Raw genomic sequence first — 112358 nt, 5'->3', positions numbered from 1 at the left:
GGGACAGCCGGAGGGGGGATGGCGTGGGTTCGGCGGCGTTCCGAACAGCGTGATCCGGTCGCTGTCGCTCGTGGGATCCGGTTCGGGGATCGCCGACAGCAGCGAGTGGGTGTAGGGGTTCGCGGGGTCGGCGAACAGCTCCTCGGTCGGGCCCAACTCCATGATATTGCCCAGGTACATCACCGCGACCCGGTCGCAGATGTGGCGCACGACCGAGAGGTCGTGGGCGATGAAGAGGTAGGTGAGGCCGAACTCCTCCTGGAGGTCCTCCAGGAGGTTGATGACCTCCGCCTGGACGCTCACGTCGAGGGCGCTTACGGGTTCATCGAGCACGATGAAGTCGGGTTCTAAGGTGAGCGTCCGGGCGATGCCGATGCGCTGGCGTTGCCCCCCGGAGAACTGGTGGGGGTAACGGTAGTAGTGTTCGCGCTGGAGCCCCCGACGGTGTCGAGCAGTTCCCGGACCTGCTGGCGGCGCTCGCGGGGCGTCCCGACGTCGTGGACGTCGAGGGGTTCCCGGACGATCTCGCCGACGGTCATCCGGTCGTTGAGACTCGAGTCGGGGTCCTGGAAGACGATCTGGCTGTTCCGGCGCCACTGTTTGAGCTGCTTGCCCGACAGCTCCGTGACGTCGGTCCCGTCGAACAACACCTCGCCGCCGGTCGCCGACTCGAGCTGGACGAGCGTCCGCCCGAGCGTCGTCTTCCCACAGCCCGACTCACCGACCAGTCCGAGGGTCTCCCCGCGCTTGATGTCGAAGCTGACACCGTCGACGGCCTTCACCGGCGGTCCGCCGAACATGCTGTCGCCGCCGTAGTAGGTCCGGAGGTCCCGGACCTCGACCATCACGTCCTCGTCCGCGCCGGGCTCGGTGAACGTCGTCTCGACGGGTTCCTGGCTCATCGCCGCTCACCCCCTCGCTCGCGGACCGAGTCGTCGCGGGCCTCGTGGAGCGAGACCGCCGCCTCGCGCGGTTCGTCCTCGGGATACAACAGGCAGGCGGCGGTGTGGTCCCCGTCCTCGTCGTTGACCGGCACCGAGACCGGGTGGACCTCGTCGCAGGGCTCGAAGCGTTCGGGACAGCGTGGCGCGAAGCGACAGTAGGTCGCCGGCTCGTTGGGCGTCGGCACCGTCCCCTCGATGGTCTGGAGCCGGCCGCCCTCCTGGCGGCCCGGGATCGACTCGAGGAGCCCGCGCGTGTAGGGGTGGCGCGGCTGGGCAAAGAGCGGTTCGACGGCGGCGGATTCGACGACCTCGCCGGCGTACATGACGTTGACGCGGTCGGAGACGTCGGCGATGACGCCCATGTCGTGGGTGATGAACATGATTCCGAGGTCGCGGTCGGTCTGGAGGTCGGCCAGCAGTTCGAGGATCTGGGCCTGGATCGTCACGTCGAGGGCGGTCGTCGGCTCGTCACAGATCAGGACCTCGGGATCGCAAGCGAGGGCCATCGCGATCACGGCCCGCTGGCGCATCCCGCCCGAGAACTGGTGGGGGTACTCGTTGACCCGCCGTCGGGCGTCGGGGATCCCGACGGCCTCGAGCAGGTCGATGGCCTCGCGGGTCGCCTCCCGCCCCGAGAGGTCCCGGTGGAGTTCGAGGGCCTCCTCGATCTGGTTGCCGACGGTGTAAACCGGGTTGAGACTCGTCAGGGGATCCTGGAACACCATCGCGATCCGGCCGCCGCGCATTGCGCGCTGGGGGTCCCCCGAGAGGCGGGTGATCTCGACGAACCCGTCCAGGGGGTCGTCGACCGTCCCCTCCGTGATGAACACGCAGTCCTCGGGGTCGATTCCGAGGGCCTCGCCGTAGCCGGCGGCGACGAAGTCCGCGACGGACGCCTCGCTCGCGTCGTCGTAGCCGAACGCAGAGGGCGTCGCGCCGACGGCGTCGTGGGCGAATAACGCTTCCGGGTCGCGTCCCTCGGCGACGGCCGCGAGGTCGACGGTCCGTCCGGGGAACCGGTCGGCGAACTCCCGGACGGTGTCGGTGTGGTGGAAGCGAACGCTGCTTCCCTCGAGGATCCGGCCCGGCGAGTCGACTAACCCCATGATCGAGCGGGCCGTGACGCTCTTTCCGGAGCCCGACTCGCCGACGATGCCGACGGTCTCGCCGGGAACGATTTCGAAGTTCACGCCGTCGACCGCCCGGATCACCTCCTTGTCGGTGAAGAAGGCGGTCTGGAGGTTTCGGACGGTGACGATCGGCTCTTCGCGGGTTCCCGTCCGCTCGGCGGTCTGCTCGACGGCCATCAGGCACCACCCCCCGTGGCGGCCGCGTCGGCACTGGCGTCTCCGGCCTCGCTCTCGGGGTCGATCGCGTCGCGGATGCCATCACCCAGGGCGTTGAAGCCGGTGACGACGAAGACGATCATGATGCCGGGGATCGTCGAGATGTGCCACGACGACCCCGAGATGTACTGCCGCCCCTCACTGACCGCTCGTCCCCACTCGGGGGTCGGGGGGCTGATCCCCAGCCCGAGGAAGGAGAGGGCGGCGGTCACGATGATGACCGCACCGAGCATCAACGAGGCGTAGATCATGATGTAGGTCAGGATGTACGGACTCATGTGTTTGCGCATCGTCATTCCGGGGCTCTGGCCGTAGCTCTTGGCCGCGTCGACCCACTCCTCGGAGGCGACTTGCAGGGAGGGCCCGCGTATCGACCGCCACAGCCCCGGCCAGTACACCCCTGCGAGGATCAGGGCGAGCAGGAACCCGCCGTTGTAGATGTCCATGATCGGGTGATCCGCCTCCGCGAACAGCACGTTCAACAACAGGATCAACAGGAACGCGGGGATCGAGATGATCGTGTCGCTCGCGACGACAGTCAGCACGTCGACCAGTCCCTTGTAGTAGGCCGTGATCATCGAAAGCGCGGACGCGATCGCGGTCGCCAGTCCGATCGACGTGAGCCCGATCACCAGCGACGTCCTGGCACCGTACATCAGGAAGGTAAAGAGGTCCTTCCCGTCCTGGTTGGTGCCGGCCGGATGCCAGCGGTCGTACTGGTCGTAGCTCAGGGGACCGACGTTGTCCGAGCCGCCCTGGGAGCGACTCGCGAGGTTCGCGTCACCCTGGGTCACCGTCTGGAGTTCGCCGCCCTCCAGATACTGGAACTCGTATTCGTACGGCGAGTAGAGGTTCGCCTCCGCCGTAACCGGGCCCAGCGAGGGCGCAAAGATCGCCATCACGACGAACGCGAACACCATCGCCAGCCCGAAGATCCCCCAGTAGTGGGTCCGAAACCGGTTGATGCTGTCGTCTCGCGGCGTCCAGTCGGCCTCCCGGTAGTGCTCCCGGAAGACCTCGTACCCCTTCCAGAGCCAGGCCGCGACGACGAACGAGTAGGCGTAGATGACGAACACGCGGATCGCCCACGCCACCGCCGGCGAGAGCCCGAGGAACGTTCCCTCCCAGCCGCCCCCCGGCGTTCGATACCCCTGGTTCGGGATCGTGTCCCGCTGGGTCAGCGTCTGGATCGTCCCCGCGGACTCGAGGGCGTCGGTAAGCCAGCCGATCGCGGCCTCGAGGGCGGCGCCGACGGGCGTGAAGACCACGAGCGCCGCGACGACGGCGAGGGCGACCGTGATCAGCCCCCGCTCGATGATCTCGTCCCTGCCCTCGCCGGTGTCGAGCCCGAGCCGGTTGACCAGCGAGACGGGGACGAACAGCCACTTGATCAGGACGGCGGCGACGGCAAGCAAGAGGAGCGCCGTGATCGCGGCCCCGACGGTGCCGGCGGCGCCGCCGAGCGAGCCCGCGACGTTGTCGGCGACCGTGCCGGGAACGCCGGCGGCGCCGCCGAGAAACCCGCGGGCCAGGGAGCCGATGTAGACGATCGCGCGCGCGACCCGCCCGAGCTCGAGCGCGAGCAAGACGGCGACCCCGGCGAGCCAGACGAGTGCCGGCCGCGGGTTCGCCTCGATTCGTTCGCGAAGCGTTCGGTCGTCGTCGTAGTCGTAACTCATTGTTGGTCGTACCCCACGCGCGGGTCAAGGATCGTGTACAGCAGGTCCTGGACGATGTTGAGCCCGATGGTGATGATCGTGAAAATGAAGATCAGCGCTCCGGCGAGCGGAAGGTCGGCCTGGACGGCCGCGTTGAAGAACAGCGCCCCGAGCCCGTTGATCCCGAAGATGGTTTCAACGATGACCGAGCCGCCGATGAGCAGGATCGCCTCGTTCGTGATGATCGGCACCAGCGGGATCAGGGCGTTCCGGAAGACGTGTTTCCAGACGATGACCCGCCCCGACAGCCCCTTGGCCCGTGCGGTTTCGACGTAGTTCGAGTTGATCGTCTCGAGGAAGGCGGTCCGGCCGATCCGGAGCTCCGCGGCCATCGAGGCCGATCCGAGGACGAGCGCCGGCGGGAGGATCACCTTGATCGCGACCAGCAGCTCGCCGAGATCGGGGTCGAACCCGGTGGGGATCGGGAGCGGCCCCAGCGAACCCCAGGTAGTGCCCAGGAAATCAAGCGGCGGCGTGCCGATGAGGCTCTCGACGTTCGGCCCGAACGTGTACCAGTCGAAGCCCAGCGGGCCGGCGCCGCCGGCGGTCTGGCGAAGGACGGCGAGGAGCATGATCGCGAGCCAGAAGTTCGGCATCGCGAGCCAGACGATCCCGCCGAACGAAGCGACGTAGTCACCCCAGCTGTTGGGATTGAGCCCGGCGTAGAAGCCAAGCGGGATCCCGACGAAAAGCGGGAGGAGGATCGACCAGAAGCCGAGCCACAGCGTCCGCGGGCCGTAGATCCCGACGAGTTCCGTGACGGTCCGGCCGGGCTGGATGACCCACGACTGGCCGAAGTTGAACGTCAGCAGGCCGATGATGAACTCGACGTACTGCTGCCAGAGGGGCTGGTCGAGCCCGAGACTCTCCCGGATCGCCTGGGCGTCCCCGCCGGTCCCCTCGGGGCCGAGGATAGCCGCGACCGGGTCCAGCGGACCCATTCGGAGCGCGACGAAGATGAGCGTCATCACCAGAAAGAGCACCGGTACCATGAGCACGAGCCGCTTGAAGAAGTACCGCCAGCGGCTCACAGCGGCCCACCTGCCTGGAAAATGGTCGCCGTGTTCATCATAGTAGTTGGTTACGATGGAAGGGTATATTTGCCTCGGTTTCTCGCGAGCGGGTCACAGGAATCGAACCGACGATTCGTCGGGTCGAGGACCGACACCGCCGTCAGTTCGCGAGAACCGGGGAACGGGGTTATTCGTCGCTTTCGTTGCCGCCGGTCTCGTTGCCGCCGGTTTCGTTCGTCTCGTTGCCGGCGCCCATTCCCTCGCTTTCGTTGTCGGCGGTCTCGTTACCGGCGTCCATGCCGTCGCTTTCGTTGCCACCGGTCTCGTTCGTCTCGTTTCCGCCGGTCTCGTTCCCACCGGTCTCGTTTCCGGCACCGCCGTTGCCGCCGGTCTCGAGTTCGCCCTCCGCGGCCGCCTGCCAGTCGAGGTAGTAGCCGTTGGCCTCGCCGGGCATGCGACTGGTGTCGGTGTTGGCCGGCTCGAAGCCGAACATGCCGTACGCGATGGAGGTCCAGCTCCAGATCCAGCCCAGCGAGTACATCTGGAGGTTCCCCTCCTCGCCGCGGCTGATGAGCGTCGAGAACTGGGCCTGTTCGATCTCGAACTCGAGGCCTGTCCCGGAGGCCTGGTCGCGGATGAGGCGTGCGGCGTCCTGGAACGTCGGGTCCTCGTAGGTCGTCAGCGTGATCGAGTACGGATCGTCCTCGGTGTAGCCGGCCTCCTCTAGGACCTGGGTCGCCGACTCACGGTCGGTCTGGTTGGCGCCGTACTGCCAGTCCTCGACCCACTGATCGTAGGCGACGACGTCCTCGGGCCACAGCGCGGGCGGGGTGAAGCTGAACGCCTCGGTCCCGCGCCCGGCGAAGACCTCCTGGACGATCGACTCGTGGTTGGTGATGTACGCGATCGCCTGTCGGGGAGCGAGTTCGGTCTGGGCGACGTTGAACGCGAAGTAGTACGTCGAGATGTCCGAGACGCCGACGTAGTTGACCGTGTCGCCGTTCTCGATGGAGCTGTAGGTTCCGACCTGTCGTCCCTGGTCGTCCTCCTCGGCCTCAATGTTCCCCTCCTCGTAGTACGGCGTCGGAATGCCGAAGACGTCGACGTTTCGCTCGTTGGCGACCGTCCAGATGGCCTCGGCGTCCTCGATGACCTGCCACTCGACGCCGTCGACGCTGGCCGCCTCGCCGTGGTAGTTGTCGAAGCTGGTGACGCTCACGACGTCCTCGGGCACCCACTCCTCGAACGTGAAGGGGCCGGTGCCGTTCATGTCCTCGGTGGCGAACGTCTCCTGGTCGACCTCGCCGTCGACGCCTGGAATGTCGCCGACGTAGCCCTGCCGGACAGCCGAGAACGAGTCGTAGGTGAGGACGTCCATGGTCGACGGGTTCGGCCCGACGATGGACATCTCGATGGTGTAGTCGTCGACGGCCTCGACGCCGAGGGACTCGGGGACGACGTTCGCCGGCCCGGTGCCCTCGTCCTCGCTGGTCTCGTGTTCCATGCCGACCCCGGTGCTCGGACTGAGGGCGAAACTCGCCCGTTGGCTGTTCGGCGACTCGACGAGCCGGCGCCAGGAGTAGACGAAGTCCTGGGCGGTCAGCTCCGTCCCGTCGTGGAACTCGACGCCCTCCGTGATCGTGAACGTGTAGGTCGTCTCGTCGTCGGAGAGCTCGACGCTCTCTAGGAGCTGGTTCTCCATCTCCGTGACGCCCGCGGGGTAGGTCGTCAGCCCCTCGTAGACCTGCCCGATCTTCGACGCCGATTCGGTGTCGGTCGACTCGATGGGGTCAAGCGTGGAGACGGTCCCGCTGATGAGCCGCAGAACGTTCTCGTCTTTGTTCTCGTTGCTCGTATCGACCTCGGCGGTGTTGTACACCTGATGGTGGCCCCCCAGCGGGCCCATCGGCTCGATGTCGACCCAGTCGTACCAGAACCGCTCGCTCAGTCCGTGGTACAGCGGCATCAGGACCATGTCGTCCCTGACGGCCTCCTCCATTGCGACGTAGGCCTCGTTGCGGACGTCCTCGGCGTCGGGGCTGGGGTTCTGCTCGACGCGGTTCCAGGCGTTCTGGGCCTTCTGGACGTTGCTTACGCCCTCCCCGTCGCCCCCTTCGGACTCGTTGCCCTCGGTTTCGTTGCCGTCCGTCTCGTTGTCGGCCTCGCCGTTGCCGTTGCCGTTACCATTGCCGTTCCCGTTACCGTTGCCATTCCCGTTACCGTTGCCGTTTCCGTTGCCATTCCCGTTGCCGTTACCATTGCCACCGTCGTCGCCCATACAACCCGCGAGCGCGAGTGCGGTTGCGGTTCCGCCGGCTGCCTCGAGGAATCGTCGCCGATCCATTGTCGATTTCCGCGACATAGGTCTGTCCTTGGCCACCAATCTGTTAAACGTTCCGTTCCCCGTCCCGCACAGAAAACAGCCACTACTGGCCCTTATCGTCCAATTATGTGCAAAATTGGTTGACAGCGGCGCCGGAACGCGAGGCGTTCCTGTCTACACCCGCTGCCGGTGGGGCGAACCGGTTCGACCGGAACCCCGAACTTTTTGCCGACGTTCACCGTGGCGTGAGTATGGACTACCGGGAAGTCGACTCGAGCGCGGAGTACGTCGCGCGCCTCGAGACGGGCGCCGACTGGCGCGGGGAGATCGAGTCGCTGGCCGCCGAAGCGGACGCCGACGCGGGCTGGTTTACCGCCCTCGGCGCCGTCTCCGACGCCGAGATCTGGTTCTACGACCAGGACACGAAGGAGTACGAACCCGTCGAGTTCGACGAACCCCTCGAGGTCGCAAGCTGTGTCGGTAACGTCTCGTGGCTCGACGGCGACCGGTTCGCTCACACCCACGCCGTCCTCTCGCGACCCGACGGCGAGACGCTGGCTGGCCACCTGAATAGCGCGACCGTGTTCGCCGGCGAGGTTCACCTCCGGGTCTTCGAGGAGCCCCTCGAACGCACGCACGACGAGACCACCGACCTCGACCTCTGGCTCTGATGGGCCCCGAGGACGAACGCTACTTCGAGCGGCTCGAAGGGGGGTTGGAGGAGGCCCTCGAGATCGCAAACCGGGCGAAATCACGGGGGGAAGACCCCGAGCCCGAAGTCGAGATCCCCGTCGCCCGCGACATGGCCGACCGAGTCGAGAACATCCTCGGGATCGACGGCGTCGCCGAACGCGTCCGCGAACTCGAAGGCGAGATGAGCCGCGAGGAGGCCGCCCTCGCGCTCGCCGAGGACTTCGCGGAGGGGCGGGTCGGCGACTACGAGACCCGGGCTGGAAAGGTCGAAGGTGCCGTCCGGACGGCGGTCGCCCTCCTCACCGAAGGGGTCGTCGCCGCTCCCATCGAGGGGATCGACCGGGTCGAACTCCTCACGAACGACGACGGCACCGAGTTCGTCAACGTCTACTACGCGGGCCCGATCCGGTCGGCGGGGGGCACTGCCCAGGCACTCTCCGTGCTCGTCGCCGACTACACCCGCGCGCTCGTCGGCGTCGATCAGTACGTCGCCAGAAGCGACGAGGTCGAACGCTACGCCGAGGAGATCGCCCTCTACGATTCGGAGACCGGACTCCAGTACACCCCCAAGGCGAAGGAGGCGAAGTTCATCGCCGAGAACCTGCCGATCATGCTGGACGGCGAGGCGACGGGCGACGAGGAGGTCTCGGGCTTTCGGGACATAGAACGGGTAGACACCAACTCCGCGCGCGGAGGGATGTGTCTCGTCCTCGCCGAGGGGATCGCGCTGAAGGCCCCCAAGATCCAGCGCTACACCCGCGAGTTAGACGAGATCGACTGGCCCTGGCTCCAGGACCTGATCGACGGCAACTACGCCGACGGCGAGGAGACGGACGAATCGGAGGCCGACGAGGAGGAGACGGGAGACCGGAAGGGTGCCGACGGGGACGGCGCCGAGAAACCGGCGAAACCGGCGGGATCGCCCCGGGCGGAGCCCTCCGAGAAGTTCCTCCGGGACCTGATCGCCGGCCGGCCGGTCTTCGCCCATCCCAGCGCGAAGGGGGGCTTTCGCCTCCGGTACGGCCGGGCGCGAAATCACGGCTTTGCGACCGGCGGGGTCCACCCCGCGACGATGCACATCGTCGACGACTTTCTCGCGACGGGAACCCAGATCAAGACCGAACGCCCCGGAAAGGCCCACGGCGTCGTTCCCGTCGACAGTATCGAGGGCCCCACCGTTCGCCTCGCCAACGGCGACGTCCGCCGGATCGATAGCGTCGAGGAGGCCCGGGAGGTGAAAAACGGCGTCGAGGCGATCATCGACGCCGGCGAGTACCTCGTCAACTACGGCGAGTTCGTCGAGAACAACCATCCACTCGCGCCCGCGGGCTACGCCGTCGAGTGGTGGGAACAGGAGATGGAGGCGGCGGGCGCGGACGTCCAGGCGCTCTCGGACGATCCGGGGATCGACCTCGAGTCCCCGGCCGCCACGAACGCCCTGGAGTGGGCCAAAGAGTACGACGCGCCGCTTCATCCCACCTACACCTACCAGTGGCACGACCTCCCGGTCGACGGGTTCGACGCGCTCGCCGACGCGGTCTCGGCCGGTCGCCTCGAACGCGCGGGCGAACGGCTCGTGCTCGAACCGGACGAGGCAGTTCGGGAGGCCTTAGAGACGGTCGTGATCGAACACCGACAGCGCGAGGACCGCATCACGGTCGACGACTGGCGGCCGTTCGTCGAGTCGCTCGGTTGCGTGGTTCGCAGACCGGACGGGGCTGGTGGAGGAGACAGCGAGCGGGCGATCGGCGACGGCGGCGTCGCCGCCGATCCGTCGGGTGAGGACGGCGAGGACGCCCCCGACGGGCCGCGGATCGAACGCATGTGGGACCGCGGGGACCTCTCCGAACGCGCCCGCGAGTGGGACGGCGGCGAGAACGCCATCGAGGCCGTCGACGAGGTCGCGCCCTTCACGGTGCGAGAGCGGGCCCCGACCCGGATCGGCAACCGGATGGGCCGCCCCGAGAAGTCCGAGCGCCGGGACCTCAGCCCGGCGGTCCACACCCTGTTCCCGATCGGGGAGGCCGGCGGCGCCCAGCGCGACGTCGCGAAGGCGGGCAGCCACGCCGAGACGATGTCCGACACGCCGGGAGTGGTCGAGGTGGACGTCGCCCGCAACCGGTGTCCCAACTGTCACACCGAGACGTACAAGAACCGGTGTCCGGAGTGTGAGAGCCGGACCGAGGCCGACTACCGCTGTCCCGACTGCGACCGGCGGATCGAGCCCGACGAGGCCGGCCGGGTCGAGTGCGACCGCTGCGAGCGGGAGGCGACCTGCGTCGAGGCGACGGAGATCGACATCGACGCCGAGTACCGCGACGCCCTCGAGTCGGTCGGCGAACGCGAGAGCGCCTTCGAGATCCTCAAAGGGGTGAAGGGAATGATGTCGGCGGATCGGGTCCCCGAGCCGATGGAGAAGGGGATCCTTCGGGCGAAACACGACGTCAGCACGTTCAAGGACGGCACCGTCCGCTACGACATGACCGACCTCCCCGTGACCTCGGTCCGGGCGCGAGAACTCGACGTCGATGTCGGCCAGCTTCAGGCGCTTGGCTACGAGGAGGATGTCCACGGCGAACCGCTCGTTCACGAGGACCAGCTGGTCGAGCTCAAGGTCCAGGACGTCGTTCTCTCGGACGGCGCCGCCGACCACGTAATGGCGACGGCGGACTTCGTCGACGACCTCCTTTCGCAGTACTACGGGCTCGAGCCCTTCTACGAGATAGAGGACCGAGAGGATCTCGTCGGTGAGCTCGTCTTCGGGATGGCCCCACACACCTCCGCGGCGACTGTCGGCCGCGTCATCGGCTTTACGAGCGCCGCCGTCGGCTACGCACATCCGTACTTTCACGCGGCCAAGCGCCGCAACTGCTTCCATCCCGACACCAAGGTGTGGTTCCGAGACGAGTCGGACGCCTGGCGCCACGAGTCGATCGAGACGCTGGTCGAGTCCCGCCTTGAGGCCCCCCGAACGGACGACTTCGGAACCGAAATCGAGGAGTTGGAGGGAGAGGTCGCCGCGCCGTCGATCGACGACGACGGGCAACTCGCGTCGAAACCGATCACCGCCGTCTCGAAACATCCTGCACCCGATCACCTCGTTCGTCTCGAGACCCGAAGCGGCCGCGAGATCGAGTTGACCCCGGATCACGACGTCCATACATACGAGAACGGGGGGCTGTCCGAAACACGCGCGTCGACACTGACCGAGGACAATCACGTCGTCGTCCCCGATCACCTCGACGTCGTCGGAAACGACTCGGTAGAAGAGTTCGATCTCCTCGCGGAGTTCCTCGACTGTGACTCGGTCGATCCCGCGCGGCTCATGATCAAGGGCCTTGAGAAGGACCGCCTCTACGACCTGTTCGAGGCAGTGCTCGCCCCGGAGGCCGACGACGAGTTCTACACGCTGGTGGATACGGCCGCCCACTTCGACCTGAGCGAGAAGACGTTCAGCAACTACCTCTACCGGCGGAGTTTCCCGGCCGACCTGCTCCTCGAACTGTTCAACTCCCGTGAGGAGTTCCTTGAGTTCGTCCCACGGGACGTCCGCCTCGGCATGCGCCGGGACCGGACCGCGATCAACCGGTACGTCGAACTCAATGAGCGGGTTGCGACCCTGCTGGGGTACTACGCGGCCGAGGGATTCGCCCGCGAACAGGAGACGCCGAAGGGAACGATTCATCAAACGACGGTCTGTGGGACCGAATCCGAAGCCCGTGACTACTTCCTCGAGGTGTTCGAGGAGGAGTTCGGCGTCGAGCCCTACCGGGAGAACCACGCGAAAGTGACGGTCTCGGGACGCCTCCTCCGGACCTTGTTCGACTCGGTCCTCGACGCCGGCGTGTTCGCGAGGACGAAATCCATTCCCCAGCCGCTGTTCGACGCGCCCGACCGGATCGTCGAGGCGTATCTCGCCGGCTACTTCAGCGGCGACGGCGGCGTCGATGCGAACGGCCTGCTCGTCTCGGCGACGACGGTCAGCCCCGAACTCAAAGAGGACGTCCTGGCGCTCCTGAGCCGTCTCGGGATCTGCGGGAAGGTCACGGCCACCGATCCGGTTCCTCTCCGTGAGAAGTTTCCCCACTACTACGACGTCGACGATCCCTCGCTCTCGGCGCCGTCGTACGTCCTCGAGATCACCTCTTCGGACGCCGTCACGTTCGCCCGACGGGTCGGTTTTCACCTCTCCAGAAAGGACGATCGACTCCGTGCCCACGTCGAGACCATCGAACCGGCCGGTCGGCGCGTGTTCGATGGCGGCGACGGCGACTATCTCGTCGAGGCGGTCTCGTCCGTCGAGTACGTCGAATCGGATGTCGAATCCGTCTACTGTCTCACCGTCGCAGACTCCCACTCCCTCGTCGCGAACAACACGTCACAAAAGCAGTGTGACGGCGACGAGGACTGCGTCATGTTGCTCATGGACGGCCTCCTGAACTTCAGTGAGAGTTTTTTGCCAGATCAGCGCGGCGGGAAGATGGACGCCCCCCTCGTCATGTCCTCGCGGATCGATCCCGCCGAGATCGACGACGAGGCCCACAACATGGACGTCGTGAGCGAGTATCCCCTCGAGTTCTACGAGGCGACCCGGGAGATGGCCGACCCCGAATCCGTCAACGTGCGAATCGCCGAGGAAAGCGTCGGCACCGACGGCGAGTACACCGGCTTCGCCCACACCCACGACACGAGCGACATCGCGCTCGGACCGGACCTCTCCGCGTACAAGACCCTGGGCTCGATGATGGAGAAGATGGACGCCCAGCTCGAACTCGCCCGGAAGCTCCGGGCGGTCGACGAGACCGACGTCGCAGAGCGGGTCATCGAGTACCACTTCCTGCCCGACCTCATCGGGAACCTCCGGGCCTTCTCGCGCCAGGAGACCCGATGTCTCGACTGCGGGGCAAAGTTCCGCCGGATGCCCCTGACCGAGGTCTGCCGGGAGTGTGGCGGGAAGGTCAACCTCACCGTCCACCAGGGGTCGGTCAACAAGTACATGCAGACCGCGATCGACGTCGCCGAGGAGTACGGCTGCCGGGAGTACACGAAACAGCGCCTCGAGGTGTTAGAGAAGTCCTTGGAGAGCGTCTTCGAGAACGACAAGAATAAGCCCACGAGCCTTGCGGATTTCATGGGCCCAGGTCCCGGAGAAGACGACTAAGGTTCGCCTGGAACCAGTGCTCGAGGATCGCCGGGTACTCGATCATGGCGCTTCAACCCCACGAGGGTTCGTCTGGACGACGAGGAGGAGCGCCCGTACTGGCTCTGGCGGCCCTGTCAAGTCGATTTCTCCCGCACCGCCCAGTTCAGCCATGAGCAGCGAGCCGACGCCCGAACTGTACGAACGCGGGCGGAGGATGGACACGCACACCGAGGTGATGCGCGACAGCCGCGCGGAGAGCGACCCCGACGACCCCACCGGGTCTGAATCGACGAGGACGACACGCCCGACGGCGTCGTCCGGGGTCTCGTCAGTGACTCCCGGGTGCCCCGCAAGCACGGCTCCGGCCGCGCCGTCGAACGGTGGCCGCGAGGTCGGCGTTCAGCCGGGAGCGCTCGAAGTAGACGTGGTCGAACTCGCTCGACTCGTACTCGACGTAGAGGTCGAGCGGGACTTCGTCGCCGTCCTCCGCGTCCTCGACCGTCTCCGCGAGGGCGCCGTCGTCGGCGCGGACGACCAGCGTCTCGTCGTCCTCGTCGAAGACGACGTGCTCCGCGTCGACGTGCTCCCCGTCAGGCGACCACACCGCGGCGGTGTCGCCCGCGACCGACTCGACGTCGTCGGGCGTGTCGAACTGCTCGACGACCTTGCCGTTTCCGTCGACGGTCACGGCGGCGTCGGGCAGGTCGCGGTCGACGCGCTGCATGCGGCCCTCGACGGTGGGGGCGACGGTATCACGCTCCCTGAGATATTCGACGACGCTCGTCGCAAGCAGTTCGTCGGTGTCCTCGATCACCGGCTTGTCTTCAAGGGGGTAGCCGCTCCCGCCGTCGGCGATGAAGTTGTTGACGGCGACCTCGTAGGTCGCGTCCGCCTCGAGCGCCTCGCCGCCGACGCGCACGTCGCGAACTAGCTGCTCCGCGTCGTCATGGGGGACCCACTCGAAGCGCACGCCGCTGACCTGCTGGGACACCTCCTCGCCGAACTCCTGCCCGGTCTCGCTCTCGAGGGTGACGATCTGACTCGCCAGCGTCTCGACGAGTTCCGCCCCCGTGAGCTCCAGCGTGACGATCGTATTCGGGAACGGGAGGGTGTTGAACACGTCGCCGCCGGTGATCTCGCCGGGACCGTACACCGCGTCCGAGCGGATGCCGCCGGCGTTCGTGATCGCGACGTCGGCGTCGGTCCGCTCGCGCATCGCGTCGGTGATCAGGTTGCCGTAGTTCGTCTCGCGGTGGTAGTTCGACGAGAACGTGGCGTCGAGTGGCGTTTCGGTCTCGGCGATGACCGAGTCGAGGCTCACCTCCGCGCGGTAGTCGTTGATGATCTGTGAGGCGGTCGGATCCTTCGCGATGTCGTCCGTGACCTCGATCAGTTCGCCGTCCCACGAGGTCACCTCGCCGCCCTCGACCGTCAGTTCGATCTCGCTGAGGTAGTTCGCCCGCGCCTCCGCCTCGGAGACGATGGAGCCGCTCGTCGTCTGCGGCGGATAGTCGAGTTCGTCATCACCGGCGACGATCACGTCGATGTCGTCGTCGGCGTCCGCCTCGGCGAGCGCCTTCGCGTCCGGGACGCCCGTGTGTGCGAGCGCGACGACGACGTCGACGTCCTCGTGCTCTCTGAGCCGCCGTGCCTCCGCGGGGCCCGTCTCGGTGAAGTCCTCGATGGTGACGCCCTCCGCCTCGAAGTCGATGTTCGTCTTCCCGGTCGTCGCTCCCTCGTCGGCGAGGCCGATGATCCCGATGCCAACGCCGCCGCGGTCGACGACCTGCGTCGACTCGGTCCCGTCGAACGCCTCGCCGTCGTCGGTCACGAGGTTGGTCGCCAGCCAGGGGAACTCGGAGTCGGCCGTCACGTCGGAGATGGCGTCGAACCCGTAGTCGAACTCGTGGTTCCCGATCACGTCCGCGTCCGGCTCGACCTCGTTGAGCACGTCCACCGGCGCGCGCCACTGCGAGATCGGACTGAGCGCGTGCGGCCCCACCTGGTCGCCGCCACCGACCACGACGACCGGCCCGTCGGCGGCCGCTCGTCGCTCCTCGATGAGTGTCACCAGCCGTGGGAAGTCCTCGTCCTCGGCGGCCGCCGTCTGAATGTCGTTGTACGACAGGAGCGTCAGCGTCGTTCCGTCGCCGTCGTCGGCCGTCACTGACCCCGACAGGAGGGAGCCGCCGAGCACGATTCCACCCGCTCGCAGCACGTCGCGTCGCCGGTACGTTTCGTCTCGAAGCATCGTTTCGGCCCCAGAGTTGTACGATTATAAAATTTGGTAGTACGGTGGAATATATGGGTACGAACTGCTCCCCAACGCTCGTGCCTGCTATCGAACCGGGAGACGCCCGAAGTTGTACGAACGCGGGCGGGGGATGGACGCGCACACCGAGGTGATGCGCGACAGCCGCACGGAGAACGGCCAGAGCTACGACCCCCACGAGCCCACCCGGGTGTGGATCGACGAGGACGACACGCCCGACGGCGTCTACCAGAGCCACACCATCAGCGGCTGTCGCTGGGCGCGCGCCGGCGGCTGTACGATGTGTGGCTACGTCGCCGAGTCCGTCGAGGGCGGCAGCGTGTCCCACGACGCCCTGATGGACCTGATCCAGCACTGTCTCGACCACGAGTCCGAGGAGACCGATGGCGATTCCGGGCTGGTGAAGATCTACACCTCCGGCTCCTTCCTCGACGAGCGCGAGGTACCCGCGGAGACCCGACAGGCGATCGCTTCTGCGCTCGGCGACCGCGACCGCATCGTCGTCGAATCACTGCCCGGCTTCGTCGACCGCGAGACGGTCGAGGACTTCACCGAACAGGGCCTGGAGACCGATGTGGCGGTGGGCCTGGAAACCGCGACGGACCGCGTGCGCCACGACCGCGACCGAGGTTACCGAACCGTCCGGACGCCGAACGCGGAGACGGCGACGCCGCCGAGCAGGGTCGAGAGCCAGTAGGTGGCTCCCCGAAAGACGAGGACGGCCGCGGTCACGGCGGAGGGCTCGATCCCGGTCGTCGGGACGAGGACGGCGACGAACGCGGCCTCGATGCCGCCGAGCCCGCCCGGGAGCGGGGCCGCGCCGGCGAGGTTCGCGATTGGGATGGCGAAGACGAGCACGGCGAGCGGGGCGGCGTGGCCGACCGCGGCGAACGCCGCCGCGAGCGCGACGACCTGGAAGAGCCAGCCCGAAAGCGACAAGCCCAGTGCGGCGGCCAGCCGACGCCGGCTCGTGGCGACGCGGCCGACGTTCGCGAAGAACCGCCGGGTTCGCTCCCGGAGGTCGGCCTCGAGCGCCTCGGGGTCGAACCGCGCTCCCCCCAGCCGGCCGAGGCGGGGGGCGACGACCGCCGGGAGCCGGGTGGCGATCGCGTGACGGCGCCGCCAGACGACCGTAGCGACGAGCACGACGCCGACGCCGAGGGCGGCCACCGAGAGGACGGCGGCCTCGAGGCGCTCGCCGACGGCGGCGGTAGTCGCGTAGTAGCCGACGCCGAGAAAGGCAAGCGAGAGCGAGGGGACGACGTTCAGGACGTCGAGGCTGGTAACGGCGGCGAGGCCGGTCTCGTAGCGGGCGTCGGCCACCTTCGAGACGAGGGCGGCCGCGACCGGCTCGCCGCCGGCCTGGCCGAAGGGAGTGACGTTGTTCCCGAAGACGATCCCGGCGTAGACGGCGACCGCCAGCGGTGGCGGGAGGGAGACGCCGAGGGCGCCGAGGACGGTCCTGAGCATCAGCCCCCAGGCCGCGAGCCAGCAACACGCGAGGCCAGCGGTCGCGGCGACGAAGACGGGATCGGCCGACAGCAGGGAGTCGGCGATCCGCCGGGCGCCGACGGCGACGAACAGGAGCGTGAGGACCACGACGGCCCCGATCGCGCCGAGGAGGTACGCCCGCCGGTTCCGCTCGTCCATGGCGAGTACGGCACCGTATTGGACTTGAAGGGTCCGCTTTCGTGGCGGGTCCGGACCGGGAACCCGCTGCCCGGAGCGGGTTCGGGCCACAACTGGGGCCCTCGGCAGGAGAACGCTCCGGCCACAGCCCGCCACAAGACAGGGGATTCACGCGAGTCAGTGGCGAGCGGGCGACGACCGTCGGTTTAACGGAAAGAATACAATGGTCGGACGACGACTCCCCGACGACCGATGGACGACCAGCGCTTTCTGGAGTCAGGGTGGGACTACTGTCTGGTGCTGGACGCGTGCCGGTACGACGTGTTCAGGGACGTCTACGACGACTACCTCGACGGAGACGTAGTGAAGCGACGCAGCGTCGGCTCCTCGACCCCCGAGTGGGCCTCCCGGACGTTCACCGGCGACCACGACATCGCCTACTTCTCGGGCAACCCCTTCATCAACGACCTGGGGATCCCTCTCAGCGAGCTCAAGTGGGGGGCGAGCTGTGAGTACGAGTGGACCGCGAGCGACCATATCCGGGAGGTGATCGACGTCTGGAAGAGCGGCTGGGACGACGAGTTGGGGACCGTCCCGCCCGGCGCGCTCGCGGAGGCCCTGGAGAACCACCAGGAGGAAGTCGAGGACGCCGACCGGACGGTGCTCCACTACATGCAGCCCCACGCCCCCTACCTCTCGCGGGGGAAAGGCCGGAAACTCAAGCAGATCCAGAAGGGGATCAAGCGCCAGGAGGCCGAGAGCGAGCCCGCCACCGACGGCGGCACCGGCGCCCTCTCCTCGCTGGGTAACGCGATCCGCCCGAAAGTCGAGGAGCGCCTCGAGGACAGCGGGTTCGCCCAGAAGGTCGGCCTCTGGCTCGAGCTCGACCCCGCCGACCTCCTCACGGACGGGACCCGGACGGCCGCGATGGCCCTCTACGAGGAGAACCTCCGGATCGCCCTGGAGGCCGTCGCCGACCTGGTCACCGAACTCGACGGCCGGGTCGTCGTGACCGCCGACCACGGCGAGGCGTTCGGCGAGCAGGGGGTCTGGGAACACCACGTCGAGACCCACATCCCGCCGCTCGTGGAGGTCCCCTGGCTCGAGGTCCGGTGATCGCGCCGTGGGAGCGTTCCGGTCGCCGACCGTGACCCGCCGGCCGCGCGTCCGCCGGTCTCGCCCGCACCGGTCGCCGGCCGGCAGCCGGCGGACCGCGCGGGCCGACGGCCGCCTGACGAGGAGGGGCCGAGGGTGAGAGTCAGCCACTACTTCGAGTGGGAGTCACAGATCACCGGCGGCCACGCCGAGTCGGTGCGAAACCAGCGCCGAATCCTGGAGGATCAGGGAATCGAGTACACGACCGAACCCTCGCTGTCGGTCGATCTGCTCCACCTCAACAACATGGGCCCCAGATCGCTCTACTACGCCGAACGAGCCCGCCGGAGGGGGGTCCCCGTCGTCGCACACGCCCACCAGACCGCCGAGGACTTCCGGGAGAGCTTCGTCCTCTCGAACGCCCTCGCCGTCCCCCTCCGGCCCTACCTCGAATACGCCTACGGCCGGGTCGACCACCTCGTCTGTCCCTCCGAGCACAACCGCGATGTGGTCGAAACGTACACCGACACGCCGACGACGGTGATCTCGAACGGCTTCGACCCGGATCGCCTCCGGGGCTTTTCGAACCTCCGCGAGGAGTATCTGGAGCGCTACGACCTCGAGCCCCCCGTCGTCTTCATGTTCGGTCACGTCATCAAGCGCAAGGGTGTCGAGACGTTCGTCGAGACCGCCCGCCGGATGCCCCACCTGGATTTCGTCTGGTTCGGCTACCTCAATCCAACGGGGGGCACGCTCGACAAATACCTCCAACCCCGTTCGACCCGCGAACTCGTCGCGAACTCACCCGAGAACTGCCGATTTACGGGCTACATCGAGGACCCGCGGGGCGCGTTCGCCGCCGGCGACGTCTTCTACTTCCCGACCAAGAACGAAAACGAGGGGATGGCCCTCCTGGAGGCGATGGCCTGCAGAAAGCCGCCGCTGGTCCGGGAGATCCCGACCTACGAGTGGCTCGTCGACGGCGAGGACTGCCTGAAGGCGGAATCGCTCGAGGGGTTCGTGGCGGCCATCGAGCGCCTCGAGGAGCCGGCGCTGCGCGAGCGGATCGGGGCGAACGCGGCCGACCGCAGCGAGGCGTTCTCCCTCGAGGCGATCGCGGACCGGTATCTCGCGCTGTACGAGGGGCTGGTCTGAGCGGGGCTGGCCGCCACCGCCGATCCGCGAGGATCGACCGACTTTTAGGGCGATGGGACCGATCGGATTACCGATGGTCGCGCCCCGGACGCTGTGGCTCGCGCTTCCTCGAGGGCTCCGGGAGCTACCGGCCGACCTCGCCGCGGCGGTCGCGCTGGTCGTCGCGACCAACGTCGCGGTGCTCGCGCCCGTGATCCGCGAGACGCCGCTCCGGGTGCCGATCGGACTCGCGTTCGTGCTCTTCGTCCCCGGCTACGCGTTCGTCGCGGCGCTGTTCCCCGAGGAGGGGGAGTCGCCGGTCGCCGACGGTGCCGGGATCGAGGAGGAAGGAGACGGCGGGGACGCCAGCGCGACCTGGAGCCGCTCTGCCCGCTCGGGGATCGACGGGATCGAGCGAGTCGCGCTCTCCTTCGGGCTCTCGATCGCCGTCGTCCCCCTCATCGGGCTCGTGCTCAACTTCACGCCGTGGGGGATCCGGCTGGTGCCGATCATGGTCGCCGTCAGCGCCTTCACGCTGATCGCCGTCGCCGTCGGGGCCCACCGTCGGCGGGAACTCCCCGCCGACGAGCGGTTTGCGGTGCCCTACCGGGCGTGGATCGCCGCCGGTCGCGACGAGATCGCCCGGCCCGACTCGCGGGCCGACGCGGCGCTGAACGTCCTGCTGGCGGCCTCGATCCTGCTGGCGGTCGCGAGCGTCGGCTACGCGGTGATGGTCCCCCAGACCGGCGAACAGTTCTCGGCGGTCTACCTCCTCACCGAGACCGACGAGGGCGAGCTCGTCGCCGACGGCTACCCCGAGGAGTTCCAGCGCGGCGAGAGCAGCGAGGTGATCGTCGGCGTCGACAACCACGAACACCGGACGACCAACTACACGGTGGTTCTCGTCGAGCAGGAGGTCGAGGTGGTCGAGAACGACACGCTCGGGAACGAGACGGCCGGAAACGGAACCGTCGCGAACGCGACCGTCAACGAGACGGTCGTTCGCGACCAGAACGAACTCAACCGGTTCGAGACCCGTCTCGCCCACAACGAGAGCTGGCACCACCCCCACGAGGTCGAGCCGACGATGACCGGCGAGGACGTCCGGCTGGTCTGGCTGTTGTACCCCGACGAGGTGCCCGCGGAGCTCTCGACGGAGACCACCGACTACTACGTCCACCTCTGGGTCGACGTCGAGCCCGGGAGCATCGAGCCGGGGGGCGGGGACGACGGCTGACCGAGCCCGTCGCCACGTCTGGACACGAACGGCCGGTTCCGTGCGCTCGCCGACTGATTCCGACAGGGAAGTTGAACTGTCCGGCCACCGAGGGACGGCCATGGTCGCCTACCGGTCATCGATGGTCGAGCGGACGGATCTGCCCTCCCGCGGGCGCCGGGAGCGGGCGATAGAGGACGCGGGCTACAACGTCTTCAACCTCGCGAGCAGGGACGTCTACGTCGACCTGCTGACCGACAGCGGGACGGGAACGATGAGCACCGACCAGTGGGCTGCCCTGCTGGGCGGCGACGAGTCCTACGCCGGCTCCGAGAGCTTCGAGCAGTTGGAGGAAAGCGTCCGGGACGTGATGGGCTTTCCTCGGATCGTCCCCGCTCACCAAGGACGGGGCGCCGAAAACGTCCTCTACGGCAGCCTCGTCTCCGAGGGTGACGTCGTCCTCAACAACACCCACTTCGACACGACCCGGGCCCACGTCGCGAACCAGGGAGCCGAGCCGGTCGACTGCCCCGCGCCGGGCGCGTTCGACCCCGACGGCGAGGGCGACTTTCGAGGAAACTTCTCGGTCGACCGGGGCTACGAGGTCGTCGATCGGGTCGGCGCCGACCGCGTCCCCGTCGTGATCCTCACGATCACGAACAACTCGGCGGCCGGCCAGCCCGTCAGCGTCGAGAACACCCGCCGGGTCCGCGAGTTCGCCGACAGGATCGGTGCCACCTTCGTCATCGACGCCTGCCGGTTCGCCGAGAACGCCGGCTTCGTCAGCGCACGCGAGGGCGAGTTCGAGGGCGATCCGATCGCCGATATCGCCCGCGAACAGCTCTCCTACGCCGACGCCCTCGTGATGAGCGGCAAGAAGGACGGGCTCTCGAACGCGGGCGGGTTCGTCGCGCTCCGCGAGGAGGACCTCCACGAGCAGTGTCGTCAACGCGGGATCCTCTACGAGGGGTTTCCCACCTACGGCGGGATGGCCGGCCGGGACATGGCCGCCCTCGCCGTCGGCCTCCGGGAAGCCGTCGAGGAGGGGTACGTCGAGGGACGGCTCGAGCGCGTCCGGACGCTCGGCAACCTCCTCGCGGAGCGGGGAGTCCCGGTCTACACGCCGACCGGGGGCCACGCGGTGTACGTCGATGCGGGCGAGGTCTTTCCCGATATCCCGCCGGAGGCGTTCCCCGGCCAGACGTTCGTCTGCGAACTGTATCGAGAGGGCGGCGTCCGCTGCGTCGAACTCGGGAGCTTCGCCTTCCCGGGGGCCGACCGACCGGATCTCGTGCGGCTGGCGGTGCCCCGCCGGAGCTACCACCGAGAACACTTCGAGCACGTCGCCGACGCCGCGGCGGCGGTCACGAACCGGGAGAACGTTCGGGGTCTCGAGATCGTAAGCGAACCCTCGACCCCCGAACTGCGCCACTTCACCGCGGAGCTACGGCCCCGTTAACGGCGGTCGGAGACGGCCTGGCGGGCGCGCTCGCGGTAGGTCGGCTCGGGTTCGGGCTCGTCGCCGAACCGGGCTTTCGCGCGGGCACGGAGGCCGGGGCCGGAGCGCTCCGATCCGTCGGAGCCCCCTCGCTTGGCGAGCCAGCCGGGCACCTGTGACTCAAGTTCCTGGCGTTTCTGCTCCTTCAGTTGCCCGTACCGCCGGAGGACGAGCCCGACGCCGAGAAAGAGCGCGGCGTCGGTCAGCTCGCGGCGGAACCGTTCGCGGTCGTTGTAGAGGGCGACGGCCTTGACGAGCGAGAGTCCCCCGATGACGATGTACAGCAACGAACTTCGGGATGGATCCCCGCTCAGCATCCGTTTGAGTGACATGCGAAGCCGGATACGGCCTCCCCCCAGTTAGCTGTTGGGCCGGTCCGTGCGTGCAGGGCGGGCCCGGAATCGAAAGAGACCGGCCGAGGGCCGTCGAACCCCGTCTCCGTCTACTTCCCGCGGGCGAGCCGCGTCCCGAGCCGTTCGGGCAGCCCCTCCTCCCGGATCTTCCGCTGGACGGCCTCGACGTCGTAGGCGACCCGGTGGAGGTCCACGTCCATCGCGTCGAGATCGAGGACGGCGTAGGCCGCCTTCGGGTCGCCGCCGCGGGGCTGGCCGACGCTTCCCGGGTTGACGACGATCCCCTCGCCGTAGCTCTCGGCGTGCTGGACGTGGGTATGGCCGAGGACGAGGACGTCCTCCTCGTCGAGCAGTCGGGGCGAGAAGTCCGCGGGATAGGTGTAGCGGTCGGGATCGGCGGGATGGCCGTGGACGAGTTTGACCCGGTCGTCACAGGTCAGGCGCGTCTCGGGGAGGGACTCGAGCCATCCCAACTGCTCGTCGTCGAGCTCCCGGCGGGCGTACTCGACGCCCGCTTTCGCCATCTCGTTGAACCGGAAGGCGGTTCCCGAGACGACGGCGGCGTCGTGATTGCCGACGACCGTCGGCACCCGCCGCTCGCGCATGGCGTCGACGCAGTCGGCGGGCCAGGGATTGTAGCCGACGACGTCGCCCGCACAGACCAGTCGGTCTACGTCCGGCATATTCGCCAGGACGGCCTCTAAGGCGACCCGGTTGCCGTGGATATCGGAGATGAGCCCGACGCGCATACCCGAGGCGAGCGCGTCCAGTGGTATGTATCCTCGGCCTCGTGCTGTCTCCCATCCCAGGCAAGACCTATGTGTCAGCTTCGTTGATCGAATGGCATGGGAGAGAGGGCACGGACGACGGCCGACCGGATCGATTCGTTTCTCGGCGACTGGCGCGAGGACGAGGACGTTCCCGGCGTCAGCGCCGTCGTCTTCGACGAGCAGGGAGTCCGCGTCGCGACGGGCCTCGGCGAGCGGGAAGCCGAGTCTGGGGCACCGGCGACCCCCGACACGCTGTACTCGGTCGCGTCGCTCTCGAAACCCGTCGTCGCCCTCGCGGTGCTTCGGCTGATCGACCAGGGAGAGATCGATCTCGACGGCGATATCGGGGCGTACGTGCCGATCCTCGACGACGTCCCCGGCGATCCGATCACCGTCGAAGAGCTGCTTTCGCACTCGTCGGGGATCCCGCGGGACTTCTCGGCGCTCCACGGCACCATAGACGACGGGCAGGATCTCGGGCTGCTGGAGCACGTGAGGGGCGCAGCGGATCAGCGCCTCCTCGACCGGGATCGATATATGTACTCCAACGGGGGCTACTTCGTCCTCGGGGAGCTGATCGAGGCCGTGGACGGCCGTCCCTACGACCGGTACGTCGGCGAGGAGGTCCTCGATCCGCTCGGGATGGAACGGTCCACCTTCGACCCGGACGCGCTCCGGACCGACGACGACGCGATGACGGGCTACGCCGAGCGCGACGGGGAACTGGTGGTGAAGACCTACGACGGTGGTGCAGGATCGGCCGGCGGGTTGATCAGCTCCCCGCGGGAACTCACCAGACTGGGGCGGTGTGTGCTCGACGGCGGCGAGGTAGAGGGGAGCCGGATACTCGACTCCGATCTCCTCGCGAAGGCTACAAGCATCCAGTCGTCGCCGCTCCCGACCAGCGACGACAGCCGGCGAGGGTACGGCTACGGCTGGGAGATCGGCGAGTTCGCCGAGCAACTCCTTGCCAGCCACCTGGGTGGGATCGACGGCGCAAGCGCCTACATCGGCGTCCTCCCGGAGGACGGTCTCGGCGTCGCGCTGGCGCTCAACCGTCACGGGCCGCCGGCCGCCACGCTCGGACAGGCGGTCCTCGCGATCGCTTGCGGCGAGGAGCCCGCCGACCGCGTCCGGGCGATAAAGCTCTCCGAGGTGGTCGAGACCGTTTCCGGGACCTATGGAGCGTACCGGAACGCCGAGACAGTGGTCGTCGAGCCCGTTCGGATGGGACTAATCGAGCTGACGGTGGAGGGCTTTGCCCTCTCCGTCACCGCCTCGCCGGAGGAGATCGGTGACGACCGGTACGTCTTCTCGGTCCGCCCGGGAGACGGGGCGCTGTGGCTCGCGGAGTTCCGGGAGACGGAGACGGGACTCGAGTTGGTGCTCTCGATGGGAAAGTGGACGACGGTGCTCACCGAGCAGTAAATCAGTCCGTTCCGCAACGCTACTCGAACCGTTCGCCCGCGGGGATCGCGACCTCGAGCCAGTTCTCCTCGGGCGGAAGCGGACACGCGAAGGTCTCGCTGTAGGCGCAGAAAGGAGTGTAGGCGAGGTTGAAATCGACGACGATCGAGTCGCCCTCAGCGAGGTCGTCCTCGGCCTCCAGTTCCATGTAGCGCCCGCCCCCGTAGGTCATCTGCCCGGTCGTCTTGTCCCGGAAGGGAACGAATAGCGTTCCCTCCGCCGCGCCCTCCTGCTCGTAGCCCGCGAGTTCGAGTTTCGTATCCGTGAGATCCGGCTCCTCGCGCTCGAGATCCATCGTCAGGACCACGGTTCGGAGGTAGCGGACCTCGCCGTCCGCCGTCGTCTCCATGTAGACCGGGTCGGACGCGGGGTCGTCGGGGATCGAAACCGTCGCCTCGAGTCGGTACTGGGGATCGGGCTCGAAGTAGTCCAGCCCGTCGAAAGCCTCGCGGTCCTCGGGCGGGATCGGCGACTGGGGATGGGTCGAAAAGAACTCGTCTTTCTCTTCGCGCTTCTCCTCGAGTTCCGTTCGCCAGCCCTCGACGTCGAACTCCGGATCGTCGGCCATACGTCGGGTAGCGGCCGGGAACGGGAAGGAGTTGTGTTCGATCGGTGTGAGTCCCGGCGTCGGTAGGACTATATGATGGTGTGACGACACGACGACCATGCGCGGGAGAACGACACTCGTGGTCTCCGGAGTTCTTCTCGCCGTGATGGTCGCCGCGGCGCCGGAGAGGATCGAACCCGGAGTGGTTCCCGGTTCGGCCGGGCTCCTCGTGGGGGTTGGTGGGCTCTATTTGGAGTCTCTCGAGGCGGAATCCTGGAGAACGAGATCTCTCGAGGCCGGCGTGGTCGTGACGCTGTTCGGCTCGTTACACTACCTATCGTCCGGTCCGGATCTGTTCTTCTGTCTCGTGACGCTCGCCGCCCTCTTCGTGGAACAGAGTGCGGTTATCGTGTGGAGTGGCCCGGAAGGTGACGACGAGCGGAGCCGGACGAACCACTCGTTCGGCTGAGATCCGGCGAGAACCCGCTTCGGCCCCATCGACTCCATCCGATCCGCGGGTTTATGACCGATGGCGCGCCCAGTCGGCTCCGACATCCCTATGGACGAGCGACGACGAGTTCCGGAGAGATGAGCGAGGGCTCCTGGCGCGAGGTGTTCGGCCACGCCGAACCCTACGCGGACCAGGTAGACGGGATCGAGACCGCACTCGAGACCGCCCGCGAAGGCGGGTTTACGGTCGTCGAGGGAGCCTGCGGTACGGGAAAGACGATGCTCGCGCTTTCGGCGGGGATCGACCTCGTCCGGGACCCCGACAGCGACTACGAGCGCGTGGTCGTCCTCACGAGCGTCAAACAACAGCTCCGGCAGTTCGAGGAGGACCTGGAGACGATCAACGCGAACCTTCCAGGGGAGTGGGATCCCGTTTCGGGGTTGACCCTCGTCGGGAAGGCCGACGTTTGCCCGTACAACCGCGAGGGGGTCGCAGAGTTCGACGACGGCGTGGTGTACGACCGGTGTGAGAACCTCCGCGAGCGGACCCGCGACCTGACGGGCGAGGGCGGGGCGACCACCGCGGGCTCTCTCGCGGCAGATGCCAGAAGCCAGCAGACCGGGCTCGCCGACAGCGGTCGCAGCGACGGGGGCATCCGACTGCTCGAGAGCGCGGGCGAGACCGCCTCCTACCCTCCCGAGATCCCCACGTACGACGACGGCGGCCCGGCCGGCGGCGTCGAGTACTGTCCGTTCTACGCCCAGTACCTGGAGGACCTCCCCGACGAGGGCGACGAGGGCGGCTCGCGGGCCGAAGCGGTCCCGTTCGACCTTACCGATGTCGGCCTCGTCACCCCCGAGGAACTCGTCTCGCTGGGAATGCGCCATGGCTCGTGTCCCCACTCGATCATGGGCGCGGCCCTCCCCGAGGTCGAGGTCGTCATCGGCAACTACTACCACGCCTTCGACCCGACGACGACCGGCGCGTTCACGGGCGAGTTGTTGAACGAAGAGACGTTCGTCGTCTGTGACGAGGCCCACATGCTCGAACCCCGCGTCCGGGACCTCGTGAGCGAGGGGATCGCGGACACCTCGCTCAGGGACGCCGTCACCGAGTGTTCGCGGGTCCTCCAGCCCCTCGAGTTCGACCGCGAGGGGCGAAGTACAGAGAGTGGGTCGAAGACCGCCGACGCCGACCTCGTGCGTGCGGAACTGAACGATTCGGACGTCTCGGCCGACGAGATCGAAGCGGTTCGCGATTTTTTGGAAGCACTGCGCGAGGAACTCGACCGGCGCGTGCGGGCGCATCTCGACGGCGAGCACCGGGGCTGGAAGTCCGACCTGATGGAGTTGGAGGACGCGGAGATCCCGCTTCGCGATCCCCAGGTGCCCGCCGAGGACGAGATCTCGGCGTGGGCCCGCGAGGCGGGCTACGGCGAGAAGCTGTGGGTCCGCACGGAGTCGGTCGGCGCGGTCGTCGCCCGGATCATCAACGAGGCCGAGGGCGAGGAGAAGTCGCGAGCGGCGCCCGCGGTCGGTCGCGTCGTCGGCGAGTGGTACCGCCGGGATCACACCGAGTACTTCCGGGAGGTAGAACTCGAGCGGACCTGGAACGAGGAGGAACCCGCCGATAGCTGGCGCCGGGCCTACAACGGCCGGCTCGCCTTGCACAACTGCGTGCCCAGCGACGCGATCGGCTCTCGGCTCGCCTCCTTCGGCGGCGGGATCCTGATGAGCGCGACCCTCGAGCCGATGGACGTCTTCACCGAGGTCACCGGGCTCGATTATCTGGAGGGCGAGGACCGGCCCGTCGCAACTCGGCGCTACGGGCTGCATTTCCCCGAGGAAAACCGCGAGAGCTTCGCGGTCGCGGCGCCGAAGTTCACCTACGAGAATCGTGGGGCGCCGGGCGAGGAGACCCCCACTCGCCGGCAGTACGCCGACGCGATCGGACAGGTCGCGTCGGTCCCCGGCAACGTCCTCGTCGGGATGCCGAGCTATGCGGAGGCCGAGTGGGCTGCGGGTGTACTCGAGGCGCGCGTCGAGAAACCGGTCTTGCTCGACGCCGCGAGCGGGGACGACGCGACCGAGACCCTGAAGGACGAGTTCTTCGCGGGCGAGGGGAAAGTGTTGGTCACGAGCCTCCGGGGGACGCTCACCGAGGGCGTCGATTACGGCGGCGACCGGCTGGCCGCCGCCGCCGTCTGTGGCGTCCCGATCGTCAACACCTCGAGCCCACGGACGAAGGCGGTCCGGCGGGCCTACGACGATGCCTTCGGGGACGGCTTCACCTACGCGCTGACGGTCCCCGCCGTTCGGAAGGCCCGCCAGGCGATCGGGCGGGTGATCAGAGGTCCCGAGGAGGTCGGGATCCGGGTGCTCGTGGACGAGCGCTACGCCCGCGAGGAGTGGGACTCGGTCCGGAAGTTCCTCCCCGAGGACGAACGCGAGGAGTTTCAACCTGTGAGTCCCGATATGCTGGGGCTCGGGTTGGATCGGTTTCGGGATCGGCTCTGAGAGCAGTCCTTCGTGTTCGTCTCGTCGGCGAGAGCGATCGACGACGGCTCGAGAGTGCGAAAAGAGAACGAGAGGAGTCAAGACCCGTCGGCCGACCAGTGGCCTTCGATTCGCGGCTCGACTGCGGCGAGCACCGTTGCCGTGACGTCGAGCGGGTGAACCGCCGCCATCTCGAGGGCCTCGACCTCGTCGCCGGTCGGCGGTCGATGAAAGTGGAGCCGCCCGTCGTGTGGATTGGGGTGGCGATCCCATCGACACCCCCAGCCGTCGCCGTCGGCGAGAGTCTCGACGTAGTGCATCGAGAAGTCGCCGCTCGCGAACCAGCGGACGTCGAGCCGGGCGGCCCCGACGGTGTCCGGATATCGGTCCGTCTCGAACGAGGCACGGAGCAGGGTCGGTTCGGAGCCGTTCGGTTCGAACTCGGTCGTGGCGACCGTCGGGTCCTCGGCGAGGACGCCTTCGAGCAGCCGGAGGGTTTGGCGATCGGGCGGGCCCGTCGATGGCTGCTCCTCGTCTCTTGGCGGACCCATCTATGCCGGCAGGAGGTGGCCGTCGTTCTGGAGCAGTCGGCGTGCGAGTTCGTACAGCCGAACGTCTCGGTCGATCGACTGCCACTCGCCGACCGCCTCCATCCGGTCGTGGATCGCGTCGTGATCGTCCAGATCGAAGACCGACACCGCCGTCGGATCCGTCGCCCCGAAGCGCTCCTCGAACTCGCCCCGGCGCTCCTCGAGTCGTTCGACGCGATCGACGATCTCCTCCGCGGTCAGTTCCTCGGCGAGCCGGCTCGCCTCCTGCCACTCGAGGTAGCCGTCGTTGCGTTCGTACCGGACGGGACGACCGGAGCGGTCGGCGCGCGCGATGCCCATCTCCGCGAGGCGCTCGACGTGCTTTTTCGCCGCGTTCGGCGAGCAGTCCGCGATCTCCGCGATCTCGGCGTGGCTCGTCGGCTCCGTGATCCCGAGGACGACGTCGTAGACCCGATCGAACGTGTCGGCGTCGTCGTGCCAGCGCGTCCGGACCTCCTCGACGTCCTCCGGCGGCGGAGTCGGATCGATATCGGTCATGGCTCTCCCTACGCCCCGAAACGCAATATATCCCCAGATCTCACAAATATTTGATTCGCCGCCCCTTTCGGCGGACTCTCGAGGCCGACTTACTCTCGCTCGACGACGTGTGCCGCCTCCGGCTCGAACCCGACGGTCAATTCCTCGCGTGTGGGAACGTCGGGAAGCCGAAGCACGATCGGAGTCTCTCCCCACCGGCCGTCCACCCGGACGCTCTCGCCGTGGAACTCCTGGCCCTCGACGCTTACCCGTACTCGATTCGTTTCGGCGTCCTCCCGGAGCGCTTCGGGGCGAACGCAGAAGATGATTCGGTCGCCGGGAGACGGCGCGGACTCGACTCCCCAGTCCCGGTCGCCGGAATCCCGGCCCGAGTCCGCGACGGGATCGCCGATCGCGAACTCGCCGCCGTCGACGCCGACCCGGAGTCGGTCGTCCTCGCGTCCACGGACCTCGCCCTTGAGAACGTTGTTGTCGCCGACGAACTCGGCGACGAACCTCGTTCGTGGTCGGCGGTAGATCGCTTCGGGGGTGCCGATCTGTTCGACCCGGCCCTCGTTCATCACCGCGAGCCGGTCGGAGATCGCCAGGGCCTCCTCCTGGTCGTGGGTGACGTAGACGGTGGTGATCGAGAGCTCGGACTGGATTCGTTTTACCTGGCGGCGGAGCGATTCCCGGAGGCGGGCGTCGAGGGCACTCATCGGCTCGTCGAGCAGGAGGAGGCTCGGCTCGGGGGCGAGCGCGCGGGCCAGTGCAACCCGCTGTTGTTGCCCCCCCGAAAGCTGGCTCGGCTCTCGCTCGCCCATTCCTGAAAGATCGACCAGCTCGAGGAGTTCCTCGATCCGCGCCTCCGAACTCGCGGTCCCCGAATCCCGAAACTTGAGGCCGTAGCCGACGTTCTCGGCGACGCTCATGTGGGGGAAGAGTGCATAGTTCTGGAAGACGACGCCGACGTCGCGGGCATCGGGCGGGCGACCGGTCACCGATTCCCCGTCGAAGCGGACCTCGCCCACGGTAGGCTCCTCGAAGCCCGCGATCGTCCGGAGCGTGGTGGTCTTTCCACAGCCCGAGGGACCGACGAGGGTGAAGAACTCGCCGTCCGCGACGGCGAGGGAGACGTCCCGGAGGGCGGTCGTTTCGTCGTACGCCTTCGAGACCCCATCCAGGACGAGTTCGGTCACGCCTCGAACCTCCCGCCGACGCGGTCGACGACGACGAAGCTCGCGGCGGTCACGACGAGGAGGACGGTCCCCATCGCGATCGCGGGGCCGTTCCGGCGGCCGAGGTAGCGCTCGACGGCGACGGGCATCGTGTAGGCGTCGCTCCCGCTCGCCAAAATCACCGTCGAGGAGAACTCGCCGATCGAGATGGCAAAGGCGAAGGCGGCGCCGGCGACGATCCCGCTCGCCACGAGGGGGAGTTCGACGTCGAGCAGCGCGCGAGCGCGGCCGGCGCCCAGTGCCCGTGCGGACTCGACAAGCGCCGGGTCCAGATCCGCCAGCAGGGGCGAGACGTTCCGGACGACGAAGGGATAGGCGGCGACGGCGTGGGCGGCGACGATCGCGGCCGCGCCGGTGACCTGGAGACGGAACCCTCCGATATCGGTTCCGAACACGAGCCCCTCGAGCAGCCCGATCCCGAAGACGACGCCGCTGACCGCGAGGGGGACCATCGCGAGGGCGTCGATCGCCGTCCCCCACCGCGAGCGGACCGTCAGCACGGAGATCGTCACGCCCATCGGGAGCGCGACGGCGAGGGTCGCGACGCCGAACAGAAGCGAGTTGCGGATCGCCGGCCAGGGCAGCGTCTGGTAGGCCGCGCCGGTCGCCTGGCGCTCGGCGAGAAAGCGGTAGTGGCGCAGGGTGAAGCCGCCGCCGTCGGTGACCCCGCCGACGACCATGCTCGCCATCGGCCCGACGAAGACGACGACGGCGACCGCGCCGTAGGCGAGGACGGCGAGCCGGCGGGCCGAGAGAGCGGTTCGGAGATCCGGGAAGAGCGGCTCGCGGGCGGGCGAGGCGTCCCCGCGGCTCATTCCGGCCTGGGCGGACTCGTAGCGGAGGTAGGCGTAGGTCAGCCCCAGGGTGAGGACCGTCTCGAGGACGGCGAGGGTCGCGGCCTCGGCGACCGCGAGCTGGGAGATCCGGTCGTAGATCCAGACCTCGACGGTCGCGAGCCCGAGCCCGCCGAGCGCGAGGACGATGGGGAACGTCATGAACGTGAACACGAACGTGAGGAGGGCGCCGGTGAGTACGGCGGGGAGGAGTTGGGGAACGACGACGTCCCGGAACGCCCGTCCAGGACCTGCCCCGAGCGACCGGGCGGTCTCGACGGCCCGGCGATCGACCGACTCCCAGGCCGCGAGCGTGACCCGCGCCACCAGGGGCGCGTTGTAGAACGCGTGGGCGACGATCACGACTGCGAGGGGGCTGTACCCGATGAAGTCGACGGGGCCCAGGCCCGCAAAGTCCAGGGCCGCGTTTAGGGTCCCGTCCCGACCGAACATCGCGTAGAAGCCGACCGCGACCATGATCCCCGGGAGGACGAACGGGAGGATCGTCAGCGACCGGATCGTCCGGCGGCCCCGGAACTCGTAGGTCGCAAGTACGTAGGCCGCGGGAAGCCCGAGGAGGACGCTCGCGACGGTCGAGAGGGCGGCCTGGTAGGCCGTAAAGCCGAACAGTCCCATCCGGGGGACGGGCGCTCCCGCCCGGAGCCACTCGAGGACGCCCTCCACGTGAGCCCCGATCGCGAGCGGATCGGCGAGAACGCCCGCGAGCGCGCCCGTGTAGAAGGGGTCGGCGAGCACCGCCCGGAACGCCGAGAGCGTGGGAGTTCCCTCGGAGAAGACGGCCTGGGAGAAGACGATCCCGACGGGGAGATACAACATGACGGCGAGGATCGCCGCCGTCGCGACGGCGAGGACGGTGAGGGCGTGTCTCCCGGCCCATCCACGCAACCGATTCCGCCCGCTCCGACGGCTCCGGCCATCCCGACGGCCGCCGGGTCCGCCCGCCCTCGAGCTCACTACTGGGAGGCGATCTCGCGGGCCCAGTCCTCGATCCAGCCGCCGAGGTTCCCGCTCAGCTCCTCGTAGCCGAGGGCGATCGACTCGGGGGGCTCGTGGGCGTACTCGTCGTACTCGGCGTCGAGATCGACGTGTTCGTCGGCGACGGCGGGGAACTGGACGTTCCGGACGGCGATCTCGGCCTGGGCCTCCGACGAGAGCACGAAGTCCATGAACGCGTACGCGAGGTCGGCGTTCTCGCTTCCCTCGAACACCGCCATCCCCTCGGGGTTTGCGTATCCCTGGTCCTCGAGAAAGGCGATCTGGCTCCGGGACATGTCGCCGTCGTAGCGGTTGGTGTAGACCTGGTCGGTCGAGTAGGAGACGACCATCGGGCGTTCGGCGTTCTCGTAGGCACTGTAGGCATCGTCCCAGCTCCCCAGGATGCGGACGTCATTGTCGACTAGCTCCCGCCAGTAGTCGAGGTAGCCGTCCGCGCCGTAGGCGTCGATCGTCCACAGCAAGAACGCCCGGCCCGGATCCGAGTCCTGGGCGTTCTGGGCGAGCAGCGTCCCCTCGTATGCGGGGTCGACGAGGTCCTCGAAGCTCTCGGGGCCCTCGACCTCCCCCTCGTCGTAGACGAGGCTGATGTACCCCGTGTCGTAGGGGAGCACCCGGTCGTCGGGGTCGCCGAACTCGACGGCCGGGTCGTCCCGGACGCGGTCGGCCCGCTCTACCCGGTCGCGCTCGAGGGACGCGAACAGCTGTTCGTCGAGGGTATCGTCGATCCGGACGAGGTCGTCGACGTTGAGCCCGAAGTAGACGTCGACGTCGATCCCGGCGTCCTGCTGGGCGCGCTGGATGTAGTGGTTGACCCCCGCTTCGGGAACGGTCCACTCGATCGTGACGTCGGGATAGCGTTCCTCGAAGGCCTCCTTGAGCCAGACGCCGGCGGGCTCCTCGCCGTCGACCATCGAACTGTAGGTCGCGATCCGGAGCCGTCCCTCCGTCTGCTCGACGACGGCGACGGTGACCTCCGCGCTGTCGCCGTCGATCTCGACCTCGCGTTCGCCGCTCAGGTCGCCGCTCTCGGCGGCGACGGTGTACGTGCCGTCCGAAAGGCCCTCGGCGACGACCTCGCCGTCGCTGTCGGTCGCCGCTTCCTCCGTCTCCTCGCCGCCGAAGAGGCCGCCGAGGATGTCGCCTTCCGTCCTGATCCGAACGATCGCGTCGTCGACGGGCTCGCCCGCCTCGTCCTCGACGGTGACGACGAGGTCGTGGCCGTCGTCCCCGTTTCCGTCGGTCCCGTTGGCGCCGTCGGTGGCGTTGTCGTCGGTCCCGTTCGACCCGGTCCCGTTCGGCCCGGTGTCGTTCGCGTCGTCCTCGCCATCGGTCCCATCGTCCCCGCTCGCCTCGTCGCCGGTAGCGTTGGAGTCCGTCTCGTTCGTGTCGCCGGTGTCGGTATCGTTGGTTTCGTTCCCGTCGTCGTCGCCGCCGTTCCCGGTCGAACAGCCCGCGATCGTGGCGCCGACGCCGCCGACGCCGGCCGCCCTGAGGAACGCTCGTCGGTTCATTACAGGGTGTTTCCACCGAGTGGTCTTAAGGACACGGACTCGGTGGAACCGACCGCCGACCTTTTGGCCGCCGGTAGCGTCCCTCGAGCCATGGGAACGATCGTCAACGCAGTCGTCGGCGCGGTCGCGGCGGTCGTCCTCGCCTTCCTGCCGTTCTCGACGGTGCTCGGGGGCGCGGTCTCGGGCTTTCTGGAGGGCGAGGACGGGCGGGCGGGGACCCTGGTCGGCGCCCTCGCCGGCCTCATCACCCTGCTCCCGTTCGCGGGGCTTGGCCTCCTCGGGCTCGCCGTGCTATCGGCCTGGCTCGGCGTCCTCGGGGTTCCCGCCGGCGGGATCGCCGCGATGATCGTCGTCGTCGGCCTCGTCACGGCGGCGGCCGTCGTCTACACCGTCGGCTTCAGCGCCGCCGGGGGCTACCTCGGGGCGGTCCTCGCCCGGGAGTTCCCCGAGCACCGGGCGTCGGCCCGGGACACCCTCGGAATGGGGCGAGACCGACCCACGGACCGGGAGCGGTACACGTCCCTCGACGAGGAGCCACACGCCGGAGCCGGACGGGACGACGCCGACCTCGATCCGATCGACCGCGCTCTCGAGGACGACCGCGAACGAACGGGGTCGAGTTCGACCGGCGACGGGACCGATCCCGACCGGTTCGACCGCTGACCAAGGAGCCACCCGCTTCGAACGCCAACGTTTCGAACGCCATCGTCGTCTCCGAGCGATCCCCGTGGGGTCGATTGTAGTCCGTTTCTCCGACCTGTTTCAGTTTCCGCTGGGCGAAATCAGTATTCCATATCTTCACACAAGACGGTATGGAGGCGGCCGCCAATGACAGCGACCGAAAAGAAAGACCGGGCAGCAGCTGTCTGCAAGTCCTGCGAGGAGATCGTGCCTGTTCGGATCACTCCTGACGAAGAGATCGAGCCGATCGGGTTCTCCTGGGACTGTAGAGGAGGCGACGGAGAGACCCTCAAAATCCTCAATGAGGAGGACGCACATCGCGACGAATACGGGGAGTAGCCGGCTCACTCCATTAGCTGTAGCTGCGGATGGTCCCGCGAATCCGGTCTACGTTACATCCAGATGCAAACCGGTCAAGGCTTATTTGTATTGAATGTATCAATATACGCGATGGGAATATCTGACGAACTCACTATTCTCGTCAGTGTAGTTCTGGAGTCCATCGCTGGATGGTGCCTGCTGGTTATGATCATCCACGGTGAGGATGACTTTTTGGTGGTTATCAGTGCATCCTTATTTTTTCTAGGAGCCACGTTTGGAATATCACAGTTGGTCTATCGACAGGTATTGACTTGAGCGATAAGCCCCTCATCCCTATACAACGTGGAGTTTGTGTGTTCTGCTGAATAGAGAGTACGACGACCGATTTCGGCTTCAGAACTCCTCGGCGGGCGGGGCGATCCCGTCTTCGTCGTCGCCCGCGAGGTCGTGTTCCTCGCGGACCTCCCGGATCCGGTCGCGGATGTCGGCGGCGAGTTCGAACTCGAGGTTGCTCGCGGCCTCCTCCATCCGATCCTCGAGTTCCTCGATATACCGAGCGGCCTCCTCGTCGTCGCCGACCTCCCGGCCGGAGACGCCCCCGGTGTCGGTCTGGCTCCCCGGGAGGTTCGTCTCGCCGACCGCCTTCTCGATCGTCGTCGGCTCGTAGCCGTGGTCTGCGTTGTATTCGCGCTGGATCTCGCGCCGGCGTCGGGTTTCCTCGATTGCCGATTCCATGGCGCTCGAGGGGTCGTCGGCGTAGAGGATGACCTCGCCGTTGACGTTTCTGGCGGCGCGGCCCATCGTCTGGACGAGCGTCGTCTCCGAGCGGAGAAAGCCCTCCTGGTCGGCGTCTAAGATCGCCACGAGGGAGACCTCGGGGATGTCCAACCCCTCTCGGAGGAGGTTGATCCCGACGAGGACGTCGATCTCGCCCAGTCGAAGGGAGCGGATGATCTCGTGGCGCTCCAGGGTGTCGGTCTCGTCGTGCATGTACTCGACCGCGACGCCGGCTTCCTCGAGGTACTCGGTCAGGTCCTCGGCCATCCGCTTTGTGAGGGTGGTGACGAGCGTGCGCTCGTCGCGGTCGATCCGTTCTGCGATCCGGTCCATCAGGTCGTCGACCTGGCCGCTGGCCGGCGAGACCTCCACTGCGGGATCGACGAGGTGGGTCGGGCGGACGATCTGTTCGACGATCCGGTCGCTCTCCTCGCGCTCGTACTCTCCCGGCGTGGCGCTGACGTACAGCGTTTTGCCGGTTTTCTCCCGGAACTCCTCTGCGGTCAGTGGCCGGTTGTCGTACGCCGTCGGCAGGCGAAAGCCGTTCTCGACCAGCGAGTCCTTCCGGGACTTGTCGCCGGCGTACTGGCCCTTGATCTGGGGGAGCGTGACGTGGGACTCGTCGATCACCGTCAGGAAGTCCTCGGGGAAGTAGTCGAGGAGGGTGTACGGTGCTTCCCCGGAGTCCCGATCGGAGAGATACACCGAGTAGTTCTCGATGCCCGAACAGTAGCCCGTTTCCTGCATCATCTCGAGGTCGAAGGTGGTGCGTTCCTCGATGCGCTGGGCGGCGACGAGATCGCCCTGGCGCTCGAAGTACGAAATGCGCGAATCGAGGTCCTCGCGGATCTCGTCCATCGCCCGTTCGAGTTTCGTCTCGGGGATCGAGTAGTGTTCTGCGGGGTGGAGCAGAACGGCCTGTTGTTCGCCCTGGACCTCGCCCTCGAGTGGGTCGACTTTCACCATCCGGTCGATCTCGTCGCCCCAGAGTTCGACCCGCACCGCGTACCGGCCGTACATCGGGTAGATCTCGACCGTGTCGCCCCGCACCCGGAACGTGCCCTGGGTGAAGTCGACGTCGTTTCGCTCGTAGTTCAGGTCCACGAGCCGCCCCAGCAGGTCGTCGCGGCCGACCTCCTCGCCGACCGCCAGGCGGAGAGACATGTCTACGTAGTTGCGGGGGTCACCGAGGCCGTAGATCGCCGACACCGAGGCGACGACGATCACGTCCTCGCGGGTCAAAAGCGACCGGGTCGCGCTGTGTCGGAGCCGGTCGATCTCGTCGTTGATCGAGGCGTCCTTGTCGATGTACGTGTCCGAGGACTCGACGTAGGCTTCGGGCTGGTAGTAGTCGTAGTAGGAGACGAAGTACTCGACGGCGTTGTCGGGAAACAGCTCCCGGAACTCCTCGTAGAGCTGGGCGGCCAGCGTCTTGTTGTGGGCGATCACCAGCGTCGGTTTCTGGATCCCCTCGACGGTCCAGGAGACGGTGTTGGTCTTCCCGGAGCCGGTGACGCCCAGCAGCGTCTGTTCTGTGAGACCGGACTCGAAGCCGGAGACGAGGTCGGCGATCGCCTCGGGTTGGTCGCCGGCGGGCTCGAACGGAGCGTCGACCTCGAGGGGATGGTCGGCGTCGGGGCGGTCGGGCTGGAGGGGGCCACGGGAGTCGCTCACGGTTGGCCGGAGTAGGTGTCCCAGCCACTTGAGGACTCGCTTCCCGCCGCCGGGCGGACTCTCGACGGGAGGCCGGCGGGCCATCGCCAGGGTTTTCATCGCGCGTCCGTTCTCCCGCGGTATGGCCCCCGACGAACTCCGACTCACCAGCGCCCGCGAGGAACTCGAGGCGGCGGCGGAGACCGCTGACGACGACGTCCGCGAGGACGTAGAGGAGACCGCGGCCGCGTTCGCCGAGCTGGTAGACGACGGCCGGACGCCCGACCACGCGTTGATGGACGAACACCTGAACGCGCTCCGCCAAGCCGAGGAGCGCGCCGAGGGAGAGACCGAAGACCGGATCGGGCAGGCGCTCTCTCACGCCGAGAGCTACCGCGAGGAGCTCCCCCAGAGCTAGCTGCCGGCCGAACCGTTTTGATACCGAAGCAAGTACGGGTCCCCAATGAGCGGAGACGACGGCCCAGCGACCCGGTGGGAGTACGAGACGGCCGAGCCCCCACGGGACCCGACGATGGAGGAGGCCTCCGATCCCCAGGAACTGCTGAACGAGTACGGCGCTGACGGCTGGGAGCTGGCCGATACGATCACGTACACCGGCGGCGGGACGAAGTTCCTCGTCTTCAAACGGCCCGCGAACGACGATGTTTGAGGAGAGCGACGACGGCGACGAAGACCAGGTCAGCACCGAGAACACGATGCGCGAGCGGGCCGGAGAGAGCCGCCTCAAGCTCTGGCTGTTGCTCGGCGCCAACCGGCTGGGCGTCACCGCCGGCCTCTCGGTCGCCGTCTTCCTCGTCTTCATGCTCGGGGCGGCACTCGAACCGACGATCCCGGAGGTCGTCCAGCAACGGTCGGTCATGGGGTGGATATTCGGGACGATGCTCAGCGCCCTGATCACCGGCGTCACGCTGGTCGTCACGATCAGCCAGCTGATCCTCTCCCAGGAGAACGGCCCGCTGGGCGAACAGCGGACCCGGATGAGCGAGACGATGGACTTCCGGGACTACATGCGCGACCTCACCGGCAAACCCGCGCCCGCGGACCCCTCCGCGTTCCTCCGGGGGCTCGTCGACGCGACCGAGTCCCGGGCCGACGAGCTCGAGGAGGTCGTCCAGGACTCCGAAAACGACGAGTTCGCCGGCGAGGTCGAGGAGTTCGTCGAGAGCGTTACCGGCAACGCCGAAACCGTCCGCGAGAAGCTAGACGGCGCGAAGTTCGGCACGTTCGACGTCGTCTACGCGGCCCTCGACTACAACTACTCCTGGAAGGTCTTTCAGATCGAACGCTTGGAGGACGACTACCGGGACGCCCTGGACGAGGAGGGCTGGGAGGCGTTCGACGAGCTCCGAACCGCCCTGTCGATGTTCGGGCCCGCCAGAGAACACGTCAAGACGCTGTACTTCCAGTGGGCGCTGATCGACCTCTCGCGGCTGATCCTCTATCTCGCGATCCCCGCGATCGTCGTCAGCGGGATGATGGTGGTGTTCGTCGACACCGCGACCGCGCCGGGGTCGACCCTCGGCGTCGAGAACCTCCTCTGGCTCGTCGGGGCCGCGTTCACCTTCACGCTCTCGCCGTTTCTCCTGCTCACCGCCTACATCACCCGGATCGCGACCGCCGCGAAACGGACCCTGGCGATCGGGCCGCTGATCCTCCGGGACTCCCAGCGGTAGTCACTCGAGGCGATCGAGTACCGCCTCCCGGTCGTAGGAAAGCGAGAGCGACCGCGAGCGCCCCCGTCCCTCGACGTCGGCGTACTCGGCGTCGATGAGGCCGAGCTGGTCTACCTTGTTGACGAGTTCGGAGTAGCGGGTGTAGCCCAGATCGGTCCGCTCGTGGAACGCCTCGTAGACCGCGCCGGCCTGTTCGCCGTCGTTGTCGGCGATCGCCGCGAGCAGTTCGCGTTCGCTCGCCGCGAGGTTCGCGAGGCTCCGCGAGAGGTGGACGTGTTTCGAGGTCTCGTAGGCGTCCTCGACGTCGCCGCCCTCGACGACCTGGCTCGCGCGCGCCTCGGCGTTCAGGCCGGCCCGCCGGAGCAGGTCGATCCCGACCCGGAGGTCGCCGCTCTCGGCGGTCAGGGCCGCGACCCGCGAGAGGACGTCCCCGGAGACGACCCCGTCGTGAAAGCCGCGCTTTACTCGCTCGCCGAGGATCTCCTCGATCTCGGGCTCGTCGTACACCGGGAAATAGACGTCCTCGGGCCGGAAGACGCTCTGGACGCGCGCGTCGAGTTCGTCGATGGCCTCGAGGGTCGGGTCCGAGGAGACGACGATGACGCCGATCCGCGCGCCGGGGTGTTCCTCGTGGGCCCGGAGCAGCGAGTACAGGGTGTCGCTGGCCTCATTCTCGTAGAAGAGGTAGTTGACGTCGTCGAGCGCGACGACGAGCACCCGGTCCTCTTCGATCAGCTTCTCGGCGATCTGGCCGAACAGCTTCTTGAACGAGATCCCCGAGGAGGGGGGTTCGTAGTCGAAACAGCCCTCGAACAGCCGGGAGAACACCGCGTACCTGGTGGAGTTGACCTGGCAGTTGACCCGGATCGTCTCCACCTCGGCGGTCTCGGCGGCGACCTCCCCGAACAGCTTCTGGATCGCCGTCGTCTTCCCGGTTCCGGGCGGGCCCCGGACCGAGACGTTCAGCGGGCGCGAGCCCCGGAGCGCGGGCCGGAGCGCGTGGGACAGCCCCTGCATCTGGCTCTCGCGGTGGACGAACGCCTCGGGGACGTAATCGATCTCGAAGACGTGTTCGTCCCTGAACACCGACTCGTCCCAGGACAGCATTCCCTCGTCGCCTCCCATCACTTTCACCTCGCTCCCGGGCTACTTCAGTGTTTGCGCCGGGCCGGGTTCGGACTCGAGGGCAGTACGTGGGGACCCCGACACCTCCGAAACCGCTCACTCGAACTTCTCGAGCAGCCGGCCGTAGAAGCCGCCGCGGTCGCCCTCGTTCCCGTCCTCGGCGGCGAGCTTCTCGACGATCAGCTCCGGGGTCGAGCGCGCGAGCCGACCCTTCGTCGGCGAGCGATCCACCCGGAGCTCGCCGTCGACGATCCCGACGGCCTCGATGCCGTCGACGCCGACCGCGACGTCGGCCCGCTCGCGGATCTCGCCGGCCATATGCGAGACGAAGACGGCCGTCGCGTCCCGCTCGGCGAGCGTCTCGAGGATACCCGCGACGATCCGCGCGCTCGCGCCCGGCTCGGTGATGCTCTCGAGTTCGTCGACGAGCACGAGCCGGCCGTCGGCGCCCGTCGCGAGGTCCGCAAAGTCCCGAACGGTGGACTCGAAGGCGCCCGCGTCGAGGGTGCCCTGGCTCTTCTCGTGATAGTGCAGTTCCTCGAACCGACGCAGGCGGACGTGGTCTGCGGGCACCGGAAACCCCATGTGGGCCAAAACGGCGACCGCGGCGACCAGATCCAGCGTCGAGGTCTTCCCGCCGCTGTTGACCCCCGAGAGCAGCGTCGGCCCCGTCACCTCGTAATCGACGGGTTCGACCTCCTCGCGGGCCTCGGGGAGCAACGGCGAACGCCCACCCTCGATGGCGACGCCGTCGCCGCCGAACTCCGCCGTCGTACAGCCGAAGTCCCGTGCGAACCGCGAGATCGCGAGTTCGACGTCGAGCTCCAAGGCCCCGCGAACGAGCTCCTCGACGCCCTCGCGGCGATCGGTGAGCGTCGCCGCGAGCTCGCGTTTTCGCTCCGCCGCCCGGCGGTCGCGGGCGGCGACCAGCTCCTCGCGCAGGCGGGCCACGGCCTCCTCGTCGCGCTCGACGGGAAACGTGGGGTCGTCGTCGAGGATCCGGCGGGCGAGGTCTGCCTCCCCGGAGTCGAGATCGAGCGCGTCGAGCAGGTGCTCGCGGGCGGCCGCGACGGCGGCGTCGTACTCCTCGCTCAGCTCGCGGGCCAGAAGCGAGTCGGCGCCCGCACCCTGCTCGACCAGCGAGAGGAGATCGCTGCCCTCGATGGTGACGTCCCGCTCGCGGATCGCCTCCCGGAGCCGGTCGTTGGCGACGCTCTCGGCCGTTCCGACCGCCGCGTCGAGGTCGTCGACCGCCCGTGCCAGCCGGTCGAGTTCGTCGTCGCCGGCGACGGTCCCGTCCGCTCCCAGCCGGTCCATGGCCGACTCGAGCCCGTCGACCTCGCAGGGCGCCTCAAGGCCGGCGGCACGGTGAACATCGATGGCGCCCCGGATCGAGCCGCGATTTCGCGCGAAGAAGGCGAGCGCCCGCTCGGGGACGATGTCGGCAGGGTCCTCTACGGCGTCGGGCCGGACCCGGACGTCGCCGGAGACGTCGACGCCGGCGAACGCCTCGTCGAGGGCGACCACCGTCGCGTAGCCGCGGGCGAGTTCGGCCAGTCCGCGGGCGTCCTCGACGATCTCGACCGGAAGCTCGGGGACCGCCTCGCGGGCCTCCGCGTAGCGTTCCGCGTCCCGGGTCGCGAGACACCGTTCGGAGACGCGGACGTCGCCGGGGCGTTCGAGGGGCACGACGTCCTCCAGGGCCGCGAGGACGTCGGGATCGGGGTCGCGCTCCATGGCGCGCTCGACGAACCCGCGGGCCTCCTCGATCCGGGAGGCCCGGCGGCTGGGGTAAAAGGTCTCGAGGCGGCGGGCCGCGTAGTCGGTCACCGCCCGCTCCCGGACGAGCGCGAGGAGGTCGCGGTGGATCTCGCGGGCGCGTTCGGTCGCGAGGAACCCGCCGGGGTCGTCGTGGTCGAGGCGGATCGCGCCGCGGGCGATCCGGGCGGCCCGCCCCGGGGAGAGCCCCGGCGCGCTGGCGATGGCCGCGACGTCGCCCGTCCGGAGGGCCTCCTCGGGCGCCTCGAGTTCGGCGAGGGCGCTCGCGGTCTTTGCCCCGACCCCGGGGATCGCCTCGAACTCCATCGTCACCGGACTTGCCCCGGGACGCCAAAAGCCTTGGTACCCCCGTCTCCGTCACAAGGGAGCGGGTTATTCCCGCTGGGCGCCTGCATTCCGCATGGTACTCACGAAACTCTCCCGCGGGACGGTCGGCAGACTGCTCGCGGTCCTCTCGGTGCTCCGCCACGCAAAGCGGGCGTTCGCGAACGGCCACCCGCTGCGAGGGATCGCGCTGGTCGTCCTCGGGGTCCTCGCCTGGAAGTGGGCGTTGATCGCCTTCGTCGCCGGGGGAATCGCGAAGCTGATTAGGGGCCGGGACGCCGGCGGTGCGGGCCAGTAACGGAACCAGCCGCTCAGGCGACGAGCGGGCGCCGTCCTCGGCGGGGTCGCCGGTCGACGACCTCCCCACAGCGCGGGCAGGAAAGCACGCGTTCGCCGTCCTCCTCTATGACTTCCCAGTCGCCGTCGATCGCTGCCTCGTGGCCACAGGCCGGACAGAACAGCGTGTGTTTCGTCCGGTCCGGCGGCGGTCGCGTCTTTCGGTCGGTCGAAGGTTGCGTCATTGGACGCGGTAGGCACTGGAGAACTAAAGCGGTTGTGTGGCATGAACGTCCGTGAGCGACCGCGAGGCGCGCGTTGCCGGCGGTTGCGTCGCTGGGTGGTCGCGTCTCTCGGCGGTCGCGTCGATAAAAACCGCACGCCGTCGAAGACGGCGTTACTTTCGGGTGAGGTTCGTCGCGCGGGGGCCCTTGGGGGCCTGTTCGATGTCGAACTCGACCTCCTGACCCTCCTCTAAGTCGGGGCCGCCGACGTCTTCCATGTGGAAGAAGACGTCCTCGTCCGCGTCCTCGGTTTCGATGAATCCGTAGCCGCCAGTGTCGTTGAAGAAGTCGACCGTACCGGTTGCCATTGCGCCCGCTCGTACGCCGGGCTCCGGGATAACGGTTCCGGAAGCGGTGGCCCGGCAGGTCGACGACCCCGACCGCCGGCCGGGGAAAGGACCATACCGACGGTCCGCGTCGAGACGGGTATGAGCTCCCGAGACGGGACGAGAGTCGCGGACGTGATGTCGACGCCCCTCGAGACGATCGCCGCGGACGCGACGGTCCAGGAGGCCGCCCGGCGGATGCACGAGGAGGGGATCAGCGCGCTGGTCGTGCTCACCACTCCCCGGGCAATAATCAGCAGTACGGACGTCCTCGCGGCCGTCGCCGAGGGCGCGACCCCCTCCGACATCCGCGTGAGCGACGTGATGACGACCGACGTCGAGACCGTCTCGCCCGACCTCTACATGGAGGAGGTCGCCGCGATGATGACGACCTACGGGATCAAACACCTCCCGGTCGTCGACGACGACTACGTCGGGATGGTCTCCTCGACGGACGTCACCGCCCACCTCTCGTAGCCGGTCGTCGTGACCGGCCGGGCCGCCCGGCGGGAGTCCCGACGCCGAGAGGAGGGCGTGATCGGCGACCTCCCGAGCCGCCGGCGTCGAACCCCTCAAGCCGGGAGCCGTCACCGAGAGCTCGGATCGTGGACCGTGTCGTCGGTCATCCCGTCGCCGATTCGGCGGGTGCGGGGACCGGTCTACGGGCCGAACTCGCGAGGACGGCCCCGAGGACGATGCCGACGGCGAGGGCGACGACGACCGCCACCCCGACGGTCCCCGCCAGCACGACCGCGGCCGCGAGCGCGATGAGGACGGCGTCGACCCTCGAGGGCCGGTCCTCGGCGCGTTTGCGGCGCCTGCGTCGTTCGTGTGCCAGTTCGTCGCGCGTGCGTAGTCGCTGCATTGGTGGTGAGTCCGGGGACGACTCTCCCCGGTGGAGTCGGAGTTCGGACGCGAGTGCGGACGGTCCCGCAGGCGGTCGCCTGCGGATCCGCCGTCGAGAACGCGGCCGGACGGTGCCGTCGAGTCCGGCCGTCGGGGAAGCCCCTCCGACCGGACCTAGAATCGGAGGTCGGTCATCGTGTGACCATACCTGTCGGCCCGGGAAACATAACTCTCGGCGAGGAGCGATACCGCTTCACACGACAGGGCGCCGCAAGGTTTTTGCTCCGGCCGCGTCTCGAGTCGGGCATGGCACCCGAACCCCACCGTGCCAGCGTCGTCCGCCAGCCGCGTGGCTCCCGGCCGGGGTTCGGCTTCTTTTTCGCCCGGTGAGCGGGCCGGTGGAGCCGGCGACGACTGACGCCGCCGGGGAAACCGCCCGCGAACGCGGGCGTTCGCGCGATCGCTCGAGACGAGTCGGAACCGCTAACTGACCGACACGCAGTCTACACACCAAATGGAACTCCCACACGCACAGGCCGCGGTCCTCCGGGCAGCGAGCGCGGAGGACGCGACGCCGATCGACGAACTGGCCGCCGAGACCGACCTTCCGCCCGAGACCGTCACCGGGGCCGCGTTCGAACTCGAGGAGCGGGGGCTGGTCGTCGTCCTCTCGCGCGAGGAGGAATCGACCACGCTGACCGAGGAGGGCGATGAGTACGCCGATCGGGGCCTCCCCGAGGTCCGTCTCTACGAGGCAGCCCGCGGGCTCGACGCCGATCCGGTTCCGATGGGAGAGGCGATCGGCCGGGCAGGTCTCGAAGGACCGGAGGTCGATATCGCGCTCTCGAACTACGCCCGGAAGGGGTACGGCGAAATCGACTCCGGAACCGTGACGACCGACCCCGACGCCGTCCCCGACACGGACTCGGAGGCGATGGCTCTCGACGCGATCACGGCGGGCGAGGCGGCTCCCAGCGACGAGGTGTTGGATCGACTCGAGCGTCGGGGGCTGATCGAGCGCAGCGAGCGGACCGAACGGACGGTGACGCTTTCCGACGACGGCGTCACCGCGCTGATGGAGGGCGTCGAGAGCCGGGAGACGGTCGGCCAGCTCACTCCCGAACTGCTCGCCAGCGGCGAGTGGCGAGACGTCGAGTTCGGCGCATACAACGTCGAAGCCGACGCCGAACGCGTCGATGGCGGCCGGCTGCACGTCCTGCGCGAGACCGGCGAGCGAGTCAAGGACGTGCTCGTCGGGATGGGGTTCGAGGAGATGGACGGCCCCCACGCCGACGCCGACTTCTGGATCAACGACTGCCTGTTCATGCCCCAGGACCACCCCGCGCGAACCCACTGGGACCGCTTCGCCTTGGAGGAGCCGAGCGAGATCGACGACCTCCCCGAAGGCCTGGTCTCCCGCGTCGAACGCGCCCACCGCGAGGGCGTCGGCCCCGACGGCGACGGCTATCACTCGCCGTGGGACGAGGGCTTCGCCCGCGCGCTCGCCCTGCGCGGACACACGACCTCGCTCACCACTCGATACCTCTCGGGGACCGAAATCGGCGAGATCGACCCCCCTGCCCGATTCTTCAGCGTCGAGAAGGCCTACCGAAACGACACCCTGGACGCGACCCATTTACTGGAGTTCTTCCAGATCGAGGGCTGGGTAATGGCCGACTCGCTGTCCGTGCGCGACCTCATGGGCACCTTCGAGGAGTTCTACGCCCAGTTCGGGATCACGGACATCGAGTTCAAACCCCACTACAACCCCTACACGGAGCCGAGCTTCGAGCTGTTCGGCACGCATCCGACGACCGGCGAGCTGATCGAGATCGGCAACTCGGGACTGTTCCGCGAGGAAATGTTGGAGCCCCTGGGGGTCGAGTGTGACGTCATGGCCTGGGGGCTCGCCCTCGAGCGGCTGGCGATGCTCACGACCGGTGCCGAGGACATCCGGGATCTCCACGGGACGCTCGCCGACTTGGACTTCCTGCGGAACGCGGAGGTGAGCTACTGATGCCCACCGTCGAGATCTCTCCCGACGCGCTCCGGGAGCTGACCGGCCACGAGGCGGGCGACGACGAGCTGATCGACGATCTGTTCGCGCTCGGCCTCGAGTTCGAGGGCCGAACCGAGGACGACGAGTTCGAACTCGAGTTCGCCCCCGACAGACTGGATCGGCTCTCGGTCGAGGGAGTCGCCCGCTCGCTTCGCTACCAGTACGGCGACGCACGCGGGGTGTACGTCCCGAAGACCAACTCCCCGGAGTGGACCATCGAGGTCGATGGCGAGGTCCCCGACGACCGCCCGTACGTGACGGGTGCGGTCGTCCGGGGCGTCGATCTGGACGACGCAGCATTGGACTCGATCATCCAGCTCCAGGAGAAGCTCCACGCGACGATGGGCCGGGGACGCGCGAAAGGCGCGATCGGGATCCACGATCTGACCATGCTGAAGGGGAGCGACGCGCTCTCCGCATCGGCCGAGGCGACCGACGGGAAGCCGACCGTTCGCTACACCGGCGTTTCCCCCGACGGCGACCGCTTCGTCCCCCTCGATTCCGACAGCGAGCTGACCCCGGGGGAGGTGCTCACCGAGCACCCCACTGGGGAAACGTACGCCGACCTCGTCGGCGGCGACCGCTATCCCGCGATCTACGACGACCTCGGGCTGTTCTCGTTCCCGCCGGTGATCAACGGCCGGCGGACCGAGGTCTCGACCGACTCCCGGGATCTGTTCGTCGAACTCACCGGCACCGACCAGTGGACGATCGACAAGATGTGCGTCATCGTTTGTTACGCTCTCTCGGCTCGCGGGGGAACGCTCGAGGAGGTCACGGTCGAGTACGCCGAGGACGCAGGCGGCGAACACGCCGGCCGCGACCTCGTCCGGCCGGATCTCTCGACCGACGAGAAGCGCCTCGCTCACGACCGGATCGAGTCGGTGCTCGGAATCGATCTCGGTCCCGAGGAGGTGACCGACCTGGGCGAGCGTGCGGGCCTCGACGTCTCCCGCGAAGGCCACGAAATCGAGGAGCCCGAAGAACTCGCCTACGAGGTGACGATTCCGCCCTACCGCGTTGACGTCCTCCATCCGCGGGACCTGATCGACGACATCGGCCGGGCCTACGGCTTCAACGATCTCGAGCCCCGCTATCCCGACGTCAGCACCGTCGGCGGTCGTCACGAGCGGTCCAGGCTCGAGGCCGCCGTCCGGACCCGCCTCGTCGGCCTCGGCTTCGAGGACATGCTCACCTTCCACCTCACCAGCGAGGAAGCGACCTTCGAGGCGATGTCGATCTCGCCCGACGGCGAGGGCTTCGGCGCCGGCGCGCCCCCGCGGATCAAGGAGACCTACAGCGAGGAGTACACCATCGTCCGGACCTGGCTCCTCCCCTCCCTGCTCTCGGTCCTCGAGAACAACACCCACCGGGCCTACCCCCAGGACCTCTCGGAGGTCGGCTTCACCGCCCGAATCGACGACGCCGAGACCACCAACGTCGCCGAGAGCCGCCACGTCGCCGGGCTCGTCGCCCGGAACGACGCGGCCTACGAGGACGCGAAAGCCCGCCTCCAGACCGTCGTTCGGGCCTTCGGTGCCGACCTCGAGACGCCACCCACGGAGCACCCGAGCTTCATCGACGGCCGGGCCGCCGCGGTCGTCGTAGACGGCGAGGAAGTCGGCGTCGTCGGCGAGGTCCACCCCGAAGTCATCGTCACCCACGACCTCGAAGTGCCCGTCGCGGCCTTCGAGTTCGAACTCTCGGCGCTCGAGTAGTTCGGACTCTCCGTCGAGACGTTCACCGCTCGCGTTCGATTGCGAACTCCACCCACGATGGGGGCGAACGAAAGACGGCCCGAACCGTTATGACAGTTCGCTATGACCTATCCGCATGGACTACAAGGACGCCGTCGTCGTCTCGCTCGCCTTTCTGAGCGGGCTCGCCGGCGCCTCGCTCGGAGGGGTGGTCGGCCTCCTCGCCGGGATCGTGGTCGGGGCAGGTCTCGGGGCGACGTGGGCGTATCACTCCGATCTCCGGAAACATGCGGTGTACGAGAGCTTCGACAGTCCGAACGAGTGAGAACGCGTCGGCTCCCGTCCGATCCGAACACGGTAGCCGCGACCGGTGCTTACCGCTCGCGGTCGACGACGAACTCGGCGAGGTCCTCGAGATAGCCTCGCGCTTCGGAGTCGGCGGCGTCGATCCGCGAGAGGGCGTCCATCGCGCGTTCGGCCTCCGCGCGGGCGCGCTCGTCGGCCTCCTCGGGCGAGAGATCGGTGACCTGGACCACCGAGGGGCGATCCATCTCGGCGTCCCGGCCGGCGGGTTTGCCGAGGGTCGCGGGATCGGCGACGGCATCGAGGACGTCGTCGCGGATCTGGAAGGCGACGCCGACGCGTTCTGCGTACTCCCCTAAGGCTTCGATCGCGACGGCGTCGGCGTCGGCGGCGATCGCGCCGAGTTCGGCCGCGGCCCGAAAGAGCGCCCCCGTTTTCCGGCGAGCGAGGGTCATGTACTCGGCTTCGGTCTCGGGCACCTCCGAGAGCTCCGTCGCCTCGCCGACGCCGAGTTCGACCATCGCCTCGGCGACGACCCGGGTCGCCCGGGGGTCCGCAGAGAGGAGGGCAAACGCCTCACCCAGCAGACCGTCGCTGGCGACGATCGCCGGCCCGTGGCCGAACTCGGCCCACGCGCTCGCCGAGCCCCGGCGGAGTTCCGAACGGTCGATGATGTCGTCGATCACGAGCGAGGCGCCGTGGACGAGTTCGATCCCGACGCCGAAGTCGACGGCCTCCGCGGCCTCGCCGCCGACGGTCTCACAGGCCAGCACGGTGACCGTCGGCCGGACGCGTTTCCCACCCGAGAGCGCGACGTGGCGCAGTTCGTCGGAGAGCCGGTCGGGCTCGACGCCGTCGACGACCGAGACGAGGCGCTCCTCGATCAGCCCCCGACGGCGCTCGAGCGGTTCCATTGGACGCGCTTAGGACCCCCTCGCCAAGTATATGACGGAGCGTCAGGCGTCCTCGATCGCGGACGGGGGAGCCTCGAGCCGTCGGTCGGCGATCCCCGGAGTCGGCGGGGTGGCCCGCTTGTGGCTTGATTCGACGCACATCGCCACGATCTCGCGAGCGAGGTCCGTCTCGATCCCGACGGCGGCGGCCGCGCTTTCGACGGGTTCGCCCCGGTCGATCGTCCGCCGGAGGAGCGGGTCGATCTCGTCGTAGGTCCCACCGAGCTCGTCGGCGTCGGTCTGGCCGGCCCAGAAGCCCGCCGTGGGGTCCTTGCCGACGATCCGCTTGGGGAGGCCCATCCAGGCCGAAAGCGCCCGGACCTCGGTCTTGTAGAGATCCCCGAGGGGGTTGAGATCGACGCCGCCGTCGCCGTATTTCGTGAAGTATCCTAGGAGGAGCTCCGAGCGGTTGGCCGTCCCGACGACGAGCCGGTTCGTGGCGTTTGCGGCGTAGTAGGCCGCGGTCATCCGGAACCGGGCGGTGGCGTTCCCGAGGAGGCGGTCGTCGCCGTGGTCGCCCTCGGTGTCGGGATCGACCGCCGCGCCGACGGTCCGCTCGAAGGCATCCACGAGGGGACGAAGCTGGATTTCACGATACTCGATCCCCAGCCCCTCGGCGATCGTCCGGGCGTCGGCGCCGTCTGCGGCCTCCGTCTTCGTCGAGGGAAGCCCGAGTCCGAGCACCCGCTCCTCGCCGAGGGCCTCCCGGGAGAGCGCCGCGGTCAGCGTCGAGTCGATCCCGCCGCTCATCGCGACGACGGCGCCCTCGGCGCCCGCATCGCGGACCGCCCGCTCGATGGTCCCGACGGCCTCGGCGTGGACCGACTCGAGGTCGTCGGGGGCCGTGACGAACATGGTCTCCGAGAACCCCTCTTGATCGTTCGTACTCGTTTCACCTTGATCAGAGCCCATAGATGGAGTTTTCACAGATAGAGTTGGACAATAACCCACCGTATAAAGATATCGGTGGAAGAACACCCATGTGACTAAATGCCGCGACCGCGCGAGCTATCGGAGTCAGGAAGAGCCACTGCACACTCGACCGCATGACGGCGGTGCGTCCGGTGTGTGGATCACTGGCTACGAGACCAGGTCTCGACGCGGCCCTCGCGGACGTCCTCGAGACAGCCCTCGCAGTCGGGGTGGCCCGCCTCGTAACACGCCGGCCGGAACTCCTCGTCCAGCCGGGTCGCCCGCCGCTCGGCGTAGCGCCGGCAGACGATCCGGGCGCGCCCGGCGTCGTCCTCGGGGAGTCCGGCGGCGTTTCGTGCCGACTCGTAGTGCTCTCGGGCTTCCGCGAGTCCGGCCGAGCGGCGCAGCCGTTCGAAGCGGCTGCCGGCGTCCTGCAGGGTAGTGCGGAGGAAGCCCTCGAGTTCGTCGCGGTCGGCCATCGGAGGACGGTTCGGCGGCGAGACCCAAAGGCCCGTCGCCGGCAGGACCACTTTCGCTCCGGTGGCGGCAGTTTAAATACGATCGGGAGCGAAGACCGACATGCCTCCCAACGAAACACAGGCGGAGGCGTGAGACAATGAGCGACGTACGACAACACGCGGAGGACGTACACGAGCAGTTTTCAGACCACATTGACGTCGCAGTAGACGACGTCGAGGGACGCCTGCGGACCCTCGTCGACGAGTACAAGGTGCCCGTCGAGGAGGCCCGACGCAGCGTCACCAACCACTACCTGGAGGAGGCGGGCCTGGAGCGCGAGGACATCGCCGGCGGCGGGAGCGAGGCCGCGGAGATTGAGGACGTCGACGAGCCCGAACAGTGGATCGACCTCACGGCGAAGGTGATCGAGCTCTGGGAGCCAAGAAGCGACTCGGTCGCCCAGGTCGGTCTGCTCGGCGATCCCACGGGAACGATCAAGTTCACGAAGTGGGCCAAATCCGACCTTCCCTCGCTCTCGGAGGGCGGCGTCTACGAGCTTCGAAACGTCGTCACCGACGAGTACGAGGGCCGGTACTCGGTCAAGCTCAACTCGACGACGGGCATCGAGGAAGTAGAGGGGGATCTGGAGGTCGGCGACGACACCAGCGTCGTCGAAGGGGCACTCGTCGACATGCAACGGGGCAGCGGGCTGATCAAGCGCTGTCCCCACGACGACTGCACGCGCGTGCTCCAGAACGGCCGGTGTAACGAACACGGCGAGGTCGAAGGCGAGTTCGACCTCCGCATCAAGGGCGTCGTCGACGACGGCATCGACGCTCACGAGGTCATCTTCGACGCCGAGGCGACCGAGGGCCTCACGGGCATCAGTCTCGAGGAGGCAAAGGAGATGGCGATGGACGCCCTCGATACGACGGTCGTCGCAGACGAGATCCGCGATCGGGTCGTCGGCACCTACTACCGGATCGAGGGGCCCACCTTTGGCCGGTACGTGCTCGCAGACGACGTCGAGGAGCTCGATGGGGCCGTGGATGGCGAGGCCCTGCTGATCAGAGCGAGGTCGATGTAGATGTCCGGATCACAGCTCACCCGAGAGGTCGCACGCCGGACGTTCGCCAGCGAGTTCAACGACGCGACCTACACGTTCAAGGAGAGCGACGAGGAGCGCGCGCCCAACTACGCGCTGCTCCCGACGGGCGAGCGCGCCAACCGCGTGTTCGTCGTCGGCACCCTCACCGAAACCGAGGACGTCGGCGAGGACAGCGAGTACTGGCGCGGCCGGGTCGTCGACCCCACGGGCACGTTCTTCGTCTACGCCGGCCAGTACCAGCCCGAGGCCGCCTCCGTCCTGCGGGAGGCAGAGACCCCGGCGTACGTCTCGGTCGTCGGCAAACCCCGGACCTACGAGACCGACGACGGCACCGTCAACGTCTCTCTGCGGCCGGAGTCGATCGCGGTCGTAGACGAGGCCACCCGGAACCGCTGGGTCGTCGAGACCGCAGAGCGCACCTTGGACCGGATCGAGGCGTTCGAGGCGTGGGAAGCCGAGGAGGAATCACCCGAGGGCGCCCCCGACGCGACGGGCAACGAGTACGCCCGGATGGTCGACGAGCGCTACGATCTCCCCGTCGAGAACTATCGCCGGGCGGTCGTCGAAGCCTTGGAGAGCGTCGAGGGATCGGCGGACTGACCCGACCGCCAGCTTCAGCGGTCGCCCACGGGCGGCCGTCTGACGAATCGTTAAGTGGACTGGCGGGGAAGAACGGCCCGAATGGGCAACAAGAACAAGACCGTCTCCTTCCGGGTCAACGAGGACGCCTTCGTCGCGCTCCAGGAGATCGCCGAGGAGCGGGACATCTCGCTGTCGTCGGTGTTCAGGGACTACGTCGACATGCTCGTCGCCCACGACGGCGAGGTCGCGGTCCTCCCCGAGGACGAACTCGGCCGGACGGAAGACGAGCCCTCGTTCCCCCCGACCGTCGAGGTCTCGAAGAGCTTCGTCCGGGAACACGAACGCCTCGAACTCGAGTCCGAACACCTCCGGGAACAGGTCGCGGAGTACCGCGAGTACGTCACCGAGCTCCAGGACCGACTGGAAGGCGAGGAGGAGGTGCTCCTGCTCGACGATCTGGACGCGGACGACGAGATCACGGACGGCGAGCAGGGGCCGTACCGCCTGGGCTGAGCCGGGAGAGCGTTATCGCGCGAGGTCGCGCCTGACCCCGGCGATTTCGTCGGCGTCGGCGCCGTCGACCCGGGCAAGGGCCTCGGCCGCCTCCAGGGTCCGGACGGCGTCGTCGAGAAAAGAGAGGACGTCGCCCGGATAGGCGTAGAGCATGTAGTCGTCGCCCATCACGTCGACGATGGCGTCGGGGCCGAGCCCCTGTGCGCGCAGGTCGAGCAGGTAGCTGGCGAACTTCCGTTCGGGACAGCCACAGTAGGGGTTGGTCTCGCAGTCGCAGTCGAGGAAGTCGCTCGCGAAGTCGAGTACCCGCTCCTGGCTCGCGTCATCCAGCTTTTCCAGTCCGGACCCCTGAAAGAGGACGTCGAGGGTCGCGCCCTTGAACGCCCCCTTCGGGATGGACGTCTCGAGCTGGGAGGCGAGCTGGCGGTGGTTCTTGACGTAGATCTTGTCGGTGATGGCCACGGCGTTAGCTCGAATTGGTGCTGGCAGGCCAAAAGCGATGCGACCCGACGGTGTCGTCGCTCGGCCCCGTAGAACTTTTGTGATCGGAGCGCCTTCCGTCGATCGGAGGTGAGAACGATGACCGGGACGATCGACAGCTCCGGACGACGGAGACACGACCCCGATCGGCGGCCGGATCCACTCGAACGACTGGTCACCGTCCTCGCCTCGGCGGACCGGTACGACCTCATGCTCGCGGTCATCCCGGTCGTCTTCGGGGTCGCGCTGGCCATCGCGCCCGTTGCGGGAGTAGCAGTCGAAGGGGCCCTGGTTCCGGCGGCGGTCGTCGCGGCCGCCGTCGTCGCCGACGCCTGCTACCTGAACCCGCCGATCGATCCCGACGAAGGGGCGGCCTGACGGGCGCAACCCTTTTCGGACGGACCCTCCTACCAGTGACAACTATGGGAATGGGCTCGGACATGTACCGACAGCAGATCCTCGATCACTACAAGAACCCCAGGAACTACGGGGAACTCGAGGAGCCGACGTTCAGCCACGTCGGCGAGAACCCGATGTGTGGCGACGAGATCCGCATCGACGTCCGCCTCGACGACGACGAGCGGATCGAGCAACTCTCCTTTACCGGCGACGGCTGTGCGATCAGCCAGGCATCGGCGAGCCTGCTCTCGACGGAACTCCAGGGAGCAACGATAGACGAACTCCTCGAGATGGACCGCGACGACGCGGTCGACCTGCTGGGAGTGGAGGTCTCCCCGATGCGGATCAAGTGTGCCGTCCTCGCCGAGAAGGTCGCCCAGGACGGCGCTGAGATCCACCGGGGCGAACTCGACAAGGAACGGACGACGACCGAGGACGACGAGGAGTAGGCCGCGGCGTCCGGGGCTACCCCTGCTTTCTGGATGGTGCCGCCGACTCGGTGGCCACGAAGAAACGACACGAAAAACCGCCGTCGTACCGGGACCGTTCGGGCCTTACTCGGGTTTGAGTCCGCCGTCCTGAACGCGCATGACGGCCTCGCCGTCGGCGAGGTTGGGCGCGTCGACGAGGCGGACGATCCGCTTGTCGCCCTTCGATTTCCGGAGATACATCCGGAACGTGGACTTGTGACCCAGGATGTTCCCGCCGATGGGCTGGGTCGGGTCGCCGAAGAAGGAGTCGGGGTTCGAGGCGACCTGGTTGGTGACGATGACGGCGGCGTTGTGGAGGTTGCCGACCTTGTCGATGTCGTGGAGGTGCTTGTTGAGCTTCTGCTGGCGGTCGGCGAGGTTGCCCCGGCCGACGTACTCCGCCCGGAAGTGGGCGGTCAACGAGTCGACACAGACCAGCCGAACCGGGTAGTCGTCGTCCTCGCGTTCGCCGGCGAGTTCGTTGGCCTTCTCGGCCAAGAGCATCTGGTGGTTCGAGTTGAACGCCTTCGCGACGTGGATCTTCTCTAAAATCTCCTCGACGAGTTGCTCGATCGCCTCCTCGTCGCTGGGGCTACCCTCGATCTCGCGGTCCTCCAGAGCGGCCTCGATGGCCTCCTCGGGGAGGCCCCGAACCATGTCGTCGATCCGCTCGGGCCGGAAGGTGTCCTCGCTGTCGACGAAGATACACGACCCGTGGAGACCGCCGACCTCCTTTGGAAGCTGGACGTTGACGGCCATCTGGTGGGTGACCTGGGACTTGCCGGCGCCGAACTCGCCGTACACCTCGGTGATCGACTGGGTCTCGATGCCGCCGCCCAGCAGGTCGTCGACCTCGTCGATGTGCCAGGAGAGCTTGCCGATCTCGTTTCGCCGCTCGAGGACCGTCGAGCCGGTCTCGAAGCCGCCGATGTCCGCCGCGTCGCGGGCGGCCTGAACGATGTCGCTCGCGGTCGACTCGCCGACGTCGGCCGTGTTCGACAGCTCGGAGGGCGAGGCGACCGCGAGGCTCTGGAAGCTATCGAAGCCCGCCTCGAAGAGCTTGTCAGCGGTCGCCGGTCCGACGCCGGGGAGGGTCTCTAGGTCTGCGTCTGCCATACCCCGTCGTTGTCGCCCGAGGGCCATAAAGCCTCTTTAACAGGAAAGTGGAAGTGAAACTGCGGGCAGGAAGCGGGGTCGGTCGCGGATCGACGACGTCGTCACTCCCAGGGATGATCGCCGGCCGCGCTCGGCCAGAGGGGGTGCCAGCGCTCCTTTTCGTCCTCGATCTCGAGTTCGCCCTCAAGGGTCGACTCGAGTTTGAACTCGGCGCTCGAGTCCCGTTCATGGCCCGAGCGGGGGGCAAAGGGGTAGAACGCGCCCCGCCGGAAGGAGTAGATCCAGTAGGCGGGGCCGTCCTCGTTGCGATAGGCGAAGACGGCGGCGAGCAGCCGGGAGCCAAACCCCTCCTCGATGAAGGTGTCGGCGGCGAAGTGGAGGCTCGTGATCAGGTCCTCGGGGTCGGTGTCCTCCAGGACGACCCAGTGGTAGCCGTGGTCGTCCTCCGTGATCCGAAAGTCGGTCTCGGTCTCCTCCTGGCCCGCCTCAAGGATGGCCTGGACCTCCTCGACCGCCTCGCGAAAGCGCTTCGAGTCGACGCCGGAAAAGCAGAGCGCGCCCGCGTCGGCGGAGTCGTAGCCCAGGTCCGCCTCCATCGTGAGGTAGGCGGTACTCATCCCGAAGAGGTCCTCGGGGTCGGCCTCGCGTTTGGCGTCCGACTCCGCGCGCACGCCAAGCACCGACCGGAGCCCGTCTAACAGTCCCATGGCGGGGGTCGGTCGTCGAGCCTTAGAAACCCCCCGCTTCCCGCTACATCCCGCGTTCGAGCTCGCGGAGCTGCTCGATCCGGCGTTCGGTCGAGGGGTGAGTCGAAAAGAGTCGGCCGACGATGCCCGACCTGATCGGGATGATGAAGAAGGCGTTCATCTCGGCTTCCTCCCTGAGGTCGTCGTCGGGCACCTTCTCCATCTCGCCGGAGATCTTCATGAGCGCGCTCGCGAGCCCCGAGGGGTTGCCCGTGATCGCGGCCGCACCACGATCCGCGGCGAACTCGCGATAGCGCGAGAGCGCTCGGATCAGCAGGTAGCTGACGATCCAGACGAGAAGGGAGACCAGGATCGCGACCAGGATCCCGGCCGCACCCTTGCCGTCCCGGCCCCGTCCGCCGCCGGTGTAGAACATCATCTGGCCGCCGAAGCGGACGATGAGGAAGGCGACCGTCGAGAGAAAGGAGGCGATGGTCATCACGGCGACGTCGCGGTTCTTGACGTGGGCGAGTTCGTGGGCGAGGACGCCGTCAAGCTCCTCCCGGTCGAGGGTCTCGAGCAGGCCGGTGGTCACCGCGACGGCGGCGTTGCTCGGCGAGCGCCCCGTCGCGAAGGCGTTTGGCGTCCGGGAGTCGACGACGGCGACGGTCGGCTTCGGGAGGTCGGCCTGCTGGGAGAGCCGGGAGACGGCGGCGTGGAGCTCGGGGTACTCGGATTCGTCGACTTTCGAGGCGCCCATGCTCCAGAGGGTGATCTTGTCGCTGAAGAAGAACTGGACGAGCGAGAAGCTTCCAAGGAGGACGGCGACCAGCAGGAGGCTCTCGGCGCCGCCGCCGAAGGCGGTCGTGAGTCCGACGAGGAAGACGAGGTAGACACAGAAGAGCAGAAACATCGTCAGTCCCATCCGCGCGCGGAGTCCCCAGTCGGGCTGCCAGTCCATGGACGTCAGTAGGGGTTGACAGGATAAATATGGCCGGATCTCGACCCCCTCGTTTCGTGTGGAGTTCTCACGGGGTGAGAGGCCCCGCGACGGGCGTGGCCGGGCGAGCGGGTCGTTTAACAGGCCGAGGGTCCAACGGGGGACGATGACGACGTCGCGCGCGTTCTGTCCGCGGTGTGGGGACCCGATCGATCGGGAGAGCGCCGCGGCCGCGGAGGGGGAGGAGGGCGACGGTCCCGCGATCTGTGAGGGCTGCTACTTCACGGACTTCGAGTTCGTCGAGGCGCCCGAGCGGATCGACGTCTCCGTCTGTGCCCAGTGTGGTGCGGTCCACCGGGGCCGGCGCTGGGTGGACGTCGATGCCGACGACTACACCGACGTCGCGATCGAGGAGGTAAGCGAGGCGGTCGCGGTCCACGTCGACGTCCGGGAGTTCGCCTGGCAGGTCGAACCCGAGCAGGTAGACGAGAACACGATCCGGATGCACTCGTACTTCACCGGGGTCGCCCGCGGACGGCCCGTCGAGGAGGAGCGTTCGATCCTCGTCCGGATCGCCCGCCAGACCTGCACCCGGTGTGGCCGGATCGCGGGCGACTACTACGCGAGCACCGTCCAGATCCGCGCCGAGGACCGAACCCCGACGAGCGAGGAAGTCGAGCGCGCCAGAGAGATCGCAGAGCGGACGGTCGCGGAGATGGAGGCGACGGGCGACCGAAACGCCTTCGTCACCGAGTTCACCGAGACCGACGACGGCGCCGACATCAAGGTCTCGACGAACAAGATCGGGAAGAAGATCTCGAACAAGATGATAGAGGAGTTCGGCGGCAGCGTCAACGACGCCGAGACGCTGGTCACGGAGGACGAGGACGGCAACGAAGTGTACCGGGTGACGTTCGCCGTCCGCCTGCCGCCCTACCGGCCGGGGGAGGTCATCGACCTCGCCGACGACGAGGGTGGGCCGGTCCTCGTCCGCAGCGCCCGCGGGAACCTCAAAGGCGTCCGCGTGACGACCGGGGAACGGTACGAGGCGGGCTACGAGGAGGGCGACTCGCCCGATGCCCGACGGCTGGGAGCCATCGAGGACGCCCAGGAGACGACGGTCGTGACCGTCGAGGACGAGAACGCGGTCCAGGTCCTCGATCCGGAGACGTTCCAGGCCGAGACCGTCGCCCGACCCGACTACTTCGACCCCGACGCCGAAACCGTCCCCGTCCTGAAGAGCCGCGCGGGCCTGCACGTCCTCCCCGACCACGACCCCGCAAGCGATGAGGGGGAGGACGAACCGTACGACCCCTACGCGGACCGGCAGAACTGATGACCGACGACCAGAATTCGGGGGACCCGGAGGCGACCGTCGAGCCCGATCTCGACCGGATCGACGCGCCGTTGGCGGTGATCGTCGAGAAACCGCGTGTGGAGACGGCCATCGAGTCGCTTCGCACGGAGGGCGTCTACGACGACTCGAGACGCGTCCGGGAGGAGGCGAGCACGGCCGAGGACAGCGAGGACGCCACCACAGCGCGAGCCGGCGGCGACCGCGAGGACGGAGAGCGGGTCGCGCTTCCGGTCACCGAGCCGCCGACGGAGACCCGCGTTCTCGAGGTCGTCCGCCAGATCGATCCCGACCGGCGTACGACCGACCTCGCCGACCGGCTGGCCGAGCGGGGCTGGGACGAGGCCGCTCTCGAGACGGTGCCTGGATCGTGGGCCGTGATCGGCTCGGTGATCCTCGTGAGCGTTCCCGAGGACTGTCCCGACGAGCGGGAGTTGGGGGAGGCCCTGCTCGAACACCACGGCGAGGCCGACAGCGTGCTCGCCGACTGCGGGATCGCGACCGACGGGGACGCGGGCACCTACCGCGAACCCCGGACGCGGCTGCTTGCGGGCGAGGCCGACACGGAGACGATCCATACCGAACACGGCACCCGGTACGCGCTCGATCCCTCGAGAGTAATGTTCTCGCCGGGAAACCAGGCCGAGCGCGTCCGGATGGGCGAGACGGTCGAACCCGGGGAACGCGTCTTCGACATGTTCGCCGGGATCGGCTACTTCACGCTGCCGATGGCCCGTGCCGGCGCGGACGTAACTGCGGCGGAGATCAATCCGACCGCCTTCCGCTACCTGCTCGAGAACGCCGTCCTGAACGGGGTCGAGGAGCGGATCGACGCCTACCGGGCGGACTGCCGGGCGGTCGCCGACGGCGTCGCCGACTCGGGAGGTGCAGACCGGATCGTCATGGGTTACTACGGCAGCGGCGGTTCGGAGGGGGGGGACGGTGGCGGAACCGAGCGAACCGCGGCGGCCCACACCTACCTCGACGACGCCCTCCGCGCGCTCGCTCCCGACGGCGTCGTCCACTACCACGAGGCCACCCCCGAGTCCGAACTCCGGGATCGACCCGAAAAACGGCTCGAGTCGGCCGTCTCCCGGGCGGGCCGCGAACTCGAGATCCTCGAACGGCGGCGGGTCAAGAGCCACAGCCCGGGAGTTGTCCACGTCGTCCTCGACGCGCGTGTCGAGTAGGCGGTCGTGAACTTCTTTGGACCGCGGCGCGAACGACCCTACATGGACAGAAACCAGCTCATCGCCCTGCTGTTTGCCCTCCTGATGGTGACCTCGATGGTCGCCTGGGGCGCGAGCGCGCTGCTCTAGGCGTCCCAGACGTCCGCGAGGGGGCTGTTCCGCGACCCCGAGTCGGAGCGAGAGCCCGACCGGGAACGCGACCGATGGCCGCCCGAGCGCGAGGCGTCCCTCGAGCCGGTCGCCCCCGAGGACCCGTCCCCCGAGGCGCCGGCCACCGACGGGTCGAACGCGGGGAGGTCGGGCTCTTCGATGCGATCGACCTGTTCTGCGAACCAGTCGGGCATCGCCGACCGCGAGCGCTCGAAGACGTCGAGCAGACTCGAGTCGGCGAGGTAGGTCACGCCGTGGTCGTCGGGCGCCCGGACGATTCGGCCACAGGCCTGGATCACGGTTCTGAGGGCGGCCCGGAAGTACCACGCCCACTGGCCCGACTCCAAGCGATGGGCCACCCGCGAGTCGCCCGTGTTGAGGAAGGGCGCCTTGCAGATCACCTGCCAGCGCGCGAGGTCGCCCTCCAGGTCGAGGGCCTCCTCCATCTTCACCGAGAGGAACACTCCTGATCCGGTCGAGGCCTTCCACTCTTCGAGGGCGCTATCGCGGTTCTCGCGCGTGTGGGCATGGATCCGGTCGCCGACGCCGAAGTCGTCAAGCAGATCCCGCAGCCGCTCCTGGATCGCGTATGAGTGGGCGTGGATCAGCCCCTTCTCGTCGGGATGGTGTTGCATGATCCGGACGATCGTTCTGGCGATCTTCGGAATCGTCTCGTCGCGGTGCTCGTAGGTCATCTTCCCGCAGGTGACGTCGTACAGCGGGCGGTGTTCGATCGGAAACGTGTGGGGGACGTCCACGAGGGCAACGTCGTCGGGGTCGAGCCCGACGCCCCGGCAGAAGGCCTCCTTGTCCAGAATCGTCGCCGAAAAGAGCGCGAACCGGTTGCCCCGGTCCCAGACGGTGTGGTGGAGGTAGCGCTCGGGGTCCATCGGCTTGATCGTCAGCGGTCCTCCCTCTCCATCGCCGTCTCCCGCCGCCTCGCCCCCGCTCGCGGGCTCCTGATCGACGAGCCACGTCGTCGGGCTCTCCGGGTTGCGGTAGTCCTCGACGAACCACTCGAGGTCGCCGATCAGCTCCTGGAGGCGGTCCCGGTCGCTGACCTCGCCGACCGTGAGTTCGTCCTCGCCGAGCAACTCGTCCTTGTGGCGCTCGCAGGTCCCCGCGAGGCTCTCGGCGTAGCGGACCGTCCGCTCGACGGGGTCGGCGGCGGCCTCGACGTCGGGTATCCGTAACTCCTCCCAGATCGGGACCGACCGGGGACCGAGCCGGATCGTTGCGTACATCTCGGCCCACTCGGAGAGTCCGTGGGCCTCGTCGATGACGACGACGTCCCGGGTGCGAAAGACCTCGCTGCCGGCGGTCTGCATGAAGTACGCGAGCGTCATCGCGGCGATCGAGCCGTTGGCCGCGATCGCTCGGTCCGAGAAGTACGGACACCGGTGTCGGACCGAGCAGTCGTACCCCCGCTCGCGGACGCAGGGTGCCCGATCGACCGGCGTGTTCGTCTCGTGGGGAAGGATGCAGTTGTAGTTGCCCTTTCCGCGGACGATCCGCAGGTCCGCGAGCAGGTCGTCGTCGGCGACGTCGTCCAACTGTGAGACCTGCGGCGTCGTGTAGTAGGCACCCGTGGCCTCGCTCGGTTCTGCCTCCTCGACCGTCCGGGCACAGCCCGCGACCGCACGGGCGAGCAGGGACTTGCCGCTACCCGTGGGTGCCCGCACCAGGACGACCTCGTTGCCGGCCGCGAACGCCTCGCGTATGTCCGCGAGGGCCTGCTCCTGGGCGCCACGGTAGCCGGGGGCGGGGAACTCGCTCTCGATCCGGGCGGGGTTCACCGGTGGGTGGGGGGTTCGGTAGACCCCTAAAGCCACCGAATCGATCGGGAGGAAAGCGGCGCCTACCGCCGGACGCAACCGGGGTAGGCGGTCGGTTACTAATCGGGTGGCCCCGCTGGATGGAATCGTGGAAGGGTAGCTCAGTGGTAGAGCACCGCGGGCCTCGCCCGCGGCGGCCCTCTGGCCGCGTGGCGTTCGAATCCCACCCCTTCCGTCGATCGAGCGAACCGCGAGAGCGACGCGAAACGGTGGATTCGAGCAGGCGAGTCGCAGCGTCCGAGCAAGGCGAGGACAACCGTCTCGCTCCGTTCGAATCCCACCCCTTCCGCTTTTCGACGAACATGCCGTGAGGAGACGCGAAACGGTGGACTCGAGCAGGGAATCACGGCCTCCGAGCAGGGTCGTTCGGCAGGCACGATGAGCCTTCGTGAGAAGGGCCGTGTTACGTCCCGCCGGTCACAACACGCCGAACCCGAACTCGGCCATCCCGAAGACGGGACCCCACAGGAAGTGGAGTGCGACCCCGACGACGACGGCGGGCAGGAAGTTGTAGATCGACGCGATGATGGCGGCCTTGGCGTCGACTGCGAGCAGCGGGAACAGGGCATCGCCGTCCTGGGCGATCGCGTTCGCGCTCAGCGCGGAGAAGGGCAGCCCGCCCTCGGCATAGACGTTCGCCAGCACGATCTGGGGGCCACAGCCGGGGATCAGCCCGACGACGGCGCCGCCGAGGGGTGCGAGGACGCCCGCCGACGCCGCGAGGGTCGCGACGTCGGCCCCGGTGAAGAAAACGACGTACTCGTAGCCCGCCAGGGCCACGAGCACCCAGACGGTGACGAAGCTGGTCTCCATCGCCGCGTGGACGAGCGTGTCGTAGACCGACGAGAACGAGTCCCGGGCGCGGGCGACGGTCCCCTCGCCGACGTAGTGGCGGCCGACGGCGTAGAGATAGAGCGAGAGGGAAGCGCCGACGAGGCCGACGACGGTGAACAGACCGTCGAAGCCGGGGCCGACCGCGAGCGCGACCTCGGGGCCGCCCCGGAGCAGGTACAGCGAGCCGAGGACGAGGCCGGCGATCGCGGCGAGCCACCAGAGGACGTGAGCGAGGTGCGACAGCGGCGTGAGGACCCGCGAGTGGCGATCCGGCCCCGTCTCGTGGCTGTGGGTCGGGGACTCGCCGGCGTAGTCGTGGGCCGGGTTCGGACCGATGGCGCCGCCGCCGGCGACGGTCCCGCCGTCGGTCGTCGCGGGCGAGAGCCGCGCGACGGCGGCGTCGACCCGCGAGACGCCGAGCCCGACCGAATCGACGAGGTAGCCCGTCGCCACCGAGGCGGCGAAGGCGATCGCGTAGGCGTAGAGGGCGGCCTCGGGGGCGAGCGCGAGGATGACGAACGCGGAGTCGCCGGCGGTCGCGCCGAGCGTCGCGACGACGGTCCCGAAGCTGACGGTGCCACGGAGATACAGCGGCATCACGACGATCGCGCCGCCACAGCCGGGGGTCAGCCCGAGCAGCCCGCCGAGTGCCGGCTGAAGGCGCTCGTTGTCTTCGATCGCGCGCAGGAGCGCCCCGCCGGTCAGATACTGGACGAGACCGAACGCGAGCACCGTGATCGCGACGAAGACGCTCACCTGGACGTAGCCGTCCCGGAGCGACTCGAGCAGGATCGTCGTCGCTTCAGGCACGGACGAACACCCCCTGGTCGGGAGGGGAGTAGATAATTAGATCCATCTAATTATTTAGTTCACAGTGCGTGATTTATATGTTGCGGTGGCACTCATTCTGATCCGGAACGAACCGTCGATCGACGGACGCCGAGCCACTCGCTAGGGGGCCTCGACCCCGCGATCCCGTCCCGGCCGTACAGCGCCCGTTTTCAGGACCGGACGTCGAACCCCCGGTCGCGAAGCAACTCGGGGAGCCGGTCGCGGTGGTCGCCCTGAATCTCGATCCGACCGTCCTCGACCGTGCCGCCGGCGCCCACGGAGGACTTGAGGTCGGAGGCGATCGACTCCACCTCCGAGTCGGGGAGGTCGAACCCCTCGATGATCGTCACCGGCTTGTCGTACCGGCGGCTCTCGGTTCGGAGCGTGAGCAGCTGCTGGGAGGTCTCCAGGTCGCCCTGACTGTCGAGTTCGTCGAGCAGGTCGTCGAGTTCGTCCTCGGACACACGTCGAGAAACGACACCGAGACCCATAGTTCCGTCGGGTCCTACAGCCGCGACCGGATCGTCTCGGCGGTCCGCTCGCCGATCCCCGAGACGCTCGTCAGGTCCTCGCGGCTGGCCTCCCGGACGTTCTCGACGCTGCCGAACCGTCCAAGCAACCGCTTTCTGGTCTCGGGGCCCACCCCTGGAACGTCGTCGAGGACCGTCGAGACGTCGTCGCGGACCGTCCGGTGGTACTGCACCGCAAACCGGTGGGCCTCGTCGCGGACCCGCTGGAGAAGGTGGAGGTGGGCCGCATCCGAGGGCCACGAGTGGCTCCGGTCGGCGCTGATCACCCGCTCCTCCGCTTTCGCGAGCGCGACGACGGGAACCTCCCAGCCCGCCTCCGAGATGGCCTCGCGGGCGGCCGAGAGCTGACCCTCGCCGCCGTCGATCAACAGGAGGTCGGGGTCGGGACGGTCGTCTCTCCCCTCGACGGCGCGGGTCGCACGCCACTCGAGTAGGGTCTTCATGTTGGCGTAGTCGTCGTTTGCGTCGGTCAGCTTCTTCCGGCGGTAGCCCGACTTGTCGGCGCTCCCGTCCTCGAAGGCGACGTCACTGCCGACCGCCGAGGCGCCGTGGGCGTGGCTCACGTCGAAGCCCTCGATTCGGGCCGCGGAGTCGAGTCCGAGCGCGTCGGCGAGCATCGCACACGCGTCGCGCCCGCCGACGTTCTTTCTGGCGTTTTTCAGCGCCAGCTCGACGAGTTTCGCTTCCCGGCCGGCGCCGGGCACTCGCACGGAGACCCCTTCGGCCTCGAGCCAGGCCCCCACTTCGTCGTCTCCGTGTTCCTCGGGGAGGAGGATCGCGTCCGGGAGCTCCCGCTCGGCGTAGTACTGGACGAGAAAGGCCGCGAGCAACTCGGGGACGCCGCCGGGGCCGTCGGGCGCCGAGAGCCGGTGGCGCTCGCGGTCGATCAGCTTCCCGTCCTCGGCCCGGAGTCGGGCGACGGTCCCCGACTCGCCCTCGATGGCGACGCCGAGGACGTCCACGGCGCGCTCGTCGCCGACCGACTGGACGGCCTCGCCGCCCTCGCCGTGGAACGCCTCGACGGCCGCCAGCCTGTCCCGGAGGTTCGCCGCCCGCTCGAAGTTCTGTTCCTGGGATGCGACCTCCATCTCCCGCTCGATCGGATCGGCGAGGATCCCTGTCTCGCCCTCGAGGAAGCGTTCGACTAGGGAGACGTCCTCGCGGTAGTCCTCGAGTGCGATCTCGCGGGTGCAGGGGGCGGTACAGAGCCCCAAATCGTGGTCGAGACAGGGCCGGTCGCGGCCCGAATACTTGTGGTCCGAACAGCCCCGGATCCCGTACGTTTCCCGGAGGGCCTTCACGACGGTTTCGACCCGCCCCATCTCGGTGTAGGGGCCGAACACCGTCGCGGACTCGTCGGGGTCCCGCGTGATCTCGATGCGCGGTGCGGGATGGTCGGTCAGCTGGACCATCGGATACGACTTGTCGTCCTTCAGCCGGACGTTGTACCGGGGCTGGTGGCGCTTGATCAGGTTCGCTTCCAGAAGAAGGGCCTGGGTCTCGGTGTCGGTGACGGCGACCTCAAGGCCGTCGGCGCGGTCGACCATCCGGCGGATGCGGGCGCTTCGAGGGTCGGCGTACGACCGAACCCGGTCGCGGATGTCCACTGCCTTCCCGACGTAGATCGTCGTCTCCCCCTCCCGAAACTGGTAGACGCCGGGCTCGCGGGGGAGCTCCCCGGCCCGCGCCGAAAGGGCCTCGGCGTTCATCGGGGTCCCTAGCGAGTCGACGGGTTTGAGCCTGACGTCCCCGGCCGGTCACGTCCACGGACGGACGCCAGATTCACCACGCCGGGGGTCGAACGCCGACCATGACCGATCCCGACGAAGACGTCCAGTGCTGGCTCGTCGAGCGGGCGTTCGACGACCGCAACCTCGTGACGACCGTCTACGCGACCCCCGACGGAGACCGCTTTCACCGCCGCGAGCGCTCGGCCGCGGCGATGCGCGCGGGCGACGAGGTGACTGCCGGCAAGCGGATCTCCGAGGACGACCTCGAGGCCGTGACCGACGACGACCGCCGGGAACGGTACGCCGAGGAGGCCGCCCGCGTCGCGGCCGATCACGCCCCCGAAGACCCGATCTGACCGTCATCGTCCCCGAGTGACAAGACTTATCGGACTCTGCTGGGATTTCACATACATGTCAGCGATAGCAGTGGACGGGCTCACCAAACGCTACGGGAACACGGTCGCCCTGGAGGATCTCTCGTTTACGGTCCGGGAGGGCGAGGTGTTCGGCTTTCTGGGACCCAACGGCGCGGGGAAGTCGACGACGATCAACGTCTTACTCGACTTCGCTCGGCCGACCGACGGCGAGATCCGGGTCTTCGGCAAGGACGTCCGCGCCGAGAGCCGCGAGATCCGCCGCCGGACCGGCGTCCTCCCCGAAGGCGTCGAGACCTACGACCGACTGACCGCCCGCCAGCACCTTGAGTTCGCGATCGACTCGAAGGACGCCGACGACGACCCCGAACGCCTCCTCTCCCGCGTCGGACTGGAGGAGGCAGTCGACCGGAAGGCTGGGGGGTACTCGAAGGGGATGAGCCAGCGGCTCCTGCTCGCGATGGCGCTCGTGGGAGAGCCGGATCTCCTGGTGCTCGACGAGCCTTCGACCGGGCTCGACCCCAACGGCGCCCGCGAGATGCGCGACCTCGTTCGCGAGGAAAACGAGCGGGGAGCGACCGTCTTTTTCTCGAGTCACATCATGGAGCAGGTCGAGGCGGTCTGCGATCGGGTGGGCATTCTCCGGGACGGCGAGATGGTCGCCGTCGACACCGTCTCGGGGCTCCAGGACTCGGTGACGACGGGTGCGACGCTTCGGGTCTCCGTCGACCGGATCGACGAGGGGGCCGTCGAGCGGGTCCGGTCGATGCCCGAGGTCACGTCGGTCGACGTCGAGGAGGGACAGACGCCGGCGGTCGTCGTCGCCACCGAGGGGTCAAAGACCGCGGTCATCCACGAGATCGAGGACGCGGGCTGTGAAGTGCTCGACTTCTCGACCGACGACACCTCTCTGGAGGAGGTCTTCCGGGCGTACACGACCGACCGCCGGGAGGAGGTCAGTGCATGAGCGACGTCAACGCGACGAGCGTCCGGGCGATCGCGACCAAGGACTTCCGGGACGCGGTCCGGTCGTGGACGTTCTGGGGGCTGAGCCTCCTCTTTTTCCTGCTCGTTGGGCTCGCGGCCTTCGCGATCGGCTACTTCGGAAACGCCGACACGTCCACCGCCGACTTCCTGGGAACGGTCAGCCAGGTGACTCGACTGGTCGTCCCGCTGATCGCCTTGCTGCTCGGCTGGAAGTCGATCGCCGGCGAGCGCGAGTCGGGCAGCATCAAGGTCCTCCTTTCCCTGCCGCACTCCCGGATCGACGTCGTCCTCGGGAAGTATCTCGGCCGGGCGACCGTCCTCTCGCTGTCGCTGCTGATCGGCTTCGTCATCGGTGCCGTCGTCGTCGCCGTCATGCTCTCGCCGCCGGCGATCGCCGACTACGCCGGCTTCATCGCCATGACGATCCTCTACGGCATCGCCTATCTCGGGATCGCCATCGCGCTCTCCTCGATTACCAAGTCGACGACGATCGCCGGCGCCGCGATGTTCGGCGTCTTCGTCCTCTTCTACGTCGTCTGGAACCTGCTGAACTTCGCTCTCCAGATCCTGATGAACCAGGGCTACTTCTCGGGCGTCGAGGTCACGCAAACGATGAACGGAAACGAGATGCAGTACGAGCGCCTCCCCGACTGGGGATTGTTCGTTCAGACGATCGACCCAGGGGTCGCCTACGCCAACGCGCTCTCGGTGATCGACGCCGTCGAGGCTCCCGGCTTCGGCACCGCCTTCTCCGCCGAGTTGTTCCCGAGCGGGGTCCCCTTTTACCTCCAGAACTGGTTTTCGTTCCTGATCCTGCTGGTCTGGATCGTCGTCCCGACCGCCATCGCGATCGCCCGGTTCGACCGGGTCGACCTCTAGATCCCGACGCCGCGGCTCGCGAGGAAGCTGAGGAACTCACCCTCCCTCATGATCGGAACGCCCTCCGCTTCGGCGTCCTCGCGCTTCGTCGCCCCCGGACTCTCGCCGGCGACGAGGTAGTCGGTGTTTCCCGAGACGCTGCTCGTCGCATTCCCGCCGTGGGCCTCGACTGCCTCCTGGGCCTCGCTTCTGGTCAACTGCGAGAGCGAGCCCGTGAAGACGAAGGTCAGGCCCTCAAGTTCCTCCCCACCCTCCTCGATCGCCGCCTCCTGGGGCGAGACGTGGTCCAGCAGGCGGTCGACCACCCGCGCGTTGCCCTCGCTCGCGAAGAACTCGTGTATCGTTTCCGATACCGTATCGCCGATCTCGCCCGCGTCCTCCAGGGCGTCGGGCTCTTCGAGGGCGGTCTCCCGGACCGCATCGAAGGTCCCGAACTCGGCGGCGAGCGCGCGGGCGGTCGCGGGACCGACGTGGGGGATGCCGAGCGCCGAGAGGAACTCGTCGAGGGGAGGCTCCCGGCTCGCCTCGATCTCGCTCATTACGTTGTTCGCGCTCGTCTCGCCCCAGCCCTCGAGGCCCGCGAGCTCCTCCCGGTCGAGTTCGTAGAGGTCGGGGATCGACTCGACGAGGCCGGCCTCGATCAGCTGGCGGACGCCGCGCTCTCCTAAGCCTTCGAGGTCGAGACCGTCGTCGCCCGCGTAGTACTCGATCGACCGGCGGCGCTGGGCCCGGCAGGTCAGGCCGCCGGTACAGAAGGCCATGGGGCCGTCGCGTTCGATGGCGCTGTCACAGACCGGACACCGGTCGGGGAGGTCGTAGTGGCCCTCCGACCCCTTCTCGACGACCTCCTCGACGTAGGGGATGACGTCGCCCGCGCGGGTGAGCCGGACGGTATCCCCGACGTTGACGTCCTTCTCGGCGATCTCGGCGGGGTTGTGGAGGCTCGCCCGCGAGACGGTCACGCCGCCGACGTCGACGGGATCGAGCAGGGCGACGGGCGTTACCCGCCCGGTTCGCCCGACCTGGACGGCGACCTCCTGGACGGTCGTCACCTCCGAGCGCGCGGGGAACTTGTAGGCGTAGGCCCACCGGTCGTGGCGGGCGGTCCGGCCGAGTTCCTCGCGGCCCGCGCGGTCGTCGACCTTGATCACGACGCCGTCGATCTCGTAGGGGAGGTCGTCGCGTTCTTCGAGGAGTCGGTCGCGGTAGTCGATGGCCGCCTCGATCGCGTCTCGAGTGTCGCCGCTCGTATCGTCCGCGGAACGTGGTTCCGCGCACTCCGCGAGTTCGACCCGGTCGTTGGTCCGCAGCCCCCACTCGGGGAACCGCTCCAAGGCCTCGTGGTGGGTCTCGGGGAGCTCGCTGGCCTCCAGAATATCGAAGAAGAACACCTCGAGGGGGCGCTCGGCGACGACCGCGGGATCGAGCTGACGGATCGTTCCTGCAGTGGCGTTTCGGGGGTTCGCGAACGGCTCCTCGCCGCGTTCGATCCGCTCTCTGTTGTGGGCCTGAAAATCGTCCTTCGGCATGTAAACCTCCCCGCGGACGGCGAGGAAGTCGGGCGGGTCGCCGTGGAGGCGCTGGGGAAGCGACCCGATGGTGCGGGCGTTCCGGGTGACGTCGTCGCCCTCGCGGCCGTCGCCGCGGGTGACCGCCCGCTCCAAGACACCCTCCTCGTAGACGACCGAAAGCGAGATCCCGTCGAACTTCGGCTCGCAGACGTACCTCGCCTCGCGACCGAGTTCCCGCCGGACCCGCTCGTCGAACTCCCGGACGTCGGCCTCCTCGCCGCTGCCCTCGATCGAGAGCATCGGCGCGACGTGTTCTACGGTCTCGAACGCGTCGAGCGGTTCGCCCCCGACCCGGCGGGTCGGGCTGTCGGGAGTCGCGAGGTCGAAGGCGTCCTCGAGGTCCTGCAGGCGGGCGAAGAGCGCGTCGTACGTCCGGTCGGCGATCAGGGGGTCGCTCTCGACGTAGTAGCGCCGGTCGTGTTCGCGGATCGCCTCCCGGAGCACGTCGGCCTGTGCTTCGGCCTCCTCCTCGGCGAGCTCCTCGACGGGGGCGAACTCGGTCGAGGGTTCCCGGAGATAGGGGTTCTCGTTCTCGTCGGCGAGGGACATTCGTTGGTCGGAGATCCGGACCGGGGGCCCGTCAACCTTACTACAGGCGTCGGCGAAGGCCTCGAGATCCCCCGCCAGAAGCGAAGATGTCCTACACCTCGCTTGCCTCCTCGGCGTTTTCCTCGACGTTCTCCCAGACCGTCTCCATGAGCTCGCCGGTCCTCTCGATTACCGCCTCGAGTCCGGCGTCCGCGGGCGCACAGCCCAGGTCGCGCATCGCCTTCGTCGCGGAGACGTGGTGGACGTGGACCGCATCGTCGCCCTCGCGCTCGTAGATCGCCGTCGTACACGGGAGCAGGCCGGAAAGCGAGCGGTCGACCGCGAGGGCGTCCCGGGCGATCTCGGGGTGACAGGTCACGAGCAGGGCGGTTCGGTCGACCTCCTCGTCCAACATCCCCGCGATCATCTCGTCGAGCCGGGTGACCGTCACCGTCTCGAAGCCGGCGAGTTCGTGTTCGACCTGGACGAAGGGAACGGCGTCCTCGAAGTCGATCGGCAGGGTCGTATGCAGTGCCTCGGACGCCGCCGGCGCGACCTCGCGGTCCCCAGCGGCCGGCTCCGAGGGCTCGTCTGCGTCGCTCATACCTCGTCGTGTCGCGGGCCGGACAAAAGGATTCGCCAGGCGTCGCGTCCCGATCACCGCCCCCACGGGCTGTCGCCGAGTTCGCTTCGGACCGTCGGCCCGACCACGACCCGACAGTCCGCCCGCGGCAGGGCGATACAGAGCAGGGCGTAGCCGTCGGCCAGGTCGTCAGGGTCGAGCGCGCGGGGCGCCCGCCGGTGGTCCATGGCGCTCGCGGGATCTACGGCGTCGTCGGCGACGGCGACGACCCGGCCCACGCAGGTCGTGCAGGTCCCCTTCCGGCAGTCGTATGGCAGCCGGAGCCCCTTCCGGAGGGCGGCGTCGAGGACGCTCTCCCGGGGCTCGACCGCGAGGGTTCGGCTGCGGCCGTCCGGCCACTCGAGGGTGACGTCGTGGCCCTCCCTCCGTTCCGCGGCGTCTCCGTCGTCCATACCGAGGGGACGGCGGGACGCGCCAAAAGGGGCTCGGGCCGGAGAGACCCAGTCTTTACCCACCCGCGCCCCGTAGGGAGGACGAATGGACACGGGCACCGAGTTCGGGCTGGTCGATCCCGAGGGCGGCGACATCGAGGGCGACGAGTGGGAACCGATCGACGTCTCGGACACCGAGGCCGACCGGATCGCCCGCGACCGCGACCGGGAGTTCGAGCAGTTCCAGGAGCGCATCAAGGACGCGGATCAGTTCAAGGTCGAGCAGTCGGTGTTCGACGACGCCACCTTCGCCGCGCTCTACAAGCTCGTCCAGGACGGCCACGTCGAGGCGTTCGGCGGCCCGCTCTCGACGGGCAAGGAGGCGAACGTCTACCACGCCCTGGGCGACGACCGCGAGGTCGCGGTCAAAGTCTACCGGATCAACGCCTCGAACTTCCGGCAGATGCGCGACTACCTCGAGGGCGACCCCCGGTTCGAGGGCCTGGGCGGAAACAAGAAGGACGTCGTCCTCGCCTGGACGAAAAAGGAGCTGTCGAACCTCGAACGCGCCCGGCGGGCGGGCGTTCGCGCCCCGGAGCCGATCGCGACCGAGCGGAACGTCCTCGTCATGGAGTACATCGGCAACGAGGAAGGGCGCGCGAGACGGCTGGGCGAGGTCGAGATCGAGAACCCCGAAACAGCCTACGAGGTCCTGAGAGAGTACATGCGCCGGCTCTACTCGGCGGGGCTGATCCACGGCGACCTGAGCGAGTACAACGTCGTCTTCGATGAGGGCCAGCTCGTCGTCATCGACCTCGGGCAAGCCGTGACGGTCCACCACCCCAACAGCCGGGACTTCCTCGAGCGCGACTGCGAGAACGTCGCGAACTTCTTTGCCCGCCAGGGGGTCGAGACCGATCCCGACGCGCTCCTCGAGTTCGTCACCGATCCGGAGCCCGATCCCTCGCGGGACTGACGGCGCACGATTTTTCGTCCGTGCGCTCGTACCCGGAGCCATGAGCCGGACGAGCTACAGGTGCTCCTGCGGGGCCGAGATCCGCTACAAGCAGGACGTCGAGACGCGCTCGACGACGACCGGCCGGCGCTTTATCTGCCGGGACTGTGGCACGCCCGTCCCGGGAACGGTCGGCGAGAAGATCAGTCACCAGAACCCGTCCTGACTAGCGGAATCGCGTCGCCACCCGCAGCGAAACCGTTAGGTGAGTCGGAGCCTTCGCTTCGGGCGATGCAGTCCGCTCTCGGCTGGCACTGGCGGTCGGTCCCGAGAGCAGACAGTCCCGGCATCGATCCCGACGCGGCCTAACCCGGCGGGTACGGTGCCGACGGCTCCCTTCACCTCTTTTCGATCGACGAACCACGCGCCAGCCACAGCCAGTCACACCGACAGCAATGACTAATCCAACGGAGACGAGCGAGACGGACGAACAGCATGGCGACCATGGAGCCGACGGTTCCCGCAGCGACCGCCACGACGGCGACGACGGATTCACCGTCACGCCCTACGAGGTCGACGGCGAGATCGACTACGAGAAACTCGTCGAACGCTTCGGCGCAGACCCCCTCACCGACGAGCAGATCGAAGGACTTCCCGACCACCCCCTGCTCCGCCGGGGGACGTTCTACGCGGGCCGCGATGTGGACGAGTATCTCGAGGCGGCTCAAGCCGGCGACCCCCACGCGGTCGTCACTGGCCGGGGACCCTCCGGCCCGATGCACCTGGGTCACGTGGTCCCGCTCTACCTCGCCAGACGGTTCCAGGAGGCGACGGGCGCGACAGTCTACCTCCCGATTTCGGACGACGAGAAGTTCCTCGCCAAGAAGCAGTCGTTCGAATCGATCGGCGCCCATACCCGCGAGAACCTCCGGGACCTGCTCGCGGTCGGCTTCGATCCCGAGCGCACCCGGATAGTGGTCGATACCGCCGACGCTGACGTGATCTACCCGATCGCGGTTCGCCTCGCGAAACACCTCACGCCGGCGACCGTCGAAGCCGTCTACGGGAATCAGGACACCGTCGGCCTGCAGTTCTATCCGGCGGTGCAGGCGACCCACCTCCTGCTTCCACAGTTGGTGGAGGGGCGCCAGCCGACGCTCGTCCCGATCGCGGTCGATCAGGACCCTCACGTCCGGGTCTGTCGGGACGTGGCCGCGAAGGAGGCCCTGCCGGTCGAGAAGCCCGGCGCGCTGCTCGGGCGATTCCTCCCGAGCCTCGCCGGGCCGGGGAAGATGAGTTCCTCCGACGACGCGCCGTCGATCGAGCTCACCGACGACGCCGATACCGTCGCGGAGACGATCCGCGAACACGCCTACACCGGCGGACGCGCGACCGTCGAGGCCCACCGCGAGCACGGCGGCGACCCCGCTACTGACGTTCCCTTCCAGTACCTCCGGGCGTTTCTCGAGCCCGACGACGACCGGCTCGCGGAGATCGAGGAGCGCTATCGCTCCGGGGAGCTCCTGAGCGGCGAGCTAAAGGAGATCCTGATCGACCGCCTGACCGGGTTTCTGGCCCGCCACCAGGAGCGCCGGGCGGCACTCGGCGGGCTCGAGGACGAACTCGAGCCCTACCGGCTGACGAGCGGCGAGCGCGAGCGCGCGCTCGCGTCGGCGGGCGTGGCCCGTCTCCCGTAGCGGCGTCGGGGGACTATGGTCGGCGGCGTCGAGAGCCCCCGTATGTCCACGGACGACGAGAACGGCGGGAGCCGAATCGGTCGAGGCGACGAGGAGATCGGGGCCGAGATCGCCGACGACGCCGAGGCGTTGCTCTCGGCGTTGCCCCACTACTACCGCGGGGAGGTGGCTCAGGCCAACGCCGCCCAGGACCGCATCGACCGGACGACCAACTGGGCGATCACCGTCCTGGCCGCGTTGCTCTCGATCGTCTTTTCGGCCCCCAATCTGCCCGCGTACCTCCTCCTGATCGGGGGCCTCGTCCTCGCGATGTTCCTCTCGTACGAGGTTCGCCGCTACCGGTTTTTCGACCTCTACCGGGCGCGAGTCCGCTTCTTTCAGGAGAACGTCTTCGCGAACGCCCTCGATCCCGTCGGGGCCGAACACCCCCGCTGGCGCGAGGAGCTGAGCGCGGATCTCCGGTACCCGACGTTCAAGGTCTCGACGCTCGAGGCGCTGTCCAGGCGCGTCCGTCGGATCTACGGGCTTCTGTTCGGCGTCGTCGGGATCGCGTGGGCCGCGAAGGTGACCCTGTTCACCCCCGAATCCCGGTGGACGGAAGCCGCCGAGTTACCCGGGATCCCCGGCGTGGCCGTCGCGGCCGCGGTCGCGGCGTTTTTCGTCTGCGTGCTCGCAGTCGCGTCCTGGCCCCACGGTCGGCGAGCCAAAGGCGAGGTCCACGGGACCGAGCCCGGCAGCTGGAAGAAACCCTGAGAGAGTCGTCCGGGCCCGAAGCTACTTGGCCGTCGCCGACGCCACGACAGCCATACATGCAGGTCGGCATCATCGCGGACACCCACGACAACGTCGAAGCGATCGAGCGAGCAGTGGCCGTCTTCGAGGACGAAGGCGTCGAGACAGTCGTCCACTGTGGCGACTTCATCGCGCCACCCGTCCTCCCGTTCTTCGAGGGACTCGAACTCCACGGCGTCCTCGGGAACAACGACGGCGAGGTCGAGGGCTTAGAAGCGGGCTTTGCTGACCTCGCCGGCAGCGAACTCCACGGCCGCTTTGCCGACCTCACCTTCGAGGACACGAGGTTCGCGGTCCTCCACGGCGAGGATCTCGACGACGTGGAGGGCTACGCCGAGAGCGGCGAGTACGACGTCGTCTGCTACGGCCACCACCACGAGCGCGAGCAGCGGGAGGTGGGGGAGACGACCGTCATCAATCCGGGCGCGCAGTTCCCGACCGTTCCGAGCGAGCACCGAACGGTCGCCGTCGTCGACACCGAAACCGAGGAGGTCCGGTTCGAACGGATCGGATAGACCCCGGAAAGCGCCGAGTCACGGAACGAGCTGACAATGGACCGAATACGTTTTCCTGTTGCCCGTTGGACCGGGACGTAGCACCGTCGCGTCCACGGCGGACGCGACACGGAGAGTCACATAGCCACACATGCCCGACGCTACCCGCGAGGGGGCGATCCGTCTCCTCGGCTACTCGGACCTGGAAAGCGCGTTCGACGACCCCGATCGGATCGGCGCCTTCGCCGGCCGGATCGCGGCAGTGCGTGACGAGACGACGCTCGTCGTCGGTGCCGGCGACGACACGGCACTGGGGACGCTCGCCCTCCTGACCGACGAGGGTCGCGCCCAGGCCCGCCCGTTTCTGGAGGCGGTCGAACCGGCCGCCGACACCTTCGGCAACCACGACTTCGACTTCGGCCGGGAGTGGGCCTTCGAGTGGGGCGAGTCGGTTCCTCCGGCCTATCTCTGTGCAAACGTCGAAGGGCCGGGGACCGACCGCATTCCCGACGCCACCGTCGTCGAGCGCGGCGGTTCCCGGATCGGCGTGGTCGGCGTCTCACACCCGAAGACGGCCGACATCTGTGGCACCATCGAGGAGTTGCGCTTTACCGACCCTGCCGCCGCCGTGACGGCGGCGTTCGACGACCTCCCGCCGGTCGATTACCGCGTCGTGCTCGCCCACTGCGGTGCGGACGACCGCTCGGTCGCGGCCGCCGCCGACGCGGACGTCGTCCTCGGCGGCCACCTCCACGAGCGGTACGCCGAACGGGTGGGCGGGACGCTCCTCGTCCGGACGAACGGCGACGCCGAGTTCGCCGACGTGACAATCGGTCCCGACGAAGCCGCCGCCCGATTCCACGAGGTCGGCCGGGACGGGACTCCCGTAGACGAGAACGGAATCGAGGGTGCCATCGACGAGGCGGTCGCCGCGGAGGTCGCCGCCGCCTACCGGGAGCGTCGGGAGGCCCTCGGCGTCGACGAGGTGATCGCACACGCCGACGACGAACTCCCGCGAACGAGCCGGCAGCGATTCCGCGGCGAGAGCCGCCTGGGAAACTTCGCCGCGGACGCGTTCCGCGCGGCGGCCGGCGCCGACGTCGGGCTCTTTCTCGCGGGATCACTCCGGGCCGGGCCGTCGCTGTTGGCCGACGTCACGGTCGGCGAGGTCGTCTCGCTGTGTCCGTTCGCCGGAAGCGTCGTCGAACTCGAGGTGAGCGGGGCGGCCCTCCGGGACGTCCTCGCCGAGGCAGCCCACCCGCATCCGGGCGAGCGCGGCTGGGTCCGCCTGCACGTAAGCGGCCTGCGCGTCGTCTGGACCGACGCGAACGATCTCCGTTCCGTCGCGGTCGGCGGCAACTCCCTCTCCCCCGACCGGAGATACCGGGTCGCGACCGCACAGTACGCCGTCGACGTGGACACGTATCCGCCGCTGAACTGGGGGGCCGCCGTCGCCGAACACGAGCCCCAGTGGGAGACGCTCGTCGCGCACGCCCGTGAGGGCGGGCTGGACGTCGGCCTCGAGGGACGGATCCGGCGCGTCTCTGCGGAGGACGCCGACCGGGAACGGAGACCGGCGTCCGGGGGGTGAGCCGAATATCGAGGGGTTGCCGGCTCGTCTCCCGTTTTTCCACCGACGACTCTCCGATCGTGAGTCGGTGCAACCGCCGGCACGAGGGCGGGCGAAACCGGCTTCCGATCGCTCGGAGAGAGGCGCTGAACGTGCGAGCCAAGGGCTTAACACGCCCGGGCGACTATCCGAGTTCATGCAGCACGTGAAGATTCCGCAGGACCGCATCGGCGTTCTCATCGGCGAGGGCGGCGAAACGATGCGCGAGATCGAGGCCGAAGCGGAGATCCGTCTGGACATCGACTCCGAGAACGGCTCCGTCGCGATCGAGACCGTCGGCGACCCCGTGACCGGGCTCAACGGCCCCGATATCGTCCGGGCGATCGGGCGTGGCTTTCCCCCGGAGGACGCGCTTTCCCTGCTCGACGACGAGATGGTGTCGTTCGACCTCGTGGACATCGACGCCGCCGCCCGGAACACGAACGACATGAAACGCAAGAAGGGGCGCCTGATCGGCGAGAACGGGCGCACCCGCGAGCTGATGGAGGAGCTGTCGGGGGCCTCGGTGGTGATCTACGGCTCGACCCTTGGCATCATCGGCACGCCCCCGCAGGTCGACGCCGTCCGGACCGCCGCGGAGATGTTGCTCGACGGCGCACCCCACGGTACCGTCTACTCCTTCTTAGAGGAGCGCCACAACGAGATGAAAGCCCAGGGACTGACCTACCACCGGTATCCCGGCGGCGGATCCTGACCGCCGGACCCCGTCGCCACGGTCCATCGGCTGCCGCCGACCTCGATGCCGATCCCCGTATAAATGCCGCGTGCTAACCGGTACCGACCTCCGGACCCCGGCTACCTGACGGGGTTCGGTTCCCGAATACGGAAAGATTTATATAGAATACCAATCAATCCTCGGCTTGACCATGGCACAACAGATGGGCGGCCAGCCCCTCATCGTACTCTCCGAGGACAGCCAGCGCACCTCGGGCAAGGACGCACAGTCGATGAACATCACGGCCGGGAAGGCGGTCTCCCAGTCGGTCCGGACGACCCTCGGACCGAAGGGGATGGACAAGATGCTCGTCGACTCCTCGGGCGGCGTCGTCGTCACCAACGACGGCGTCACCATCCTCGGCGAGATGGACATCGATCACCCGGCCGCGAACATGATCGTCGAGGTCGCCGAGACCCAGGAGGACGAGGTCGGCGACGGGACGACGTCGGCGGTCGTCGTCGCGGGCGAACTCCTCAAACGCGCCGAGGAGCTTCTCGATCAGGACATCCACGCGACCACCCTCGCCCAGGGCTACCGTCAGGCCGCAGAACAGGCCACCGAAGCCCTAGAGGAGGAGGCCATCGAGGTCGACAGCGACGACACCGAGATCCTCCGACAGATCGCCGCGACGGCGATGACGGGCAAGGGTGCCGAGAGCGCCAAGGACCTGCTCGCCGACCTCGTCGTCGACGCCGTCCAGGCCGTCGCCGACGACGACGGGATCGACACGGAGAACGTCAAAGTCGAGAAGGTCGTCGGCGGGGCGATCGAGAACTCCGAGCTCGTCGAGGGCACCATCATCAGCAAGGAGCGCGTCTCCGACAGCATGCCCTACTTCGTCGAGGACGCAAACGTCGCGCTCATCGATGACGCGATCGAGGTCAAGGAGACCGAGATCGACGCCGAGGTCAACGTCACCGACCCCGACCAGCTCCAGGAGTTCATGGACCAGGAGGAGGCCCAGCTCCGGGAGATGGTCGACGCCCTCGTCGAGGTCGGCGCCGACGCCGTCTTCGTCGACGGCGGCATCGACGACATGGCCCAGCACTACCTCGCCGAGGAGGGCATCCTCGCGGTCCGGCGCGTCAAGGACTCCGACGCGAACCGGCTGGCGCGCTCGACGGGCGCCCGGCCCGTCTCGAACGTCTCCGACCTCTCTGAGGACGACCTGGGCTACGCCGGCAGCGTCGCCCAGAAGGACGTCGGCGGCGACCAGCGCATCTTCGTCGAGGACGTCGAGGACGCCAAAGCCGTCACCCTCATCCTCCGCGGTGGCACCGAACACGTCATCGACGAGGTCGACCGCGCGATCGAGGACTCGCTGGGCGTCGTCCGGACGACCCTCGAGGACGGGAAGGTGCTCGCTGGCGGCGGCGCCCCCGAGGTCGAGCTCTCCCTCGCGCTTCGTGACTACGCCGACAGCGTCGGCGGGCGCGAACAGCTCGCCGTCGAGGCCTTTGCCGATGCCCTCGAGATCGTTCCCCGCACGCTCGCGGAGAACGCCGGCCTCGATCCCATCGACTCGCTCGTGGACCTGCGCAGCCAGCACGACGGCGGCGAGACCCGTGCCGGCCTCGACGCCTACACGGGCGACGTCATCGACATGGAAGCGGAGGGCGTCTACGAGCCCCTGCGCGTGAAGACCCAGGCGATCGAGTCGGCCACCGAGGCCGCCGTCATGCTGCTTCGCATCGACGACGTCATCGCCGCGGGCGACCTCGTCGGCGGGAAGACCGGCGACGACGACGACGACGAGATGCCCCCCGGCGGCCCCGGCGGCGGCATGGGTGGCGGCATGGGCGGCATGGGCGGTATGGGTGGCATGGGCGGCGCGATGTAAGTTCGGCCCGCCACACCACTACCGACGCGACGAGAGAGCCGCAACCGACTCACCGATTTTTGACGGGAGGTACCGTCGAGACGTCGCTTTCGTAGAGGACGATCCATCGCGTGCCCCCCGTCCGAACGACGACCTACGTCTCGTTCGCCGTCCTCGCCCCGCCCGGAGTTTCGTTGCTCCCTCCGGATTCCGACTCCTCGGGCTGGGCCGCCAGCGCCTCGTCGTACCAGTCGGGCCGTTCGACGGTCGTCTCGCCGACGTCAACGATCTCGATCGTCCGGTTGATCGTCGTTCGTTCGCCGCGCGTGTCGTAGCTTTCGTTGACGACCGTCTGACGGACGAGGCCGTCCTCGCGGACGAGCGCCCGGACCTCGACTTCTCTGGTCGTCCCGTCCTCGATGGCCGACGAGTCGTTCATAGAGCCCTCGACGACGTAGTAGGTGCCGTCCTCGGCGTCGACGGCCCCGACGGTCGTCGTGTTCTCGAGACTCCCGATGAATACGAGAGGGCGCTCCATCGCCTGCCGGATCGTCTCGTTTCGGGACATCGATTGATTGGCAATCGAGGGGTACTCGACGGATCCGTTCTCGAACTCGAGACGAGTGAGAGTCTCGTCGCCGTGCCACTGTTCGACCGCCCGGATCGCCGAGCGGTCGACGCCGGATCCCGAGTCGGCATCCGACCGGTTGATCCGCGTGACACCGAAGACGGTTCCGGCGTCGGGATCGACGTAGCTCGTCGTCTTGGTGGTCCGTGGCTCGGTTCCGTTTGCGGACTCGTCGAGGGACTCGGTTTCGGTCCGGACCGTAAACGTCTCGTTGTCGATGGCGTCTCTGTGGGCCTCCTGGAGGTGGATTTCGTCCGTCAGCCCCTCGGTCGTGAGCCCGGGGAGCAACTGCTCTCCCCCCGTCTCCTCCTCGGTCGAGGCGTTGACCGACTCCTCAACGCCGTAGGGCTCCCGGTCTGGGGCGGGATCGTTCGAACTCGCCGAGAAACCGCCACAGCCCGCCGTGAGGACGAGGCAAGCGACGAGGACGACCGCGAGCCTGGACACGACTGCGTGGTCGCAGTGACGGCCCAAATGTGTTTCCCATCCTGAAGGAGACGGGAACGGAGATGAGCCCGAACGCCGGACGGCGTTCAGCACGAAGTGAACTACCCCACCCTACCGCTCGCCTTTCGGCTCGCGCTTGCGGGTGGGGCTTCCTGTTTCCACGACGTTGTCAGACTGGGTCTGACAGCCCGCCAGACGGAGTCTGGCGAACGCGCTGTGCAGGAACCAACGTGGTTCCCGTAGGGAGCGCAGTCTCCACAGGCGGTGATTCGGAGCGTCCCACTCCTACCTGCTTGAGACCGCGAGACAGAATGTTCCACGCTGCGTTCCAGTCCCTGTCGGCGGTGAACCCACAGGAGGGACAGGAGTGTTCGCGGACCCACAGGGGCTTCTCGGTCGAGACCCCGCAGGCCGCACACTCTTTGGTCGTTCCGGCCGGATCGACGCCCACGAAGTGCGTGCCTTCGCGTTCGCACTTGTACTCGAGCATTTGGAGGAACGTTCCCCACGCTGCTCCAGCACGATTCCGAGAGTTGCCCTCACGTTCGACAAGACCTTTCGCGTCAAGGTCTTCGACCGCGACGAGATCGTACTCTCGGGCGTAGTCGTTCGAGAGCTTGTGCAAGAAGTCCCATCGCTTTCGCTTCAGGTCGGCGTGGTACTCGGCCACGCGACGCCCCTGTTTCTCGTAGTTGTTCGACCCGTGCTCTTTGCGCGAGAGTTTTCGTTGCTCTCGCTCGAGTCGGTCGCGTTCGTCCGAGAGATCGACCGATTCAACAGCGTGGCCGTCAGTGTCATGGGCGTACGTCAGAATCCCCACGTCGATGCCGACGACGTTCTCTGGGACTTCCGGCTTCTCTGGTGGCTCTCGGTCGACTTCGACACCGAACGTGGCGAACCACTCGCCTGTCGGTTCCTTCTTGAGTGTCACCTGCTTGAGTGCGGCGTCGTCGGGAATCTCTCGGTGGTGCCCGGTATGTCCGCGAGTTTCGAGAGCGATAAGACAGTCTGACCGCCTTTCTTGTCGAGCTTGAAGCCAGACTGACTGTACGTGAAACTGCGGAATTCGCGCGGTGACTTCCATTTGAGTTGGCCGACGCCGTAGCCGTTCTCCTTGAGTCCTTCGAGTGAGTTGACGTTCTGCTCAATCCGCATAACCGTTGTTTGCAGGACTGTTGAGTACACGTCCGAGAGACCATCCCACCAGTCTTTCAGAGACGGAATTTCGTCACGGATGGACCGAACCCGTTGATTGAGCGTGCCCGCACTCTCGGGGATTTGGTCGAAGCGGTAGAGCGCATGATTGTACAGTTGCCTACAGATATCGCGGTGGCGGTCCAATTCCTCGCGTTGGGAACCAGACGGCTTGAGGCGATACTTGTAGGCGTAGTACATCAGCTCTCGCGTTCCTCAATGAGTTCGTCCAGTTGAGCACGGACGAACGACGAGAGGTTCAGGTGGTTCTCTTCTACCCACTCGGCTTGATCCTCTCGAATGGTGATATTCTTCCGTCTCACGACATGCGTATTATGTGGTTATATGCGCATAAGTATTGCGGGACGTGGGCCTGTGGGCCTGGCGTAGGAGAGTGTATGAAAAACGAGCGGCGTTGACGAGACGTGTTGCGTCTCGTTCGCACACCAGAAATCGGATATTTCTGGGGACGCTGCATCCCCTCCCTGCTCGATCTGCTCGCTGAGGAAGGGGGCGTAGCGCCTCGGTTAAGCTAAGTACAAGTACCCGCCCGCAAGATTTGCCTCATGGAGACGCTACTGCTCTCGAGCGAGGACGTCGAGGACAACGCCCGCTTTCCCGACGTGATCGGTGCCGTCGAGGACGCCTTCGCCGCCGAGGCGCGGGGCCGGACGGTGATGCCGGCGAAGTCCTACGTCGACCTGCCCCGCTACAACGGCGACTTCCGGTCGATGCCGGCCTACCTCGACGCCGAGGAGTGGGACGCCGCCGGCGTCAAGTGGGTCAACGTCCACCCGGACAACCCCGACCGGGGGCTGCCGACGGTGATCGGGACGATGATCTACTCCGATCCCGAGACCGCCTTCCCCCTGTCGATCATGGACGGCACCGAGCTCACCCGCCTGCGGACCGGCGCGGCCGCCGCCGTCGCCACCGACCACCTCGCGATTCCGGAGGCCCGGAGCCTGGGGATCGTCGGCGCCGGCGTCCAGTCGTACGCACAGCTCGAGGCGATCGCCGAGGTCCGTCCGATCGAGGAGGTCATCGTGAGCGATTCCGACGCAGAACGCGTTCGGGAGTTCGTCGCCGCCTACGAGGACCGTTTTTCGATCCGGGAGGGGTCGATCGCCGACGCCGCGGGCTGTGACGTGCTCTCGACGGTGACGCCCGTCGAGGAGCCGATCGTCCCTGCGGATGCGGTCGGCGAGCGCACTCACGTCAACGCGATCGGCGCCGACGCCGCGGGCAAACACGAACTCGCGGACGAACTCCTTCGAAACGCGCGGATCGTCATCGACGACTACGAGCAGTGTACCCACTCGGGCGAGATCAACGTCCCCTGGAGCGAGGGGATCCTTACCGACGACGACCTCCACGCCGAGATCGGCGACGTCGTCGTCGGGACGGCCCCCGGCCGGACCGCCGAGACGGGCGTCACGGTGTTCGACTCGACGGGGCTCGCGATCCAGGACGTCGCCACCGCCCGGGTCGTCTACGAGCGAGCGAACGCGGAGGGCGAGGGGACCCCCTTCGACCTCGTCGGGCTCGCCGGTAGCAACCGGTAACACCGATTCCTCGCTTCACGGGTCCTTCCGTCGCCGGGAAAGGGTTATCATTTCTATTAACATAGTTATCAATATGCGACCGACCGAGACGGACATCGACGACACCCCGGCGGACTACGACGTACTCGTCATCGGCGGGGGCCCGGCGGGGCTGAGCGCTGCGCTCCAGTTGGGTCGCTCGCTGCGGAGCGTCCTCGTCTGCGACGACGGCGACCCGCGCAACGGTCCGGCCACCGAAGTACACGGCTATCTCACCCGGGACGGGATCGCACCACGAGAACTCGGACGGCTCGGCCGGGAGGAGGTCGCCAACTACGGCGGCGAGTTCCGGGACCGACGGGTGACGACCGTTACGAAAGACCAACATGGCTTTACGAGCACGCTCGACGGCGACGAAACCGTTACGACCCGGAAGGTCGTTCTGGCGACCGGGGTTACCGACGAGCTTCCCGAAACCGACGGGTTCGAAGAGCTGTGGGGAAACGGCGTCTACCACTGCCCGTACTGTCACGGCTACGAGGTCAGAGACGGGGCCCTCGGGGTGTTGATCACCGATCAGCACCTCATCGAGTACGCGAAGCTGATCTCGAATCTGAGCGAGGACCTCGTCGTCTTCACCGACGGACACGACGTCCTCGATGCCGACACGCGCTCGGCCTTCGCGGATCGCGGAGTCGAGATCGAGGACGAACCAATCGTCGCACTCACCGGCACCGGGGACGGGCTCGAGAGCGTCTCGCTCGCCGACGGCCGCGAAATACCCCGTGACGCGCTCTTTTACCCGCCGGCGATGACCCAACGCGCCGATCTGGTCGAGGAACTCGGTCTCGAGGTGACCGAGGCCGGGCTCGTCGAAGCGGAGCGCTCGGGCCACGGCGTCGGGTTCACGTCGATCGAGGGACTGTTCGTCGCCGGTGACGCCTCGGCGCTCTCGGCGCTCTCCGTTCCGGCCGCCGCCGCCGACGGAAACGTCGTGGGCGCGACCGTCAACATGGAGCTCTCACGGGAAGCGTTCGAGCACGGGGAGGCTTGACGACGAACGCGAACGCACTGCGGACCGTTCTACGCCGACAGCCACGATCGCTTCCCGCTCGGCCCGCAGACCATGACCCACGCGTCGTCACCGAAGAGATCGCGTCCCGGTCCCGCCGACCGTCAGAGGTAGCCCAGATCCGCCAGCCGGTCCTCCGTCGAGGCCGCCATCGAGACGCTCCCGCTGGCCTCAGCCTCGGTCAGGCCCCCGAAGCGCTCCTCGAGCCGGGCGGCAAGCGCCCCGGCCCGGGCGGGACGCTCCTCGGCGAGGTCCTCGCGCTCGCGGGGGTCCTCGGTCAGGTCGTGGTAGCGCTCGAAGCCGTCGTCGCCGGCCACGTACTTCTCCCCTCCCGTCCGGACCGCCCGCAGCCGCCGGTCGAACGCCCGAACCCGCTCGGGGATCGCCTCCTCGCCGAACCGGTCCTCGAGGCGCTCGATCGAGGGCTGGGGGGAGACGTACTCGGCGAAGACGGCGTCGCGCTCGCCGCTCGCGAGCAGCGACCGGCCGTGACCCTGCTCGGCGAGCGGGTCCTCGATACCCGCGACCGCAGGGAGGGTCGCGGGGAGATCCAGCAGGGAGACGAGGTCCTCGCGGCGGCCGCCGCCGGTGAAGGGCCCGCCCGTGACGACCAGCGGGACGTGGGTCAGGGTATCGTAGAGGTTGTACTGGTGGCCGAAGAAACCGTGGTCGCCGACGTGTTCGCCGTGGTCGCCACAGACGACGACCAGGCTCTCCTCCCACTCGCCGGCCGCCCGCAGCGACTCCCGGAGCCGCTCGAGTTGGCTGTCGACGTAGGCACACTCCGCGCGGTACAGTCCCCGGAGGAGGTCGAACTCCCGGTCGGTGATCTCGTAGTCGCCGACGTCGTACCCGCGTGGGTCCTGGCGGATCCCCCGGGCCTCCTCGATGGTGGCGTCGTCGGGAAGGTATCGTTCGGCGAACGCACGTGGCGGGTCGTACTCGACGTGGGGTTCGATGTAGTTACAGAAGAGGAAGAAGGGGCGGTCGTCCTCGCGGCCGGCGAGCCAGTCGCCGATCCAGTCGGTCGTCCGGGCGGCGCCGTCGTCGCCGGCGGGCTGGAGGAACTCGCTGTAGAGGACGTTCGCGGCGTTGACGACCGGGTTGCCCTCGAGCAGGCGGTCCCGGGCCGCAGAGAGCTTCTCCGCGACATCCTCGCCGCGGACGACGGTCCCCATGTCGACGTCGGACTGGACGTACTGCCAGCCCCGGCGGAGCTCGTCGAATCCCCGGTCGAAGCCGAACTCGCTCGTGATCCAGGTGTTGTTCGAGACGCCGACGGTCTCATAGCCCGCGGCCGCAAACGCCTCCGGCAGCGTCCGTAGCGAGTCGTCGAGGTAGGTGTGACCGCCGTGGGCGCCGTGTTCGGAGGGGTACGTCCCCGTAAACAGCGAGGCGTGGGAGGGCAGCGTCCAGGGGGCGGTCGAGAACGCCCGCTCGAAGACGGTTCCCTCCATCCCGGCGTCGGCCAGCGTCGGCATCGTCCGGTCGTCGATGCTCGCGAAGCGAGAGGGGATGCCGTCCCCGGCGACTCCCTCGAACCGCGTCGCACGGGCCGTATCGAGGACGACCAGCACCACGTTCCGCACGCTGCCATGTGACGCCCCGCTCTCGTCGTCGGTTTCGACCATCGTGGACGTCCATCCGCCCGTCGCGGGGAAGGCTGGCACCCTGGCCTATGCAGGTCCTACACGTGATCCGTCCCGCGAACCGCAGGACTGCGGCGACCCCACGGGTTCGATCCCTCAGTTCTCCCGACGAACGGGCCCGGCTATCGGATCCTCCCTCGCGCTCGCGATGACGAGCCAGCGGGCGCGGAGGCCGGCAGTATTACCTCCCCGGAGTCCCCACGGCGACCGAATGCGCGCGTTCCGGATCGCCTACGACGGCACCCCCTACTACGGCTTCCAGCGCCAGCCCTCGGTCCCGACCGTCGAGGACGCGCTGTTCGACGCACTCGGCGAACTCTCCGTGCTCGCCGAGGACGCCGACAAACCATCGGGGTACGCTGCCGCCGGGCGGACCGACAGAGGGGTCTCGGCGCTCGCCCAGACGGTCGCCCTCGAGGCCCCCGACTGGCTCTCCCCGCGGGCCGTCAACGCCGAACTCCCCGTCGACGTCCGGGCGTGGGCCAGCGCCGACGCTCCGTCGAACTTTCACGCGACCCATCACGCCTCGAGCCGGAAGTACGTCTATCACCTCCACGCGCCACCCGAAACGATCGACGACGGGCGAGCCGAGCGCGCCATGGAGGAGCTCTCGGGGCGACACGACTACCACAATCTGACCCCCGACGACGAGAACACCGACCGCGAGATCGCCCTCTCGGCCGTTCGGGACGGCGACTACCTCCGGCTCTCGGCCCGCGCGCGCGGCTTTTCGCGCCAGCTCGTCCGGCGGCTGGTCGGCCTCGCCGCGGGCGTCGGCCGCGGGGAGTACCCCGAAGAACGGGTCGGGCGTGCGCTCGCCCCCGAGCCCCTCCCGGGCCACGAGGGGATTCCCCCGGCGCCCGCCGAACCGCTCGTCCTCGCCGCCGTCGACTACCCCGATCTCGGCTTCGTGACCGACGCCGAGGCCGCCGAGAGCGCCCGGCGGGTGTTCGAGCGGCGGCGCGTCGAACGCCGGACCGGCGCCCGCGTCGCCGGACAGCTCCGGGACGGAATCGGCTGACGGCGGTTCGAGGGTGGGAGAAGAGGAGCCGGAGACGGCCGGGCTACGTCCAGTCCGCGGGCCAGATGTCGGCGGCGCGCATCCCTGGCTCGTACTCCTGGTCGGCGAGCGCCGCCCGGAGCACGTCGTCGGGGACCCGCGGCGGGTCGGCACGGGTCAGTTCGGAGACCAGGAGCGCGGCGAGCATCGCGTGCTCGCGGAGGTTCCGCGGGTCGACCTTCTCGCGGGTGTCGGCCTCGGTGTGGCCCCAGCCCCGGCCGCGCTCGTCGCCCTCGCGCTCGCTATGGAGTTGGAGGCTCGGTACCCCCGCCCGGAGAAAGGGCCAGTGGTCGCTGAAGGGGTGGGGGTCGGGTTCGTCGAGGACCGGCTGGCCGAACGCCTCGCCGACCGACTCGGCGAGGTCGGCGATCGCGTCGCTCGCGTGGCTGTACGCCTTGAGGTTCCGAAAGCGCCCCGCGCCGTCGACGTTGACGACCGCCCGGACCGCGTCGAGATCGAGTTCCTCGGCGAGGGCCTCGGCGCCGATCAGTCCGACCTCCTCGCAGCCGACGGCGGCGACCCGGACCCGACAGTCGAGCTCCAGGGGGGCAAGGATGGCGGCGGCGCCCCCGACGACCGCGACGCCACAGCCGTTGTCCAGTGCCCCCTCGCCGACGTCGTGAGCGTCGTAGTGGGCCAGCAGAACGATCTCCTCGTCGCCCCCGCCGAGGGTGCCGTGGACGTTCCGGCTGGTTCCCTCGGTGGTGGTCGCCTCGACGCGAAGCCGGCCCCGGCCCGCTCGCTCTGCGTACTCCGCGAGCCAGTCGCCGGCCTCCCTGCTGACGCCCACTCCCGGAATCGCGGCCTCGCCGTCGAACCGGAGCGAGCCCGTCGGGGGGAGCTGACCGGAGACGTGGTTCGCGAACAGAAAGCCCGCGGCACCCGCGGCCGCGACGTGGCCGAAGGTCTCCATCCGGTGGACGAACCGCCGGCCCGGCGGCGTCGTCGTGCTCGAGAGCGCGATCGCTCCGTCGAGAGCCTCGCCCGCGTCCTCGATCTCCTCGGGGGTGCCGTAGCCGACGTCAACGATCGGCCCCTCGACGTCGCCGGCCGGCGAGTACGGCAGGGCGATCGCCCGAAAGGAGCGCTCGACGGGATCGGTGACCGCCAGCTCCGTTTCCCCCCGCTCCCAGCGGGCCATCGGGAACTCCGCCGTTCGGACGTCCGCGAGGCCGATCGACTCGAACTCCTCGCGGACGAGTTCGGCCGCGCGGCGCTCGCCCGGCGAGCCGCCCATCCGGTTCGGGAGTTCGGTCAGCCGGGTCAGCAGGTTCCAGGGCCGATCCGAGGACCACGCCCGGCCGAGCGCGCGCTCGAGACTGTCATCGGCATCGATATCGATTTCCTCGCTCATGGGGTCCCGATTCGCCCCGCGAGCCATGAAGCTCCCGGCCCTGGTACAAGTCGTGTTTGGAGAGGCGAGTGCCGGCAGAGCAACCGCTTCGGGATGGGACTGGAAGGGGCCGGCGACTTCCGACATCGTCTTCACCGCTGTCCGATGGACTCCTCGCTACGGGACCTCGTCACGTCACCAACTACGATCACTCCTGCCGCAAGCGCCACGATAAAGGCGCCAACCCGGCTACGCTCGCCCATGACGACCCCGACGACGACGCTCCCGAGCGGCGACGAACTGCCCGTGGTCGGCTGTGGCACCTGGGACATCGCGGGCGAGACGGTCCAGGAGTCGGTCCGGGCTGCTCTCGACGCGGGCTACACCCACATCGACACCGCGGAGGGATACATGAACGAGGAAGCGGTCGGCGAGGCGATCGCCGACCACGACGTCGACCGGGAGGACCTCTTCGTGACCTCGAAGGTGCTCCCGAAGAACCTCGGCTACGAGTCGCTGATCGGGGCCTGCGAGGACTCCCTCGAGAAACTGGGCACGGACTACCTGGACCTCTACCTGATCCACTGGCCCAACCCCGCGATCTCGCTCCGCGAGAGCCTCCAGGCGATGGCCACCTTGGAGGAGGAGGGGCTGGTGCGAAACGTCGGCGTCTCGAACTTCTCGGCCTACCAGCTCAGCTGTGCCCACCACGTCTCGCCGGTCGACATCGCGGTCAACCAGATCGAGTTCCACCCCTGGTTCCAGCGCCCCGACCTCGTCGACTACTGCCGCGAGACCGACACCACCATCGAGGCCGCAGCGCCCCTCGCTCGCACCGAGATCTTCGAGGACGAGGTCGTCAACGAACTCGCCGACTCCTACGACAAGTCCCCCGCCCAGATCGTCCTCCGGTGGGCGATAGAGCGCGACGTCGTTCCGCTCCCGAAATCCTCGAGTCCCGACCACGTCCGGGAGAACCTCGACGTGCTCGAGTGGGAACTCGACGAGGAGGACAGAGAACGGCTGGACGAGCGCGAGCGCGACCAGCCGGTGTACGACACGCCCGCCCGCGAGTGGACCGGCGACGTCTACGGGATCTCGCAGTAACCCTTGCTATCGGCCGGCTTGGTAGTCCGGACTGTACGCTGTTCCGAAGCGGGGAAGGAAGGAAACCGACGGACGAGAGCCAGGGCGTTCCAACAGAGCAATGTAACCCCGATCCGATCGCCGAGTCAGATCCAATGTCGATCGCCGAGTACCCGTCGATCTCGTTGCACAACGTCGCCGAGACGGTTCCCGCCGAGTGGAACCCCGAGGGCGACCGGCTTCGTCGCGTGCCCGCCTCCGTCGACGAGGGGCTGAACGACAGCGCCCGCGAGCGGGTGGGCGAACCCACGGGATGCGAGATCCGGTTCGTTCCCGAGGGGGACGCCGAGATCGAGGTGACGCTCTCTGCTCCCGAACCGACGAGAATCCACCCGTTCTGGGGCGTGTTCCAGCCCTGGAAGCCGACCGAGATCGGCCCCGAACCCGAGACCCTATCCCTCAGAGTTCCCGACCGGCTGGCCGACCTCTCCGAGGGCACCGAGACGGGCCGATTCGACCCGCGGGTCTGTCGGCTCCTTACCGAGCGCACGCCCGCGGTCGCCGTCCACGACGTCGCGGGGGAGTGTCGCCCGCCGACGGCCGACGAGCTTCCGGACACCCGATACCTCGCCTACGGAACCTCGATCACCGAGGGCGCCGCGGCCTCGACGCCCCACACGAACTACGTCACCCGGGTCGCCCGCGAACTGGGGTACGACGCCCTGAACCTCGGCTGTTCGGGCTCGGCGTACTGTGATCGGACGATGGCCGACCACATCGCGGGCCGCGAGGACTTCGACGTCGCGACGCTCTCGCTGTCGGTGAACATGGCCAACGCCGACTTCTCGATCGACGAGTTCCACTCTCGCGCCGAGACCTTCGTCGAGACGATCGCGGCGGCCCATCCCGAGAAACCGATCGCCTGCGTCACCCTCCTCCCGTACTTCGCGGACCTCACCGCCAGCGGCGACCGCGAGCGAAGCGAGGGCTTTCGCGACGCCTTGGGCTCGATCGTCGCCGACTCCGACCACGACGACCTCCACCTCGTCTCGGGCCCCGATCTGATGGAGGTCTCCGGACTGACCGCAGACCTCCTCCACCCGGGCGACGACGGGATGGCGATGATCGGGACCGCGCTGGCCGACCGGCTCGAGAGGATAGTCGAGTAGCCCGCCGAACGGAGCCGCCCCTGACGGCCGCGATCGTCCCCGTTACGCCGGTCGTGACACCACGCGTTGGGATCGAACCGCGCTCCGAGTTCGACGCCGAACGATCCGAGACGGAGCCAGCCGGGGGTGCAATCCGGAGGTCCCGTCGAACTCCCCGTCTCATACTGCAGTCTGTACCTGTGATTCTCCGCACTCGATCCCCTCGGGAACCGTGACGGACGGACAGCCGGTACCTCAGTTCGTATCGGCCGTCGCGTTGCGTCCGGGGCATGAGGAAGCGACCTCCTCGAGAAGGGATCTTTTTACCGAAACGCTCCGTGAACGGAGTATGGCCTCCGAATCCGATGAGGAGGAAGAACCGGAGGACGGAGTCAACGAGCGACTCGATCGAATCGTGAACTTTCTCGCGACCTACCTTCCGTAGCGGGCCGTTACGGACGCACGCTCGATCGTGGGCGGTATGCCCCAAATCGGGTGGGGACTACCCGGTCACGAACGCCAGACAGACCGGAGACGGACAGTCAGTCACCTCGCCCGTGGCCTCGAGGGCGCCGTCGCTCCCGACGGCGAAGGCGACGATCGTGTCGCTGTCGGCGTTCTCGGCGAACAGGACCTCGCCGGCGGGATCGAGCGCGAAGTTACGGGGCCACTCGCCCCGGGTCGGCTCGGTCCCGAGGAGGGTTGGGCGGCCGTCACCCCCGAGTTCGTAGACGGCGATCGAGTCGTGGCCGCGGTTCGAGCCGTAGAGAAACTCCCCGGTGGGATGAACGTGGATATCGGCCGCGGCGTTCTCGCCGTCGAACCCCTCGGGGAGCGTGCTCGCGACCGCGACCGGCTTGAGCCCGCCGGTGTCGAGGTCGCGTTCGAACGCCGTCACGGTCGAATCGAGTTCACCGATCACGTAGGCATAGCGGCCGGTCGGATCGAAGGCGAGGTGGCGCGGTCCGGCGCCGGGGTGGACGTCGACGTGGCCGCAGTCGGCGGGTTCGACGCGGCCGGCTACGGGATCGAGGGCGTAGACGAAGACGCGGTCGGCGCCGAGGTCGGGCGCGTAGGCGTACTCGCCGTCCGGGCCCGCGAGGAAGGCGTGGGGGTGCGGTTCGGACTGGCGGTCGGCGTCCGGGCCCGACCCCTCGTGGTCGACGACTGTCGTCGGCCCGCCGAGCCGGCCGTCCCCGTCGATCGGGAGCACCGACACCGTTCCGCCGCCGTACTGGGCGGTCAGCACGCATCGGCCGGTCGGATCGACGCTGCAGTAACACGGCGTCCCCCCGCCGCCCGTCGGGACCGCGTTCAGCCGCGAGAGGGTTCCACGCTCCTCGATCGTATAGGCGACGATCCGTCCGTCCTCGCCCTCCCGGTTGGCGACGTACAGGCGGGTTCCGTCGGGACTCGCGGCGAGAAACGCCGGGCGCGAGCCGCCGTCGGCCGCACCCGTCGTCTCGAGTCGCCCGTCCTCGAGGCGGAAGCCGAGGACGCCGTCCTCGCCGGCGTCGGTCGAGGCCGCGACGAACGCGAGCGTAGGATCGATCGCCATCGACGACCGTTCCGGGGCGAGCCGAATCACCCTGTCGGAAGCGGCGACGGCCGCGATTCTCTCTCCCTCGCGGCGTTCGTCACGCTTTACCCGTTGCGATTCGAAACCCGTGCCATGAGTTCGGTTCCCGAACGGTCCGAGGTGGACCCCGCCGACAAGTGGGATCTGGAGAGCATCTACGCGAGCGACGACGACTGGGAGGCGGCCTACGAGGCCGTCGAGGATCGCATCGACGAGCTGGAGTCCTACGAGGGACGCGCCGTGGAGGACGCCGGGACCCTCCTCGACGCCCTCGCCTGCCACGAGGAGGTCATGCGCGAGGTCGCGATGGTCGCCTCCTATGCCCGGATGCGAAGCGACGAGGACACGACCGACCAGCGCTACCAGGCGCTTTCGGCCCGCGCCCAGTCGCTTGCCGCCGAGGCCCAGTCGGCAGGCTCGTATCTCGAACCCGAGATCCAGTCGCTCACCCGCGAGGAGTTCGAGGCGATGTACGAGGCCGAACCCGAACTCGAGACCTACGACCACTACGTCGACGACGTCCTCCGGATGAAACCCCACACCCGGTCGGCGGAGGTCGAGGCCCTCCTCGCCGACTTGGGCGAGGTGACGGGGGCGACCGGCGATGTCTACAGCATGTTGTCGGACGCCGACATGACGTTTCCCGACGTCGAGGACAGCGATGGCGAGGCCGTCGAACTGACCCAGAGCAACTTCACGACGCTGCTCAAACGCCCCGACCGGGAGTTCCGTCGGCGGGTCCACGAGACGTACTTCGACGAGTGGGGCGACGTACGCAACACGGTCGCCTCCGCCTATAAGAACAGCGTCAAATCCGACGTGAAACTCGCCCGCGCCCGCAACTACGACACGGCCCGCGCGGCCGCCCTCGACGGCCCGAACGTCCCCGTCTCGGTGTACGACACCCTGGTCGAGACGGTCAACGACAACCTCGGGGCGCTCCACCGCCACGCCGAACTCAAGCGGGACGCCCTGGAACTCGACGAGCTCCGGATGTGGGACCTCTACATGCCCCTGACGGGCGACGAGGGTCCCGACCTCTCCTACGAGGAGGCGACCGACCACGTCGTCGAGGCGGTCGCGCCGCTGGGCGAGGAGTACCAGTCCCGGGTCGCCGAGGGTCTCGACTCCCGGTGGGTAGACGTCTACGAGAACGAGGGCAAACGATCGGGCGCGTACTCGGGTGGGACGTACGACACCCAGCCGTTCATCCTGATGAACTACCAGGACGACGTCTCCTCGATGTACACCCTGGCCCACGAACTGGGCCACTCGATGCACTCCGAACTCGCCTCCGAGAGCCAGCCCTACGTCTACTCGGGCTACGAGATCTTCGTCGCCGAGGTCGCGAGCACGGTCAACGAGGCGTTGCTCACCAACCACCTCCTCGCGACCGTCGAGGACGAGGCGTTCCGGCGCCACGTCGTCAACGAGTTCCTCGAACGGGTGCGCTCGACGCTGTTCCGCCAGACGCTGTTCGCGGAGTTTGAACACGAGACCCACCGGCTGGAAGAGGAAGGGGAGGCGCTGACCGCCGACCGTCTGGACGAGCTCTACGGCGACCTCAAGGGCCGCTACTACGAACCCGCGGCGGTAGACGACCGGATCGCCCGCGAGTGGATGCGGATCCCCCACTTCTACCGGGCCTTTTACGTCTACCAGTACTCGACCGGGATCGTCGCGGCGCTCGCCATCGCCGACGGTATCGAGGAGGACGGCGAGGCGCGGGCGGCCGACTACCGCGAGTTCCTCCGAAGCGGGTCCAGGGAGTACCCCCTCGAGCTCCTCCGGATCGCGGGCGTCGACATGGACTCCGCCGAGCCGATCGAGCGCGCGATCGGGAGCTACGAGGACCGGATCGCCGACCTCGAGTCGTTGCTGGACGCGTAAGCGGGGATTACTCGCGCGTTCGGCCGTCAGACCCGCGATTCGGTCGAAGCCCGAGAAAACGGTCGGGACCCAAAGGCACATTTACGGTCCACGACTTACCGGTGTACAACAGGATGTCCCGAAGCCCGTCGCTTCCCGATCGACCGACGCGCGAGATCGATCCGGAGCTACCCGACGACAAACGACTCGAGGCGCTTCGCTCTCACTTCTACGAGATCGCCGAGGTCAACGCCGAACTCGACGACCAGCTCGAGGCCGCGACCGAGCGCCGCGAGCAACTCCAGGAGGAGGCAGACCGCGTCGAACGCGAGAACAAGGCCCTGAAGAGCTCCTCGCTGTACGTCGCGACCGTCGAGGACACGTTCGACGACGGCGAGGTCGTCGTCAAACAACACGGCAACAATCAGGAGGTGCTGACCGAGGCCGCCCCGCGGACCTACGAGCGCTTGGACGCCGGCGACCGGGTCGCCGTCGACGACTCCTTTGGCATCCAGACGGTGCTCAACGCCGAGACCGACGCGCGGGCCCAGGCGATGGAGATCACCGAGAGCCCCGAGGTCGGCTACGAGGAGATCGGCGGCATCGACGAGCAGGTCCGAGACGTCCGCGAGGCCGTCGAACAGCCCCTCTCCCAGCCCGAGGTCTTCGAGGAGGTCGGAATCGACCCGCCCTCGGGCGTCCTGCTCTACGGCCCGCCGGGCACGGGCAAGACCATGCTCGCCAAAGCGGTCGCGAACAAGACCGACGCCACCTTCATCAAGATGGCCGGCTCGGAACTCGTCCGGAAGTTCATCGGCGAGGGCTCCCGGCTCGTCCGGGACCTCTTCGAGATGGCCCGCGAACGAGAGCCCGCCATCATCTTCATCGACGAGATCGACGCCATCGCCGCCACCCGAACCGAGTCAAAGACCTCCGGTGATGCGGAGGTCCAGCGGACGATGATGCAACTGCTCTCCGAGATGGATGGCTTCGAGGCCCGCGGCGAGGTCCGGATCATCGCCGCGACCAACCGCTTCGACATGCTCGATCGCGCGATCCTCCGGCCCGGCCGCTTCGACCGCCTCATCGAGGTCCCCGAACCCGACGAGGCGGGCCGCGAGCGGATCTTCGAGATCCACACCCGCGGGATGGAAGTCGCCGAGGACGTCGACTTCGCCGCCCTCGCCGCCGAAACCGACGGCTACAGCGGCGCCGAGATCGAGAGTCTAACGACCGAGGCCGGGATGTTCGCGATCCGGGACGACCGGACCACCGTCGAGACCGGCGACTTCGAGGCCGCCATCGAGAAGATCGAGGACGACGACGGGAGCGACGTCGTGCCCGCGGCGGGCTACTTCTACCAATAGACGACCAACCTTTTGCGCTGCGTGCGGTCGCAAGGCGACCGCACTCGGCAAAATCTCGAAAGAGCGCGAATCGCGCTCTTTCGGACCTCGCGGAATCTCCGATTCCGCTTAGCGTTGATGAAAAGCACTCCTCTCTCCGTTTCGCTCACTTCGTTCGCGCCACATCGGTCGTCGGCCCGCTCGCTCCTTGCAGTCGCTCGCGGTGAGTATCGATAGGACGCCTGCCCTTTCCCGTTGAGCGAAACCTTCGGTTTCACGATGCTCGAAAGGGCTTGCTCTTTCGTTGGATCGCGGAGCCTTCAGTTCTTCAGGCTCCGCTCACGGCCACCGACCGCCACCCTGATCGCGCAGGTCGTCCACGGATCGCAAGCCCTTACGCCGCCGATCCCCGACCCCAGCCAATGGGAACGATTCGGATCGTCCGGGGGTCGGCGTCGGCGCCGACGGAGATGGCCGCCTACGACGCGGCGCTCGCGGCGGCGGGGATCTGCAACTACAACCTGGTCCCCGTCTCCTCGGTGATCCCCGAGGACGCCGAGGTTCGGGCGGTCGGAACCGCCCCGGATCTCGGACCGGTGGGCGAGAAACTGACGGTCGTCGAGGCGCGGGCGACCGTCGCCGGCCCGGGCCGGGCAAGCGCGGCGCTGGGCTGGACTCGAGAGGGAGAGTCGGGGCCGGGACTGTTCTACGAGGCCGCGGGCGAGGCCGACGCCGACGACGTCCGCCGTCGGGTCCGGGAGGGTCTCGAGGCCGGCGGCGACCTTCGGGAGTGGGATCTGGGCGAACCCGACGACCGCGTCGAGACCGCGAGCGCCGAGCCGGGGACGTACACGTCGGCGGTCGTCCTCGCCGTCTACGGCGAGAGCGAGCCGATCCTGTAGCGATCGGCGGCCACCCTCGCAGTCGGTTCCGACTCCGTGGGCACCCTCCGATCGACGTGTGCGAACCGGTCACAACGGGAGCCGAACGCTTTTTGATCGGGCGACTCCTTGTGGGGGTAGCGAGTTCTCATGAACGGAAACACGCCGTACGGTGGGCTGCCGGGTGTCACGAACGCCGGGGAACGGGCGGCCGAGGATGTCGCCGAGCTGTCCGGCGAGCAGAAACGCGCCCTCAACCGGGACGTCTCCCGGATCGCCGCCCTAACCCGGGAGTTCCTCCCCGACGAGTACGTCGTCCAGGGCGACGTCGCCGACGGCGCGACCGGCCCACAGGTCCGCGTCGCCGTCCGCCCGCCGGTCGGCCACCCCGTCAGCGCGGGCTTTACGCCCGACGTGGAGGCGGCCATCGACGACGAGATGATCGCGGCCGACGAACGCTCGGAGGTCGCCCGCGGGCTGGCCGCGAGCGCAGCCCTCCAGGTCAAACAGGCCATCGGCGACGGCGTCGAGCCGACCGCGCGGTAGACGGTCGATCCCTGTCGGCTCCGCCACTCGGGTTTGGGTGAAAAGAACGTTTCACGTTACCCACGTTTTTCTTTGGGTGACGGTCAAGGACGGGTATGGACCGGCGCGCGTTCGTTTCGACGGTCGGAGCGGGTACGGGACTCGTCCTCACGGGCTGTCTGAGCGATGGCGACTCCGATCCCGGCGGGAGCGACGAGAGAGACGGCGACTCGACTGACTCCGACGAATCCACGGAATCGAACGGTTCTACCGAATCCGATGGATCCACGGAATCCACCGACTCGAACGGGTCTACCGAGTCAAACGACTCGAATCGATCCACCGAATCGAACGACTCGAACAGGTCTACCGATTCCACAGATTCCACGGACTCCGGCGACTCGAACGAGACGATCGGCTGGCACGGGAGTCCCAGAATAAACTCCCCGGAGGACAGCGGGATGGAGCTCCGGGAGCCGCCGTCGTGTGGCGAGAGTCTCGTTCCCCTCTCGGGGAAGTTCGAGGAGGTCGAGTACGGACGGCTCGAGTACGACACCGGCGAGATGTTCGAACTCGAGGTCTCTCCCGACCCCGTCGCGCTCGGCGAGGAGATCACGGCGACGCTTCGATGGCTGGAGGGAGACGACAACTCCCGGTTCGGAACCGGCGAGAAGTTCACCGTCGAACGGGAGACCGACGACGGCTGGGAATCCATCTATCGGGTGGATTCGGCCCTCGAGACTTGGATGGATATGGGCTCGATAAAGCCGGAGTCGTCCCCGCCGACCGCGTGGTTCGAGTGGTCGCTGACGCTGACCCGGGAGGGGATGGCGAAGCCGACGCTCGGCGAAACGCCGTACGCGGTCTGTGAGCCCCTCGAACCGGGCACGTACCGGTTCGTCTACTGGAGCGTCAGTTCGCCGGAGGGCAGGGAGGACACCGATCTCGGAATCGGCAGCGAGTTCACCGTGACCGAGTAGCGGGTGTTCTCCGAGCGAGGAGCTACTTCCCCCAGAAGGGGTCGCGTTTCCGGCGGCGCTCCAAGTACATGTTGAGCGCCTCGAGTTCGTCGGCGGGTATCTCGTCGGCGAGTTCCTGTTCGAGGATCTTCGCGTGTTTCTCGGGGAGTTCGATCCAGAGCTCGTCGTCCTCCTCGATGTCGCGGCCGACGGTTGGGCCGTCGATGGCGACGCTGACGCGCTCGCCCGCGCGGGCCTCGTCCACGTCCTCGCCCTGTTCCTGGATGCCCTTGATCTGGCCGACGCGATCGGTCTCGTTGCCCTCGAAGGCGGCGACGAAGGCGTTGGTCCGGATCGTGCCCGAGCCGACCTCGACGCCGACGACCGCGGGATCGTTCTGGCGGAAGACGTGATCGGGGAGGATCCGGAAGCGGGCGGGTCGAGTGATCGACTCGAGGACCGTGTCCTGCTGGGCGCGTTCGCGCTCCTCGACGAACCGCTCGTAGCCCTCGATCAGCTGGTAGATGACGTCGTCGGTAAACAGGCGAACGTCGTCGATCTCGGCGCGGCGCTCGGCGTCGTCCAGCACGTCGACGTTGAAACCGAGGATGACGCGTTCGTTCGCGTCGTCGGCCGTCGAGGCGACCGAGACGTCCCGGGGGGCGACGTCGCCGACCTCCGCGCGGACGATGGGGACCTCGGCGTCGGCCAGGGCGTCGGCCATCGCCTCGAGACTGCCGAGGGTGTCGGCCTTGACGACGACGCCCTCATCGGCGGTGTCGACGGCGATGTCGGCGAGTTCGGCCCTGACTTCGGCGATCACGTCCTCGACGGGACGGTCTCTGACCACTCGGACGGGCGCGCCGGCCATCGCATCGCCGAGGTCGGGCGCGGCGATCTTGATCCCCGAGGCCGCAGAGACCTCATCGACGCGCTCGAAGCGGCTCTCGGTGCGGATCTCGGCGAGCGGGCGGGGCTGGAGCAAGGCCCGGACGTCGGTGACGATCGGGTCGTTGGTTCCGCCGACGACGAGGCGGTCGTCGGCCCGGATCGTTCCGTCGTAGAGGACGGTGTCGATCGTCGTCCCGAACCCTTTCTCCTCCTTTACTTCCAACACGGTGCCGACGCCGGGACCGGCGACATCGATCTCCATCTCCGCTTTCATGTAGCGCTGGGAGAGCCCCATCATCACCGCCAGCAGGTCCGGCACCCCCTCGCCGGTCATCGCCGACACGGGGACGACGCCGACGTTGCGTTGGAAGTTCTGGACCCGCCAGTAGAGGTCCGCGGAGAACCCCGCCTCCGAAAGCTGGCCGATGATCTCGTAGAGGGCGGTGTCGACGGCGCCCTGGACGCGCTCGGATTGCTGGTCGTAGGTGCTCTGGATCGGGGTGTCCTCGTTGGCGTTCCAGCCCGGGACGGTGTCGACCTTGTTCGCCGCGACGATGAAGGGGGTCTCCGAGCGCTGGAGGATCTCGAGGGCCTCGCGGGTCTGGGGCTGGAAGCCGTCGTTGACGTCGACCACCAGGATCGCGATGTCCGCGAGCGCGCCGCCCCGCGATCGCAGGGTAGTAAACGAGTGGTGGCCCGGCGTGTCGATGAACAGGAGTCCGGGGAGGTCGAAGTCGTCGGGCTCGACGAGGTCGCCCGCGATCTCAGAGATGACCTCGAGGGGCACCGCGGTCGCGCCGATGTGTTGGGTGATCGCGCCGGCTTCGCCCTCGATGACCGCCGAACCCCGGACCTTGTCCAGCAGGCTCGTCTTGCCGTGGTCGACGTGGCCGAGCACGGCGACGATCGGCGTTCTGAGGGAGGGTGTATGAGCGTCCGTCTCTGTATCGGTATCCGACATGGTGACCACCCGAGAAGGGACTGGTAATGTGGTCCCCGGGGCGACAGTTAAACCCATCGTCTGGCCCGGCGGCCCCGTGGCGTTTAATAGTCATAAGTCAGAAGGGGAGGTATGAGCGACGTACTCGCGGAGAACCTGTTCGGGCGTCTCGTCATGGGCTCGGACGGCACCGAACTGGGGATGCTGTACAACATCACGGTCGATACGCACTCGGGGAAGCTCCACGACCTCGTCGTCGAACCCGACGACGACGTGGCCACTCGATCCGTCGACTTCGAGCAGGACGACACCGGTCGCTTCTACGTCCCGATCGATCGGGTCCGTGCGGTCAAAGACTACATCGTCGTCCAGCGCTGAGGTCATGCACGTCCTCGACTCCTCGGCGTTCATCCACGACTTTCACACCACCGAGCGGACGGCGACGATCCCGATGGTCCGCGAGGAGCTGACCGACGAGAGCGCCTACCGTTACGACGCCATGGAGGGGTCGGGGATGTACGTCCACATTCCCGACGACGACACCTTCGAGACCGTCCGGCGGGCCGCAAAGGAATCGGGCGACTTAGCGGAGCTTTCGGAGACCGACGTCAGACTCGTCGCCGCCGCCTTCGAACTCGACGCCGTCCTCGTCACCGACGACTACGCGATGCAGAACGTCGCCGAGAAGCTGAACGTGGACGTCGAGGTGATCGCCCGCGAGGGGATCGAGGAACAACGCGACTGGCGCTTCCAGTGTCAGGGCTGTGGCCGGGAGTTCGACGAGGAGAAAGAGCGGTGTCCGATCTGTGGCTCGGAGCTCGCCCGGAAGAACCCGTCCTGACGATCCGTTCTATCGACCCGTCGTGGCCCCCGAGCCCCGCTCACGCGTACGTGACGTAGAGGTTCGCGAAGACGATCGCGTTGTAGAGCCCGTGGACCAGCGCGGGCACGACGAGGTTCTCGGTTCGCTCGTAGAGGGCCCCGAGCACGATCGAGAGCCCGAAGACGACCGCGAGGCTCGCGATCACGGCGCCGACCGTGGCAGTGTTGTAGCTAATGACGTGAACGACCGCGAAGAGGACGCTGCCGACGACGACGCTGCCGGCCCGCGAGAACTCGCCGTACAGCGACTTCTGGATGACGTTTCGGTAGAGCAGCTCCTCGAAGGGGCCGATGACGAGGACGGCGGCGGGGATGAGCACGAGGAGGATCTCGGGGTTCTCGGCCGCTGCCTCGGCCGTCGAGTGCGTCGATTGCTCGGCGCCGACGGCGCTCATCAGCGCGCTGATCGCGAGCAACACGGCGACGAGGGCGACAAGCCCGCCGACCGTCCAGCCGACGTCCCGCAGGGAGGGGACCCGAACGTCGAGAAACGACAACGGCCGGTCGGTGAGCCGGAGGTAGGCGACGGCGACCGCGCCGGTGCCGACGGCCATTCCGAGCTGCGAGAGGACGATCTCCTCGGTCTGTGAGAACGTCCCGAGGACGACTATCGCCGGGACGGCGACGACGAAGGTCGCCGCGTACGCCGCGAGGAGGCCGACCGCGCCGACGACCCCCAAACCCATGGCGAGGCGCGTCCGCGTGAGGACCTCGCGATCCCCGAGGCCGACGGCCTCGGCGACCCCGAGCGCCAGCGCGCCGCCGGCGGCGAGGACGGCGACGACGACCGTCGGCACCGACACCGGCCCGAACCCGACCGGCCCGACCAGCCCCCGGTTCAGCGCGTAGCCCGCGAGCAAGAGTGCGCCGAGGCTCGCGGCCGCGGCGACGATCCCGGCCGGCCGCTTCCCGATGGCGCCGTGGCGACGGAGCACGAACGCGCCGACGGCCGCGGCGGCGAGGCCGGCCGCCGCAAACACCGCGAGCGCGTCGACCCCGCTCCGGGTCACCGGCGAGAGCAGGCCCACGAGCGCGAGCCCCGCCAGCACCGTCCCGACGGCCGGGACGACCCGGTCGCTGCCGACGCCACCCGCACTCTCCACCCGTTCGGTCATACCTCTCCCTTCGGCTCCGCCCCCAAAGCGTCACCGCATCGACGCGCCCGACGGGCCGCCGATCCGCAGTTCGGTCTTCTCGGCGACCGCCTCGCTCTCGGCGAACTCGCCGCCGCCGAGCAGGCCGCGGGTCGCGCGTTTGGCCCACTCGACGGCGGGCTGGTCGAACGCGGAGACGCCCGCGAGTTCGCCCGCGAGCACGCAGGCCGCCTCCATCCCGTAGAGCAGGCCGCCGACCGAGCGGGCGTCTACCGAGTCGATCTCGAGGCGGACGGTCGGCCGGCCCGCGGCCGCGAGGCTCGCCTCGGTCGCCTCGAACTCGGCGTCGATCAGCTCCTCGAGACCCGCACCCGAGAGGTAGTCCAGGTCCTCGATCCCCGCGTCGGGGATCTCTCGCTCCCCGCGTTCCCGGGGGGTGACGAACGTGACGAGGGTGTCGCGGGGACCCGCGCGATAGCGCTGGAGCTGAGAGTGCTGGTCGGTCGCGCCAAGCGCCCGGACGGGCGCCTGGCCCAACCCGTCCTTGCCGAGGCTCTCGGCCCACAGCTGGGCGAACCACTCGGCGAAGGTCTCTAAGGACTCAGCATAGGGCATCATCGCGTTGACCGACGCCCCGCGCGTCTCGAGGGCGTAGGTCGTCGCGCCGTAGGCGTAGGCCGGACAGGAAAAGAGCGATCCCGAGAGCGTCTCGCGTTCTGCGCGAGCACCGTCGAGGATCGCCTCGATGTCGTGGCCACAGACTGCGGGCGCGAACAGCCCGACCGGAGAGAGCGCCGAGAACCGGCCCGGAACTCCGTCGGGGACCGCGAGTTTTGGGAGGTCGTGGCCGTCGGCGAGTTCGGCCAGCGGGCCCGACTCGCCGGTCGTCACCACGGTCCGGTCGGTCCAGTCCACGCCCGCCTCCTCCATGGCCTCCCTGACGACGAGGAAGTTCGCGAGCGTCTCGGCGGTCGTTCCCGACCGGGAGACGACGTTGACGGCGGTACGCTCGAGGGGGAGGTTGGCGAGCCGCCGGGAGACCCAGTCGGGATCGACGTTGTCCAGAAAGACCGTCTCGACCTCGCCGGAGCCGAGGGCGTCGACGAGCGTCTTCGCGCCGAGGGCGCTGCCGCCGATGCCGACCGTGACGAGCGCCTCGGGATCGATCTCCAACGAGTCGACGGCGCCGTGGATCGGCTCGGGGTCGGTCTCGACGGGGAGCTCGAGGGCGGCGTAGCCGTGTTCGCCCTCGGCGCGCCCGGCCTCGATGCGTTCGTGGGCCCGCGCGACGCGCTCGTCGAGGCGTTCCAGCGAGTCCCGCGAGACCCCCGGCGAGGCGACCGACGCGAGCGCGTTGCCGACGTCTATCTCCATACGCCTGCCCCGACCGCCGGGGCCAAAGGCGTTCCGTCGTGAGCCGTCGCCGTACGTCGTCCGTCGGGCCCGTCGTGCTCCGCCATCCGCCGACCGCACCGCTTATTCCGCCGGCCGCCGTACCCTCGGCAATGGCAAACGCGGCCGACGACCGGTCCTACAGCGGGTTGCTCGGCGCCTTCCCCTACGCCTTCCGCCGGAGCGGCTCCCTCCTGTTCAAGCTCTACGCGGCAGTGGGCGGGCTGCTGGCCGCCGGCGTTGCGGTGATCTTCGCGCTCGCACTGGTCGTCCTCATCGCGGACACGGCCGCCGCCTCCGGCGGGACGATCTCGCTCATGCGCGCGTTCTTCGTCGTCGTCGCCCTGCTCGTCGTCGGCCCCCTCGTCGCCCCGGTGCTGTTCGTCGCTCGCCGGCATCGTCGGGGCAGCGGCGACCGCGATAGGGGGGCGGACGCGACCTACGACCGCCGGCTCGCGGTTTCGGGCTTCGCGTTCGCCGCGTCGGTGTACGTCGCCCTGATCGTCTCGACGCCACCCGCCCAGCAGGTCGGGACCGACGGGACGGGCGGCGCCCTGTTGGAGGCGCTGTACGCCCTCCCCGCCCCCGTCGGCCTCCTGTTGCCGGTCGTCGCGGCGCTCGCGATCTACGCCGTCCACCTGCGCTCGCGCTAACGAAAGCCCGAAGCCCGCGGCTCGCCTCCCCCCGCCCATGAGCGAACGGAGCGGGACCTTCATCGTCACCGAGGCCGACCCCGACAGCGCCATCGTCCGGGATGTAGAAACCGCACAGCTCCACACCCTCTCTGCGAACCCCGACCTCGAGACGGGCGACGTCCTCGAGGCGACCCTCGCGCCCGAACCGCCGATGGAGGTCACCTGGGAGGTGGCCGAGATCGAGGATCGCCGGACCGTCGAGGTCGTCGACAGCGATCTGGCACCCACCACCCAGGAGCAGGAGGTCGCCGCCGGGACCGACGTCGGCGACGTCGCCCGGATCGAGCGGGCGGGAACCGGCGAGATCCACGTTCTCCCGGTCCCGCCCGGCGAGGTCGAGGCCGCCGCCGAGGACGTCCTCGAGGACACGGAGACGGTCGCGCGGGCGGCCCGTCTCGAGGCCGTCCGGGTCGAGGTGCGGCGGTCGGCCGAGGAGGGGGAGGGCGTCGTCAGCGTGCGCTACCTGCCGGACTGATTCACCCGACTGATGGATCGGTTTCCACCGGAGGTCCCGCGCGAGCCACAGACTCTCAGGCTCCCCGAGTCCAAACTCCACGACCTCCGGGAGTGGGCCCTCGAGGGAACCGCGCTCGCGGCCGCGACGCGAGTCCTCGACCCCGACGGGCGGATCGCGCTCGTCAGGAACGCCTGGACCGACGGCTGGTTTCTCCCCGGCGGGAGCGTCGAGCCCGGCGAACCGCCGGCGGCCGCGGCCCGCCGGGAGCTACGCGAGGAGACCGGACTCGAGGGGACCGTCGGCTCGCCGCTCGTCGTCCTCGACCAGCGCTACGTCTCGGCGGACGACGGCCGGGAGCGGTTCTCGGCACGGTTCGTCGTCTATTCGGCCCGCGCGAGCGGCGAGATCCCCGATCCCTCGGAACTGGGCGTCGCCGAGGACGAGATCGAGGCGGCCCGGTGGTTCGAGTCGCTTCCTGAGGCCCTCCACGACGACGAGTACCTCCGGGAGTACCTCTAGGGCCGTCTGAACGTGTAGCTCGTGGTCTCGCCCTCGACGGTGAGCGTGCCCGCCTCGTGGTCGACGACGAACTCGGCGTCGCCCTCCCGCTCGAACCCGTGGAGGGGCATCCCCGTCTCGACGCGCCCCTCCCGCCCGATCTCGACGTGGGCCGATCCGAACTCGATCCGGATCCGGTCGTCGTCGACGGTCGTCTCCGCGCCGTCGGCGAACCGGCGCAGTTGTGCGGTCAGTTCCACCCAGTCGGAGAGTTCGACCCGTTCGGCCATGGACCACGGACGGCCCGCGGGGACTAATACTCCGCCCCGGTCGCGACGGCCGGCGGCCGCGTCAGTGGGGTGCCCCCCTCGAGGACTCTCGACGCGTTCGACGCGTTCGACGCGATCGACCCGGAGCGAGACGGAATGAACGTTTGGATGCCGTCCCTTCTTTCTGCGGATTCGGGGCGAGAAATTGGGACACGCTTTTGTCGAGACGCTCGCTGTATCCCGGTAGCGAGACGGGTCCCGGCGGCGTCCGGTCGCATGGTGGAGTCCGGACGACCTGCGGGACGGCCGTCTCCGATGAGAACCGAACGCAATAGATGAAGCTACACGTCATCGACGGCGACGGGACCGCGGCCGTCATCCACGACGACCTGGAGATCGAGTCCGAGGACCCGATCTCGACGGAGCTACGGCGGTTCCTCGAGCGGACGGAACGCGACCGCGAGGGGCCGGTCAGCCTCGAGTCCCTCGAGGCGGAGTTCCTCGTCGAGCTCTACGTGGAGACGCCGGTTCGACGGGTAGAGCCGGCGTCCGAACGGCGCCGGGTCCGGTGGGAGCGGCCGCCCGCGCGCTACGGCCCGCCGACGGGCGAACGAGGGGAGCGTACGGAGACGGGAAGCGTCGGCCGTGGCGACGGCTTCGAGCCCGACTCTCCCAGTCGGTCGCCGAGTGCCGACGGCGCCGATGGAGCCGACGAGTAGCCCGCCGACCGTCGTTAGCTCTCGGGAGCTCCCTCGCTCTGGACCTGCCAGCTCCCCTCGATCCCGCAGGCCTCCCGGACGGCGTACTCGATCTCGGTGTCCCCGCCGACCCGCGAGCCGCCCTCGATCTCCTCGACGCGGAGGGGGACGTCGAGCGTCGAGCCACAGCAGCCGACGTCGACGAACTCCTCCCAGACGTCGCCCGCCGCGGCCGCGTCGTGGGTCTTTCCGAGCCACGCCAGAAACGAGGGTTCCTCAAGCCGGGAGCGGCCCCACTCCGAGAGGTCCGCGGGGTAGGAGACGACGATCCGGTCGGCCTCCGCGGTCGGTTCCTCGCTCGCTCCGCCGTGTCGGTCGGTCCCTCGAGCCATGTTCAGTACACGGCCTCGAGGGGGAAAGCTCTCCCGCCCGCCTGGAGCCGCGTCGTGGTCGGCGCCCGCTGGCGGAAGTGAGAAGGCTTACCTGGGGTCCGTTCGACGTGCGGACGATGGGGGGCTTCGACGTCCCGGAGATCGATTACACGCCCTACTCCGACCGCCAGCTCGCGGCGGTTCCGCTCGCGGTGTTGGCCCTCGCGCTCGCGATACTGCTGGGCTGGTACCTGCTGACCGGCGCGCCCGTCGCGATGGGCATCGAGTTCGCCGGCGGAACCGAGCTGACCGTCGACACCGCCAGCGACCGCGCCGAGATCCCCGCGGCGTTCGACGCCGAACCCGAGTCGGTCCAGGCCGTCCAGGCCGACGACGACCGCTACATCGTCCAGTTCGCCTCGACCGACGAGTCCGCCCTGAGCGAACAGGCCGAGGCCAACCTGGAGCCGGCAGGCGACGGGGAGGTCGTCCAGTCGGTGACGTCGACGTCCGCCGCCTTCGGCGCCCAGGCCCAGCGGACCGCGCTTTTGGGGGTGGGAGCCGCCTTCGTCGGAATGAGTCTCCTCGCGTTCGCGCTCTTCCGGACGGTCGTCCCGAGCGTCGCCATCGTCGTCTCGGCGTTTTCGGACATCGTGATCCCGCTTGCGGTGATGAACCTCGTGGGGATCCCGCTCTCACTCGGCACCGTCGCTGCACTCCTGATGCTGATCGGCTACTCCGTCGACTCCGACATCCTGCTCAACAACTCGGTGCTCCGGCGGGGCGGCGACTTCACCGAGAGCGTCCACCGCGCGATGCGAACCGGGGTGACGATGACCGTGACCTCGATGGCCGCGATGGCGGTGATGGCCGTCGCCGCGACCGCCTTCGGCATCGACCTGCTTTCCTCGATCGGGCTGATCCTTTTCGTCGGGCTGGCGGCCGACCTGCTGAACACCTACCTGCTGAACCTGAGCCTCCTGCGGTGGTACGTCCACGAGGGGGTGGCCCGCTGATGGGACTTCGATCGGTCGTCGGGGCCCACTGGCGGGTCATCCTCCTCGTGATCCTCGTGGGCGTCGCCCTCGTCGCGCTGTTCGTCCCCGGCGGGCTCCTCCCCCAGGACGAGTTCGCCGGCGGCGGAAACGAGAGCGCCGACGCCGGCGCCACCCCCACGAACCTCGCCTACGGACTCGGGCTCGACGGCGGCACCCGGATCAGCGCCCCGGTCGTCGGTACCACCGCCGAGGGGTTGGAGATCGAACCCGACCGGGCGGGCGAGGTCGAGGCGACCCTCGAGGACGAACTCGGGGTCGACTCCGCGAACGTCAGCGTCCAGTTCCACCAGGAAAGCGGCTTTCACACCGCCGAGCTGTTCGTCGACGACGTCTCCCACGAGGAGTTCGCCGCGACTCTCCAGGCGGCCGGCGTCGATGCGACGGAAGGCGACGTCCGCGACGGCGTCACCCAGTCGACACGGGACTCGATCATCCGGACGATCGAGACGAAGATCAACGAGGCCGGCCTCTCGGGCGGGCGGGTCTCCCAGTCGTCGGCCCCCAACGGCCAGTACTACATCGTTACGGAGGTCCCCGACCGCACGCCCGCGGAGCTTCGCACCCTGCTCTCCGACCGCGGGATCGTCGAGGTCCGGGCTCACTACCCCGACGGCGAGGGCGGCCAGACCAACGAGACGGTCCTCGAGCAGGGCGACTTCGCGGGCGTCGATCCGGCGGCATACAACGAGCAGAACGGCCACCATGTCCCGGTGAGCGTCTCCGAGGAGGCGGCCCCGGAGTTCCAGGCCGCGATGAACGAGTACGGCTTCACGGGTCCGGGGGTCGGCCAGTGTGGCTTCGGCGAGCCCGGAACCGAGGGGCAAAACTACTGTCTGCTGACCATCGTCGACGGCGAGGTCGTCGACGCCCACAGCATGGGTCCCGATCTCGCGGGGCCGATGCGGACCGGCGAGTGGGTCGAGGACCCCCAGTTCGTCATGGCCGCGCCCTCCCAGGCCGAGGCCCAGGCGCTGTCGGTCAACCTCCGAGCGGGGAGCCTGCGGGCGCCGCTTGACTTCGAGAACGACCGGACGTTCTCGGTCGAGCCCGCCCTGGCCGACCAGTTCAAGCTGTTCTCGCTGGTCACGGGCGTCCTCTCGGTACTGACGGTGAGCGGCGTCGTCTACCTCCGCTACGCCGACCGGCGGGTCGCGGGGCCGATGGTCGTGACCGCGCTCGCGGAGGTGGTGATCCTGCTCGGCTTCGCGGCGGCGATCCGGATGCCCCTGGATCTCTCCCACGTCGCCGGCTTCATCGCGGTCGTCGGCACCGGCGTCGACGACCTCATCATCATCGCCGACGAGGTGATGGAGGAAGGCGACGTCAACTCCCGGCGGGTGTTCGCCTCCCGCTTCAGGAAGGCGTTCTGGGTGATCGGGGCCGCCGCCGCGACGACGATCATCGCGATGGCGCCCCTCGCCGTCCTCAGCCTCGGCGATCTGCGCGGGTTCGCGATCATCACCATCCTCGGGGTGTTGATCGGCGTCTTCGTCACCCGTCCGGCCTACGGCGACATCCTGCGATACCTGCTGACCGGGGAGTAGCCCGCCGGCGTCGCGGCGCCACTGGCTCTCGCCCCCCGACCGTCGCCGAAACCGGGACGTCACGCCCGGCGACGCGGCGTGTTTTATCCGCTGGGACCCTACTCGTGGCATGGGACCCGACGACGACTCGTTCGACCCCGAACGCGAGGAAGGACGCGAGGTGGCCGCCGAGGCCGGGCGGGAGTCCTCGGACTTCCTCTCCTTGCTCCCCCACTACTACCGCGGCGAGGTCGGCCAGATGTCGACGGGGGTCAGCCGGCTCGACCTCACCGTCGACTGGGCGATCGGCCTGCTCGCCGCCGTCCTCGCGCTGTCGTTTGCGACCCCCGACAGCCCGCCGTACTTCCTGCTGATCGGAATGCTCGCGCTGTCGATCCTTCTGGCCTTCGACCTCCGGCGATACCGGTCGTACGACGCGACGCGGGCGCGGGTCCGTCTGATCGAGGAGAACGTCTTCGCCAACGCCTTCGATCCCGACGGGGCGGTCCACCGGGAGTGGCGCCGGGCGATCGCCGACGACCTCCGGAAGCCGACGCTGAAGGTCTCGAGGCGGGAGGCGATGACCCGGCGCCTGCGGCGGGTGTACTTCCCCCTCCAGAGCGTCCTGCTGGTCGCGTGGATCTTCCGGATCACGGTCTTCGTCTCGGGGGAAGACTGGCTCGAGACGGCCTCGGTCCCGGGGATCCCGGGAACCGTCGTCGTCGCGGTCGTCCTCGGCTACTACCTCGCGCTCCTGGGAGTGACGGTCTGGCCGACCCCCCGGCAGGCAAAAGGCGAGTACCACGACGTGAACCCGGGCGAGTGGAAGGACGAGGACGAGGAGTGACGGGCGTGCTGGCTCCACCCTACCCGGTCTCGGGGAGCACGCCCGTGAGGCCGACGCTCTCGACGACGAGCCAGACGACGAAGCAAGTGTAGAGGCCGAGCAACAGCCAGGCCTCCCGCCGGGAGAGGGCCATCTCGGTGCGCGCGATGACGAAGAAGGCGACGGTCGCCCCGACCAGGAAGGCCATCATCGGGACGACGTTGGGGAAGGCGATCGGGAACGAGCCGGCGACGAGCACCCCGACGGGGATCGCCACCAGCAGGTCGAAGACGTTGCTCCCGAGCACGTTCGCCAGGCTCACCGTCGGCCGGCCCTCCCGGGCCGCGACGATGCTGACGAACGCGTCGGGGACGCTCGAGCCCGCGGCGACGACGGTCATCCCCCAGAGAAAGGCGGGGGTTCCGAACGCGTCGCCGAGCCCGATGGCCGCCCGGACGAGCCCCTCGACCCCGATGACGATCAACACGAGGCCGCCTCCGAAGCGGAGCCAGGTCCGTCCCAGCGCGATCGAGGCGTCCCGGGTCATGCCCCCCTCCGAGATCTCGAGATACTGGGTGTAGAGGTAGAGCCCGTAGAGCGCGAGGGGGACGAGCGCGAGCGGGCGGGTCACGTTCCCCGAGAGGGCACCGTCGGTGGGGTAGTAGATCACCGAAAGCGAGAAGGTGAGCAGGAGGGTCGCGACCGCGAGCATGTAGAACAGCGACTCCTTGAAGACGAGGTCGCGGCTCGTCTCCGCGCGTCCGCCGACGAGCACCGAGATCGCGGGGATCACGAGCAGGTTGAACACGGCCGAGCCGACGATGGCGCCGATCCCGAGTTCGAACTCGCCGTGGAGTCCCGCCGCCACGAGGACGCTCGCGAGCTCGGGCATGCTCGAGCCGACGGCGGCGATGATCGCGCCCTGGACGACCGCGGGCGCGCCGTAGGCGACCGCGAGGTCGGCGGCGGCGTCCTCGAGACGGCTGCTGCCGACCCAGACGACCGCGGTCGCGACCGCGGCGACGGCGAGGAGAGCGAGGACGGAGAGCACAGCGGTCGATCACTCGGGGGCGGAATAAAGGACGCGATCAGTTCCGGCGGTCGTTCTCCCGGTCGCCGCCGGCGTGCTCGTCTCTGGCCGCGTCGCTCCCGGCCCGGAACCGCCGGCCGTCGGTCGTCTCGTCGGCTTCGTCGCCGGAGTCGGTCAGATCCGGCCCGTTCTCGATGACCTCCTGGACGACGGGAGTGTCGAGCGCGAGGTCGATATCGGCCTGGTCGGACTCGTGGCCGGAGACGCCGCTGGTGATGATGTTCCGGACTCCCTCCTCGACTGTCATCTCGACGTCGTGGAGCTGGTCGGGCGAGACGTAGGTGAGAAACCCACCAGTGACCGGGTTCGGCGCGAACGGGATGAACATCGTCACCGACCCGTCGCCGGTCGCGTCCTCGACGACCGAAGGGGCCTCGCCCACCCGGAAGCCGATGACGTACGTTCCCTCGCCGTGGAGTTCGACCAGGTTGACCTCCTGGAAGTTGTCGACGTCGTCGTCGAGCATGATGTCGCCCATCCGCCGGAAGCTCCGATAGACGGTGCCGACCCCGGGGATCGACTCGATGGCGACGTCGAAGAAGTCGACCAGTCGCCGGCCCCACGGGTGGTAGGCGATCAGACCGATGACGACGATGAGCGCGAACAGCGCGAGCAACGCGATGATCTCGGTGAGGAAGTCGATCGTCCAGCGGTAGAGCCCGATGTCGGCGAGCAGGGGAAGAAAGCCGGTCGCCTCGATCAGATCGAACACGCCGACGAAGTCCAGAAAGGCGATGATCGGTCCGAGCGCGCCGGCGACGAACCCGAGTGCCACCTGGAGCACGTAGACGGTGACGACGATCGGGACGATGATCGCGATCCCCGCGAGGACGACCTCGCTGATCTCCGTGTAGATCGACTTGCCCGCACGAAACGGCCCCCAGTCGTCGCCGTTCATCGTCGCCTCCCTGTCACGCGACGGGATAACCACGGTATCGGCAAGGAGATGAGGCTTGCATGACCCGCCATGTTCAAAACTCCCCCAGCCCGCGTTGTTCGGCCGCCGCGAGCGCGTCGGCGCAGGTCGCCCACGACTCCCGGGCAGCGGGCGGCAGTTCGCCGTGGTCGGCGACGTAGCCCTCGATGTACGCGCGGGTCGTCGGGTCGCTCGGGTAGCCGCTGCCGACCGTGCCGTACTCCTCGGCGAGAGTCGCGACGTGGGCGTCCCGGGAGACCTTCGCGACGATGCTCGCCGCGGCGACGACCGGGTCCGCGTCGTCGGCGGCGTGTTCGGCCTCGACCGCCACGGCGGCCTCGCAGGCCGCCTCGACCCGATCCGCAAAACGGGCGGCGTCGGTGTCGCAGGCGTCACACAGCCCCGGGACCGGCTCGTCGCCGCCGAGCCCCGACAGCGCCCCGTCGATCGCCTCGGCGTGGGCGGAGACCGCGAGCCCGTTCATATCGGTCTCGGGGTCGTCGATCCGTTCGGTCGTGATCTCGGCGACGCCGATCCGGACCCGGTCGTCCCCTCGAAGGGCGGCGGCGAGCTCCTCGCGGCGCTCCGGGGACAGGCGTTTCGAGTCCGCGACTCCCTCGGGGAGCGCACTCGGGTCAGCGACGTAGAGGGCCGCGGCGAACATCGACCCCAGCGCCGGTCCCTTGCCGGCCTCGTCGGCTCCGAACGGCATGACTCGGCGGTCGGACGGCCGGGACAAAACCGTTGTGGCTCCCGGTGGCCGTGGGTGGGACGAGCCTGGTTCTCATGGCCACCCTCTTGCCCGCACTGCCCAGTAGAGTTGACCACCTCCCGCGCCTAAAGTCGCGGGAATCCCACCATGGGATTTCAGGCCGAGCGCGGCCCTAAGGTTTCAAGACGCATACGCTCCAAGCGTCAATTGCTGGGTTTCAGCATCGGCTTGGCTGTCTTGCGGGCCGGTCAAACGACCCCCTTCCTCAGCCGAGTCATCGCCATCCGTGTGTTCTCTTGAATGGCTCTCTCCGCCGAGGTAGCGGTCTGCAATATTGAGCGCGGCGTTGATGTCTGCGTGGTACTCCGAAACCCAACACTCCGAGTTGGAACACTTGAACGTCGCTTGGTCGGGTCGGTAGCCCTGCTCTCCGCAACAGTGGCACGTCTTTGAGGTGTATGCAGGATTCACTGTTTCCACGCGAATCCCTTTCTCGGTGGCCTTGTACCGAATCTGGGCGTGCATCTTTGCGAAGCCCCATCCGTGAAGCCGCCGGTTCATGAACGCGCCGTAGTCCATGTTCTCGCGGATGTGAGTCAAGTCTTCCAGAACCAGCACGAGGTTCTCGAATTGGCCGGCGTAGGCGACGACCTCCGACGTGACCGTGTGAAGGATGTGTTCGACGTGTCGCCACAACTCGTCGCCGTAGGATTCAGCGATACGTTCGCTTCCGCGTTTCTCAAGGCGTCGAGTCGCCGTGAAATACGTCTCACGGAGTTGTCGCACTTGCTTGCCCTCGTCGTTCCAGAGGTTGGGTGTAGCCGGGGAGCCGCGCTCGTCACGGTGACACACCGTTACCAACGAGGCTTCCCCGATGTCTACCCCAATCGGCGTTTCGTCCGCCGAACTGGGTCGTTCCTCCACGTCCCGCGTTGCAACGATGTGCACGTACCACTCGCCACCACGGTCGAACAGCCGACACTCGCCCATCGTCGCGTCTCCCACGTGCAATGCTTCCAGCCACTCTCGCTGTTCGGGGTTCGGTTGCGCGGGGAGCCACAGGTTGTAGTCGTCGTGGTGCGGGATTTTGACGTACCACTCGATGGCGTTCTGTGGGTTGTGGTCGAGCTTCGGACCTTCGTTCGTGAACTGAACAGGGTGGTCGTCGTGAATCTCGTTCGCGTCGTAGCTTCCGCCACAGAGTTGTGGGACGTACTTCTTGAGCGCGTTCTTCGCGTATCCGCTCAGATCGTAGTTTACCACCACGTCATTCGCTTC

At 68.2% G+C, this 112358-nt stretch carries 104 protein-coding genes, 1 tRNA gene and 4 pseudogenes (1 of these 109 running past the window's edge); 59 read left to right on the top strand and 50 right to left on the bottom strand.

Features of this window, described 5'->3' with window-relative positions:
• The 5 genes and pseudogenes from DVH23_RS07660 to DVH23_RS07640 form a co-directional block, all read right to left on the bottom strand.
• Positions 1–902, bottom strand: a pseudogene (locus tag DVH23_RS07660) (ABC transporter ATP-binding protein) (it extends 438 nt beyond the left edge of the window).
• A complete protein-coding gene (locus tag DVH23_RS07655; protein WP_114576852.1) occupies positions 899–2251 on the bottom strand; it encodes an ABC transporter ATP-binding protein in 1353 nt (450 codons plus the stop codon). Before DVH23_RS07655 ends, DVH23_RS07660 begins: the two are co-directional and overlap by 4 nt.
• A complete protein-coding gene (locus DVH23_RS07650) occupies positions 2251–3969 on the bottom strand; it encodes an ABC transporter permease (protein ID WP_114576851.1) in 1719 nt (572 codons plus the stop codon). The genes DVH23_RS07655 and DVH23_RS07650 overlap by 1 nt, the downstream gene beginning before the upstream one ends.
• Entirely contained in the window at positions 3966–5039 is a 1074-nt protein-coding gene (locus DVH23_RS07645; RefSeq protein WP_114576850.1) for an ABC transporter permease, read from the bottom strand. The genes DVH23_RS07650 and DVH23_RS07645 overlap by 4 nt, the downstream gene beginning before the upstream one ends.
• Positions 5040–5208: 169 nt before the next feature.
• Positions 5209–7383, bottom strand: coding sequence for an ABC transporter substrate-binding protein (locus tag DVH23_RS07640; protein WP_232833713.1), 2175 nt, complete (start codon positions 7381–7383; stop codon positions 5209–5211).
• Between the two features lie 212 nt (positions 7384–7595).
• Between DVH23_RS07640 and DVH23_RS07635 the strand changes: the two genes are divergently transcribed.
• Both DVH23_RS07635 and DVH23_RS07630 read left to right on the top strand, forming a co-directional pair.
• Positions 7596–8015, top strand: coding sequence for a PPC domain-containing DNA-binding protein (locus tag DVH23_RS07635; protein ID WP_114576849.1), 420 nt, complete (start codon positions 7596–7598; stop codon positions 8013–8015).
• Positions 8015–13198 (top strand): LAGLIDADG family homing endonuclease, encoded by a 5184-nt coding sequence (locus tag DVH23_RS07630; protein WP_114576848.1) that lies wholly within the window; start codon positions 8015–8017, stop codon positions 13196–13198. The genes DVH23_RS07635 and DVH23_RS07630 overlap by 1 nt, the downstream gene beginning before the upstream one ends.
• Before the next feature lie 310 nt (positions 13199–13508).
• Here DVH23_RS07630 and DVH23_RS07620 read toward each other — a convergent pair whose 3' ends face one another.
• On the bottom strand, positions 13509–15398 hold the full coding sequence (locus DVH23_RS07620) for a 5'-nucleotidase C-terminal domain-containing protein (protein WP_114577056.1): 1890 nt from the start codon (positions 15396–15398) through the stop codon (positions 13509–13511).
• A 166-nt stretch (positions 15399–15564) separates the two neighbouring features.
• On the opposite strand from DVH23_RS07620, the pseudogene DVH23_RS07615 reads away from it, so the two are divergent.
• A pseudogene (locus DVH23_RS07615) lies at positions 15565–16071 on the top strand (TIGR01210 family radical SAM protein); the annotation flags it as partial.
• 11 nt (positions 16072–16082) lie between these two features.
• Here DVH23_RS07615 and DVH23_RS07610 read toward each other — a convergent pair.
• Entirely contained in the window at positions 16083–17102 is a 1020-nt protein-coding gene (locus tag DVH23_RS07610; protein ID WP_114576846.1) for a lysylphosphatidylglycerol synthase transmembrane domain-containing protein, read from the bottom strand.
• Between the two features lie 231 nt (positions 17103–17333).
• Between DVH23_RS07610 and DVH23_RS07605 the strand changes: the two genes are divergently transcribed.
• From DVH23_RS07605 to DVH23_RS07590, 4 genes and pseudogenes are all read left to right on the top strand, one after another.
• Entirely contained in the window at positions 17334–18197 is an 864-nt protein-coding gene (locus DVH23_RS07605) for a hypothetical protein (protein ID WP_114576845.1), read from the top strand.
• A gap of 102 nt (positions 18198–18299) precedes the next feature.
• Positions 18300–19331 (top strand): annotated as a pseudogene (locus DVH23_RS07600) (glycosyltransferase family 4 protein); the annotation flags it as partial.
• A gap of 73 nt (positions 19332–19404) precedes the next feature.
• Complete coding sequence (locus DVH23_RS07595) at positions 19405–20547, top strand: DUF1616 domain-containing protein (RefSeq protein WP_114576843.1); 1143 nt, start codon at positions 19405–19407, stop codon at positions 20545–20547.
• 100 nt (positions 20548–20647) lie between these two features.
• Positions 20648–21985, top strand: coding sequence for a tryptophanase (locus DVH23_RS07590; protein ID WP_114576842.1), 1338 nt, complete (start codon positions 20648–20650; stop codon positions 21983–21985).
• Here the strand turns inward: DVH23_RS07590 and DVH23_RS07585 are convergent.
• Positions 21982–22356, bottom strand: coding sequence for a hypothetical protein (locus DVH23_RS07585; RefSeq protein WP_114576841.1), 375 nt, complete (start codon positions 22354–22356; stop codon positions 21982–21984). The genes DVH23_RS07590 and DVH23_RS07585 overlap by 4 nt on opposite strands.
• Before the next feature lie 110 nt (positions 22357–22466).
• Positions 22467–23126 carry a metallophosphoesterase gene (locus tag DVH23_RS07580; protein WP_114576840.1) on the bottom strand — a complete coding sequence of 220 codons (660 nt, stop codon included), beginning with the start codon at positions 23124–23126 and terminating at the stop codon, positions 22467–22469.
• A gap of 96 nt (positions 23127–23222) precedes the next feature.
• Here DVH23_RS07580 and DVH23_RS07575 point away from each other — a divergent pair, with 96 nt between their 5' ends.
• The gene (locus DVH23_RS07575) at positions 23223–24575 is read left to right on the top strand and encodes a serine hydrolase (protein ID WP_114576839.1); all 1353 of its coding nucleotides are present in this window, start codon (positions 23223–23225) and stop codon (positions 24573–24575) included.
• 19 nt (positions 24576–24594) lie between these two features.
• Here DVH23_RS07575 and DVH23_RS07570 read toward each other — a convergent pair whose 3' ends face one another.
• Positions 24595–25182, bottom strand: a complete 588-nt coding sequence (locus DVH23_RS07570; RefSeq protein ID WP_114576838.1) for a DUF1684 domain-containing protein — start codon at positions 25180–25182, stop codon at positions 24595–24597.
• Between the two features lie 145 nt (positions 25183–25327).
• Between DVH23_RS07570 and DVH23_RS07565 the strand changes: the two genes are divergently transcribed.
• Both DVH23_RS07565 and DVH23_RS07560 read left to right on the top strand, forming a co-directional pair.
• Positions 25328–25630: a hypothetical protein gene (locus tag DVH23_RS07565; RefSeq protein WP_157972359.1), complete on the top strand. Its 303-nt coding sequence runs from the start codon at positions 25328–25330 to the stop codon at positions 25628–25630.
• A gap of 119 nt (positions 25631–25749) precedes the next feature.
• Complete coding sequence (locus DVH23_RS07560; protein WP_114576836.1) at positions 25750–28128, top strand: ATP-dependent DNA helicase; 2379 nt, start codon at positions 25750–25752, stop codon at positions 28126–28128.
• A gap of 77 nt (positions 28129–28205) precedes the next feature.
• On the opposite strand, the gene DVH23_RS07555 is transcribed toward DVH23_RS07560, so the two are convergent.
• The 5 genes from DVH23_RS07555 to DVH23_RS07535 all read right to left on the bottom strand — a co-directional run bounded on the left by DVH23_RS07555 (position 28206) and on the right by DVH23_RS07535 (position 33278).
• Positions 28206–28658 (bottom strand): hypothetical protein, encoded by a 453-nt coding sequence (locus tag DVH23_RS07555; protein ID WP_114576835.1) that lies wholly within the window; start codon positions 28656–28658, stop codon positions 28206–28208.
• Positions 28659–29195, bottom strand: coding sequence for a winged helix-turn-helix domain-containing protein (locus tag DVH23_RS07550; RefSeq protein ID WP_114576834.1), 537 nt, complete (start codon positions 29193–29195; stop codon positions 28659–28661).
• A gap of 89 nt (positions 29196–29284) precedes the next feature.
• Positions 29285–30373, bottom strand: a complete 1089-nt coding sequence (locus DVH23_RS07545; protein WP_114576833.1) for an ABC transporter ATP-binding protein — start codon at positions 30371–30373, stop codon at positions 29285–29287.
• Entirely contained in the window at positions 30370–32220 is a 1851-nt protein-coding gene (locus DVH23_RS07540) for an iron ABC transporter permease (RefSeq protein ID WP_198667870.1), read from the bottom strand. Before DVH23_RS07540 ends, DVH23_RS07545 begins: the two co-directional genes overlap by 4 nt.
• The gene (locus DVH23_RS07535) at positions 32220–33278 is read right to left on the bottom strand and encodes a thiamine ABC transporter substrate-binding protein (protein WP_263623605.1); all 1059 of its coding nucleotides are present in this window, start codon (positions 33276–33278) and stop codon (positions 32220–32222) included. The genes DVH23_RS07540 and DVH23_RS07535 overlap by 1 nt, the downstream gene beginning before the upstream one ends.
• Positions 33279–33863: 585 nt before the next feature.
• Here DVH23_RS07535 and DVH23_RS07530 point away from each other — a divergent pair.
• A complete protein-coding gene (locus DVH23_RS07530; RefSeq protein ID WP_114576831.1) occupies positions 33864–34436 on the top strand; it encodes a DUF5518 domain-containing protein in 573 nt (190 codons plus the stop codon).
• 165 nt (positions 34437–34601) lie between these two features.
• On the top strand, positions 34602–34793 hold the full coding sequence (locus tag DVH23_RS07525; RefSeq protein WP_114576830.1) for a hypothetical protein: 192 nt from the start codon (positions 34602–34604) through the stop codon (positions 34791–34793).
• 375 nt (positions 34794–35168) lie between these two features.
• Here DVH23_RS07525 and uvrB read toward each other — a convergent pair whose 3' ends face one another.
• Positions 35169–37226, bottom strand: a complete 2058-nt coding sequence (gene uvrB / locus DVH23_RS07515; protein WP_114577054.1) for an excinuclease ABC subunit UvrB — start codon at positions 37224–37226, stop codon at positions 35169–35171.
• 121 nt (positions 37227–37347) lie between these two features.
• On the opposite strand from uvrB, the gene DVH23_RS07510 reads away from it, so the two are divergent.
• Genes DVH23_RS07510 through DVH23_RS07500 form a run of 3 tightly spaced genes read left to right on the top strand, consistent with a single transcriptional unit; the run spans position 37348 to position 38899 of the window.
• A complete protein-coding gene (locus DVH23_RS07510; RefSeq protein ID WP_114576828.1) occupies positions 37348–37623 on the top strand; it encodes a hypothetical protein in 276 nt (91 codons plus the stop codon).
• A 45-nt stretch (positions 37624–37668) separates the two neighbouring features.
• Positions 37669–37875, top strand: a complete 207-nt coding sequence (locus tag DVH23_RS07505; protein WP_114576827.1) for a DUF4177 domain-containing protein — start codon at positions 37669–37671, stop codon at positions 37873–37875.
• Entirely contained in the window at positions 37868–38899 is a 1032-nt protein-coding gene (locus DVH23_RS07500; RefSeq protein ID WP_114576826.1) for a hypothetical protein, read from the top strand. Before DVH23_RS07505 ends, DVH23_RS07500 begins: the two co-directional genes overlap by 8 nt.
• On the opposite strand, the gene DVH23_RS07495 is transcribed toward DVH23_RS07500, so the two are convergent.
• Positions 38900–40024 carry an ORC1-type DNA replication protein gene (locus DVH23_RS07495; protein ID WP_114576825.1) on the bottom strand — a complete coding sequence of 375 codons (1125 nt, stop codon included), beginning with the start codon at positions 40022–40024 and terminating at the stop codon, positions 38900–38902.
• Between the two features lie 96 nt (positions 40025–40120).
• Entirely contained in the window at positions 40121–42109 is a 1989-nt protein-coding gene (locus DVH23_RS07490) for an endonuclease MutS2 (protein ID WP_114576824.1), read from the bottom strand.
• A gap of 94 nt (positions 42110–42203) precedes the next feature.
• Here DVH23_RS07490 and DVH23_RS07485 point away from each other — a divergent pair, with 94 nt between their 5' ends.
• On the top strand, positions 42204–42425 hold the full coding sequence (locus tag DVH23_RS07485; protein ID WP_114576823.1) for a hypothetical protein: 222 nt from the start codon (positions 42204–42206) through the stop codon (positions 42423–42425).
• Between the two features lie 13 nt (positions 42426–42438).
• On the opposite strand, the gene DVH23_RS07480 is transcribed toward DVH23_RS07485, so the two are convergent.
• Positions 42439–42648, bottom strand: a complete 210-nt coding sequence (locus DVH23_RS07480) for a hypothetical protein (RefSeq protein ID WP_114576822.1) — start codon at positions 42646–42648, stop codon at positions 42439–42441.
• 152 nt (positions 42649–42800) lie between these two features.
• On the bottom strand, positions 42801–42995 hold the full coding sequence (locus DVH23_RS07475; protein ID WP_114576821.1) for a cold-shock protein: 195 nt from the start codon (positions 42993–42995) through the stop codon (positions 42801–42803).
• 120 nt (positions 42996–43115) lie between these two features.
• Here DVH23_RS07475 and DVH23_RS07470 point away from each other — a divergent pair, with 120 nt between their 5' ends.
• A complete protein-coding gene (locus DVH23_RS07470) occupies positions 43116–43490 on the top strand; it encodes a cyclic nucleotide-binding/CBS domain-containing protein (protein ID WP_114576820.1) in 375 nt (124 codons plus the stop codon).
• Positions 43491–43635: 145 nt separating this feature from the next.
• Here DVH23_RS07470 and DVH23_RS07465 read toward each other — a convergent pair whose 3' ends face one another.
• On the bottom strand, positions 43636–43878 hold the full coding sequence (locus tag DVH23_RS07465) for a hypothetical protein (RefSeq protein ID WP_114576819.1): 243 nt from the start codon (positions 43876–43878) through the stop codon (positions 43636–43638).
• 495 nt (positions 43879–44373) lie between these two features.
• Here DVH23_RS07465 and DVH23_RS07460 point away from each other — a divergent pair, with 495 nt between their 5' ends.
• The 3 genes from DVH23_RS07460 to DVH23_RS07450 all read left to right on the top strand — a co-directional run bounded on the left by DVH23_RS07460 (position 44374) and on the right by DVH23_RS07450 (position 47940).
• A complete protein-coding gene (locus DVH23_RS07460) occupies positions 44374–45876 on the top strand; it encodes a phenylalanine--tRNA ligase subunit alpha (RefSeq protein WP_114576818.1) in 1503 nt (500 codons plus the stop codon).
• Positions 45876–47636: a phenylalanine--tRNA ligase subunit beta gene (gene pheT, locus DVH23_RS07455; RefSeq protein ID WP_114576817.1), complete on the top strand. Its 1761-nt coding sequence runs from the start codon at positions 45876–45878 to the stop codon at positions 47634–47636. The genes DVH23_RS07460 and pheT overlap by 1 nt, the downstream gene beginning before the upstream one ends.
• 115 nt (positions 47637–47751) lie before the next feature.
• Positions 47752–47940, top strand: coding sequence for a hypothetical protein (locus tag DVH23_RS07450; protein ID WP_114576816.1), 189 nt, complete (start codon positions 47752–47754; stop codon positions 47938–47940).
• 49 nt (positions 47941–47989) lie between these two features.
• On the opposite strand, the gene DVH23_RS07445 is transcribed toward DVH23_RS07450, so the two are convergent.
• The 3 genes from DVH23_RS07445 to DVH23_RS07435 form a co-directional block, all read right to left on the bottom strand.
• Entirely contained in the window at positions 47990–48832 is an 843-nt protein-coding gene (locus DVH23_RS07445) for a polyprenyl synthetase family protein (RefSeq protein WP_114576815.1), read from the bottom strand.
• Positions 48833–48874: 42 nt separating this feature from the next.
• Positions 48875–49783 carry an NAD+ synthase gene (locus DVH23_RS07440; protein ID WP_114576814.1) on the bottom strand — a complete coding sequence of 303 codons (909 nt, stop codon included), beginning with the start codon at positions 49781–49783 and terminating at the stop codon, positions 48875–48877.
• A gap of 161 nt (positions 49784–49944) precedes the next feature.
• Complete coding sequence (locus DVH23_RS07435; RefSeq protein ID WP_114576813.1) at positions 49945–50262, bottom strand: hypothetical protein; 318 nt, start codon at positions 50260–50262, stop codon at positions 49945–49947.
• Between the two features lie 137 nt (positions 50263–50399).
• On the opposite strand from DVH23_RS07435, the gene DVH23_RS07430 reads away from it, so the two are divergent.
• From DVH23_RS07430 to DVH23_RS07420, 3 genes are all read left to right on the top strand, one after another.
• Positions 50400–51329 (top strand): replication factor A, encoded by a 930-nt coding sequence (locus tag DVH23_RS07430; protein ID WP_114576812.1) that lies wholly within the window; start codon positions 50400–50402, stop codon positions 51327–51329.
• The gene (locus DVH23_RS07425) at positions 51330–51950 is read left to right on the top strand and encodes an RPA family protein (RefSeq protein WP_114576811.1); all 621 of its coding nucleotides are present in this window, start codon (positions 51330–51332) and stop codon (positions 51948–51950) included.
• An 81-nt stretch (positions 51951–52031) separates the two neighbouring features.
• Positions 52032–52445, top strand: a complete 414-nt coding sequence (locus tag DVH23_RS07420; RefSeq protein WP_114576810.1) for a CopG family transcriptional regulator — start codon at positions 52032–52034, stop codon at positions 52443–52445.
• 12 nt (positions 52446–52457) lie between these two features.
• On the opposite strand, the gene DVH23_RS07415 is transcribed toward DVH23_RS07420, so the two are convergent.
• On the bottom strand, positions 52458–52907 hold the full coding sequence (locus DVH23_RS07415) for a DUF5814 domain-containing protein (protein WP_114576809.1): 450 nt from the start codon (positions 52905–52907) through the stop codon (positions 52458–52460).
• Positions 52908–53024: 117 nt separating this feature from the next.
• On the opposite strand from DVH23_RS07415, the gene DVH23_RS07410 reads away from it, so the two are divergent.
• Together DVH23_RS07410 and sufU are read left to right on the top strand one after the other, a co-directional pair.
• Positions 53025–53303, top strand: a complete 279-nt coding sequence (locus DVH23_RS07410; RefSeq protein ID WP_114577053.1) for a hypothetical protein — start codon at positions 53025–53027, stop codon at positions 53301–53303.
• Between the two features lie 44 nt (positions 53304–53347).
• A complete protein-coding gene (gene sufU, locus DVH23_RS07405; RefSeq protein ID WP_114576808.1) occupies positions 53348–53773 on the top strand; it encodes a Fe-S cluster assembly sulfur transfer protein SufU in 426 nt (141 codons plus the stop codon).
• A gap of 105 nt (positions 53774–53878) precedes the next feature.
• Here sufU and radA read toward each other — a convergent pair whose 3' ends face one another.
• From radA to htpX, 3 genes are all read right to left on the bottom strand, one after another.
• Entirely contained in the window at positions 53879–54910 is a 1032-nt protein-coding gene (gene radA, locus DVH23_RS07400) for a DNA repair and recombination protein RadA (RefSeq protein WP_114576807.1), read from the bottom strand.
• Between the two features lie 101 nt (positions 54911–55011).
• Positions 55012–55617 carry a hypothetical protein gene (locus DVH23_RS07395; RefSeq protein WP_114576806.1) on the bottom strand — a complete coding sequence of 202 codons (606 nt, stop codon included), beginning with the start codon at positions 55615–55617 and terminating at the stop codon, positions 55012–55014.
• A gap of 43 nt (positions 55618–55660) precedes the next feature.
• Positions 55661–56557, bottom strand: a complete 897-nt coding sequence (gene htpX, locus DVH23_RS07390) for a zinc metalloprotease HtpX (protein WP_114576805.1) — start codon at positions 56555–56557, stop codon at positions 55661–55663.
• Between the two features lie 145 nt (positions 56558–56702).
• On the opposite strand from htpX, the gene DVH23_RS07385 reads away from it, so the two are divergent.
• Genes DVH23_RS07385 through DVH23_RS24970 form a run of 3 tightly spaced genes read left to right on the top strand, consistent with a single transcriptional unit; the run spans position 56703 to position 59209 of the window.
• Positions 56703–57872, top strand: a complete 1170-nt coding sequence (locus DVH23_RS07385) for a 60S ribosomal export protein NMD3 (protein ID WP_114576804.1) — start codon at positions 56703–56705, stop codon at positions 57870–57872.
• Complete coding sequence (locus DVH23_RS07380) at positions 57872–59080, top strand: class I SAM-dependent methyltransferase family protein (protein WP_114576803.1); 1209 nt, start codon at positions 57872–57874, stop codon at positions 59078–59080. The genes DVH23_RS07385 and DVH23_RS07380 overlap by 1 nt, the downstream gene beginning before the upstream one ends.
• Before the next feature lie 6 nt (positions 59081–59086).
• Positions 59087–59209 carry a hypothetical protein gene (locus tag DVH23_RS24970; RefSeq protein ID WP_255565230.1) on the top strand — a complete coding sequence of 41 codons (123 nt, stop codon included), beginning with the start codon at positions 59087–59089 and terminating at the stop codon, positions 59207–59209.
• On the opposite strand, the gene DVH23_RS07375 is transcribed toward DVH23_RS24970, so the two are convergent.
• A complete protein-coding gene (locus DVH23_RS07375) occupies positions 59206–61026 on the bottom strand; it encodes an ATP-dependent DNA helicase (protein ID WP_114576802.1) in 1821 nt (606 codons plus the stop codon). The genes DVH23_RS24970 and DVH23_RS07375 overlap by 4 nt on opposite strands.
• 129 nt (positions 61027–61155) lie before the next feature.
• Between DVH23_RS07375 and DVH23_RS07370 the strand changes: the two genes are divergently transcribed.
• Positions 61156–61240: transfer RNA gene (locus DVH23_RS07370), tRNA-Glu, on the top strand.
• A gap of 242 nt (positions 61241–61482) precedes the next feature.
• On the opposite strand, the gene DVH23_RS07365 is transcribed toward DVH23_RS07370, so the two are convergent.
• The 3 genes from DVH23_RS07365 to DVH23_RS07355 form a co-directional block, all read right to left on the bottom strand.
• Positions 61483–62709 carry a putative manganese transporter gene (locus tag DVH23_RS07365; RefSeq protein ID WP_114576801.1) on the bottom strand — a complete coding sequence of 409 codons (1227 nt, stop codon included), beginning with the start codon at positions 62707–62709 and terminating at the stop codon, positions 61483–61485.
• A gap of 191 nt (positions 62710–62900) precedes the next feature.
• Entirely contained in the window at positions 62901–63194 is a 294-nt protein-coding gene (locus DVH23_RS07360) for a translation initiation factor (RefSeq protein ID WP_394342627.1), read from the bottom strand.
• A gap of 41 nt (positions 63195–63235) precedes the next feature.
• Positions 63236–64969 carry an excinuclease ABC subunit C gene (locus tag DVH23_RS07355; protein WP_114576799.1) on the bottom strand — a complete coding sequence of 578 codons (1734 nt, stop codon included), beginning with the start codon at positions 64967–64969 and terminating at the stop codon, positions 63236–63238.
• A gap of 101 nt (positions 64970–65070) precedes the next feature.
• Here DVH23_RS07355 and DVH23_RS07350 point away from each other — a divergent pair, with 101 nt between their 5' ends.
• From DVH23_RS07350 to DVH23_RS07340, 3 genes are read left to right on the top strand one after another with little or no spacing between them, the layout of a single operon-like run.
• Positions 65071–65346, top strand: coding sequence for a hypothetical protein (locus DVH23_RS07350; protein WP_114576798.1), 276 nt, complete (start codon positions 65071–65073; stop codon positions 65344–65346).
• 55 nt (positions 65347–65401) lie between these two features.
• Positions 65402–66331: an ABC transporter ATP-binding protein gene (locus tag DVH23_RS07345; protein WP_114576797.1), complete on the top strand. Its 930-nt coding sequence runs from the start codon at positions 65402–65404 to the stop codon at positions 66329–66331.
• Positions 66328–67230, top strand: a complete 903-nt coding sequence (locus tag DVH23_RS07340; protein ID WP_114576796.1) for an ABC transporter permease — start codon at positions 66328–66330, stop codon at positions 67228–67230. The genes DVH23_RS07345 and DVH23_RS07340 overlap by 4 nt, the downstream gene beginning before the upstream one ends.
• Here DVH23_RS07340 and ligA read toward each other — a convergent pair.
• The 3 genes from ligA to DVH23_RS07325 form a co-directional block, all read right to left on the bottom strand.
• Complete coding sequence (gene ligA, locus DVH23_RS07335) at positions 67227–69350, bottom strand: NAD-dependent DNA ligase LigA (protein ID WP_114576795.1); 2124 nt, start codon at positions 69348–69350, stop codon at positions 67227–67229. The genes DVH23_RS07340 and ligA overlap by 4 nt on opposite strands.
• Before the next feature lie 91 nt (positions 69351–69441).
• Entirely contained in the window at positions 69442–69933 is a 492-nt protein-coding gene (locus DVH23_RS07330; RefSeq protein ID WP_114576794.1) for a DUF302 domain-containing protein, read from the bottom strand.
• A 53-nt stretch (positions 69934–69986) separates the two neighbouring features.
• The gene (locus DVH23_RS07325) at positions 69987–70364 is read right to left on the bottom strand and encodes a 2Fe-2S iron-sulfur cluster binding domain-containing protein (RefSeq protein WP_114576793.1); all 378 of its coding nucleotides are present in this window, start codon (positions 70362–70364) and stop codon (positions 69987–69989) included.
• An 85-nt stretch (positions 70365–70449) separates the two neighbouring features.
• Between DVH23_RS07325 and rio1 the strand changes: the two genes are divergently transcribed.
• From rio1 to thsA, 8 genes are all read left to right on the top strand, one after another.
• Positions 70450–71319: a serine/threonine-protein kinase Rio1 gene (rio1, locus tag DVH23_RS07320; protein ID WP_114576792.1), complete on the top strand. Its 870-nt coding sequence runs from the start codon at positions 70450–70452 to the stop codon at positions 71317–71319.
• Between the two features lie 40 nt (positions 71320–71359).
• On the top strand, positions 71360–71524 hold the full coding sequence (locus DVH23_RS24175; RefSeq protein ID WP_198667868.1) for a hypothetical protein: 165 nt from the start codon (positions 71360–71362) through the stop codon (positions 71522–71524).
• A 229-nt stretch (positions 71525–71753) separates the two neighbouring features.
• Positions 71754–72995: a tryptophan--tRNA ligase gene (locus tag DVH23_RS07315; protein WP_114576791.1), complete on the top strand. Its 1242-nt coding sequence runs from the start codon at positions 71754–71756 to the stop codon at positions 72993–72995.
• Between the two features lie 42 nt (positions 72996–73037).
• A complete protein-coding gene (locus DVH23_RS07310) occupies positions 73038–73748 on the top strand; it encodes a DUF2270 domain-containing protein (protein ID WP_114577052.1) in 711 nt (236 codons plus the stop codon).
• Between the two features lie 56 nt (positions 73749–73804).
• Positions 73805–74302, top strand: coding sequence for a metallophosphoesterase (locus DVH23_RS07305; protein WP_114576790.1), 498 nt, complete (start codon positions 73805–73807; stop codon positions 74300–74302).
• A 130-nt stretch (positions 74303–74432) separates the two neighbouring features.
• On the top strand, positions 74433–75872 hold the full coding sequence (locus tag DVH23_RS07300) for a 5'-nucleotidase C-terminal domain-containing protein (protein WP_114576789.1): 1440 nt from the start codon (positions 74433–74435) through the stop codon (positions 75870–75872).
• A 175-nt stretch (positions 75873–76047) separates the two neighbouring features.
• Positions 76048–76605, top strand: a complete 558-nt coding sequence (locus DVH23_RS07295; RefSeq protein WP_114576788.1) for a KH domain-containing protein — start codon at positions 76048–76050, stop codon at positions 76603–76605.
• 184 nt (positions 76606–76789) lie between these two features.
• Positions 76790–78469 (top strand): thermosome subunit alpha, encoded by a 1680-nt coding sequence (gene thsA / locus DVH23_RS07290; protein ID WP_114577051.1) that lies wholly within the window; start codon positions 76790–76792, stop codon positions 78467–78469.
• A gap of 133 nt (positions 78470–78602) precedes the next feature.
• Here thsA and DVH23_RS07285 read toward each other — a convergent pair whose 3' ends face one another.
• The 3 genes and pseudogenes from DVH23_RS07285 to DVH23_RS24965 all read right to left on the bottom strand — a co-directional run bounded on the left by DVH23_RS07285 (position 78603) and on the right by DVH23_RS24965 (position 81040).
• Positions 78603–79523 carry a hypothetical protein gene (locus DVH23_RS07285; protein WP_114576787.1) on the bottom strand — a complete coding sequence of 307 codons (921 nt, stop codon included), beginning with the start codon at positions 79521–79523 and terminating at the stop codon, positions 78603–78605.
• Between the two features lie 169 nt (positions 79524–79692).
• A pseudogene (locus DVH23_RS07280) lies at positions 79693–80918 on the bottom strand (RNA-guided endonuclease InsQ/TnpB family protein).
• Complete coding sequence (locus tag DVH23_RS24965) at positions 80918–81040, bottom strand: hypothetical protein (RefSeq protein WP_255565229.1); 123 nt, start codon at positions 81038–81040, stop codon at positions 80918–80920. Before DVH23_RS24965 ends, DVH23_RS07280 begins: the two are co-directional and overlap by 1 nt.
• Before the next feature lie 243 nt (positions 81041–81283).
• On the opposite strand from DVH23_RS24965, the gene DVH23_RS07275 reads away from it, so the two are divergent.
• Positions 81284–82282, top strand: coding sequence for an ornithine cyclodeaminase family protein (locus DVH23_RS07275; protein WP_114576786.1), 999 nt, complete (start codon positions 81284–81286; stop codon positions 82280–82282).
• Positions 82283–82355: 73 nt separating this feature from the next.
• Positions 82356–83315, top strand: coding sequence for an NAD(P)/FAD-dependent oxidoreductase (locus DVH23_RS07270; protein ID WP_114576785.1), 960 nt, complete (start codon positions 82356–82358; stop codon positions 83313–83315).
• Between the two features lie 122 nt (positions 83316–83437).
• Here the strand turns inward: DVH23_RS07270 and DVH23_RS07265 are convergent, their stop codons facing one another.
• Positions 83438–84964 (bottom strand): sulfatase, encoded by a 1527-nt coding sequence (locus DVH23_RS07265; protein ID WP_114576784.1) that lies wholly within the window; start codon positions 84962–84964, stop codon positions 83438–83440.
• A 229-nt stretch (positions 84965–85193) separates the two neighbouring features.
• On the opposite strand from DVH23_RS07265, the gene truA reads away from it, so the two are divergent.
• Positions 85194–86003: a tRNA pseudouridine(38-40) synthase TruA gene (gene truA, locus DVH23_RS07260; protein WP_114576783.1), complete on the top strand. Its 810-nt coding sequence runs from the start codon at positions 85194–85196 to the stop codon at positions 86001–86003.
• Positions 86004–86046: 43 nt separating this feature from the next.
• On the opposite strand, the gene DVH23_RS07255 is transcribed toward truA, so the two are convergent.
• On the bottom strand, positions 86047–87396 hold the full coding sequence (locus DVH23_RS07255; RefSeq protein WP_114576782.1) for a M28 family metallopeptidase: 1350 nt from the start codon (positions 87394–87396) through the stop codon (positions 86047–86049).
• 240 nt (positions 87397–87636) lie between these two features.
• Here DVH23_RS07255 and DVH23_RS07250 point away from each other — a divergent pair, with 240 nt between their 5' ends.
• Positions 87637–88482, top strand: a complete 846-nt coding sequence (locus tag DVH23_RS07250; protein WP_114576781.1) for an aldo/keto reductase — start codon at positions 87637–87639, stop codon at positions 88480–88482.
• 134 nt (positions 88483–88616) lie between these two features.
• The gene (locus tag DVH23_RS07245) at positions 88617–89630 is read left to right on the top strand and encodes an SGNH/GDSL hydrolase family protein (protein ID WP_114576780.1); all 1014 of its coding nucleotides are present in this window, start codon (positions 88617–88619) and stop codon (positions 89628–89630) included.
• Between the two features lie 481 nt (positions 89631–90111).
• On the opposite strand, the gene DVH23_RS07240 is transcribed toward DVH23_RS07245, so the two are convergent.
• A complete protein-coding gene (locus DVH23_RS07240) occupies positions 90112–91167 on the bottom strand; it encodes a lactonase family protein (protein WP_114576779.1) in 1056 nt (351 codons plus the stop codon).
• A 114-nt stretch (positions 91168–91281) separates the two neighbouring features.
• On the opposite strand from DVH23_RS07240, the gene pepF reads away from it, so the two are divergent.
• From pepF to DVH23_RS07215, 5 genes are all read left to right on the top strand, one after another.
• Positions 91282–93078, top strand: coding sequence for an oligoendopeptidase F (pepF, locus tag DVH23_RS07235; RefSeq protein WP_114576778.1), 1797 nt, complete (start codon positions 91282–91284; stop codon positions 93076–93078).
• 113 nt (positions 93079–93191) lie between these two features.
• On the top strand, positions 93192–94424 hold the full coding sequence (locus DVH23_RS07230) for a proteasome-activating nucleotidase (protein WP_114576777.1): 1233 nt from the start codon (positions 93192–93194) through the stop codon (positions 94422–94424).
• A 401-nt stretch (positions 94425–94825) separates the two neighbouring features.
• Positions 94826–95305 (top strand): pyruvoyl-dependent arginine decarboxylase, encoded by a 480-nt coding sequence (locus DVH23_RS07225; RefSeq protein WP_114576776.1) that lies wholly within the window; start codon positions 94826–94828, stop codon positions 95303–95305.
• A gap of 129 nt (positions 95306–95434) precedes the next feature.
• Positions 95435–95830 (top strand): DUF5811 family protein, encoded by a 396-nt coding sequence (locus DVH23_RS07220; protein WP_114576775.1) that lies wholly within the window; start codon positions 95435–95437, stop codon positions 95828–95830.
• A gap of 95 nt (positions 95831–95925) precedes the next feature.
• Complete coding sequence (locus DVH23_RS07215; protein WP_114576774.1) at positions 95926–96789, top strand: hypothetical protein; 864 nt, start codon at positions 95926–95928, stop codon at positions 96787–96789.
• Between the two features lie 22 nt (positions 96790–96811).
• Here the strand turns inward: DVH23_RS07215 and infB are convergent, their stop codons facing one another.
• Entirely contained in the window at positions 96812–98620 is a 1809-nt protein-coding gene (gene infB / locus DVH23_RS07210; RefSeq protein ID WP_114576773.1) for a translation initiation factor IF-2, read from the bottom strand.
• Between the two features lie 111 nt (positions 98621–98731).
• Here infB and DVH23_RS07205 point away from each other — a divergent pair, with 111 nt between their 5' ends.
• Both DVH23_RS07205 and DVH23_RS07200 read left to right on the top strand, forming a co-directional pair.
• On the top strand, positions 98732–98977 hold the full coding sequence (locus DVH23_RS07205; protein ID WP_114576772.1) for a PRC-barrel domain-containing protein: 246 nt from the start codon (positions 98732–98734) through the stop codon (positions 98975–98977).
• A 4-nt stretch (positions 98978–98981) separates the two neighbouring features.
• Positions 98982–99440, top strand: coding sequence for an NOB1 family endonuclease (locus DVH23_RS07200; RefSeq protein WP_114576771.1), 459 nt, complete (start codon positions 98982–98984; stop codon positions 99438–99440).
• Between the two features lie 40 nt (positions 99441–99480).
• On the opposite strand, the gene DVH23_RS07195 is transcribed toward DVH23_RS07200, so the two are convergent.
• Entirely contained in the window at positions 99481–100596 is a 1116-nt protein-coding gene (locus DVH23_RS07195) for a CPBP family intramembrane glutamic endopeptidase (RefSeq protein WP_114576770.1), read from the bottom strand.
• Positions 100597–100626: 30 nt separating this feature from the next.
• The gene (locus DVH23_RS07190) at positions 100627–101949 is read right to left on the bottom strand and encodes a glucose-6-phosphate isomerase (protein WP_114576769.1); all 1323 of its coding nucleotides are present in this window, start codon (positions 101947–101949) and stop codon (positions 100627–100629) included.
• A gap of 131 nt (positions 101950–102080) precedes the next feature.
• On the opposite strand from DVH23_RS07190, the gene DVH23_RS07185 reads away from it, so the two are divergent.
• Genes DVH23_RS07185 through DVH23_RS07175 form a run of 3 tightly spaced genes read left to right on the top strand, consistent with a single transcriptional unit; the run spans position 102081 to position 103638 of the window.
• Positions 102081–102620, top strand: coding sequence for a hypothetical protein (locus DVH23_RS07185; protein ID WP_114576768.1), 540 nt, complete (start codon positions 102081–102083; stop codon positions 102618–102620).
• Between the two features lie 37 nt (positions 102621–102657).
• Positions 102658–103137 carry a DUF5812 family protein gene (locus DVH23_RS07180; protein WP_114576767.1) on the top strand — a complete coding sequence of 160 codons (480 nt, stop codon included), beginning with the start codon at positions 102658–102660 and terminating at the stop codon, positions 103135–103137.
• Between the two features lie 12 nt (positions 103138–103149).
• The gene (locus DVH23_RS07175) at positions 103150–103638 is read left to right on the top strand and encodes an NUDIX hydrolase (RefSeq protein WP_114576766.1); all 489 of its coding nucleotides are present in this window, start codon (positions 103150–103152) and stop codon (positions 103636–103638) included.
• Here the strand turns inward: DVH23_RS07175 and DVH23_RS07170 are convergent.
• Positions 103635–103907 carry a hypothetical protein gene (locus DVH23_RS07170; RefSeq protein ID WP_114576765.1) on the bottom strand — a complete coding sequence of 91 codons (273 nt, stop codon included), beginning with the start codon at positions 103905–103907 and terminating at the stop codon, positions 103635–103637. The genes DVH23_RS07175 and DVH23_RS07170 overlap by 4 nt on opposite strands.
• Positions 103908–104221: 314 nt before the next feature.
• Between DVH23_RS07170 and DVH23_RS07165 the strand changes: the two genes are divergently transcribed.
• Positions 104222–104605, top strand: coding sequence for a hypothetical protein (locus tag DVH23_RS07165; RefSeq protein ID WP_114576764.1), 384 nt, complete (start codon positions 104222–104224; stop codon positions 104603–104605).
• 14 nt (positions 104606–104619) lie between these two features.
• Here DVH23_RS07165 and DVH23_RS07160 read toward each other — a convergent pair whose 3' ends face one another.
• Positions 104620–104976 (bottom strand): hypothetical protein, encoded by a 357-nt coding sequence (locus DVH23_RS07160; RefSeq protein WP_114576763.1) that lies wholly within the window; start codon positions 104974–104976, stop codon positions 104620–104622.
• A gap of 116 nt (positions 104977–105092) precedes the next feature.
• Between DVH23_RS07160 and secF the strand changes: the two genes are divergently transcribed.
• The 3 genes from secF to DVH23_RS07145 all read left to right on the top strand — a co-directional run bounded on the left by secF (position 105093) and on the right by DVH23_RS07145 (position 108383).
• On the top strand, positions 105093–105971 hold the full coding sequence (gene secF, locus DVH23_RS07155; RefSeq protein WP_114576762.1) for a protein translocase subunit SecF: 879 nt from the start codon (positions 105093–105095) through the stop codon (positions 105969–105971).
• A complete protein-coding gene (locus DVH23_RS07150; protein ID WP_114576761.1) occupies positions 105971–107557 on the top strand; it encodes a preprotein translocase subunit SecD in 1587 nt (528 codons plus the stop codon). Before secF ends, DVH23_RS07150 begins: the two co-directional genes overlap by 1 nt.
• Before the next feature lie 109 nt (positions 107558–107666).
• Positions 107667–108383 (top strand): DUF2270 domain-containing protein, encoded by a 717-nt coding sequence (locus DVH23_RS07145; RefSeq protein ID WP_114576760.1) that lies wholly within the window; start codon positions 107667–107669, stop codon positions 108381–108383.
• 19 nt (positions 108384–108402) lie between these two features.
• On the opposite strand, the gene DVH23_RS07140 is transcribed toward DVH23_RS07145, so the two are convergent.
• From DVH23_RS07140 to DVH23_RS07125, 4 genes are all read right to left on the bottom strand, one after another.
• On the bottom strand, positions 108403–109413 hold the full coding sequence (locus tag DVH23_RS07140) for a sodium:calcium antiporter (RefSeq protein ID WP_114576759.1): 1011 nt from the start codon (positions 109411–109413) through the stop codon (positions 108403–108405).
• Positions 109414–109450: 37 nt separating this feature from the next.
• Positions 109451–110350 (bottom strand): DUF502 domain-containing protein, encoded by a 900-nt coding sequence (locus DVH23_RS07135; protein ID WP_114576758.1) that lies wholly within the window; start codon positions 110348–110350, stop codon positions 109451–109453.
• 73 nt (positions 110351–110423) lie between these two features.
• The gene (gene rnhB, locus DVH23_RS07130) at positions 110424–111080 is read right to left on the bottom strand and encodes a ribonuclease HII (protein WP_114576757.1); all 657 of its coding nucleotides are present in this window, start codon (positions 111078–111080) and stop codon (positions 110424–110426) included.
• 180 nt (positions 111081–111260) lie between these two features.
• A partial coding sequence (locus DVH23_RS07125) for an RNA-guided endonuclease TnpB family protein (RefSeq protein WP_157972358.1) occupies positions 111261–112358 on the bottom strand: 1098 nt, incomplete at its 5' end.

It is taken from the genome of Saliphagus sp. LR7, from assembly GCF_003344565.1.
GTDB lineage: Archaea > Halobacteriota > Halobacteria > Halobacteriales > Natrialbaceae > Saliphagus > Saliphagus infecundisoli.
This window is presented reverse-complemented; position numbering and strand designations above follow the sequence as displayed.

Bases quoted from the DNA above. Each gene is read 5' to 3' on its own strand.
- DVH23_RS07655 (WP_114576852.1), bottom strand. From the start codon at position 2,251: ATGGCCGTCGAGCAGACCGCCGAGCGGACGGGAACCCGCGAAGAGCCG.
- DVH23_RS07650 (WP_114576851.1), bottom strand. From the start codon at position 3,969: ATGAGTTACGACTACGACGACGACCGAACGCTTCGCGAACGAATCGAG.
- DVH23_RS07640 (WP_232833713.1), bottom strand. From the start codon at position 7,383: ATGTCGCGGAAATCGACAATGGATCGGCGACGATTCCTCGAGGCAGCC.
- DVH23_RS07635 (WP_114576849.1), top strand. From the start codon at position 7,596: ATGGACTACCGGGAAGTCGACTCGAGCGCGGAGTACGTCGCGCGCCTC.
- DVH23_RS07630 (WP_114576848.1), top strand. From the start codon at position 8,015: ATGGGCCCCGAGGACGAACGCTACTTCGAGCGGCTCGAAGGGGGGTTG.
- DVH23_RS07610 (WP_114576846.1), bottom strand. From the start codon at position 17,102: ATGGACGAGCGGAACCGGCGGGCGTACCTCCTCGGCGCGATCGGGGCC.
- DVH23_RS07605 (WP_114576845.1), top strand. From the start codon at position 17,334: ATGGACGACCAGCGCTTTCTGGAGTCAGGGTGGGACTACTGTCTGGTG.
- DVH23_RS07595 (WP_114576843.1), top strand. From the start codon at position 19,405: ATGGTCGCGCCCCGGACGCTGTGGCTCGCGCTTCCTCGAGGGCTCCGG.
- DVH23_RS07590 (WP_114576842.1), top strand. From the start codon at position 20,648: ATGGTCGCCTACCGGTCATCGATGGTCGAGCGGACGGATCTGCCCTCC.
- DVH23_RS07585 (WP_114576841.1), bottom strand. From the start codon at position 22,356: ATGTCACTCAAACGGATGCTGAGCGGGGATCCATCCCGAAGTTCGTTG.
- DVH23_RS07580 (WP_114576840.1), bottom strand. From the start codon at position 23,126: ATGCGCGTCGGGCTCATCTCCGATATCCACGGCAACCGGGTCGCCTTA.
- DVH23_RS07575 (WP_114576839.1), top strand. From the start codon at position 23,223: ATGGGAGAGAGGGCACGGACGACGGCCGACCGGATCGATTCGTTTCTC.
- DVH23_RS07570 (WP_114576838.1), bottom strand. From the start codon at position 25,182: ATGGCCGACGATCCGGAGTTCGACGTCGAGGGCTGGCGAACGGAACTC.
- DVH23_RS07565 (WP_157972359.1), top strand. From the start codon at position 25,328: ATGGTCGCCGCGGCGCCGGAGAGGATCGAACCCGGAGTGGTTCCCGGT.
- DVH23_RS07560 (WP_114576836.1), top strand. From the start codon at position 25,750: ATGAGCGAGGGCTCCTGGCGCGAGGTGTTCGGCCACGCCGAACCCTAC.
- DVH23_RS07555 (WP_114576835.1), bottom strand. From the start codon at position 28,658: ATGGGTCCGCCAAGAGACGAGGAGCAGCCATCGACGGGCCCGCCCGAT.
- DVH23_RS07550 (WP_114576834.1), bottom strand. From the start codon at position 29,195: ATGACCGATATCGATCCGACTCCGCCGCCGGAGGACGTCGAGGAGGTC.
- DVH23_RS07530 (WP_114576831.1), top strand. From the start codon at position 33,864: ATGGGAACGATCGTCAACGCAGTCGTCGGCGCGGTCGCGGCGGTCGTC.
- DVH23_RS07525 (WP_114576830.1), top strand. From the start codon at position 34,602: ATGACAGCGACCGAAAAGAAAGACCGGGCAGCAGCTGTCTGCAAGTCC.
- DVH23_RS07510 (WP_114576828.1), top strand. From the start codon at position 37,348: ATGGCCCCCGACGAACTCCGACTCACCAGCGCCCGCGAGGAACTCGAG.
- DVH23_RS07505 (WP_114576827.1), top strand. From the start codon at position 37,669: ATGAGCGGAGACGACGGCCCAGCGACCCGGTGGGAGTACGAGACGGCC.
- DVH23_RS07500 (WP_114576826.1), top strand. From the start codon at position 37,868: ATGTTTGAGGAGAGCGACGACGGCGACGAAGACCAGGTCAGCACCGAG.
- DVH23_RS07495 (WP_114576825.1), bottom strand. From the start codon at position 40,024: ATGGGAGGCGACGAGGGAATGCTGTCCTGGGACGAGTCGGTGTTCAGG.
- DVH23_RS07490 (WP_114576824.1), bottom strand. From the start codon at position 42,109: ATGGAGTTCGAGGCGATCCCCGGGGTCGGGGCAAAGACCGCGAGCGCC.
- DVH23_RS07485 (WP_114576823.1), top strand. From the start codon at position 42,204: ATGGTACTCACGAAACTCTCCCGCGGGACGGTCGGCAGACTGCTCGCG.
- DVH23_RS07480 (WP_114576822.1), bottom strand. From the start codon at position 42,648: ATGACGCAACCTTCGACCGACCGAAAGACGCGACCGCCGCCGGACCGG.
- DVH23_RS07475 (WP_114576821.1), bottom strand. From the start codon at position 42,995: ATGGCAACCGGTACGGTCGACTTCTTCAACGACACTGGCGGCTACGGA.
- DVH23_RS07470 (WP_114576820.1), top strand. From the start codon at position 43,116: ATGAGCTCCCGAGACGGGACGAGAGTCGCGGACGTGATGTCGACGCCC.
- DVH23_RS07465 (WP_114576819.1), bottom strand. From the start codon at position 43,878: ATGCAGCGACTACGCACGCGCGACGAACTGGCACACGAACGACGCAGG.
- DVH23_RS07460 (WP_114576818.1), top strand. From the start codon at position 44,374: ATGGAACTCCCACACGCACAGGCCGCGGTCCTCCGGGCAGCGAGCGCG.
- pheT (WP_114576817.1), top strand. From the start codon at position 45,876: ATGCCCACCGTCGAGATCTCTCCCGACGCGCTCCGGGAGCTGACCGGC.
- DVH23_RS07450 (WP_114576816.1), top strand. From the start codon at position 47,752: ATGGACTACAAGGACGCCGTCGTCGTCTCGCTCGCCTTTCTGAGCGGG.
- DVH23_RS07445 (WP_114576815.1), bottom strand. From the start codon at position 48,832: ATGGAACCGCTCGAGCGCCGTCGGGGGCTGATCGAGGAGCGCCTCGTC.
- DVH23_RS07440 (WP_114576814.1), bottom strand. From the start codon at position 49,783: ATGGGCTCTGATCAAGGTGAAACGAGTACGAACGATCAAGAGGGGTTC.
- DVH23_RS07435 (WP_114576813.1), bottom strand. From the start codon at position 50,262: ATGGCCGACCGCGACGAACTCGAGGGCTTCCTCCGCACTACCCTGCAG.
- DVH23_RS07430 (WP_114576812.1), top strand. From the start codon at position 50,400: ATGAGCGACGTACGACAACACGCGGAGGACGTACACGAGCAGTTTTCA.
- DVH23_RS07425 (WP_114576811.1), top strand. From the start codon at position 51,330: ATGTCCGGATCACAGCTCACCCGAGAGGTCGCACGCCGGACGTTCGCC.
- DVH23_RS07420 (WP_114576810.1), top strand. From the start codon at position 52,032: ATGGGCAACAAGAACAAGACCGTCTCCTTCCGGGTCAACGAGGACGCC.
- DVH23_RS07410 (WP_114577053.1), top strand. From the start codon at position 53,025: ATGACCGGGACGATCGACAGCTCCGGACGACGGAGACACGACCCCGAT.
- sufU (WP_114576808.1), top strand. From the start codon at position 53,348: ATGGGAATGGGCTCGGACATGTACCGACAGCAGATCCTCGATCACTAC.
- radA (WP_114576807.1), bottom strand. From the start codon at position 54,910: ATGGCAGACGCAGACCTAGAGACCCTCCCCGGCGTCGGACCGGCGACC.
- DVH23_RS07395 (WP_114576806.1), bottom strand. From the start codon at position 55,617: ATGGGACTGTTAGACGGGCTCCGGTCGGTGCTTGGCGTGCGCGCGGAG.
- htpX (WP_114576805.1), bottom strand. From the start codon at position 56,557: ATGGACTGGCAGCCCGACTGGGGACTCCGCGCGCGGATGGGACTGACG.
- DVH23_RS07385 (WP_114576804.1), top strand. From the start codon at position 56,703: ATGACGACGTCGCGCGCGTTCTGTCCGCGGTGTGGGGACCCGATCGAT.
- DVH23_RS07380 (WP_114576803.1), top strand. From the start codon at position 57,872: ATGACCGACGACCAGAATTCGGGGGACCCGGAGGCGACCGTCGAGCCC.
- DVH23_RS07355 (WP_114576799.1), bottom strand. From the start codon at position 64,969: ATGAACGCCGAGGCCCTTTCGGCGCGGGCCGGGGAGCTCCCCCGCGAG.
- DVH23_RS07350 (WP_114576798.1), top strand. From the start codon at position 65,071: ATGACCGATCCCGACGAAGACGTCCAGTGCTGGCTCGTCGAGCGGGCG.
- DVH23_RS07345 (WP_114576797.1), top strand. From the start codon at position 65,402: ATGTCAGCGATAGCAGTGGACGGGCTCACCAAACGCTACGGGAACACG.
- DVH23_RS07340 (WP_114576796.1), top strand. From the start codon at position 66,328: ATGAGCGACGTCAACGCGACGAGCGTCCGGGCGATCGCGACCAAGGAC.
- ligA (WP_114576795.1), bottom strand. From the start codon at position 69,350: ATGTCCCTCGCCGACGAGAACGAGAACCCCTATCTCCGGGAACCCTCG.
- DVH23_RS07330 (WP_114576794.1), bottom strand. From the start codon at position 69,933: ATGAGCGACGCAGACGAGCCCTCGGAGCCGGCCGCTGGGGACCGCGAG.
- DVH23_RS07325 (WP_114576793.1), bottom strand. From the start codon at position 70,364: ATGGACGACGGAGACGCCGCGGAACGGAGGGAGGGCCACGACGTCACC.
- rio1 (WP_114576792.1), top strand. From the start codon at position 70,450: ATGGACACGGGCACCGAGTTCGGGCTGGTCGATCCCGAGGGCGGCGAC.
- DVH23_RS24175 (WP_198667868.1), top strand. From the start codon at position 71,360: ATGAGCCGGACGAGCTACAGGTGCTCCTGCGGGGCCGAGATCCGCTAC.
- DVH23_RS07315 (WP_114576791.1), top strand. From the start codon at position 71,754: ATGACTAATCCAACGGAGACGAGCGAGACGGACGAACAGCATGGCGAC.
- DVH23_RS07310 (WP_114577052.1), top strand. From the start codon at position 73,038: ATGTCCACGGACGACGAGAACGGCGGGAGCCGAATCGGTCGAGGCGAC.
- DVH23_RS07305 (WP_114576790.1), top strand. From the start codon at position 73,805: ATGCAGGTCGGCATCATCGCGGACACCCACGACAACGTCGAAGCGATC.
- DVH23_RS07300 (WP_114576789.1), top strand. From the start codon at position 74,433: ATGCCCGACGCTACCCGCGAGGGGGCGATCCGTCTCCTCGGCTACTCG.
- DVH23_RS07295 (WP_114576788.1), top strand. From the start codon at position 76,048: ATGCAGCACGTGAAGATTCCGCAGGACCGCATCGGCGTTCTCATCGGC.
- thsA (WP_114577051.1), top strand. From the start codon at position 76,790: ATGGGCGGCCAGCCCCTCATCGTACTCTCCGAGGACAGCCAGCGCACC.
- DVH23_RS07275 (WP_114576786.1), top strand. From the start codon at position 81,284: ATGGAGACGCTACTGCTCTCGAGCGAGGACGTCGAGGACAACGCCCGC.
- DVH23_RS07270 (WP_114576785.1), top strand. From the start codon at position 82,356: ATGCGACCGACCGAGACGGACATCGACGACACCCCGGCGGACTACGAC.
- DVH23_RS07265 (WP_114576784.1), bottom strand. From the start codon at position 84,964: ATGGTCGAAACCGACGACGAGAGCGGGGCGTCACATGGCAGCGTGCGG.
- truA (WP_114576783.1), top strand. From the start codon at position 85,194: ATGCGCGCGTTCCGGATCGCCTACGACGGCACCCCCTACTACGGCTTC.
- DVH23_RS07255 (WP_114576782.1), bottom strand. From the start codon at position 87,396: ATGAGCGAGGAAATCGATATCGATGCCGATGACAGTCTCGAGCGCGCG.
- DVH23_RS07250 (WP_114576781.1), top strand. From the start codon at position 87,637: ATGACGACCCCGACGACGACGCTCCCGAGCGGCGACGAACTGCCCGTG.
- DVH23_RS07245 (WP_114576780.1), top strand. From the start codon at position 88,617: ATGTCGATCGCCGAGTACCCGTCGATCTCGTTGCACAACGTCGCCGAG.
- DVH23_RS07240 (WP_114576779.1), bottom strand. From the start codon at position 91,167: ATGGCGATCGATCCTACGCTCGCGTTCGTCGCGGCCTCGACCGACGCC.
- pepF (WP_114576778.1), top strand. From the start codon at position 91,282: ATGAGTTCGGTTCCCGAACGGTCCGAGGTGGACCCCGCCGACAAGTGG.
- DVH23_RS07230 (WP_114576777.1), top strand. From the start codon at position 93,192: ATGTCCCGAAGCCCGTCGCTTCCCGATCGACCGACGCGCGAGATCGAT.
- DVH23_RS07225 (WP_114576776.1), top strand. From the start codon at position 94,826: ATGGGAACGATTCGGATCGTCCGGGGGTCGGCGTCGGCGCCGACGGAG.
- DVH23_RS07220 (WP_114576775.1), top strand. From the start codon at position 95,435: ATGAACGGAAACACGCCGTACGGTGGGCTGCCGGGTGTCACGAACGCC.
- DVH23_RS07215 (WP_114576774.1), top strand. From the start codon at position 95,926: ATGGACCGGCGCGCGTTCGTTTCGACGGTCGGAGCGGGTACGGGACTC.
- infB (WP_114576773.1), bottom strand. From the start codon at position 98,620: ATGTCGGATACCGATACAGAGACGGACGCTCATACACCCTCCCTCAGA.
- DVH23_RS07205 (WP_114576772.1), top strand. From the start codon at position 98,732: ATGAGCGACGTACTCGCGGAGAACCTGTTCGGGCGTCTCGTCATGGGC.
- DVH23_RS07200 (WP_114576771.1), top strand. From the start codon at position 98,982: ATGCACGTCCTCGACTCCTCGGCGTTCATCCACGACTTTCACACCACC.
- DVH23_RS07195 (WP_114576770.1), bottom strand. From the start codon at position 100,596: ATGACCGAACGGGTGGAGAGTGCGGGTGGCGTCGGCAGCGACCGGGTC.
- DVH23_RS07190 (WP_114576769.1), bottom strand. From the start codon at position 101,949: ATGGAGATAGACGTCGGCAACGCGCTCGCGTCGGTCGCCTCGCCGGGG.
- DVH23_RS07185 (WP_114576768.1), top strand. From the start codon at position 102,081: ATGGCAAACGCGGCCGACGACCGGTCCTACAGCGGGTTGCTCGGCGCC.
- DVH23_RS07180 (WP_114576767.1), top strand. From the start codon at position 102,658: ATGAGCGAACGGAGCGGGACCTTCATCGTCACCGAGGCCGACCCCGAC.
- DVH23_RS07175 (WP_114576766.1), top strand. From the start codon at position 103,150: ATGGATCGGTTTCCACCGGAGGTCCCGCGCGAGCCACAGACTCTCAGG.
- DVH23_RS07170 (WP_114576765.1), bottom strand. From the start codon at position 103,907: ATGGCCGAACGGGTCGAACTCTCCGACTGGGTGGAACTGACCGCACAA.
- DVH23_RS07165 (WP_114576764.1), top strand. From the start codon at position 104,222: ATGAAGCTACACGTCATCGACGGCGACGGGACCGCGGCCGTCATCCAC.
- DVH23_RS07160 (WP_114576763.1), bottom strand. From the start codon at position 104,976: ATGGCTCGAGGGACCGACCGACACGGCGGAGCGAGCGAGGAACCGACC.
- secF (WP_114576762.1), top strand. From the start codon at position 105,093: ATGGGGGGCTTCGACGTCCCGGAGATCGATTACACGCCCTACTCCGAC.
- DVH23_RS07150 (WP_114576761.1), top strand. From the start codon at position 105,971: ATGGGACTTCGATCGGTCGTCGGGGCCCACTGGCGGGTCATCCTCCTC.
- DVH23_RS07145 (WP_114576760.1), top strand. From the start codon at position 107,667: ATGGGACCCGACGACGACTCGTTCGACCCCGAACGCGAGGAAGGACGC.
- DVH23_RS07135 (WP_114576758.1), bottom strand. From the start codon at position 110,350: ATGAACGGCGACGACTGGGGGCCGTTTCGTGCGGGCAAGTCGATCTAC.
- rnhB (WP_114576757.1), bottom strand. From the start codon at position 111,080: ATGCCGTTCGGAGCCGACGAGGCCGGCAAGGGACCGGCGCTGGGGTCG.